Annotated in this window: 89 protein-coding genes (2 of these 89 running past the window's edge); 38 read left to right on the plus strand and 51 right to left on the minus strand. The window is 51.0% G+C overall.

Features of this window, described 5'->3' with window-relative positions; all coding sequences use genetic code 11:
* Window positions 1-3 carry the 5' end (the start) of a lactonase family protein gene (locus JTN23_RS13125; RefSeq protein WP_247235293.1) on the minus strand. 1,047 nt of this gene lie to the left of the window's left edge, so only the first 3 of its 1,050 coding nucleotides appear in the window; it begins with the start codon at window positions 1-3; its stop codon lies beyond the left edge, outside the window.
* A gap of 191 nt (window positions 4-194) precedes the next feature.
* Entirely contained in the window at window positions 195-1,421 is a 1,227-nt protein-coding gene (locus tag JTN23_RS13130) for an ABC transporter permease (protein WP_247235294.1), read from the minus strand.
* A gap of 68 nt (window positions 1,422-1,489) precedes the next feature.
* Between JTN23_RS13130 and JTN23_RS13135 the strand changes: the two genes are divergently transcribed.
* From JTN23_RS13135 to JTN23_RS13215, 17 genes are all read left to right on the plus strand, one after another.
* Entirely contained in the window at window positions 1,490-1,843 is a 354-nt protein-coding gene (locus JTN23_RS13135) for a tRNA-binding protein (protein WP_247235295.1), read from the plus strand.
* Window positions 1,844-2,265: 422 nt separating this feature from the next.
* The gene (locus JTN23_RS13140; protein WP_247235296.1) at window positions 2,266-4,500 is read left to right on the plus strand and encodes a heavy metal translocating P-type ATPase; all 2,235 of its coding nucleotides are present in this window, start codon (window positions 2,266-2,268) and stop codon (window positions 4,498-4,500) included.
* A 35-nt stretch (window positions 4,501-4,535) separates the two neighbouring features.
* Window positions 4,536-4,841, plus strand: coding sequence for a nucleotidyltransferase family protein (locus JTN23_RS13145; RefSeq protein ID WP_247235297.1), 306 nt, complete (start codon window positions 4,536-4,538; stop codon window positions 4,839-4,841).
* Window positions 4,838-5,170, plus strand: coding sequence for a HepT-like ribonuclease domain-containing protein (locus tag JTN23_RS13150; RefSeq protein ID WP_247235298.1), 333 nt, complete (start codon window positions 4,838-4,840; stop codon window positions 5,168-5,170). Before JTN23_RS13145 ends, JTN23_RS13150 begins: the two co-directional genes overlap by 4 nt.
* 141 nt (window positions 5,171-5,311) lie before the next feature.
* A complete protein-coding gene (locus JTN23_RS13155; protein WP_247235299.1) occupies window positions 5,312-5,521 on the plus strand; it encodes a heavy-metal-associated domain-containing protein in 210 nt (69 codons plus the stop codon).
* A 177-nt stretch (window positions 5,522-5,698) separates the two neighbouring features.
* Window positions 5,699-6,148 carry an HYC_CC_PP family protein gene (locus tag JTN23_RS13160; protein ID WP_247235300.1) on the plus strand — a complete coding sequence of 150 codons (450 nt, stop codon included), beginning with the start codon at window positions 5,699-5,701 and terminating at the stop codon, window positions 6,146-6,148.
* Between the two features lie 118 nt (window positions 6,149-6,266).
* The gene (locus JTN23_RS13165; protein WP_247235301.1) at window positions 6,267-8,492 is read left to right on the plus strand and encodes a TonB-dependent receptor; all 2,226 of its coding nucleotides are present in this window, start codon (window positions 6,267-6,269) and stop codon (window positions 8,490-8,492) included.
* Window positions 8,493-8,609: 117 nt separating this feature from the next.
* Window positions 8,610-9,176, plus strand: a complete 567-nt coding sequence (locus JTN23_RS13170; protein ID WP_247235302.1) for a helix-turn-helix domain-containing protein — start codon at window positions 8,610-8,612, stop codon at window positions 9,174-9,176.
* Between the two features lie 39 nt (window positions 9,177-9,215).
* Window positions 9,216-9,470 carry a heavy metal-binding domain-containing protein gene (locus JTN23_RS13175; protein ID WP_247235303.1) on the plus strand — a complete coding sequence of 85 codons (255 nt, stop codon included), beginning with the start codon at window positions 9,216-9,218 and terminating at the stop codon, window positions 9,468-9,470.
* 51 nt (window positions 9,471-9,521) lie between these two features.
* Window positions 9,522-9,881 (plus strand): heavy-metal-associated domain-containing protein, encoded by a 360-nt coding sequence (locus JTN23_RS13180; RefSeq protein ID WP_247235304.1) that lies wholly within the window; start codon window positions 9,522-9,524, stop codon window positions 9,879-9,881.
* Window positions 9,882-10,221: 340 nt separating this feature from the next.
* On the plus strand, window positions 10,222-11,628 hold the full coding sequence (locus JTN23_RS13185; protein ID WP_247235305.1) for a TonB-dependent receptor: 1,407 nt from the start codon (window positions 10,222-10,224) through the stop codon (window positions 11,626-11,628).
* A 102-nt stretch (window positions 11,629-11,730) separates the two neighbouring features.
* On the plus strand, window positions 11,731-13,023 hold the full coding sequence (kynU, locus tag JTN23_RS13190; RefSeq protein ID WP_247235306.1) for a kynureninase: 1,293 nt from the start codon (window positions 11,731-11,733) through the stop codon (window positions 13,021-13,023).
* A 1,046-nt stretch (window positions 13,024-14,069) separates the two neighbouring features.
* Entirely contained in the window at window positions 14,070-14,483 is a 414-nt protein-coding gene (locus JTN23_RS13195) for a DUF2511 domain-containing protein (protein WP_247235307.1), read from the plus strand.
* 246 nt (window positions 14,484-14,729) lie between these two features.
* On the plus strand, window positions 14,730-15,812 hold the full coding sequence (locus JTN23_RS13200) for a sensor histidine kinase (RefSeq protein ID WP_247235308.1): 1,083 nt from the start codon (window positions 14,730-14,732) through the stop codon (window positions 15,810-15,812).
* A 12-nt stretch (window positions 15,813-15,824) separates the two neighbouring features.
* Window positions 15,825-16,616: a LytR/AlgR family response regulator transcription factor gene (locus JTN23_RS13205; protein ID WP_247235309.1), complete on the plus strand. Its 792-nt coding sequence runs from the start codon at window positions 15,825-15,827 to the stop codon at window positions 16,614-16,616.
* A gap of 243 nt (window positions 16,617-16,859) precedes the next feature.
* The gene (locus tag JTN23_RS13210) at window positions 16,860-17,477 is read left to right on the plus strand and encodes a hypothetical protein (protein WP_247235310.1); all 618 of its coding nucleotides are present in this window, start codon (window positions 16,860-16,862) and stop codon (window positions 17,475-17,477) included.
* Window positions 17,478-17,546: 69 nt separating this feature from the next.
* A complete protein-coding gene (locus tag JTN23_RS13215) occupies window positions 17,547-18,800 on the plus strand; it encodes a hypothetical protein (RefSeq protein ID WP_247235311.1) in 1,254 nt (417 codons plus the stop codon).
* Window positions 18,801-18,878: 78 nt separating this feature from the next.
* On the opposite strand, the gene map is transcribed toward JTN23_RS13215, so the two are convergent.
* Both map and JTN23_RS13225 read right to left on the minus strand, forming a co-directional pair.
* Window positions 18,879-19,637 (minus strand): type I methionyl aminopeptidase, encoded by a 759-nt coding sequence (gene map / locus JTN23_RS13220; protein WP_247235312.1) that lies wholly within the window; start codon window positions 19,635-19,637, stop codon window positions 18,879-18,881.
* Between the two features lie 161 nt (window positions 19,638-19,798).
* A complete protein-coding gene (locus JTN23_RS13225; RefSeq protein WP_247235313.1) occupies window positions 19,799-20,530 on the minus strand; it encodes a hypothetical protein in 732 nt (243 codons plus the stop codon).
* A gap of 213 nt (window positions 20,531-20,743) precedes the next feature.
* Here JTN23_RS13225 and JTN23_RS13230 point away from each other — a divergent pair, with 213 nt between their 5' ends.
* The gene (locus tag JTN23_RS13230) at window positions 20,744-22,180 is read left to right on the plus strand and encodes a S8 family peptidase (RefSeq protein WP_247235314.1); all 1,437 of its coding nucleotides are present in this window, start codon (window positions 20,744-20,746) and stop codon (window positions 22,178-22,180) included.
* 84 nt (window positions 22,181-22,264) lie between these two features.
* On the opposite strand, the gene JTN23_RS13235 is transcribed toward JTN23_RS13230, so the two are convergent.
* Window positions 22,265-23,713 (minus strand): Gfo/Idh/MocA family protein, encoded by a 1,449-nt coding sequence (locus JTN23_RS13235; RefSeq protein WP_247235315.1) that lies wholly within the window; start codon window positions 23,711-23,713, stop codon window positions 22,265-22,267.
* A 270-nt stretch (window positions 23,714-23,983) separates the two neighbouring features.
* Between JTN23_RS13235 and JTN23_RS13240 the strand changes: the two genes are divergently transcribed.
* Window positions 23,984-24,415: a universal stress protein gene (locus JTN23_RS13240; RefSeq protein WP_247235316.1), complete on the plus strand. Its 432-nt coding sequence runs from the start codon at window positions 23,984-23,986 to the stop codon at window positions 24,413-24,415.
* Between the two features lie 207 nt (window positions 24,416-24,622).
* On the opposite strand, the gene JTN23_RS13245 is transcribed toward JTN23_RS13240, so the two are convergent.
* A complete protein-coding gene (locus JTN23_RS13245; protein ID WP_247235317.1) occupies window positions 24,623-25,525 on the minus strand; it encodes a sugar phosphate isomerase/epimerase family protein in 903 nt (300 codons plus the stop codon).
* A 292-nt stretch (window positions 25,526-25,817) separates the two neighbouring features.
* Between JTN23_RS13245 and JTN23_RS13250 the strand changes: the two genes are divergently transcribed.
* Window positions 25,818-26,798, plus strand: coding sequence for an SMP-30/gluconolactonase/LRE family protein (locus tag JTN23_RS13250; RefSeq protein ID WP_247235318.1), 981 nt, complete (start codon window positions 25,818-25,820; stop codon window positions 26,796-26,798).
* A 166-nt stretch (window positions 26,799-26,964) separates the two neighbouring features.
* Here the strand turns inward: JTN23_RS13250 and JTN23_RS13255 are convergent, their stop codons facing one another.
* The 14 genes from JTN23_RS13255 to JTN23_RS13320 form a co-directional block, all read right to left on the minus strand.
* Window positions 26,965-28,374: a Gfo/Idh/MocA family oxidoreductase gene (locus tag JTN23_RS13255; protein ID WP_247235319.1), complete on the minus strand. Its 1,410-nt coding sequence runs from the start codon at window positions 28,372-28,374 to the stop codon at window positions 26,965-26,967.
* 142 nt (window positions 28,375-28,516) lie between these two features.
* Window positions 28,517-29,068 (minus strand): 2'-5' RNA ligase family protein, encoded by a 552-nt coding sequence (locus tag JTN23_RS13260; protein WP_247235320.1) that lies wholly within the window; start codon window positions 29,066-29,068, stop codon window positions 28,517-28,519.
* Between the two features lie 121 nt (window positions 29,069-29,189).
* Window positions 29,190-29,462, minus strand: a complete 273-nt coding sequence (locus JTN23_RS13265) for a hypothetical protein (protein WP_247235321.1) — start codon at window positions 29,460-29,462, stop codon at window positions 29,190-29,192.
* A gap of 356 nt (window positions 29,463-29,818) precedes the next feature.
* A complete protein-coding gene (locus JTN23_RS13270; RefSeq protein WP_247235322.1) occupies window positions 29,819-31,045 on the minus strand; it encodes an exo-beta-N-acetylmuramidase NamZ family protein in 1,227 nt (408 codons plus the stop codon).
* A 183-nt stretch (window positions 31,046-31,228) separates the two neighbouring features.
* Complete coding sequence (locus tag JTN23_RS13275; RefSeq protein ID WP_247235323.1) at window positions 31,229-31,714, minus strand: hypothetical protein; 486 nt, start codon at window positions 31,712-31,714, stop codon at window positions 31,229-31,231.
* A gap of 203 nt (window positions 31,715-31,917) precedes the next feature.
* On the minus strand, window positions 31,918-33,216 hold the full coding sequence (locus JTN23_RS13280) for a nucleoside hydrolase-like domain-containing protein (RefSeq protein WP_247235324.1): 1,299 nt from the start codon (window positions 33,214-33,216) through the stop codon (window positions 31,918-31,920).
* A 441-nt stretch (window positions 33,217-33,657) separates the two neighbouring features.
* On the minus strand, window positions 33,658-35,580 hold the full coding sequence (locus JTN23_RS13285) for an ORC-CDC6 family AAA ATPase (RefSeq protein WP_247235325.1): 1,923 nt from the start codon (window positions 35,578-35,580) through the stop codon (window positions 33,658-33,660).
* Between the two features lie 332 nt (window positions 35,581-35,912).
* A complete protein-coding gene (locus tag JTN23_RS13290; RefSeq protein ID WP_247235326.1) occupies window positions 35,913-37,571 on the minus strand; it encodes a glycoside hydrolase family 140 protein in 1,659 nt (552 codons plus the stop codon).
* 270 nt (window positions 37,572-37,841) lie between these two features.
* On the minus strand, window positions 37,842-38,879 hold the full coding sequence (locus JTN23_RS13295) for a glycoside hydrolase family 53 protein (protein WP_247235327.1): 1,038 nt from the start codon (window positions 38,877-38,879) through the stop codon (window positions 37,842-37,844).
* 236 nt (window positions 38,880-39,115) lie between these two features.
* Entirely contained in the window at window positions 39,116-40,798 is a 1,683-nt protein-coding gene (locus tag JTN23_RS13300) for an FAD-dependent oxidoreductase (protein ID WP_247235328.1), read from the minus strand.
* A gap of 189 nt (window positions 40,799-40,987) precedes the next feature.
* The gene (locus JTN23_RS13305; RefSeq protein ID WP_247235329.1) at window positions 40,988-42,421 is read right to left on the minus strand and encodes a RagB/SusD family nutrient uptake outer membrane protein; all 1,434 of its coding nucleotides are present in this window, start codon (window positions 42,419-42,421) and stop codon (window positions 40,988-40,990) included.
* 57 nt (window positions 42,422-42,478) lie between these two features.
* Complete coding sequence (locus JTN23_RS13310; protein ID WP_247235330.1) at window positions 42,479-45,835, minus strand: TonB-dependent receptor; 3,357 nt, start codon at window positions 45,833-45,835, stop codon at window positions 42,479-42,481.
* Between the two features lie 158 nt (window positions 45,836-45,993).
* The gene (locus tag JTN23_RS13315) at window positions 45,994-46,992 is read right to left on the minus strand and encodes a FecR family protein (RefSeq protein ID WP_247235331.1); all 999 of its coding nucleotides are present in this window, start codon (window positions 46,990-46,992) and stop codon (window positions 45,994-45,996) included.
* 23 nt (window positions 46,993-47,015) lie between these two features.
* The gene (locus JTN23_RS13320; RefSeq protein WP_247235332.1) at window positions 47,016-47,573 is read right to left on the minus strand and encodes an RNA polymerase sigma factor; all 558 of its coding nucleotides are present in this window, start codon (window positions 47,571-47,573) and stop codon (window positions 47,016-47,018) included.
* A gap of 308 nt (window positions 47,574-47,881) precedes the next feature.
* Here JTN23_RS13320 and JTN23_RS13325 point away from each other — a divergent pair, with 308 nt between their 5' ends.
* Complete coding sequence (locus tag JTN23_RS13325; RefSeq protein ID WP_247235333.1) at window positions 47,882-49,240, plus strand: alpha/beta hydrolase family protein; 1,359 nt, start codon at window positions 47,882-47,884, stop codon at window positions 49,238-49,240.
* An 86-nt stretch (window positions 49,241-49,326) separates the two neighbouring features.
* Here the strand turns inward: JTN23_RS13325 and JTN23_RS13330 are convergent, their stop codons facing one another.
* The 6 genes from JTN23_RS13330 to JTN23_RS13355 all read right to left on the minus strand — a co-directional run bounded on the left by JTN23_RS13330 (window position 49,327) and on the right by JTN23_RS13355 (window position 58,907).
* The gene (locus JTN23_RS13330) at window positions 49,327-50,598 is read right to left on the minus strand and encodes a polysaccharide pyruvyl transferase family protein (protein WP_247235334.1); all 1,272 of its coding nucleotides are present in this window, start codon (window positions 50,596-50,598) and stop codon (window positions 49,327-49,329) included.
* A 5-nt stretch (window positions 50,599-50,603) separates the two neighbouring features.
* Complete coding sequence (locus JTN23_RS13335) at window positions 50,604-51,965, minus strand: polysaccharide pyruvyl transferase family protein (RefSeq protein WP_247235335.1); 1,362 nt, start codon at window positions 51,963-51,965, stop codon at window positions 50,604-50,606.
* A gap of 95 nt (window positions 51,966-52,060) precedes the next feature.
* Window positions 52,061-53,740, minus strand: coding sequence for a RagB/SusD family nutrient uptake outer membrane protein (locus JTN23_RS13340; RefSeq protein WP_247235336.1), 1,680 nt, complete (start codon window positions 53,738-53,740; stop codon window positions 52,061-52,063).
* A gap of 31 nt (window positions 53,741-53,771) precedes the next feature.
* On the minus strand, window positions 53,772-57,143 hold the full coding sequence (locus JTN23_RS13345) for a SusC/RagA family TonB-linked outer membrane protein (RefSeq protein WP_247235337.1): 3,372 nt from the start codon (window positions 57,141-57,143) through the stop codon (window positions 53,772-53,774).
* Between the two features lie 2 nt (window positions 57,144-57,145).
* Window positions 57,146-58,165, minus strand: a complete 1,020-nt coding sequence (locus JTN23_RS13350) for a FecR family protein (protein ID WP_247235338.1) — start codon at window positions 58,163-58,165, stop codon at window positions 57,146-57,148.
* A 64-nt stretch (window positions 58,166-58,229) separates the two neighbouring features.
* Window positions 58,230-58,907, minus strand: coding sequence for an RNA polymerase sigma-70 factor (locus JTN23_RS13355; RefSeq protein WP_247235339.1), 678 nt, complete (start codon window positions 58,905-58,907; stop codon window positions 58,230-58,232).
* A 357-nt stretch (window positions 58,908-59,264) separates the two neighbouring features.
* On the opposite strand from JTN23_RS13355, the gene JTN23_RS13360 reads away from it, so the two are divergent.
* On the plus strand, window positions 59,265-59,435 hold the full coding sequence (locus JTN23_RS13360) for a DUF1059 domain-containing protein (RefSeq protein ID WP_247235340.1): 171 nt from the start codon (window positions 59,265-59,267) through the stop codon (window positions 59,433-59,435).
* A 22-nt stretch (window positions 59,436-59,457) separates the two neighbouring features.
* Window positions 59,458-59,973, plus strand: coding sequence for a DsrE family protein (locus JTN23_RS13365; RefSeq protein WP_247235341.1), 516 nt, complete (start codon window positions 59,458-59,460; stop codon window positions 59,971-59,973).
* Window positions 59,974-60,142: 169 nt separating this feature from the next.
* Here the strand turns inward: JTN23_RS13365 and JTN23_RS13370 are convergent, their stop codons facing one another.
* The 6 genes from JTN23_RS13370 to JTN23_RS13395 form a co-directional block, all read right to left on the minus strand.
* Window positions 60,143-61,858 carry a GMC oxidoreductase gene (locus JTN23_RS13370; protein ID WP_247235342.1) on the minus strand — a complete coding sequence of 572 codons (1,716 nt, stop codon included), beginning with the start codon at window positions 61,856-61,858 and terminating at the stop codon, window positions 60,143-60,145.
* Between the two features lie 105 nt (window positions 61,859-61,963).
* A complete protein-coding gene (locus tag JTN23_RS13375; RefSeq protein WP_247235343.1) occupies window positions 61,964-62,482 on the minus strand; it encodes a gluconate 2-dehydrogenase subunit 3 family protein in 519 nt (172 codons plus the stop codon).
* Window positions 62,483-62,663: 181 nt separating this feature from the next.
* The gene (locus JTN23_RS13380) at window positions 62,664-63,908 is read right to left on the minus strand and encodes an MFS transporter (protein ID WP_247235344.1); all 1,245 of its coding nucleotides are present in this window, start codon (window positions 63,906-63,908) and stop codon (window positions 62,664-62,666) included.
* 135 nt (window positions 63,909-64,043) lie between these two features.
* Window positions 64,044-64,778, minus strand: a complete 735-nt coding sequence (locus tag JTN23_RS13385; RefSeq protein WP_247235345.1) for a carbohydrate-binding family 9-like protein — start codon at window positions 64,776-64,778, stop codon at window positions 64,044-64,046.
* A gap of 71 nt (window positions 64,779-64,849) precedes the next feature.
* Window positions 64,850-65,626: a LytR/AlgR family response regulator transcription factor gene (locus JTN23_RS13390; RefSeq protein ID WP_247235346.1), complete on the minus strand. Its 777-nt coding sequence runs from the start codon at window positions 65,624-65,626 to the stop codon at window positions 64,850-64,852.
* Between the two features lie 84 nt (window positions 65,627-65,710).
* Entirely contained in the window at window positions 65,711-66,805 is a 1,095-nt protein-coding gene (locus tag JTN23_RS13395) for a sensor histidine kinase (protein WP_247235347.1), read from the minus strand.
* 541 nt (window positions 66,806-67,346) lie between these two features.
* On the opposite strand from JTN23_RS13395, the gene JTN23_RS13400 reads away from it, so the two are divergent.
* Complete coding sequence (locus JTN23_RS13400; protein ID WP_247235348.1) at window positions 67,347-67,961, plus strand: YceI family protein; 615 nt, start codon at window positions 67,347-67,349, stop codon at window positions 67,959-67,961.
* 63 nt (window positions 67,962-68,024) lie between these two features.
* The gene (locus tag JTN23_RS13405; protein ID WP_247235349.1) at window positions 68,025-68,648 is read left to right on the plus strand and encodes a YceI family protein; all 624 of its coding nucleotides are present in this window, start codon (window positions 68,025-68,027) and stop codon (window positions 68,646-68,648) included.
* A 217-nt stretch (window positions 68,649-68,865) separates the two neighbouring features.
* Here the strand turns inward: JTN23_RS13405 and JTN23_RS13410 are convergent, their stop codons facing one another.
* Window positions 68,866-69,942 (minus strand): LacI family DNA-binding transcriptional regulator, encoded by a 1,077-nt coding sequence (locus tag JTN23_RS13410; protein WP_247235350.1) that lies wholly within the window; start codon window positions 69,940-69,942, stop codon window positions 68,866-68,868.
* Between the two features lie 1,040 nt (window positions 69,943-70,982).
* Between JTN23_RS13410 and JTN23_RS13415 the strand changes: the two genes are divergently transcribed.
* The 7 genes from JTN23_RS13415 (at window position 70,983) to JTN23_RS13445 (ending at window position 83,361) form a co-directional block, all read left to right on the plus strand.
* Complete coding sequence (locus JTN23_RS13415; protein WP_247235351.1) at window positions 70,983-73,910, plus strand: SusC/RagA family TonB-linked outer membrane protein; 2,928 nt, start codon at window positions 70,983-70,985, stop codon at window positions 73,908-73,910.
* Between the two features lie 11 nt (window positions 73,911-73,921).
* Window positions 73,922-75,508, plus strand: coding sequence for a RagB/SusD family nutrient uptake outer membrane protein (locus JTN23_RS13420; protein ID WP_247235352.1), 1,587 nt, complete (start codon window positions 73,922-73,924; stop codon window positions 75,506-75,508).
* A gap of 132 nt (window positions 75,509-75,640) precedes the next feature.
* Window positions 75,641-78,394: a DUF1553 domain-containing protein gene (locus JTN23_RS13425; RefSeq protein WP_247235353.1), complete on the plus strand. Its 2,754-nt coding sequence runs from the start codon at window positions 75,641-75,643 to the stop codon at window positions 78,392-78,394.
* 62 nt (window positions 78,395-78,456) lie between these two features.
* Entirely contained in the window at window positions 78,457-79,932 is a 1,476-nt protein-coding gene (locus JTN23_RS13430) for a DUF1501 domain-containing protein (RefSeq protein WP_247235354.1), read from the plus strand.
* A gap of 126 nt (window positions 79,933-80,058) precedes the next feature.
* The gene (locus tag JTN23_RS13435) at window positions 80,059-81,000 is read left to right on the plus strand and encodes a sugar phosphate isomerase/epimerase family protein (RefSeq protein WP_247235355.1); all 942 of its coding nucleotides are present in this window, start codon (window positions 80,059-80,061) and stop codon (window positions 80,998-81,000) included.
* Between the two features lie 153 nt (window positions 81,001-81,153).
* Complete coding sequence (locus tag JTN23_RS13440; RefSeq protein ID WP_247235356.1) at window positions 81,154-82,437, plus strand: Gfo/Idh/MocA family protein; 1,284 nt, start codon at window positions 81,154-81,156, stop codon at window positions 82,435-82,437.
* 6 nt (window positions 82,438-82,443) lie between these two features.
* Window positions 82,444-83,361, plus strand: a complete 918-nt coding sequence (locus tag JTN23_RS13445) for a sugar phosphate isomerase/epimerase family protein (protein WP_247235357.1) — start codon at window positions 82,444-82,446, stop codon at window positions 83,359-83,361.
* 119 nt (window positions 83,362-83,480) lie between these two features.
* Here JTN23_RS13445 and JTN23_RS13450 read toward each other — a convergent pair whose 3' ends face one another.
* Complete coding sequence (locus JTN23_RS13450; RefSeq protein ID WP_247235358.1) at window positions 83,481-84,269, minus strand: OmpA family protein; 789 nt, start codon at window positions 84,267-84,269, stop codon at window positions 83,481-83,483.
* 136 nt (window positions 84,270-84,405) lie between these two features.
* Window positions 84,406-87,243, minus strand: a complete 2,838-nt coding sequence (gene polA / locus JTN23_RS13455) for a DNA polymerase I (protein ID WP_247235359.1) — start codon at window positions 87,241-87,243, stop codon at window positions 84,406-84,408.
* Window positions 87,244-87,425: 182 nt separating this feature from the next.
* On the opposite strand from polA, the gene JTN23_RS13460 reads away from it, so the two are divergent.
* Complete coding sequence (locus JTN23_RS13460) at window positions 87,426-87,983, plus strand: hypothetical protein (RefSeq protein ID WP_247235360.1); 558 nt, start codon at window positions 87,426-87,428, stop codon at window positions 87,981-87,983.
* 130 nt (window positions 87,984-88,113) lie between these two features.
* On the opposite strand, the gene JTN23_RS13465 is transcribed toward JTN23_RS13460, so the two are convergent.
* The 5 genes from JTN23_RS13465 to rbfA all read right to left on the minus strand — a co-directional run bounded on the left by JTN23_RS13465 (window position 88,114) and on the right by rbfA (window position 94,633).
* A complete protein-coding gene (locus JTN23_RS13465; RefSeq protein WP_247235361.1) occupies window positions 88,114-88,548 on the minus strand; it encodes a hypothetical protein in 435 nt (144 codons plus the stop codon).
* A 73-nt stretch (window positions 88,549-88,621) separates the two neighbouring features.
* Entirely contained in the window at window positions 88,622-90,025 is a 1,404-nt protein-coding gene (locus JTN23_RS13470) for a Gfo/Idh/MocA family protein (protein WP_247235362.1), read from the minus strand.
* Between the two features lie 172 nt (window positions 90,026-90,197).
* Window positions 90,198-92,813 carry a M1 family metallopeptidase gene (locus JTN23_RS13475; RefSeq protein ID WP_247235363.1) on the minus strand — a complete coding sequence of 872 codons (2,616 nt, stop codon included), beginning with the start codon at window positions 92,811-92,813 and terminating at the stop codon, window positions 90,198-90,200.
* 176 nt (window positions 92,814-92,989) lie between these two features.
* Window positions 92,990-94,219, minus strand: a complete 1,230-nt coding sequence (locus JTN23_RS13480) for an ABC transporter permease (RefSeq protein WP_247235364.1) — start codon at window positions 94,217-94,219, stop codon at window positions 92,990-92,992.
* Between the two features lie 18 nt (window positions 94,220-94,237).
* Window positions 94,238-94,633, minus strand: coding sequence for a 30S ribosome-binding factor RbfA (gene rbfA / locus JTN23_RS13485; RefSeq protein ID WP_247235365.1), 396 nt, complete (start codon window positions 94,631-94,633; stop codon window positions 94,238-94,240).
* A gap of 243 nt (window positions 94,634-94,876) precedes the next feature.
* Here rbfA and JTN23_RS13490 point away from each other — a divergent pair, with 243 nt between their 5' ends.
* Complete coding sequence (locus JTN23_RS13490; RefSeq protein ID WP_247235366.1) at window positions 94,877-96,286, plus strand: hypothetical protein; 1,410 nt, start codon at window positions 94,877-94,879, stop codon at window positions 96,284-96,286.
* A gap of 71 nt (window positions 96,287-96,357) precedes the next feature.
* Here JTN23_RS13490 and rpiB read toward each other — a convergent pair whose 3' ends face one another.
* Entirely contained in the window at window positions 96,358-96,792 is a 435-nt protein-coding gene (rpiB, locus tag JTN23_RS13495; protein WP_247235367.1) for a ribose 5-phosphate isomerase B, read from the minus strand.
* Between the two features lie 124 nt (window positions 96,793-96,916).
* Here rpiB and JTN23_RS13500 point away from each other — a divergent pair, with 124 nt between their 5' ends.
* The gene (locus JTN23_RS13500) at window positions 96,917-97,690 is read left to right on the plus strand and encodes an LOG family protein (RefSeq protein ID WP_247235368.1); all 774 of its coding nucleotides are present in this window, start codon (window positions 96,917-96,919) and stop codon (window positions 97,688-97,690) included.
* A gap of 56 nt (window positions 97,691-97,746) precedes the next feature.
* Here the strand turns inward: JTN23_RS13500 and JTN23_RS13505 are convergent, their stop codons facing one another.
* Complete coding sequence (locus JTN23_RS13505; RefSeq protein WP_247235369.1) at window positions 97,747-98,721, minus strand: ComEA family DNA-binding protein; 975 nt, start codon at window positions 98,719-98,721, stop codon at window positions 97,747-97,749.
* 226 nt (window positions 98,722-98,947) lie between these two features.
* On the opposite strand from JTN23_RS13505, the gene JTN23_RS13510 reads away from it, so the two are divergent.
* Window positions 98,948-100,414 carry a glycine--tRNA ligase gene (locus JTN23_RS13510; protein ID WP_247235370.1) on the plus strand — a complete coding sequence of 489 codons (1,467 nt, stop codon included), beginning with the start codon at window positions 98,948-98,950 and terminating at the stop codon, window positions 100,412-100,414.
* 87 nt (window positions 100,415-100,501) lie between these two features.
* On the opposite strand, the gene JTN23_RS13515 is transcribed toward JTN23_RS13510, so the two are convergent.
* The 5 genes from JTN23_RS13515 to queG all read right to left on the minus strand — a co-directional run bounded on the left by JTN23_RS13515 (window position 100,502) and on the right by queG (window position 107,117).
* Entirely contained in the window at window positions 100,502-100,996 is a 495-nt protein-coding gene (locus JTN23_RS13515) for a YciE/YciF ferroxidase family protein (RefSeq protein WP_247235371.1), read from the minus strand.
* 433 nt (window positions 100,997-101,429) lie between these two features.
* On the minus strand, window positions 101,430-103,904 hold the full coding sequence (locus JTN23_RS13520) for a bifunctional UDP-N-acetylmuramoyl-tripeptide:D-alanyl-D-alanine ligase/alanine racemase (RefSeq protein WP_247235372.1): 2,475 nt from the start codon (window positions 103,902-103,904) through the stop codon (window positions 101,430-101,432).
* A gap of 46 nt (window positions 103,905-103,950) precedes the next feature.
* Window positions 103,951-105,033 carry a magnesium/cobalt transporter CorA gene (gene corA, locus JTN23_RS13525; protein ID WP_247235373.1) on the minus strand — a complete coding sequence of 361 codons (1,083 nt, stop codon included), beginning with the start codon at window positions 105,031-105,033 and terminating at the stop codon, window positions 103,951-103,953.
* 101 nt (window positions 105,034-105,134) lie between these two features.
* Entirely contained in the window at window positions 105,135-105,977 is an 843-nt protein-coding gene (locus tag JTN23_RS13530; RefSeq protein ID WP_247235374.1) for a universal stress protein, read from the minus strand.
* 192 nt (window positions 105,978-106,169) lie between these two features.
* Window positions 106,170-107,117 carry a tRNA epoxyqueuosine(34) reductase QueG gene (gene queG, locus JTN23_RS13535; protein WP_247235375.1) on the minus strand — a complete coding sequence of 316 codons (948 nt, stop codon included), beginning with the start codon at window positions 107,115-107,117 and terminating at the stop codon, window positions 106,170-106,172.
* A gap of 116 nt (window positions 107,118-107,233) precedes the next feature.
* Between queG and JTN23_RS13540 the strand changes: the two genes are divergently transcribed.
* The gene (locus JTN23_RS13540; RefSeq protein ID WP_247235376.1) at window positions 107,234-107,794 is read left to right on the plus strand and encodes a nucleotide exchange factor GrpE; all 561 of its coding nucleotides are present in this window, start codon (window positions 107,234-107,236) and stop codon (window positions 107,792-107,794) included.
* A gap of 84 nt (window positions 107,795-107,878) precedes the next feature.
* Window positions 107,879-109,042, plus strand: a complete 1,164-nt coding sequence (gene dnaJ, locus JTN23_RS13545; RefSeq protein WP_247235377.1) for a molecular chaperone DnaJ — start codon at window positions 107,879-107,881, stop codon at window positions 109,040-109,042.
* A gap of 82 nt (window positions 109,043-109,124) precedes the next feature.
* Here the strand turns inward: dnaJ and JTN23_RS13550 are convergent, their stop codons facing one another.
* The 4 genes from JTN23_RS13550 to JTN23_RS13565 all read right to left on the minus strand — a co-directional run.
* On the minus strand, window positions 109,125-112,094 hold the full coding sequence (locus JTN23_RS13550; protein WP_247235378.1) for a glycosyltransferase family 117 protein: 2,970 nt from the start codon (window positions 112,092-112,094) through the stop codon (window positions 109,125-109,127).
* A gap of 216 nt (window positions 112,095-112,310) precedes the next feature.
* A complete protein-coding gene (locus JTN23_RS13555; protein ID WP_247235379.1) occupies window positions 112,311-113,642 on the minus strand; it encodes an ABC transporter permease in 1,332 nt (443 codons plus the stop codon).
* Between the two features lie 125 nt (window positions 113,643-113,767).
* Window positions 113,768-114,682, minus strand: a complete 915-nt coding sequence (locus tag JTN23_RS13560) for an ABC transporter ATP-binding protein (protein WP_247235380.1) — start codon at window positions 114,680-114,682, stop codon at window positions 113,768-113,770.
* Between the two features lie 249 nt (window positions 114,683-114,931).
* Window positions 114,932-115,343, minus strand: partial view of a DinB family protein gene (locus JTN23_RS13565; RefSeq protein ID WP_247235381.1) — the 3' portion only. The gene runs 44 nt beyond the window's last position; the window shows 412 of its 456 coding nt (coding positions 45-456); the start codon falls outside the window, past its right edge; it ends in the stop codon at window positions 114,932-114,934.

Genomic DNA, 115,343 nt, shown 5'->3' on the forward strand with positions numbered 1-115,343 from the left:
CATAGGCTTAAATGCAAGGCTTGAAAAAAGAACCACAGCAAGCATCAAAAGTTTTTTCATAATGATGTAGCTTTTAGGTAGTAGCTGGTTAGGGATTATATTTAGTTTATTTACTTCTTACTAAGCTCGCACCCGCTAGTGTTGGTTTTGCAAGTAGTCAGATATTTATTTAAAACTACATAGGTACCCCTAATCTACTCCCGCCGGATAGCCTCCACCGGGTCTAGGCGGGCGGCCCGCAGGGCCGGGTAGGTACCAAACACCACCCCCACTACTACGGCTATGATGGAGATAGTCAGGAAGGTGTTCCAGGTATAGGCCGCCTGAAAGGGTACCTTTGTGACCGCTTTGATGATGGGAATCACCGCCATGGTACCCAGTACTCCCAGCGCTAGCCCCAGCAGGCTACCAAAGGTAGAGATTGTCACGGACTCCGACAGAAACTGCAGCAGGATGTCCCGCTTCTTGGCTCCGACGGCCTTACGTACACCTATCTCGGAGGTACGCTCGGAGACGGAAATGAGCAGTACGTTCATGACGCCAATGCCCCCGACCACCACCGATATACCCACGATCAGCCCCATCACAATACGGAACAGCAGAAATCCCTGCGCCGCCTGCTGCACCCTGAACTCGTTGGTCATGACCCGGTAGTCTTCCTTGCCGTGGCGGATGTTCTTCTGCAGCCAGGTTTCGCTTTGTACTTTCAGGGCGGCGACATCTTCCACGCGGGTAGCCTCCAGGCCGTAGTCGACACGCTGGGTCCGCAGCTCCGCCTCAGGGAGGAGGGAGATGGGGTAATAGATCTGAGCGGGGCGGGTGGTGTCGGCTACCAGTACACCTACTATGGTTAATTCTCGGTCCTGCACCCGTAGCTTCTTACCGATCAGGGTGGCGGCCTTACCCTTTCCTGCTGCTTTCCAGACAAATTTAGTATTCACCACGGCTACCGGCCGCCGTCGGGTAAGATCTTCCTGCGTGAATCGGTTACCAACCAGGATGGTACCGTTAGGTTCCAGAGCCGGAAGCGCGGCGCTCACGACGGTTCCGATACGGTGGGTGTCGCCCGGCATACTTACCTCCATGCCCCTGTTGGTGATCATGTAGGGCTGGCTGGGCAGGGTGAGGGAGGCGTGGAGCTGGCTCATTTGGGTGTAGGTGAGCCGGGGTATGGTATCTTTGGGTACCCGCACGTCATTGACCAGCTTGTCGGGCTGGGCCACGATAAAGATGCCTTTCAGCGAGGTGGTGCGGCTGATCTGCTCGTTGGCAAACCGCTCCATACCATCGATCAGCGACAGGATGCCTACCAGGGAGGCTACGCCTATGACGATACCCAGTACCGAGAGTACGGTATGGAAAAAACGGGAGCGGATATTCTGGATAGCCGACAGAAAGGAATTAAGAGTGTTCTTCCACATAAGCGGGGCTGTAAGGAGAAGGCTATTTTGTCTAATCTTCTTACATTTCCAACTTAATTAGTACGAACATGACAATTTCATCCATGAATACCATCAGCTGGTCTGATTTTGAGAAAGTAGACCTCCGGGCAGGTACGATCATCCGGGTAGAGGATTTTCCCAAAGCCCGCAAACCCGCCTACCAACTCTGGATCGATCTGGGGCCAGAGCTAGGGGTAAAAGCCTCTTCTGCTCAGATCACCAGGCTGTATACTAAAGAAGAGCTGGTTGGTCGGCAGGTCCTGTGTGTAGTCAACTTCCCGCCCCGGCAGATCGCTAACTTCTTCTCCGAGGTACTTACGACGGGGTTTGTATTGCCCGATGGGGAGGTGGTGCTGTCGCAACCTGAGCGGCCGGTACCAAATGGGACCAGGCTGGCTTGATTTAGGAGATGTCATTGTAAAACACACAAAGCTTAATCTGCACCTGCTAATACAAGTAGGCTCAATTTTATACTTTAGGGTAATGCAGTCGTTTGCCCTCACGGCCGGGCGGGCCCCGCTCTCCCCACACCTCCGTGCTCTGCGGGCCTGCGCGGGGCTAGCGCACATGGGCCCACAGCGCAAGCCGGGGCGCCGGAGCGATCGGCTTAGGGGAGAGCTGTAATAAATAGTTGATAGACTTCACATTTATAGCCGTTCTTCTTTCTCTTTAAGAAAGAAGGTTACTATCCTGCGTCCCAAAATCATGTAATTCTGGTCCATAATTGTGTAATAGCTGGTGAACAGTGGGGTAGTACCTTTGTGTTGTCAGTATGAGTATTGACTTACTGACCAATGATTCACAGTTAGTCATGGAATAGATTATGGAAACAGCAACCAAACCAAATACATTGAAAGTCACCCTGCCCGTAACGGGTATGACCTGTGCGGGCTGTGCTGCCAGTGTGGAGTCTATGCTGAAGCATACCACCGGTGTAGCCGATGCCGGGGTGAACTTCGCCAACCAGTCGGCCTGGGTGGAGTACGAGCCTACGGAGGTGTCGCTCCCCGAGCTGGACAAGGTACTACAGGGCGTAGGCTATGGCTTTATACTGACCGCCGAGGAAGACGAGGCACTTGTTAAGCAGGAGGAGATACAGCACGAGCGGTATGCTACCCTCAAGCAGCGTACCATCTGGACGGGTATACTTACCCTTCCCATTGTGACCATAGGTATGTTTTTCATGGACATGCCCTACGGCAACTACATCATGCTGGCGTTTACTCTGCCGGTATTGGTGGTGCTGGGCCGCGACTTCTTCATCAACGCCTGGAAGCAGGCCAGCCACGGCAAGGCCAACATGGATACCCTGGTGGCGCTGAGTACGGGTATCGCCTTCCTGTTCAGTACCTTCAACACTTTCAATCCGGAGTTCTGGCACGCCCGCGGACTGCACGCCCACGTGTACTTTGAAGCGGCGGCTATGATTGTCTTCTTCATCATGCTGGGTAAGCTGCTGGAAGAACGAGCCAAAGCCAATACTTCGGATGCCCTGAAAAAACTGATGGGCCTGCAACCCAAGACGGTACGGGTCGTGCGTCAGGGCGTAGAGAGTGAGATATCGGTCAAAGAAGTACTGATGGGCGATGAGGTAGTGATTCGGTCGGGTGAGAAGATTCCTGTGGATGGCAAAGTCATCAGCGGACATTCATACGTAGACGAAAGCCTTATGACCGGGGAACCGGTACCGGCTGAAAAGAAGGCCGGAGAGCGGGTATTCGCCGGTACGATCAACCAGCAGGGTAGCTTTACCTTCATTGCCGAAAAGGTAGGCAAGGATACCGTGCTGTCGCAGATTATCCGTACCGTACAGGAAGCACAGGGCAGCAAGGCCCCCGTCCAACGCCTGGTGGATAAGATAGCCGGTATATTCGTACCCATTGTTATAGGAATAGCCCTACTGACCTTTGTGGCCTGGATGGTACTGGGAGGTGATAATGCGCTGACCCACGCGCTGCTGGCTTCGGTGTCGGTGCTGGTGATTGCCTGTCCGTGTGCCCTGGGGCTGGCTACGCCTACGGCCATTATGGTGGGAGTAGGCAAGGGTGCCGAAAATAACATCCTGATCCGCGATGCCGAAAGCCTTGAAAAAGCGCACGAAGTAAATGCCGTGATTCTGGACAAGACAGGTACCCTTACGCAGGGACATCCTCAGGTAACAGGGTGGCACTGGCTGGGAGGTCTGGCAGAGACGGAACGTCACGCCGCCGCTATCCGGGCCATTGAAGCCCGCTCGGAGCACCCCCTGGCGCAGGCGGTAGTAGACCATACTACGTCAGCACAGGATGTGAAGGTAGAAAGTTTTAAGGCCGTAGTGGGACGTGGAGTACAGGCCGAAGTAGCCGGTGAAAAGTACCTCATCGGTACGCTGTCCTTCCTCAAAGAAGAAGGCGTGACGCTAAATTCTGAGCTGGAAGCTCTGGCCGAGCAGCACCGCCAGCAGGCCCGGACGGTGATCGGAGTAGGGTGGAAGGGGCAGCAGGTCGCTCTCATCGCGATTGCAGATCAGCTGAAAGCTACCTCCGCCGAGGCGGTACGCAAATTGCAGGAGCAGGGTATTGAAGTGTACATGCTCACGGGAGATAACCCCCAGACGGCCGCCGCCGTGGCGAAACAGGTGGGCATCAGCCAATACCAGGCCGAGGTAAAGCCGGACGATAAAATGCAGTTTGTAAAGAAGCTGCAGGCCGAAGGCAAAACCGTAGCCATGGTGGGAGATGGTATCAACGACTCACAGGCGCTGGCTCAGGCCGATGTAAGCGTAGCGATGGGTAAGGGCTCTGACATAGCTATGGACGTAGCCAAAATGACCCTGATCACCTCGGATCTGCTGACGTTGCCTAAGGCCCTGAAGCTGTCCCGCCGGACTGTGCGCACCATCCGCCAGAACCTGTTCTGGGCTTTCATCTATAACCTGATCGGGATTCCCATTGCGGCCGGTATACTGTACCCCATCAACGGATTCCTGCTCAACCCGATGATCGCGGGAGCCGCCATGGCTCTGAGCTCGGTGTCAGTAGTAACCAACAGCCTGCGCCTGCGCAGCCAAAAGTTATAGTAAATAATTGTTATTATTACAGAAAAAGAAGAGGTATGAATCAGTTGCTAAGTCAGAATCTCCCGCAGATTGAACACATCCTTCGGAAGAACAAGGTAAGGCGAGCTTATGCTTTTGGATCTGTATGTACCGAGCGATTTAACGAAAGCAGTGATGTGGATATATTGGTTGCTTTCGAAGATGGCCTTGATCCTATTGAGTACGGAGACAGGTACTTTGAAATACTGGATAGTCTACAAACGCTCCTGGGACGCGATGTTGACCTGGTTACTGAAAAGTCACTCAAGAGCAGCTATTTTATAAAGCAGGTAGATAAAACCAAAGTAGCGATCTTGGGATGAGGGAAGAGGTGCATGAATACCTGGGGCATATTTTGGATGCTATTGCGGGTATTGAAATACATATTGGCGAGCAGCCAAGCTACCAGCAGTACCTGGCTAGTCCGACGATGCGAAGAGCCGTTGAACGAGAATTGGAAATCATTGGTGAAGCTATGAACCGGGTTAAAAAGCTGGAACCTACCATTTCGATAAGTAATGCCAGTCATATCGTTTATACCCGTAACCGGATCATCCATGGGTATGATTGTATTGACGATACCATTATTTGGCGCATTGTTATAAAAGATATTCCTGTGTTAAAAGAAGAAATAAAGAATTTACTGGAATAATAACCACAGAAGACAGGCACCAGCGTGGCGACTAATATGCTAGCCTCGTAGAGGCGACCGATCTTGTAGCCCAACGGGCACCATTTTGTCAAATAAATTTTCAACCATAAAGCCCCATAGGGGCGATTGATCTTGTCTTGTATGGAAACGTTAAAATTCAAAACCAATATCAAATGCGGAGGATGTGTAGCCGGAGTTACACCCCACCTGAATGCCGACGAAGCGATCACAAACTGGGAAGTAGACCTGCAGAGCCCGGATCGTATCCTGACCGTCGAAACCGACAAGTCAGCCGAAGAAGTAGCCCAGGTGGTGAAACAGGCCGGCTTTACCGCAGAACCTGTTCAATAAGCTAATAAGGTGAGGGAGGGGCAATTAGTAAGGTCCCTCCTCCACCTAAAAAGCACCCCGAATTCATTGGTATTACCTATATTTTGAGTAACTTCGTACAGAAGAATTGATAAGAGCAGGAGATCGTACGAATAGTCATTTCCCTGAATCAATAGCCTGACTGGCTTACAGCTAATCATGAAAAACGCGATTTACAGATCCTTTACCGTATTTATGGCCTGCCTGGTGCTGCTGTCCAGTACAGGATTCGGGCTGGTGGAGCATCATTGCATGATGCGCGGTAAGTCGCTGCAGCTGATGGCCGTTGAGGCCAAGGGCGGGTGTAAGAGCTGTATGAAAAAGAACGTGAGCCACGTCAAGCCTCACGAAACCATTGTCAAAAAAGCGGATTGCTGTAAAGAGGAGCAAAAGTACCAGAAGGTAGATTTTGTATCTTCATTTTCACAGCTCATAGCCAAGCTGCTTAAGTCCCTGGCCGAAGCGGTGGTCTTTGCGGTCAAAGCAGTCGTCATCTCCATCGCTGACTGGCTGTTACCGGCATCTACCCGTCATGCCGTAGTCCATTCCTTTTCTTCCTTATTCTTTGGGCGAAGCATGCTTTCGTTCGTCCAATCCTTTCTGATTTAAGCGTGCCGATACAGAGTGTCAAAGGTAAGTTGTAGGCGTACGGAGATGTACTCTTATGACTTGACCACGTGTGGTTTTTATCACACCTCATTTACTATCAACAGACTTAAATAGCATCATGTATAAATATTTTCTGGTAGGGCTACTGGCCCTGCTTGCAAGCGTGGCTGAGGCGCAGCGTGTCACCGGGACGGTGTACGAGCAACCATCAGCAGATACCGAAAAAACACCCCTGATCGGAGCCAGTGTATTCTGGGCTGGTACTACACTGGGTACCAGTACCGACGCTTCCGGCCACTTTTCCATTCCTCGTAGTGCGCAGTCCAATAAGCTGGTATTTAGCTTTGTGGGCTATGTCAATGACACCCTTAGCATTGGCGCCGAAAGCGAAGTGGAAGCTATATTACGGAGTGAGCAAACGCTCAATGAGGTAGTGGTACAGGGCAACGCCACCACCGTCGACCGCCTCAATCCTATTCAGACCGAGATCATCACCACCCGGGCCCTGGCCAAGGCCGCCTGCTGTAACCTATCCGAGAGCTTCGAGACCAACGCCTCCGTGTCAGTATCGTACGCGGATGCCGTGACAGGTTCCAAGCAGATCCAGATGCTGGGACTGAGCGGTACCTACATCCAGACCAACGTCGAGAACATCCCGACCATCCGCGGATTGGCTACTACCTTTGGCCTCAACTACGTACCGGGTACCTGGGTACAATCCATTGACATCGGTAAGGGAGCGGGTTCGGTAGTGAATGGCTACGAGTCCATGACGGGGCAGATCAACGTGGAGCTGCAGAAGCCCGATACCCACGAAAAGCTGTACTTTAATACCTACGTCAATAATTTCGGACGGGCGGAGCTGAACCTCAACCTGGCGCACCAGCTCAACGACAAGTGGAGCACCGGATTCCTGTCGCACGCCAGTACCCTGCGCAACCGCGTGGACAACAATGGGGATGGCTTTCTGGATCTGCCGCTGTATACGCAGTTCAACGGTATGAACCGCTGGAAGTACCAGGGCGAGCGGATGATGGCGCAGTTTGGTGTAAAAGCCTTACACGAGAATCGTCTGGGCGGGCAGACCAGTTTCCAGCCGGAGCTGCGCGGTACGTACCGCGCCTACGGGTACGGATCCAATGTGAATCGTTTTGAGGCGTTCTCTAAGGTAGCCAAGCTGTTCCCGGAGAAGCCTTACAAGGGGCTTGGACTGGTCATGAACGCCTCGCTGCACGACTCCCGCTCGTACTTTGGCTTTACCAACTACGATGGCGTGCAGAAAACCCTGTACGGTAACCTGATCTACCAGTCCATCATTGGCAATACCAACCATTCGTTCAAGACTGGTGCGAGCTATCTGCTGGACGACTACAACGAGAAGTACCGCGATACAACGCTGGCGCGTACGGAGTCGGTACCGGGAGCCTTCTTTGAGTACACCTACAACAACCTGGACAAGTTTGTACTGGTAGCGGGCTCACGGGTAGATTTTCATAATCTGTTCGGCACGCAGCTGACGCCCCGTCTGCACCTTAAGTACAGCCTCAACCCCAATACAACGCTGCGGGCTTCGGCCGGTAAAGGATTCCGGGTGGCCAATCCGCTGGCTGAGTACTACGGCAACCTGGTGAGCTCGCGGGCGGTGGTGTTTCGGGAGCAGATCCGCCCGGAGGTATCCTGGAACTACGGCGCCAGTCTGACGCAGGAGTTTGACCTGGGGGGCATGGATGGCAACATTATTGTGGACTACTACCGGACCGACTTCCAGAACCAGCTCGTAGCCGATTTTGAACACCCCGGCTTTGCCTACTTCTATAACCTGCAGGACAAGGCCTTTGCCAACAGCTTCCAGGCCGAAGTAAACCTGACGCCCATCAAGCGCTTCGAACTGAAGCTGGCCTACCGCCTGTTCGATGTGAAGCAAACCATGGGCGAGCCCTACGGAGAGCAGGTACTGCTGCCCCGCATGATGATCAGCCGCGACAGGGTACTCTTCAACGCGGGCTACGCGCTGCCTTATGACAAGTGGAAGTTTGACGTGACGGTACAGTGGAACGGCAAACGCCGCATCCCGAACATGGATCCCGGCTACGATCATACCTCCTATGAGAATATGCCTACGGATATAGCTCCGGCTTTCTACAACCTCAACGCGCAGGTGACACGTACCTTTCCGAAATGGGACATCTACCTCGGAGGCGAGAACCTGACGGGCTTCCGTCAGATGAATCCGATCATCGGGGCTAACGATCCTTTTGGTCAGCGCTTTGATGCCGGTATGGCCTGGGGACCCGTCGTGGGGCGTACTATCTACGCAGGTATTCGATATAAAATCATCAGGTAAGTAGCTGATAGGTATTAGCAGTTAGTTTTTAGCTGTTAGCTTTTATTAAAGTAAAGCACAGTAGTTGTTTGGTGCTTTATCTTCCTTCAAAAAATAGATATAACGAGTACTGAAATTATGAAGCTACTCATCAAAAATATGGTCTGTGACCGCTGTCGGCGGGTAGTGCGGGAGGAACTGGAAGGGCTGGGCCTGCAGGTGCAGGATGTAGCGCTGGGAGAGGTAGAAGTAGAGGGGGAGCCCTCTGCCGAGAAGCTCCTGGAAGTGGATGAAACCTTGAAGAAAAGTGGGTTTGAACTCCTGAACGATCGCCGGTTGGCCCTTGTTGAATATATAAAGACCTTGGTTATCGAAGAGGTACAGCATCTGAAAGGCCAGAAGCCCGGCACGATGAACTTCTCGGACTACCTGGCCGAAAAGACCGGCTACGAGTACTCGTACCTGAGCACCCTTTTTTCGACCGAGACGGGCACTACCATTGAGCAGTACCTGATCGCGCAGCGGGTAGAAAAAGTAAAAGAGTGGCTGTCGTACGATGAACTAAGCATCAGCGAAATGGCCTGGCGCCTGGGGTACAGCAGTTCGGCTCACCTGGCCAACCAGTTCAAAAAGCTGACGGGACAGACGCCCGGACAGTACAAGAAGGGAGCGCTGCTGGCGCGCAAAACACTGGATCAAGTATAGATTAAATAACCTCTTATAACACGTAATCTTTCTGAATTAATGAAAAAAGTATTGTTTCTGCTGTCGTTTGGTGCCCTGGTAGCCTGTTCCGGAAATGACGAAAGTACCACTCAAACTACCGATGCTCCCGCTGCTACGGAGCAGGTAGCCGATGGCAAGCAGTTTGCCTGTCCCATGAAATGCGAAGGAGACAAGACCTACGCCGAAGCAGTAAAATGTCCGGTGTGCGAAATGGACCTGAAAGAAGTAGCCGTAGCGCATACAGAAGGTGACGGCCATAATCACGATCATTAAACCAGTAGCTTTAAATACAATCTAATTCATAAACCCAATAATCTCATAACCATGAAAGCAACCCTTTTTTCAATACTATTCGCCCTGGGCGTGACTTTTGGCTTTGCGCAGGCTGATGACAAAGAGAAGGTAGTAAAGGTAAAAACTTCGGCTATCTGCGAAATGTGTAAAGAGCGGCTGGAGCGTAATCTGGGCCTGTCGAAGGGAGTAAAGGAAGCTGATCTGAACCTGGACAACAAGGTGATGACGGTGAAGTACAACCCTAAGAAAACCGACGAAGCCTCAATCAAGTCGATCATTGTCAATACCGGCTATGATGCAGACGGAATGGTAGCCGATCAGAAGGCGCACGACAAACTACCCAAGTGCTGCCGCAAAACAGCAGCTCCTCATAGCGATATGAAGCACTAATATTTGAAAAGCCGGATGGAACACTTGTTCCTCCGGCTTTTATATTTTCTGTCCTCTTCCTGCCCAATATACCTCCTTTCTGCTACTCTGATTGAGTACTCAAGTTGGGCATACCCAGCTTATTAGCAGCTACCATATATTCCATCGGCCCACTATCTGGATCTGATTCCCCTCTTACCATCCTCCTTTTTCTGTCCACGGCCTTTTTGGCTACTGGGGTAGGGGAAGTACTGGGCTTTTTTCGCCGCGCTTGGGGTAGGCATAGTTATTTGTGGGGTAGCTGGACAGGATGCTGATTGAGGAGAAGAGAAGCTCTTAAACACATAATCACTATCAACCCATGAAAAAGCACTATTTAGATCTTATAGCCATTGTGGCTGCTGTACTAGTAGCCGTACCGGCTGCGGCCCAGCATGATCACCACCAGCATCAGGCACCGAAGGCCGATACTACCAAGCCTGACCACTCTATGCATCAGGGACATACCATGGAAGGAGCCGCCGGTAGCCAAATGGGAGGTATGCACCACATGACGCACGCATTTTCGCTCAGCCTGCCCATGACCCGAAACGGCTCCGGTACCAGCTGGCAGCCCGATGCCACGCCCATGTACGCCTACATGCACCACGGCCGCAACTGGAACTACATGGTACACGGTAGCGTGTTCCTGCAGTACAACGGGCAAAATATCAACAACAAGGGCAGCAAAGGCTCTGAGCGGGCCTTTAATGTACCTAACTGGGTCATGGGGATGGCCCAGCGGCAGGTGGGGCAGAATGGCCTGGTCACTATCCGGAGCATGGTATCGCTGGACCGTATATTTGACGGTGGAGCAGGCTATCCGCTCCTGTACCAGTCGGGTGAAACCTGGCAGAACCAGCCCCTCATTGACCGACAGCACCCCCACGACCTCATTTCGGAGCTGGCCGTTGGCTATACCCAGCGCTTTAGTCCCAAACTGGACGCCAGCATCTACGTAGGCTATCCGGGTGAGCCGGCCCTGGGCCCCACCGCCTTTATGCACCGGATGTCGGCCTTCAATAACCCCAACGCTACCTTGGGTCACCACTGGCAGGATGCTACCCACATAACGTTCGGGGTAGTTACGGCCGGAGTACGCTACGGCGACTTCAAGGTAGAGGCCTCCCGCTTTACCGGTCGTGAGCCCGACGAAAACCGCTTTGACTTTGACCGCCCCCGCTTTGACTCGTACAGCTACCGCCTGATGTATAACCCTACGGATAACTGGGCCTTCCAAGTATCCCGTGGCTTTATCAAAAGTCCGGAGGTGTCGCATGCCGATGGGGATGTGCATCGTACCACGGCTTCGGCGCAGCACTCCGTACCGCTGCTGGGCAGCCCTACGCGCTGGCTCTCATCCACGCTGGTGTGGGGGGTTAATGACAAAGGGCATGGGCACCGCGAGCACTCCGCCCTGCTGGAGTCAAACCTGCAGCTGAACAGGTGGGGAGTATATGGTCGCTATGAGTGGGTACAGAAATCACCCGAGGAGCTTTTTGTGAATGTACCCGAAGCATTTCCTCACGATAGGGTATTCCCGGTGTCGGGGCTGACCCTGGGTGTTAACCGGCAGATAGCCAGCTTTGCCAATACCCTACTCCAGCTGGGCGGACAGGCAACATTTTACACGCAAGATACCGAACTGGAACCTTACTACGGCACCAATCCGCTATCGGCCCAGGTGTACCTGCGCCTGACTCCCGGCCTGATGCGCATGGGTATGTAGGAGTTACAATACGTGTTCTAATCGGGAGCTACCTCAAACAACTGGGGTAGCTCCCGGTTTTTATATAGATTTGCCAGCACGCATCAGCCGATAGAACCTGCCATGTCCGACTACCAGAATACCCTCCAGTACGCCCAACAGCAAGACCAGGCTGATCCGCTCAGGCCCTTTCGTGACCGGTTTCTGATTCCTCATAAAGCCGGCCAGCCCCAGGAAGGCCTGCCCCTGACGTATCTGTGTGGAAACTCCCTGGGATTACAGCCCGTAGCGGCGCGGGAGGCACTGAGCCGGGAACTAGACATCTGGCAGAACCACGGCGTAGAGGGGTGGTTTGAAGGGGAGGAGCCCTGGCTATACTACCACCGCTACTGCAAAGAGCCACTGGCCAGGGTAGTAGGCGCACTACCCTCGGAGGTATGCCCCATGAATAATCTGACGGTCAATCTGCACCTGATGCTGACGTCGTTCTACCGGCCTACGGCGGAGCGGTTCAAAGTACTTACCATCGCAAGCGATTTCCCCTCGGATCAGTACGCGCTGGAGACTCATGTGCGGGCGCGTGGCTACGATCCTGACGAAGTACTAGTGGAAGTACGTCCCCGAGCCGGCGAATACACCCTCCGGATGGAGGACATCCTACAGGCCATAGATGCGCATGCCGATTCGCTGGCGCTGGTCGTCATGAGCGGGCTGCACTACTATACGGGTCAGGTACTGGATATGCCGGCCATTACCCAGCATGCGCACCAATACGATATACCTGTTGGCTTCGATCTGGCGCATGCGGTAGGAAACTACCCCGTGCAGCTACACGACTGGCAGGTAGACTTTGCTGTGTGGTGCTCTTATAAGTACTTAAACTCCGGTCCTGGCGGCGCATCGGGTATCTTTGTGCACGAGAAGCACCACCAAGCCCATCTACCCCGACTGGCGGGCTGGTGGGGGTATCAGGAGGAGCGCCGCTTCGAAATGACAAAGGGCTTTGTACCCATGGCTGGGGCCGATGGCTGGCAGGTAAGTACGCCTACCATACTGTCACTGGCGGTACACCGGGCTTCGCTGGCTATCTTTGAAGAGGCCGGTATGAAGGAGCTACGGGCAAAGAGCGAGCGGGTGACGGGGTACCTGGTGTACATCCTACGGGAGATCAACCATACGTACGGTAACCCGGTTACAATCATGACTCCGGCCAATGCCAACGAGCGGGGGTGTCAGCTGTCGCTGCTGGTGGAGGAGCGGGGGAAGGCACTATTTGATGAACTGGTTCGGAATGGTATCATTGGTGACTGGCGGGAGCCCAACTGCATCCGGCTGGCCCCGACGCCTCTGTACAATACATTTGAGGAAGTCTGGCGGGTAGGGCAGGTACTAGACCATTTCTATTCCCAAATCTAAACTACGATTACCAACGCTATGAAGAAGAAAGAGTGTCCTGGCTGTGCTATGAATGTTGATGCGACCGAAAGAGTCTGTCCTATATGCAGCTACGAGTTCCCCCGGCCGACACCCTGGCTCCAGTGGGTAGCAGTCCTGCTGGTGGTAGTGATGTTTCTGATTCTCGTTCTTATATAACTCGTGTATTGCCGGGAGGTACTGTGCCCGTTCCATCCCTTACTTCGCTTTACATTCGAGGTCTTCTTCCTGCACATAGTACTTGCTCAAGACCGGGTACGCGGTTGCCTGCGGAGCGGCTCGTAGAGATACCTGTAGGAGGTGTCATATTCCGAAATGCGGATTCAGGTTCGCATGCCTCTCCTGACCATTTACCTGATTGCCTTGAGGTACAGAAAGGGTAATTTAGGTGCCCATCGGATACAAAATTCAGTTTTGCCGGGGTTTCGCCATATAAAAAATTTCATACTTCTCTACCTGAGTCCACTTACCGAAAGTTTTATACGCATAAAAACAACTTCTGTGCTACTGCTGCTATATATACACACCCTACGTTGACTGTATACGCCTATGAAAAGAAGGCTACTCCTCAGCCAGGATGTACTATGTGGAGAAAAAGCAAGTGGGGAATTTAATGCTCTTATAATCAGGGAAATGGGGCTGGAATAGTAAATAAATGTAGTAGTGGTTACTACTTGCTCGTCCAGATAGTGGTTTAGTCTTATCGAAACATTGAATCACAACAACGGTTAGTAACCTTTGGCCCCTCTATAATTGTGTGTGCCTGTAGTTGGGATAATTGGGGAGTACAATCCCCATGCCACAGTTGTTCATTTTTTCAATTCCCCAACTAGATCTTGCCGTTACTATGATCTTTGGTCAACTCTACAAGAAATAGTACAATTTGATCTTGGATCAACAGCAGCTTTTAAGAAGATTTATATAACAATAATTTAATACTCTAATACCGGTTCCTGTGGCACATGATTTATATACTCTGATGTGGCTTTAAGAATTTTAGAGTAACCAATAATTAACCAAAGTGCTCCATGAAGAAGATATCGTATCCCCTATTAATTGTACTTGTCGTGTGCTTAGGAGTAGGTGCCAACGATCTTATCAATCAACGAGCTCAGCCTTTAAAAATAGAAGGGAAGTGGTTATACAAAAAAGACTTTAACCAGATCTGGCCCCTGGCCGTTGACAGTGTGCAGCTTTGCTGCAAGGAGGGTAAGTATCTGTTCCTCCAGACCCGTGACCGGATCTTTGCCGTCAATAAAGCCGCCGAAGCCTACGGGCGGGACAAAGGCTGGGAGGTAATTGACAAAATCTGGATGTTTGATCCCAATCATCCCAGCAAGAAAATGGACCTGTCGGTCATTGTTGACGAAGGGCTGAAAGCCTGTGAAAACAAACCAGGAGATAATCATCAACATACAATAGCCACATATACCAGCTACTAGCTGTTTTTACAGATGGTGCAGTAGTCGTTTAATGGGTAGCATGTCAAGCCGGATCTCGCAGAGGTCCGGCTTACTTGTTTGGTGCCGGCTCCAGCATATCCGGATGTGCCAATAATTTCGGATATTTGTCACCATTTTTCTCAACATTTCACCAACAGATTATCTCATTTCAATCACCGCATCCGGCAGCTCAGACACGAACAGGTAGTGGCTTAACGTAATACTGGGGACCTTTATACTATTAAAATGGCAAAGATCACGCATCACATTCGTATGCACTGGTTACGATTTCTTTCCCGGACCAAGTGGCAGTTTCTGCTTCTGGTACCCATGTACGTTATATTATGCAGCTACTTTCTGGTAGGTGACCGGTACCTCTATGACCCGGTAGCGTTCCTGCTGTCGACCACCCTGAACTTCGTACTGGTGAGCGGCGTATTTGTATCCCTGGACTACCTGATCGAAGATATTACCCACAGGTACCCCGACCTGAGGCAGACCTTTACCCGCATCGTGATGACGCTCTGGGTCGTGTGTACCATTACGCCTATGGCGGTGCTGGGGTCGGTATTTATGTATGACTACTTTCATCTGTTTGGCTACAGCTACAGTACCGAGTCGCTCGTCAAGCTGCTGCTCATGAACCTGGCGGCTAACCTGATCTCCATTGGGATCTACGAGAGCTTCTACTCGACCGACAAGTGGAAAAAGAGTATGCTGGAAAAAGAACAGCTTGAGAAGAGTAACCTGCAGAGCCAGCTGGATGGATTGAAGAGCCAGGTCAATCCGCACTTCCTGTTCAACTCCCTCAACTCGCTGTCGTCACTCATTGCGGATGAACCCGAAAAAGCCGAGCGCTTCGTAGATGAGATGTCGAAGGTGTACCGCTACCTGCTGCAGACCAACGAAGCCGAGCTGACGCCCCTGGCGACAGAGCTGCAGTTTATCCAGTCGTACATTCACCTGCTCACTACCCGTTATGGCAAGGGTATATCGGTACATATTACTATTGAGGAAGGGCTGAAGCAGTACTACCTGCCGCCACTCACGCTGCAACTCCTGGTGGAGAATGCCGTAAAGCACAACATCACGCTCACCAGCAAGCCGCTGCACATCGAAATAAAGACAACCGAAGACGGCAAGCTAATGGTCCGGAACAACCTGCAGAAGCGCATCGTGCGGGTACAGTCCAACCAAGTGGGGCTGAGCAATATTTCGTCCAAGTACAAGCTGCTGGCGCAGCGGCAGACCGACCAGTCGGACATACGTATCGAGGAAACTACTGATTTTTTTACTGTAACGTTACCCCTTTTTAACCAGCACAACTAAGCATAGATCGTAATGAAGGCACTTATTGTGGAAGACGAGGAACTGGCCGTCCGGAAGCTCAGGAAGTTGATTCGGGAGGTGGATGAATCCATTGAGGTACTGGCTGCAACGGCTGGAATTGATGAAACCGTGGACTGGCTGACTACCTACCAGTCGGAAGGAAACCCTCCGCCCGATCTGATCTTTATGGACATTGAGCTGGCCGATGGGCAGAGCTTTGAGATCTTTGACCGGACCCACATTGCCAGCACGGTCATCTTTACGACCTCCTACGATGAGTACGCCCTGCAGGCCTTCAAGGTCAATAGTATCGACTACCTGCTGAAGCCCATACAGCGCGAGGACCTGGCCCGCAGCCTGAAGAAGTTCGTGGACCTGCGCGGAAAGGCGGCCTCGGGTGCTACTCCGCCCGCTATTAACCTGGAGAAGCTACTGCAGGAGTTACAGGGAAAATCATCCAAAGAGTACCGGAAGCGCTTTCTGGTCAGTCAGGGGCAGCGCATGGTATCCATCGAGGTCAAAGACATCGCTTATTTCTATACCGAAGACCGCTTCGCGTTTTTCAGAACCTATACCAACCAAAAGTACCTGATCGACTATACGCTGGATGAGTTGGAAAAAGCCCTGGAGCCGGACCTGTACTACCGGATCAACCGGGGGATCATGGTATCACACCAGTCGGTGCACCAGATCCACCCGTACTTTGGCAATCGCCTGTCGCTGGTACTGAATCCATCCATTGACAAGGAAGCGCTGGTAAGTCGCGAAAAGGTATCGGATTTTAAAGTATGGATGGGTAAGTAGTACCCTGGTCATATCCGTTTCTCCGCTACGTAGCCTCACATCTGATGTGGGGCTTTTTTTGTGCCGGTAGCTCGTCACGTTGGTATACAGTTCAACCCATTTTTATGACAGATGATGGACTATTTTGCCTAATTGGTAATCTAGTACTGGCTTTCGCCGCTCCGCATGTACAATTTAGGGCCCAAAATCAGGTATGAAACCCGATCCTGATCCATACTACTACTTAATAATCTTCAGACAGCCATGAAAAAAAGTAATGTAACAGGCCCTGGCCTAACGCGTACCATCAGTCGACTCCTATTTGTTGCCGCTCTTTCCTTATCAGCCACCCTCTATTCCTGCGAAGGACCGCAGGGCGAAATTGGCCCGCAAGGACCGACAGGCCAGTCAGGTGCCCAGGGGCAGCAGGGGCCCAAAGGAGACAAAGGAGATAAGGGAGACAAAGGCGAAGCCGGTGAATCGGGCGGTGCCCTTCAATTTTCGATGGGACCTTCTTCCTCTACCGATAACGGATCTTTTATAGATACCACCGTTATCACGTACAAAAATCTGGCGGCGGTTGAGAAGGGACTGGTGCAGGGTTATGTCAAGCTCCGGAATGTGTGGTTTCCGATACCTAATAAACTTAGGGTTCCGACGGAGAAGGACGCTAATGGGTTGATAAAGGATGTACTGTTTGCTTACAGGATACAGGATGGTCGCATGATCAGTACAGTGCATGTATTTGAGGGAGGAGGGGAGAAGTATCTACTGCAGGATATCCGGGTGGTGATCGTACCGGCTCAGAACGCCCGCCTGCACGCAGGGCTGGACCTGAGCAACTACGAAGAGGTACGCAAAGCGTATAACCTGCCCGAGTAGTAGCTTACCCAGGCGATATATACCCCATCATCACTCATCCTTCATTAGAGTTAAGTACATCATATAGCCATGAAATTAATGCATAGTATATCGGCCCTAACGTTGGGGCTCCTCCTGAGCCTGTCGGGGTGTAATCCTGATAACGCTGGTCAGGGGCCGGATCCGGTTGATCAGGTCGCTGAGCCTACCGAAGTAGGTACTCCTCAGGGAGCGGTAGTCAGCAAACATATTGGCCCGCAGGGTGGTACCCTCGCCACCGCCGACGGCCAGGTAGAGCTGACCATACCGGCCGGAGCCCTGACTCAGGAGACGACCATCTCCATCCAGCCCATCAGCAACCATACCCCCAACGGCGTAGGTACCTCGTACCGCTTCCTGCCCGACGGGCAGCAGTTCAGCAAGCCTGCTACGTTGAAGTTCAGGTACTCCGACGCCGAAGTAGTCAACAGCGCTCCTGAAGCGCTGGGCATTGCCTACCAGCGTACCGACAAGGTATGGTACAACGTGCCGGGCAAGAGCCTGGACAAGCAGAAGCGGGAGGTGACCGTACCCATGCCGCACTTCAGCGACTGGAGCCTCTTTGAGAATTTTATGTTAGTGACGGACCCGGCGAAGGACGTACTTAAATATGGTGAGTCGGTAACCCTGCAGATCATGGAGCTGGCACCGCTGACGGAGACGAAGGAAGAGCCTCTGATTCAGAGAACGGGCGGAGCCAACAACGGACTCAAATGGTCATTGGTGGGCGGTGGTACTCTGAAGCCTTCCGGCTCGTCGGCTACCTATACAGCGCCCCGTGGGCCTTCCAATCCCAATCCGGTGACTATATCGGTAGAGCTTAACTTCAAGAACAACCCTACCAAACTGATACTGGTAAAGGAGCTTTACATTGGCTCTGGCTTTGTGAAGGTCAACTTCCTCGGGAAGGACTACGTATTTAGTTCAATGGCTATCTTGGATGATGAAGACCCTACTAATGCCAGCATTATAGGCGCTACTCCTAAGGAAGTACTGCAGATCGAGTTTAGTAACGGCCGAAAAGGGAGCTTTCCCTTCTGGTATACCGCCGAAGGAAACAAGTGCCGCGTTAGCTTCACGCTGTCGCCCAGTCAGCAATACGATAGCGGACACGACTGGTGTGATGGAGAAGACATGGTAGCCAGCGGGCAGGTGGTATTCGAAGAGTACGTACCTGGTAAATACGTCAAAGGTACCTTCTCGGGCAACCTCATCAAGTACGATCATCAATGTACCAAGGCTGGTCCGGCTATTAGTGGGTCTTTCTTTGTGATGTCAGCTACGGCCCTGATACCAGGTATATAAATAATAATCCCGCTGGGGCATATACCTCAGCGGGAGTTGTCTATCCTTGGAGTTATAGATTCCTGAGACCTGGTGGCTTCAGATCTCATTGGCCTCCGTTAAAATAACCGGTACATCGTCGGTGATCAATATGGTATGCTCATGCTGGGCTACGAAGCTGCCGTCTTTGGTCACGAGGGTCCAGCCATCGCCCTTATCGTGCGCGTAGGCAGCTTTGGTTGATATGAATGTTTCGATGGCTACGGTTGAGTTCTTTTTGAAACGCAGGGTATTGGCCTTATCGTAGAAGCAGGGAATCTCGCTGGGGGCTTCGTGCAGGCTTCTACCTACGCCGTGTCCCACCAGGTTTCGGATTACCTTGTAGCCGGCGTTTTTGGCTTCGGTTTCAATAAACTTTCCTACGTCTGCTATGCGTACTCCCCCTTTTATCTGTTGTATGGCTTTGTAGAGAATCTGCCGGGAGGCGTCTACCAGCGCATTGTGCTGATGGATATCATTCCCCAGTACAAAGGAGCCGCCGTTGTCGGCCCAGAAGCCGTCCAGCTCCGCCGATACATCTATATTGATCAGGTCACCTTCCTTAAGCTTTACTTTCTCAGAAGGTATCCCGTGGGCAATCTCATTGTTAAGGCTGATGCAGGTCCAGCCTGGAAATCCGTACGTTAGTTTGGGAGCCGACCGGGCTCCGTATTGCCGGAGTACCGTGGCTCCGTATTCATCCAGCTCTTTGGTAGTCATACCCGGACGGGCGTATTCGCGCATTTGTTTTAGTGTGGCAGCTACTGCTTCACTAATCTTCTTCATCCCTTCCAGCTCAGTATAAGTAGTAATGGACATAGTGTACTTGTCAACTAGTTGTATAATATAACTTTTGGAACGCTACGTGTACGTTACTCAAAAATATAACTACCTCCGTAGCGGCTAAATGTTCCGTTACAAAGGTAGTTATTTTTAAAGGGGTACTTCACTGGGGGATTACCCTCCGGCCGTAGGGTGCCTTATGCGGCTACTTCTGATTCAACCCGCACGCGCTTAGGAATGGGAATACCCATCTTCTGGTAGGCTAGCTGCAGGGTAGGGTGCGCACCGTCGGCCATGTACGAGAGCAACTGCATCAGTTCGGCCCGGTACCGGATGGTAGTAATAGGGGTCTGGTTGCCGTATACGGTATAAGTGTCCTGCGCGTGGGCGATCAGGAGGTCCATGTCCGAGTATTCTTCCACGGCTTCTTCGGGACTACTCGCAGGGAGCAGCCGTGAGCCCACGTGCAGCTCTATAGTACAGCTGGTACCCGGCATCTGGTAGTACAGAGTAAAGCGGTTGCTGCCTGTATCAAACCGTCTGCCGACGGTGAAGCCGCTGTCCAGCAGAAAGGGGTGGTCAATCTGCTTATAGCCGGGAATATTGCTGAGGTAGATACCCTGCAGCGAGTGCCACAGGCGCTTCTTGCGGGTGTTGTCGCTGACCAGCTTATCAAGCGGGTCTACCAGCAGAAAGGTACTGTTGCCAACTTTGGTCTCTTCGTAGGGGGAGCTTTGCAGATCGTACATAAACTTGCTGAGCGGTACGCCCAGCGACACAAAAACTTCGGCCTGGTTAAAGCTCATCAGCCAGCGGTAGGGCACCAGCGTGATATCCTCTGCCGGGTGGCCTACACTTTCAAACACGCTGTTCAGAAATGACAGCTCCTCCGGCGTTGCCGGATTATCATACAACACAATAGTTCTCATACTTTTTCAGAGGGTTTACTTACCTCTAATATAGAGAAAATTTCATACCAAAAAAGAAAATGACTGAAAGTCACTAGTAGTGGGGTAGTAGGTTATAAAGAGCGGGGGCTTTCTGTACAAAAAAGTAGACTTCTACTTAGTGAACGGTGAATTAGATTCAATACCACTTATTTAAATTACAATTCAACGCACCTAAAACCTATTCGTATGAAAATGAATTTTAGAAAGTTCAGTACCACTTCCGCCTATGTGGCGGTGGCGGTAGCCTTTGTGGTAACGGGATGTATGACCGAGCCTGATCTGGTTCGTACCCCCCAGGATGGTCCCGCCTCTTCGGCCCGTGCAGCCGTAGATGAGTACGTGCCCAACGAGCTGCTTGTTAAGTTTAAAGCCGGAATTGCAGAATCAAAAAGAGCCGAAGCGCTGGCACGAGTCAATGGTGCGGTTGCTGAGCGCATCCTGACCAAAATGATGGAAAGAGTGGGAGACCGGGAGGGGATATTCCTGATCCGGACTCCTCTGGATGTAGCAGAAGCCAGGGGGCGGCTGAAGGGACTGGGCGAGATCGAATACGCCGAGCCCAACTACATCTACACCTACGATGCCACCTCCAACGATACCTACTTCACCAATGGGTCTTTGTGGGGGATGTATGGTGATGCCTCTACACCGGCCAACCAGTACGGTAGTCAGGCAGCCGAAGCCTGGGCAGCTGGTAAGACTGGTTCTGCATCAGTAGTAGTTGGTATCATTGATGAAGGTATCCAGGTAGACCATCCGGACCTGAAAGCAAATATCTGGACAAATCCCTTTGATCCTGTAGATGGCAGAGACAACGATGGAAACGGATACGTAGATGATGTCAATGGCTGGGATTTTGATGGGAATAATAATACTGTTTATGATGGTGGTAAAAGCGGAGGTACTGATAAACACGGTACGCACGTGGCCGGTACTATTGGCGCCAAAAGTAACGGTACAGGTGTTGTAGGTGTTAACTGGAATGTTAAAATGATTTCCTGTAAGTTTCTAGGCCGTCGGGGAGGTACTACTGCTAACGCAATCAAAGCTGTTGATTACCTGACTGACCTCAAGATCAGACATAACATTAACCTGGTGGCCAGCAACAACTCCTGGGGGGGCGGTGGTTTTTCACAAGCGCTACTGGAGGCTATAACTCGTGGAGCAAACGCAAACATATTGTTTATTGCGGCAGCGGGTAATGGTGGTAGTGATGGTGTAGGTGACAACAATGATTCGCAGGCTAATTATCCATCTAATTATAATACAAATGGTGTCAGGGACCCTAAAAGTGGTATAACATGTAATTACGATGCAGTAATAGCGGTAGCTTCAATCACTTCGACAGGTGCACGATCCAGCTTCTCTAACTACGGAGCCGCTACAGTCGATCTGGGAGCTCCTGGTTCAGGTATCTACTCTACCTTGCCTCCCAACGCCTATGGCTCTTACAGTGGTACTTCTATGGCTACTCCACATGTAACAGGTGGCGCGGCTCTGTATGCTGCAGGTAATCCAGGTTCAACAGCCGCAGACATTAAAAGTGCTATTTTAAGTAGTGCGGTGCCAACCGCTTCGTTGGATGGTAAATGCGTTACCGGCGGCCGCCTGAATGTGAGTGGTTTCTAGGCTGGAAAAACTCTTTTAATAAAACAGCGGCGGACTCCCCTTGGGGAGCCCGCCGCTGTTTTATACTTAACCTGATATCACCACCTATACTACCAGGCTCCAGCCGGGGCGGTACTCGCGCTTCACGTACTGGTTGGCAGGTTCGAAGTTCGTGATCTTCATGTTAGGTGCGTCGTAGTACAGCTTCTTACGCCCGGTATAGCGATCATCAGGGCGCTTGGCCGTCGGGTTATCCCGCAACATCCAGCTACGCAGGGCCAGATTACCGATCAGGATACTTTCGGTAAACGGAGCCGCGTACTCAAAGGGCGAACTGGTAACGCCTTTGCCGTGGCCGGCTATGCAGGCATTAACCCACTGCAGGTAGTGATTCTCCTCGGGTACCCTGGCTATAGTTTCGGGTATATTAAGTCCTTCGTTGTTTTTGAGTGGCAGCAGGCGCGGGTTAGCCCCGTAGCAGTCGGCCATCAGCTTCCCTTTGGAACCAATAAAAAGTACTCCTCCGTCGGCGTTCCCAAAAGCTTCGCCGGGGTTCAGCTCCTCGGGGCGTTCGGGCAGGATACCTCCGTCGTACCAGCTCACCTTGATATTTCCTTTGTTGTCCTGGCGGGGGTAGTCGAGGTGGATGGACGTAGTGAAAGGCGTCCAGTCTGGGTTGTGGTCCTGCTCGCGTAGGGTAAAGGTCCAGGTACCTCCCACGCTACACTCCACGGACTTAGGGTAGTCGATGGGCAGGATCCGGAACACCGGGTCCATGATGTGGCAGGCCATGTCACCCAGGGCACCGGTACCGTAGGGCCACCAGCCCCGCCAGTTCCAGGGCAGGTAGGCTTCATTGTAAGGTACCTTCGGGGCGGGACCGAGCCAGAGGTCAAAGTCAAGCTCTTTGGGTACTTCGTAGACCTTATCGGTCGGAATCGCCTGCGGCCATACGGGGCGGTTGGTCCAGCAAAGTACCTTGTTGACGTCGCCGATGATGCCGCTGTCGTAGATCTCCTTCATGCGTCGTACACCGTTGCCGGAGCCGCCCTGATTACCCATCTGGGTTACTACCTTGTACTTTTTGGCCGCCTGGCCCAGCATACGCGCCTCGTAGATGTCGTGGGTCAGGGGCTTCTGGGTATACACGTGCTTGCCCAGCTGCATGGCAGCCAGCGTAGCTACGGCGTGGGTATTGTCGGGGGTAGAGATGGAGCAGGCATCTATGTTGTTCTTTTCCTTGGCCAGCATCTCCCTGAAATCGCGGTAGTAAGTAGCCTTGGGAAAGGCCGTGCGTGAGTCGGCTGCTCTGCGGTCGTCCACGTCACAGAGCGATACTATATTCACATTGGGACTTTTGGCAAAAGAGGCCAGGTCACTCTTGCCTTTTCCGCCTACCCCTATGCCTGCGATATTGAGTTTATCGCTGGGAGCTACGTAGCCTTTGCCGAGTACGTGGCGGGGTACTATAAAGAAGCTGGTGGCGGCCAGCGACGTGCTTTTCATGAAGTCGCGGCGGGTAGTACTGATGCCGGTGATGGTTTTCTTGTCCATAAGATGGGGAAAGGGGGTAGGTTATAGTTAGGAGTTGAATAACTAGTGGAAAGCAATAGCGTACTGGGGCACTTTACGGAAAAGAGAGTTACTCTCAGGTAAATGATTTTAGAAGTATATTCTAGAGATAAACTACTGAGACTAAAGGAGGAAGTACTATTGGCCGGATGAAATTATTTCTCCGAAAGCGGAGTCGCAGGAAACATTTTGAAGAGATGCAGGTAGGTACTAGTGTACGTATGGATAGAGTCAAAACAGCATCTTATACTTATGAAGAACTTACTGGTTGCCGTCGACATTGATGATGAATCCCGGGAGCTGATCCGGATGGCCTCTGAGCTGGCCGAAAAGCTCGGAGCCAAAGTATGGATTGTACACGTCACCGCCGCCGAGCCTGACTTTGTCGGCTACGGCGTAGGACCGCAATACATACGCAATATGCGGGCCGAAGATATACGGGACGAGCACCGCTACCTGCAGGAGTACTGCCGGAGCCTGGTAGACAGAGGGATAGAGGCGGATGCGCTGCTTATCCAGGGACCCACCGTAGATATGATCCTGCTGGAAGCCCAGAAGCTGGCGGTGGACATGATCATCATAGGGGCCCACGACCACGGCTTCCTCTACAACGCCTTCAACGAGAACACCGCCCTCGCCCTGGTCAAAAAAGCCCGTATCCCGATATTGACGGTACCGCTTTAAGTAATTCTGAATTTAGAATTCTGAGTGCTGAATTGCCGTGAAAACAAAAACGGGCTGTTCAGTTGACTATGGACAGCCCGTTTTAACTTTATCAAAATATTAAAGTAAGAAGACTCTTTAACTGCTAATTAATAATTCAGAATTCAACATTCAGAATTTATTACCCTTCCACCCTTCCTGCTTTCCTCCCTTCCTCCTTCTAAAAAATTACATTCTCAAACTACGCAGGTAGGCGATGCTGATGGGTACCTGCGTTGAGATGTTGGAGCTTTCATCCTCGATGTAGTAGTACTTGATGCTGGTTTTATTAGCTGCTTTCAGGATAGTGGGCAGATCCAGTTGACCGGTACCGAGGGCTACGTCGTTATCGGGAGGTGTACCGCCCGACAGGTTACCCTGAACGCCTTTCTTCAGGTCTTTGACGTGCATGAGCTTAAAGCGGGTAGGGTACTTAGCCAGGATCGCCGCCGGATCATGACCGGGGAAGAAGGTCCAGAGAATATCCATCTCATAACTCACGTACTTCGGATCGGTTTTCTGTACGATGTAGTCAAACAATGTAGCATCCTTGCCTTTTACCTCTGAGGCTACCTGGGCCGGTACGGGCTGAAACTCAAAGCCGTGGTTGTGGTAGCAGAAGGTGAGGCCGTGCTCGTCTTTCAGGGTCTTGCCGAAGCGGTTAAAATCCGCCACCGTTTTCTTCGCCAGGTCCAGCGTAAAATCTCCCTTGTGAGGGATCCAGGCTACCCGTACAAACTCCGCACCCAGTGTCTTGGCGTTGGCGGCCACTTCACCAATCTTATTTTCCAGATCCGGATAACCTACGCCAAAGGAAGTACAGCGCATACCGCGCTCGTCGAGCAGGGCCCGGATATCCTGGGCCGTCCGGCCAAACAGGTTCGAGAACTCTATATTGGTAATACCCAGGGCTTTGATAGTATCCAGGGTGGCGGCTACATCTTTCTGGAAACTCTTCCGGTAAGTGTAGGACACCATCCCCAACTTAGGGTCGTTGGCCTTGTCGGTGAAGAGGGGCTTTCCTTTCTGGGCGAAAGCCGGGGGGACGGTCATCAGGCCCAGGGTAATGGCTACTAGGAGTATTTTTTTCATGAATGGTTAGTAGTTGGAATAAACAGTTTGTCCGATCGTCTCCAGTAAAAAGACACCAGTGGGTGACTTCTCCTTTATACAACTCTATTGACGCATTTTCAGGACCTGACCCTTACGCAACCCATTGCACCTGTCCGAAGCGCCAGGGTACTTCTTTACCATGAGCTGTAATCCCTCCTGCTGTATGTTAAATTATTAAGAAACAGGACCAGCCACCCCCGTGAGTCTCAAACAATTCTACAGGACATCCCCTTATAGATCAAAGGTTTTATTTTTTCCAATAATCCACACAATGAAAAAAAACTTTATTCACGGTACGCTGCTCGTAGCGGCAGCTTGTGGGCTAACGGCCTGCGAAGATCATCGGGACAGTCCCAATGCGGCCTTTCCGGAGCGGATTGAATTTGTGGCGGAGCGGCAGTATCCCGAGGGCATTGCCTACTCGTCGCAGCTGGACCGCTTTATTATCACTTCTCTTACGCAGGGCAAACTGGGTACCGTAAGTACCAGTGGCCAGTACCAGGATCTGCTGTCGGTGCCCGAGTTGATCAGTGGGGTGGGGGTGAAGGTGGCCAACGGCCGGATATTCGTCGCCAACAGCGACAACGGTGTCTCCATCAAAAGCAGCCCGCAGACGGTCCGGAAAACGGCCGAGTTGCTGGTGTTTGACCTCAGTACCCGCACCCTGGAACGGCGGGTGGACCTGGACGACCTGCTGCCGGGTGTAAACCACTTTGCCAACGACCTGGCCCTCGATCCTACTGGGAAAGTGTACGTGACGGATTCGTTTGCGCCGGTGATCTACCAGGTAACCGCCGACGGACAGGCCAGCGTACTGGTACGTGATGATGCGCGGTTTTCGAGTCCCACCTTTGGCCTGAATGGCATCGTGTATCACCCCAGCGGGTACCTGATCGTAGCCAATACGGGAGCCGGAAAGCTGTACAAAGTAGACCTCAACAATGGCAATGCGGTGACGGAAGTAGGAGGTATCAGCAGCTTGCCGGGCGACGGCCTGACGCTCGTAGGTACTACCGATCTGTACGTGGTGACGGGCAGCGGCAGCCGCGTGGCGCTGGTCCGGAGCAACGATAACTTTGCTACGGCCTCAGTAGTCAAAACCGATCAGGCCGGCTACTCCATGGCTACCACCAGTACCTATGTAAACGGCGATATCTATACGCTCAACGCCCGCATCGGAGAGATTGGCGCGGCCATGGGCGACCCTTCCAAACTACAATCCAGTACATATAGTATCCAGCAGTTTAAGTAAAAGATTGTAGGGAAGGAGGAAAGAATGAAAGGGGGAAAGGAGGAAAGGTAATCTGTAAGACTACGCTTCTGGCAGCACCTGTTACTTGGCTTTATGATCGGTTTAAAAAGCATGAGCCACCCCATTTTTTATTAGGGTGGCTCCTGATGCTTTTCACGAACTCTTATTACAGCCGGTAATACTCTTCCCAGCCTTTGCGTGGCGCGGCTCCTTCGAGCAGGAAGTTGGCCAGCGGATTGTTGGTGATCTGTTTGGTTTCCCGGTCAAAGATCAGCTTCGTATTCAGCCTTTGTGCCAGTACCCCCAGCGCAAATACCTGGCTCAGAGGCCCGGCTATTTCGAAAGAAGACCGGCACTTTTCCTCGCCTTTGCAGGCTTTAAGAAAATTGGCGTAGTGGTTGGACGGACTTGCCGGTACCACCGGTAGTCGGGAGGCCAGATCCTTGGCTTTGTCTTCCGGAATGATGGATAGTGTACTGCCGTGCGAACCTCCCTTGAAGGTCAGGTCTTTGCTATAGATGATCTTGCCAGGATTCAGCTTGGCTGGCTGCATTTGTCCGTTGCTGGGCGGGGGAATGTTGGGGTCCAGTTCGGAGACGCCGTAGCCCTTCGGCACTGATGGTATGTTGTTCAGGCCGTCCTTCCAGGTGATCTCCACCGGAGGCATGCTACCCCGCGCCGGAAATTTAAACGAGAGCGTCGTAGACATCGGGAAGAAAAAAGAGTTGTGGCCGTCCAGCATCACCGCGTCCACCTCGTAGGGCAGCCCTAAGTCCAGAAACTCGTGGGCGGTATCAATGATGTGCGCGCCCCAGTCGCCGAGGGCCCCCATACCCAAATCGTACCAGCAGCGCCACTGCCCGTTCACGAAGTCTTTCTGGTAGTGTAGGGGGTGGGAGGTGGTGAGCCAGGTATCCCAATCCAGCGTTTTCGGAATGGGCTCCGCTTTGGGGTAGCTGGTCATTTTGGGGTCCCAGTCGTGCCAGCGCCGGCGGCTGTTCATGTGGGCCGTGATGGCCGTTACATCCTTAATGATTCCCGCATCCTTCCAGGCCTTAAACTGAAAATAGTTGGCCTCCGAGTGCCCCTGGTTGCCCATCTGGGTGGCTACCTTGTATTTTTTGGCGCCTGCCATCATCAGCTCCACCTCCTTAAAGGTACGGGCCATGGGTTTTTCCACGTACACGTGCTTGCCCAGCGACATGGCCAGCATCGTGATGGGGAAGTGGGCAAAGTCAGGTACTCCCACGCTTACGGCCTCAATCTTGTTACCCATCTTGTCGAACATCTCCCGGAAGTCCTGGAAACGGGGTACATCCGGCAGTAGCTTCAATACGTCCAGGGTTTGGGGCGCCCCCATGTCCACATCGCACAAAGCCACGATGTTTGCCAGGCCCGTCGCGTGCAGGGCTTTGGTGATTTCGCCCCCCCGGTTGCCGATGCCGATGCAGGCCAGATTTACTTTATCGCTGGGCGCTACGTGACCCAGAGGTTTTCCCAGTACCCGGGACGGAATAACTGAGACACCCGCAAAGGCTCCCAAAGCACCCGCTTTAACAAAATTTCTTCTATTCATTTGGTAGTTGTTTTCCACATTTGACCTATTGACGACATAAAGTATCTTCTTCCCCTAAATATACCTATGTCCAGCCATCACCACCTGCTACCACGCTTACCTTTTGCCCCGGTATAACGAAGGCGGAAGGGGGTGCTTAGCGCTAGAGGCTAAAGGCCTGGTCTTGCTCTACCTCCCACCGTTGCCCGTTGTGCTTCAACAGCGTAAGGGTCTGTACATGGAAAGTACGCTCGTAGGATTGCTGGGAGAAGTAGGCCCAGGCATCACCGAATACCTTTCGGTGCAGGTCTTTGAAGGCGACGGTCATATGGGCATGAAATGGGCGGTCGTCGGGCTTGATACCCAGTTGCTGGTGGAACGCCTCCGCCGTTACCTGATAGCAGGTACGCAGCGCCTCATCCATAATAACATCCACAAAAATGACCCGCTGCCCAAACCGGTCAAAGCCTCTGAGCTGTACCGGGAAGGGAGCCAGCCGGGCGGCGGCTGCCGCCATCGTTTCGACCAGGGTAGTAGCCTCCTCCGCCGGTAGCTTAAAAGGCGGGATGATCGTGATGTGCGGGGGCGACTTCAGGGCGTGTCGGCTGTTGAACTGCTCTGCCGCCACCTGCTTAAAAGCAGTCACATCCTGCTGAATTTGTTCATCGGGCAGAAGGGCGACAAAGTAAAGGGCTTGGGCGGCGGGTACAGACATGGCTTGATGGATTAGTCCTGCCCTGATAACTTACCTACAGACAAACAGTTTGCTCAAACGCAACGTCTACCCTCATCTGCTACTATTGCTAATCCGGCTATATCCCCTGCATTTTAGTAGTTTATTCAAGAAAGTTCTTTAACCATATCCCGAAATGGTAACCCGCATTGGCAATATCCAATAGTGCTAAAATAGCAAATACTGCAAAAATCAGATGTACTGGTTTGAAGTCTCTATTAAGTGCTTTCATAGCAATGAGATTTGATAATTTTTGAGTGGAGCTACTTTGTATATTTAGATATGAAATAACAGCTATGTAAACATACACAGTTTCGTTTATATTCGCTATGGTGCAGGCTCCGGATACTTCTAACGCAGTAGGTATATTTTCCATACTTAAGCATTGCCCATTTGCCCTGTGACTACTTACATGGAAACCGCTACTATAAAGCTTTGGTAGTAAGATACTTGCCTGTAAGGTAGTAAATGCAATAGGTTGTTGCAAGCGCCTGTTAAGATCTACTACAATAGATACGAATAGCCTTAGTAGCTGCTCCGGTATATAATTCTTAAAATAAGTCTAAGAAGCTGTCGCGCTCCTGCCGGATGAACAAATCCAGCAGGAGCGCGACGAAGTATAGGGCCTGGGCGGCGGGGGTAGACATGGCTTTGCAGGTTAGTTCTGCTGTTCTAACCTTGCAGGAGGTGAAAGAGTTGGAGCTGGCGGTGAACCGGGTTACGTACTTTCCATCAGGGGTAAAGGAGGTACTGTTTGCGCATGGCCTTGTACTGACTCAGGCCCGGCTCCCAACTTGCCCGGATTTCTTTTTCGGATTTGCCATCTATAATTTGCTGTCGGAATAAACCAGAGCCTACCAGCCTTTCGATAACCCCCATCTCTTTACTCAGACTGGAGTCAAAGAACTTTTCTTTGTGGGGCGAAGCCTTGTACAGCTCCATGACCCATTGCAGGTTGATCTGTTTCTTTTGTCGCAGTTGTTCGATATCATAGTTGCGCAGGTCAAGCCCATAGCATACCTGGTTCATAAAGAGCGGCGTTTCGGCCATGCCCTTGATACCGGTCGGGGTGAAGGAGAACTCAAACTTGCCTTTCAGTTCCGGGCTGCCTAGTACGGTAAAAGGAAAATACGTACCGCGACCATGATTGAGGTAAGTACCTTCAAATAAGCAGGTAGATGGATACAGCATCACCGCTTGCTGCGTATTTAGATTGGGCGACGGACTTACCGGCAGATCATACGGCATGTCGTGGTGGTAGTTGGCTACTTTGATGATCCGTAGGTTGCACTTTACCTTGTTGGTCAGCCATCCCTCGCCATTGGCCATCTGAGCAAATTCACCCACGGTTAACCCATGGGACATAGGTAGCGGAAACATGCCAATCCCTGATCTGAATCGCATATCGAGTATGGGGCCGTCGATCAGGTACCCATTCGGATTGGGCCGGTCAAGAATCAGCAGTTCCTTACCATTTTCGTGACAAGCCTCCATCAGACGTGCCAGGGCATTGATGTTGGTATAAAAGCGGCAGCCTACGTCCTGCAGGTCGTAGATCAGGATGTCTACATCAGCCAGATCCTCTTTGGTGGGTTTATTTTTCCGGCCGTATAGTGATACGATCGGAATGCCCGTAGCCTGATCGGCTTCATCAGCCACGGCTGTTCCGGCACTGGCATTGCCTCTGAAGCCATGTTCCGGACCAAATACTTTTACGATGTTAATGCCCAGTCTATGGAGGCTATCCACCAGGTGAGTCTTGCCAATAATGGAAGTTTGATTAGCCAGAATTGCCACCCGTTTGCCTCTGAGGTAGGGCAGGTACTTATCCGTTTGTTCCGCACCGGTTTGGATCTGATCTTTTTCGGTGACCGCTTCGGGGACCGCAACGTGAGTGGATGGGCTTTTGTCAACCAGGTAAAAGCTCAGTACAGCAATAAGAGAAAGGAGAAGTTTCATGGCTAGAATTTTTTATAGTCTGTAAATAGGTTGATGAGCCCATAGTGCCGCAGTAGCGTGTGAGCGCTGGCAGTAAAAGTAGGCCCTTAGAGTACCTGTGCAAAGTACCCCCAGGCCTCTCAGCGTTTCCTGGGACGATGCTGAGGTACTTAGCGGTTGAGCCGGACCTCTTATATACATTCGTCATTGATTATAAAAGACTTCTTCGCTCCATTTTAACGAATCTGGAAAAGGGAGACTGTATTGGGAAAAGTCGGACCAAAACATCAATATACTGTTTTTGGATGGCTCTTCTGAAGAAAGAATAACAGGAAACTGCCTGCCTTCTACGTACTTCCATTTGTCCTCGGTAAAATGGACAAAATAGCGCTGGTACTTATAATCGCGATAGTCGCTAAAAATCTTGCCCTGGTAAGAATACTGGTAGTAGAACCTTATGTAAAGTATCGAGGCCCTGGACTTGAATACTTTTTTGACATGGACTATAGTTGCCGTTTGGTAGGTCTGGTTTTGAATTATCTGTTTTTTATCCTGAGTACTCTTAATGGTCATATATAGCGCTGGTAAGGCTATCAGTACAAATCCCCAAATCCCAAAAAACATCGTCCACTCAAAATCAGACCTGTTTTCTTTAGGAACGCCTTCCATCATATCGTTTATAGCTTTCATAGAGTCAGGATTTGGGATCTACTTTATGAATGGCGCTTCGCATCTACATCTATATACAAGTAACTCAACTGCGCCTATATCTCCAAATACAGGGGCAAGTACCTATCCTCTTACAGATCATCTGATAACACCTGATCCCTGTTCGTGCCTTTATCGGCGGACAAAACCAGTACCCGAAGCTTGTCAACCCGGGGTGTAGGTTTTTATTTACTCTTCCTTAGCCAATCCCAGCGTTTGGCCCAATCCTGTAAAGCATTATTCTTCCATTTCAAAATGGTTTTCCCTCCTTGTATTTTACCATCGTACAGGTCGGGGGCGGATTTGTCGGTATACCAGTTATCTCCTAATTTGTAGTCGGTTGTATGCTTCTTGCCGGGCCAGGAGTTGTCAACAACAATGCTGCCCTCATGTCCGTCAAGTTCAGGGATCTGAGAGGTGAATCTGTATTGTAATGTTTCGGCTTTTTTAGGGATATATCTGATGACATAGTCGCCGTTGCCAAGGTAGTAACCCGGCCACTTTTGTACTGTTTTGTCATAAGGAACCTCCATCCAAAAGCAGGCTGAGTCTGCCGGAATGTCCTTTTCAGGACCTTTTAAATGAAATTCAAGAATGGAACAAAAGGCTACTGTATCCTTGAGGCTTGTTGTTCCATTAACAACAATACGGGGGCTGTGATTGAACTTTTCAAAACTACCACCCCAACTCTCTCGTGTGGGATCATCCGGGTTTCCGTCCATCATATAAAGAAGAGAAGGCGTGTCTCCCATTTTAATATCGCCCCCGTAGTATTTTTTAAAATCCTTTCCCAGATGCCCTGCTCCGTTTATATGTCGATCATAATAATCCGAACTTTCGATATGATCCAGCTCCCGGTTATTAGAAAAGAATCCGTAGTAGCTTGAGTTGACTTCAATGAACCATAGTTCAGGGAAGTTCTCGACGATGTAAGCGTAACTATTCGCACTCCATTTTTTGTTGGGGCCTCCGATCCAGTACACTTTTATTTTGCCCTGGATCCCGGGTTCATCATGTAGTGCCTGCGCCAAATCATCCAGACCACCCCACACCAAGACCCAAAGTGGCTGTGTGTTTTCCTTTTTTGCGCATTTGATAATCCACTCCGAGCCTTCGGTGGCAGCCATGTACCCTTTGTAGGGTGCTCCTCCTAATCGGCCTTGTTTGGTAATTGAGCGCAAATAGTCGGGGGGCGCCAGATCTTTGTTATGCTTCCGGAGTTGTGGCAGATCTTTTTCGTACAGACTGATCATCCGTAAAATCTCCCCTTTACTCCCTGTACCGTAGGAAGGGGACGAAACCAGCCCCTCAATCGTAAACCGATCACTGTACATCAGCAAATGCACCATGGATTGATTATCATCAGGGTCGGTACCGCCTATATCTGTACTGATCAGAATTCTCGGTTTAACAGGTACAGGATTTTGTGCAACAGCGATGATTGCCAGAAAGCACAGAATGATAATCAAGATTGATTTATTCATTTAAGTATTTCATCAAATCGGAATAAAAAAGTGATCAGTACATCTCACAACGGAGGATTGTAATGTGTGAGGGCGACTTCAGTGTATATAGGCTGTTAAAATGCTCCGACGCACTTGTTTAAGATAGAGCATCTCTTGCTAGATATGGTCATCGAACAGGATGATTATGTAGTACAGTAAAGGGACAACTGATGCAAGAATGGCTTAGCAGGTTGGTTCTACTATACTAACTTATAAGGTGCAAAACGTATTTTGTAAATCTCTACTAATCTATAGGAAGTAAATCAGTAGAGATATGCCTTCATAGTTCTAGTTACCTAATATACGATTTATCCATGAAATAATAAAAACATTGAGTATTAGGCTGTAATTGATGGTTGCGTTGGGGTGTCTTGTTAAATATGTATACCTATGCTATTAGCATATTTTTTTAGTAGATATTTAATCATTTGAATAGTAGTAGTTTTTGCCACTTTTGTTGTCAATACTGATATGCCCATTCTTTGCAAGAACTCTTGTTCCCCAAATAGATACTTTTTGAACTGTACAACCAACTGCATCTGCAATTTCTCTTGCTGTCATAGCCTCAATTTTATTCAATTGAGATATCAATCCTAATATTTTAATTTCTACTTCTGCATAATTACCTTCTGTTTTAGGAGATTCGAGATGTATAATTTCTATTAATTTTTCATCGTCATCGAAGCATCGCTTTATTTTGAATTTTACTAACTCTTGCTCTTCATAAATCTTTTGACAGTTAGGACACTTATAGCTTTTAGACTTACTTTTAGTAAAGTATGGATCAAATTGGGATAGAACATTGTCATATACAAACCTTATAGGTGAGTAGTCATCTTTCTTGTCAGCATATTTTATATTGTACTCGCCACAGATGTCAAAGTCTATTGAATAGAGGTTGTAATTGCCACCATGTTTTGATGCAACGTTTTCAGAAAGGAAATGAATCATAAAGTTTTCGCAAAGCACGTTCAGGTAATCCTTCCTAATAGGGTCGATCATAAAATGGCTCGATGCTCTGTCAGAAAATTTGTTCTTTTCTGACAGAGCCTTTTCGAGAATTGAGTTCCATATGTCCATGTAGTATCCAGGAATTAATTTCCTTTTGATTCCTCCCTGAAATTGCTTTTGATAAGTTTTTCTAGCAGAGCTTATGCCATAGTTAATTTCTGATAATCCTATCTTCAAGTCTGTTTGAGATGACTGCGCTTGAACAAATGCATTTTGTAATATAATTCCTATTGTTCTAGAAACACCGATTGTTTCTCGAGATAGTCTGTAGAATAGCTGATCTTTTGGGGCTTTGAATATGTCTGAATACCCCAGCTCAGGACAAAATATCTCAATACGCTTCAATACTATCTTTTCTACGAACTCCTGCATTTTAGCCATAGCTGCAATAGCTCCTCCATATCTTTCTACATAATCGTTGAAGTCCAAAGGAATATGGAAGATATCTCTTCCTACGATTACTTTGTCTCCAAAGTCATATCTATCTGTAATAACTCCTATTTTAAAAAACATTCCGATTCTAGATCCTAAAAACGTTTTTAAAAGAGAGGAAAATTTGACTTGTGAGCTTTGGTTCAAATCGGAATATTCGTCAATAAATACATAGATACTATCAATTCTTGCCTTCTTTTTGATTGAGTTTACCTTATTTAGAAAGTCTTGTACATTTATACCTCTTATTTGTGTATAATTTGTTGTTTTTTCGGATTCGTCAACATTGACGTCTTTAAAACCAAAACCTAAGTCTTTTGAGGTAGCTGAGATAGAATCTTCTGAACTCTCGGAATTTTTAGTTTTATCTATTACTGTTAGCTGCCGTTGGTTGTACAGCGTGATGCCCTCTACTAATACTTTTTCAATATATTCTAAATCATTCAATGCTGGATTCTCTTTTCTAAAAATCAGTAGAAAGCTTTCATCGAACATTAGTTCAAGTTGCTTCTTTAGCGATTCAATAATTTGCCTTATGAAATGCACTTCAATTAAATTGAAGTCATTTTCTGTATCGAATAGGTCGTTGCACGTGCTAAGGTCAATATAGATAGGTAGGATTTTTCTGTCATTAAAAATAGAGCTCTGGTTCTTTAGCTTTGGTGATATTGTTTTAAGACATTCGTAGTATCCCCTTAATAGATTTGTCGTTTTTCCAGTCCCTCTTCGTCCTGATATAAAGTTATCTTGCTTTTGAAGTAGTCCGTGTAGTATTCCAAAATAATCAATGAAGTAGTGTTCTAGCTTTTCTAATTCGTTGACTTGGTCTAAAGTAATATAATCGGCTCTGAGTATAGAGTCGAATGCCTCTCTAACCTTTTGTATTTGTTTACTATTCATTGTATTTGCTTGTGTGTATAATTAAAGGTTCTTGTAGTATAAGTATAGAGTACTCATATCAAAAGTAGTGAAAAGTTTGTATAATATACGATATGTTGGTTAATTGTTACCAAATACATAATAAACAAATTGTTGTTGTGTATGTATTGAGAATGCTTTACTTGATTAAGATTTTTTGTTTGTTATATTAACTTTGATCCTTACTTTATGCATCTACTGGATTTGAACGGGGGGTGCGTTCAAATCAAATTAGCAAATGTTGTAAATTGTATAATTTTAATTTAATGATACAAAAGATGCTTCAGCAGTCACTTCAAATCCTGATAAAACCCCTACTTCCCCCTCCTGAGCACCAGTACCCAGTCATCACCGCCTGCGGGAGGCGTAGCGGAAAGTACTCCTTTACTGGTCTGTACCTTGCCGGAAGTAGTCTGGTTGCTGACGGGGTTGAACCACTGGGCGGTGTAGGTGGTGTTGGCTAAGTTGTATAGTTGAATGGGAGTGGACGTGGGCAGGTAGGCCACGAGGGTATTACCGTCGTCGGTGCGGGATACGGATACGAAGTGGTTATACTGCTTATCGCCGGGCTGGACTACCAGCAGGTTAGGGGCGGGCTTGAGGTTCCACCAGTCGAGTTGCCGCATAAATTGGGCCAGGTACCCTACCTGTGTACCACCCGGTAGCTTGATGCTCTCGTTCCAGCGGCTGGACCCTTCCCCCTTGCTGCCGTGGTTGAGGATGTGCTCACCGGTGCGTAGCCAGGGCCAGATACCGTTGGCGCCGTAGGTAATGCCCGAGGTAGGAGCCGCCAGGATGCTCCAGTAGCTGGCGCTGCGTACATCCTTCGCGGTGATCTTAGGACCGATCTCTTCGTACACCGGCTCCATATTGATGAGAGGGCGGGCGGGCAACTTGTCCCACTTAGTAGCGACGTGGCCTTTGGTGATGAAGTTGACAGCACCGGCTCCGCTGTTATGGCCCGACTGGTAGCCTACAATGTCCAGCCAGGGCTCGTTGGCGTAGACTTCGCCAATCCAGGAGCCGCCCTGTGGATGCTGGGCTACTACCCCCGGCGGTCGGGCGTTCCCGTGCTCATCACCGAATACGCCCCGGCCGATATTCTTCCAGCGCTGCTCCAGGTTATCAGTATACTTACCATCACCACCCAGAATCCATACTACCTGATGGCCGCCGTAGCGGGCTACCATGTAGCGGGCCAGCAGGATGGCTTCCTCTTCGGGCAGGTAGTAGCCGGGGCTCAGCTCGCGCCCCTGCACGGCAGGCAAAGCCCACAACAGCACCGGCGCGGCCACCAGACCATACTCATTGATCTTATCCACCTTGCCGTCGAGGTGCTGAAAGAAGGATGGATTGATGCTGATCTTGCCACTCCCCTCGATAGCCACTTCACCACGGCTGTTCTTGTCGCCGCCGCGCCACTGGGTCGTCACAAACTGGATGACGCTGTAGCCGTTCTGGGAGCGGTTGGCCAGGTAGGTATCCCACTCCTGCTCGGTGGATTTGAGGGTACCGTTCCAGGCAGTACAGGCGGCCCAGAAGAAGGGAGTACCGTCGGCGTGGGTGAGGTGGTAGCTGCCCTTGGGGCGCACGATGCTGCCGTGCCGGTAGATATCGTGCTTGCTGGAGTTGGCACTCACCTGAAAGGTACCCCGCTGACGGTGGAGGCCGGTATTGGTGGTATCGGAGCAGAGGGTTTCCCAGGTCCAGGTACCGGTTTCGTCCGGGGCCATGCGTACCTTCCAGTTACGGGCGCCGTCCCAGAAACCGTGTATGTTTTTAGTCCGGCCGCTGGGAGAGGTAAAGCGTATACTGAAATTACGGACGTTGTAGATCGGATTTTCATAGTCTTTGCTGCTGGTAAAGCTATGCTCATACCGGGACCAGAGGGGTGTCTGGGCGAAGGTGGAGGATACACAGCCGATAAAAGCCACTACAAACAGGAATACCAATCGGAGAAAAAACGTGCTCATCAGGAAGAAAGGGTCAAAGAGGTTGGTTAGGAATAAGGCTTGTAAATCAAAGACGAATTCGGCTTTATTTTCCCTATGGCACTGGTGATATTCTTGCGGATAAATTCGTCTGGATCACCCGGAGAGCATGAGGAAAACTACCTCGCTCGTCAAGGTTGAGCGAGTACTGAGTCCCGGAAATACTCCTAAAAAAAGATCTCCGCAACTACTTGCGGAGATCTTTGGAAGCTGTAAGGCTATGAAGTACCAATGTGTACTTTACTTCTGACACTACTCCACCAGGAAAGCATCCAGGGCTTTGGTTGGGCGACCGTCTTCGCCCCAGGCGCTGAGTCCGTACTTCGACCAGCTCCGGGCACCCTGGGGCTCCCAGTACAGCACGCCCAGGCCCTTTCCGTTGGGGACAGCCTTTACTTTTTGCTGTACGGCTACCAGCATGTCGTAGGTATTCTGAGGTTTGTTGTCTTCGCCACCTACTTCTACTACCATCACTTCCTTATCGTAGCGGGCGGCCATGTCGTTGAGATTAGCTCCCAAGTCGTCAATGGACTCGGTGTAGTCGGGATTGCCTTTGAGCCAGTAGGGGTAATAGGACAGGCCAATGACATCGTAGCGGGCACCGTGGGTGCGGGCATTATCAAACCACGTCCGGAACCGCTGGCTGTTGTTGCCCTGATCGAGGTGCAGGATTACTTTCGACATTGGGCTCACTGCCTTAATGGCATCATAGCCCTTGTTGATCAGCTGCGCCAGCTGGGGCCAGTTGGCCGTACTTCCTTCGGGGTAGATCATGCCGCCCGGGGTTTCGTTACCCACCTGCACCCACTCGGGATAGATGCCTTCGGCTTTGAGGGCGGTCATTACGTCAAAGGTGTAGTTGTATACGTCGTCCAGGAGCTGCGGGAAGTCGTGACCTTCCCAGGCCGCGGGCTTTTTCTGCTTACCCGGATCGGCCCAGGAGTCGCTGTAGTGGAAGTTGAGCATGATGCGCATACCCCACTTCTGGGCTCGTTTGGCCAGGGCTACGGTTTCTTCCTTGGAGCAGTGCCCGCTCCGGGGATCATCCGACGGATCCACCCAGGTACGCAGGCGTACGGTGTTAAATCCGTGGTCTTTCAGGATCTGGAAGCAGTCCTGGGCTACGCCCTGGTCGTTATAAAAGGTATAGCCGGTGGCTTCCATCTGGGGCAGCCAGCTGATATCACCTCCCTTCGCAAATTCGGTAGCTTGTTTTTGGGTATTGGGCGTGCGGGTCGCGCAGCCTGCCAGTAGGAAAAGACTAAAAAAGGATGTTATCAGGTATTTCATAAAAAGGTAAGACGTTCATCAAGGAGCTGTAAAGTTAAATGATGAACGTTTTAGTCCGACCTTCATTATCCGGTGCTACTTATTAATTGAGCCTACAATTGAGCTCTTTTTGGGTGAAGGAGATTAGGTAGGCTGATAGTTAGCAGTTTACGCGCTGATGGCAAAGGTCCGGTTCTATGGAGACACAAGCCCAAATGAAACAGCTAATACCTGATCCCTTACCACCTACCATCTACCTACAATTCCAGCCGTTGTCCGTCTTTCAGCAGTACCGCCCGTAGCTTTTCGTAGGGGAGCTTCTGGGGCGATACCTTGTTGTCAAGGGCCAGTACCGCCGCGGTAGCCGCCGACTGTCCCAGGATCATAAACACGGGTTCCATCCGGATGGAGCCGTAGGCAATGTGTGAACTCGACATGGCGACGGGTACCAACAAGTTGCTGCACTCTTTTTCCTTCGGCAGGATAGAACCGTAGGCGATGGAGTAGGGCTTGTCGGGATGTACCCCAATGTCGCCTTCGTTCTGTACGTAGCCATCTGCCTTGACATAACGCTGCGCGTTGTGGGCATCCAGCGCATAGGAGCCCATACCTATGGGCTGAGGTACTTCTTTCTTGCCTAGTGTGTGCGGCTCAGTCATTACAAATTCACCGGTCATGCGGCGGGCTTCCCGCACATAGATCTGGTGGGGCCAGTTGCCGTTGTCGGTAAACTCATCCTTCGCCAGTCCCCACTGCTGCATCTGCTCACGTACGTTGGCGGGCATGCGCGGATCGTTCTGCATGAAGTACAGGAGGCCCTTCTGGTAGCGCTCGTGGTCTTTGATGATCTCGCGGCGACGCTCGTAGCTGGCCTCGGGATAGTCGTAGTTTTTGCCAATGTAGTCGGTACTGAACGGACCGTGGTTGTTGGTGTCGGTCTTGCGGTTGGGGATGGGGTCGTACTTCTGGAAAGTCTCGTCCCAGCCGGTATCGTACACCCGCAGCAGCAGCTCGTAGCGCGCCGGATCGTAGCCTTCGGGCTTGGGGAAAGGCACGCGGTTGTCGGGGTGATTGCTCATGCACAGCCGGAAACAGTATGCCTGAATTTTATTGTCGCCGGAGCCTTTTTCGCCCGGTGGCTCAGCCGATACTTCGGGCAGCAGTCCGCTCTTCGGATCGCCGGGTACTTTGTAGGGGCTCACGGGCTTTTTAAAGTGGTGGCCGTGCTGGAATACTTCGGTCTGTACCCCGTTCCACTGCTCGCCGTAGACGCTGTTGGCTTCGCGGCCCACGTGGTAGCTTACGCCCGCCGCGGCCATCAGGTCACCCTCGTAGGTAGCGTCGATGAACATCTTACCTTCGTAGGTATTACCACTCAGCGTCCGGAACGACTGGATCTTGTCTCCCTTCTTGGTCACACCCTTCGACGAACGGTCCAGCCACTCGTCGCGGTAGACGGTAAGGCCATTCTCTTTTACAAAATCTTCAAATACCTGTTCGGCCGCGTGCGGTTCGAAGATCCACATGGTGCGGTTGCTGCCGTCCATAGCCGGTGTACCCTGGCCTTTGTTGCCGTACTCCGACTGCTTTTGCCACTTCCAGTTTTCGGGCTTCTGGTAGTGCTGGTACAAGCGGTGGTAAAACTCTCGCGATAATCCACCAATTACGGACTTATTACCTGTATCCGTAAAGCCCAGTCCACCTGACGACAATCCGCCCAGGTGCTTGTCGGGTGATACCACTATGACTGATTTACCCATTTTTTTAGCCTGCATGGCCGCGGTAATGGCGCCGGAGGTACCACCGTAGATGATTACATCGGCCCGTCGTACGGCGGCCCGGTGGTTGGATGTGGAGTTCTGGCTGCCATCCACAGGAGGAGTCGCCGCTGTAAGTGCAAAGAGCAGGGCTAAAAGAGAAAGTGAATGTTTTAATCTCATAAATCAAGGATCTGGATTTAATACTTGGCGACAGCAGATCAGGTTAGCTCTGGGGCAGGCCTAATCTGGCTGTCTACTTATATAAGCTTTGAAATTACTATCACTACTATCTGCTAGGTCAGGAAAGTCAAAGGATAAGGACAGTCCTTTGTACCACCAATGATAATAGCGGGTAAAGTACTCTATGGATCAATAGCCGGTATTCTGCACGAGTGCCGGGTTCACATCTATTTCAGTCTGTGGGATGGGGAACAGGTAGTGCCGCTCCTCCACCTTGATGGTGGGGTTCTGGGCATTCATGGCGCTGATCAGCCTTTTGGTGCGGGCCAGGTCGTACCAGCGGTGTCCTTCAAAGGCCAGTTCCAACCTCCTTTCCAATAGTACGCTATCCCTGAACTCGGCCTGACTCAGCGTAGGGGCGAGGTCGGGAAGCCCGGCCCGGCTACGGATCCGGTTGATGGTGGCGTAGGCTTCGGGGTTTCCGGCGGATATTTCATTGAGGGCTTCGGCGTACATCAGCAGTACATCCGCGTAGCGGATAATGGGGTAGTTGTTGGAGCCGTCGCCATTCGCGGTGGCGGATGGGTCAAGGTACTTATATACATAGCCCGGAAAGGCAACGCTGGCAGGGGCGGCGGGAGTGGTAGTGGCAGAATACAGCCGGATGGTCACATTGCGGCGCTTGTCATCTTCACTGTAGGTCTTGTAAAGATTCTCTGTAACCGGATCGTCTCCAAAGCCGGCGATGCCGTTGACCCGGTCAAAGTTAGGGCGCATGTAGCCCTGCATCCAGCTACCTTCGCCAAAGCCTCCCCCCAGAGCCTGCATCTCGAACACGGCCTCTTTCCCGTTTTTGTTCGAGATCAGGAAAGCATCAGCGTAGTTGGTCCAGAGGTCATAGGTACCCGAGTCAATGACTTCCTTGGCTTTGGCGGCGGCTTTAGCCCACTCCTGACGGGTCAGGTACACCTTGGCCAGAAAGGCTTTGGCGGCACCTCTCGTAGCGCGGCCACGGTCAGCTCCGGTGTACGTAGCGGGTAGTACGCCTTCGGCATCCGTAAAATCCTGGATGATCTGGTTGTAGACCTCATCTACGGAAGCCCGGGGGATAGCCAGGTTATTCAGCGAGGTAGTTTCTGCCGTGACCAGAGGTACACCACCAAACAGACGTACCAGCGTAAAGTAGTAGAAGGCCCGCATAAACTTAGCTTCGGCTATGTAACGGTTTTTCAGCTCGTTGTCCATAGGGATAGCGGGTACGCGGTCAATGACGGTGTTGGCCCGGTTGATGCCCCGATAGACAGCCGACCAGAGTGACTGGAAAGTGGTAGTAGCCGGAGTAAAGGTATACTTGTCGAGGTCGTTTTTAGCCTGGTTGGCGGTGGATCTTCCGCCGCCCCATTCGGCATCGTCCGTGGCCTGGTCCTGGATGATCCACATGATCTGTCCGTACAAGTCGGAGGAGTTGAGAGGATCGTATACGGTACTTACCGCGGCCTTGGCATCCTCAGCATTTTTATAAAAGTTAGCTGGTGTAAAGCTGGATTCGGGCTTTTGCTCCAGTACATCGCAGGAGGTCAGTACCCATAGCGAAAAGAGAAAAAGGGTAGTCGACTTTTTCATATTTCAGATGTTCAAGTAGTTGTCAAAAAGAAAGATGTTGTAGATAGATAGCTTGGCTTAAAAACCTACATTCAGACCAAAGATCAGGGTCTTGGCGGCCGGGTAGCTGCTATAGTCAAATCCCTGGCTGCGGCTGTCCTGCCCAAAGCGGTTGACCTCCGGATCGTAGCCCGAGTAGTTGGTCCAGGTAGCGAAGTTCTGCGCCGTGACATACAGCCTCAGCGACTGGATGTTGACCTTTTTCAGTACTGAAGGAGCCAGGTTGTACGCCAGCTGTACATTCTTCAGCCTCAGGTACGAGCCATCCTCAATCTGACGGGTGGAGATGCGGTTGGCCGGACGGGTGGTAGAGGCACGGGGAATATCCGTATCGGTGTTGGTGGGTGTCCAGCGGTCGAGCATATCGCGGCTCTGGTTGGTGGTTCCGTTGAGGTACTCCAGTTCAAAGCGGTTGGCATTCAGGATATTGTTTCCATAAACGCCTTGTAGGAATACCGTCAGCTCAAAGCCACCGTAAGAGAAGGTATTATTAAGCCCACCGATAAATTTAGGCTGAGCACGCCCGATAATGGTGCGGTCGTTGTCGTCGATCTTCTTGTCGCCGTTCAGGTCCAGGTACTTGCGGTCGCCGGGTTTGCGTGCCTGCGGATCGGCCAGGGCCGCCAGTTCGTCAGTAGACTGGTAGAGGCCATTGGTCACGTATCCGTAGAAAGAACCCAGTGGTTCGCCCACTCTGATAATACCGGAGCTGGTGTTCTGAGCGATGTTGGCTACCTGGCCGGCAAATATCTGGCGGGTCCCGCCAATATCCAATACGGTGTTGCGGTTAGAGGCAAAGTTCAGGTCGGTATTCCAGCGGAAATCACCCACGAGGTTGCGTGAAGAGATACTCAGCTCAATACCCTTGTTTTCGACGCGGCCGAGATTCTTGATGGCACTTGAGTAGCCCGATGTACTGGGGATGGTAACGTTGAGCAGAAGATCCCGCGTACGCTTGAGGTACACGTCCGCCGTAAGGGTAATCCGGTCATTCAGCAGGCCTACGTCAAGACCCATATCAGCCTGGCTGGTTGTTTCCCATGACAAATCGGGGTTAGCAATCTGAGAAGGGCCGATACCCGTCGAGACGGCGTTGCCCAGTACGTAGTTCTGGGTACCTAGCAGCGAGTAGGCAGGATAGTTACCAATACCGTCCTGATTACCGGTCAGTCCATAGGTAGCCCGCAGCTTCAGGTCGCTCAGGAATTTGACCTCCTGCATAAATGGCTCTCCTGAGATACGCCAGGCCGCTGCGGCCGAGGGGAAATAGCCGTAGCGTTTGTTTTCGCCGAAGCGGGAAGATCCGTCGGCCCGGAACGACGCGGTAAACAGGTACTTGTCATAGAGGCTGTAGTTGACCCGCGCCAGGTAGGATTGCAATCCCCAGGTACCTATTCCTGATGAGGGGGTCAGTGGTACCGATCCGGCACCGAGGTTGCCGGAGCCCAGGTTATCATTGACAAAGTTGCGGGAAGCCGCCCGGCTGCTCTCGAAACGGTTGGCCTGTTGTGTAAAGCCCACTACGGCACTGACGCTATGAGCTTCACCGAAGGTTCTGGAGTAGTTGAGGAGGTTTTCGTTCAGCCAGGTTACTGATTCGCCGTTATAAATAGCTGCGGAGCCACCCTGAGCCAGACCACTGGATACGCTGCGGGGTAGGTAGGAGTCCTGCTTCTGCAGTACGGCATCTATTCCCAGCAGTACTCTCAGACTGAGTCCCTCCAGGATCTGATATTCACCAAATACATTACCAAAGGTACGGAAGGCGGTATTTCTGTTTTTGGATTCACGAGCTAGGGCCACCGGGTTATCGGCGGTAAACGTAAGGGCAGGGTCAGTGATCAGATAAGAGCCATCGGTAGTATAGACGGGAAGTATCGGTGGAAACTGTAAGGCCGCGATGGTAACCAGCCCCGCACTACCCAGGTCACCATCCGTACGGGACTGGTTGGTGAGAGTGCGGTTAACGGTCAGGCTGTTTCCTACCTTGAGCCGGTCAGTCAGCTTCCGGTCCAGGTTGAGCCGGAGTGAGTACCGGTCAAAGTCGGAGTTGGTGACAATACCTACCTGCTTGAAGTAACCACCCGCCAGCGCGTACTGGGTCTTGTCATCTCCCCCACTGATCGAGAGCTGATAGTTGGAAATAGGGGCGGAGCGGAAGATCTCTTCCTGCCAGTTGGTACCCTCGCCAAAGGCATCTACCTGCGCCTGAGTATACACGGGCTGACGACCTTCGTTGGTGTTGGCATCATTGACAAACTGAGCGTACTCACGGGCGTTCAGGACCGGGTAGAGGCGCCGTGGCTCCTGCATACCGTAGTAGGTTTCAAAGTTAATGGCCGAACGTCCGGCTTTGCCCCGCTTGGTGGTGATGATCACTACTCCGTTGGCTCCTCTTGAACCGTAGATAGCAGTGGAGGAAGCATCTTTCAGCACCGTCATGGACTCAATATCACTCGGGTTGAGGGTGCTCAGTACGTTAAAGCTGGAACCAGTAGCCGCACCGTCGTTCTTGAAAGGAATGCCATCAATAACATATAGGGGTTCGTTATCCCCCTGGATTGAGTTTCCGCCACGGATACGGATGGTGGTACTTCCGCCGGGTGAGCCCGAGTTCTGGGTGATCTGTACCCCCGCTGCCCGACCCTGCAGAGCCTGATCCAGCGAAGTGACGGCTACCTTTCTGATTTCATCCACCGGTACTGTAGCTACCGAGCCGGTCAGGTCGCTTTTGCGGACCTGGCCATAGCCTACTACCACTACTTCGTTGAGTGCTTTGTTCTCCGGCTCCAGCGAAACCGACAGGGTAGACTGGTTACCTACGGCTACCTCCTGGCTCGAGTAGCCCACAAAGCTGAAAACCAGTACCGCGTTTTGTTCGGGTACCAGTAGCTCAAACCGGCCCTCGGTATTGGTGGTGGTACCGCGCTGGGTACCTTTCAGTACCACACTTACCCCCGGCAGGCCGGCCCCGGTTTCGTCAGTAACCCGGCCCCGGATGGTTTTATCGATATTTGCGTTAGATTGCTGTCGATCCGGTGATAGCTCTGGTTCAGCTCTTTTCTTTCTTAGCAAGATCCGGCTTTCGATTACTTCATACTCAACATCAATGGGCTTCAGAACCTCATCTAATACTGCCGACAGCTTGCGGTTGTTCAGGTTGAGAGAGAGGCGCTGATTTGAGTTGATCTTGGTGCTGTATACAAACTTTACGCGCGCCTCTTTTTCGATTTTGCTTAGTACATCCTTTAGCTCAAGCTTCTCCCCAATGATGGTAATGGGGCGATTGAGTACCTCCTGAGCATGGATGCTGTGCGCCATAGCCAGACTACCGCAGATCACGAGTAAGAACAATTGTGAAAATGTGACTTTCATAACCCTCCACAGGTTTTTGGGGACCGGTAATGTTTTTTTCATAAGTTTACTTGTTTTTTAATTGGTAAAGATTGAGAAACAGTACCCTCCCACAGATTGGCGTTTGTAGAGGGTATTCCAGTAAGCCGAAAATGTGTCCAGCATTTTCGGCTTTTTCGTTAGCAGCCGTCGCCGTTGATAAATACCACCGTACCCCTTTTCTCGTAGGTAGCATCAATGGATTTACAGACTAGTTCCAGCTGGGTAAACAGGGATAATCCGTTGAGGTCGGCGGTGATGTGGCAGGCTTTGGCTTTGGGGTTGGAGATGACAAACTCAATGCCGTAGAGTTGAGTCAGCTGCGACAGGACTTCCTCCAGCGGTACTTCCTGAAAGACCAGGGCCGCTCTGACCTGCTCAACCGGTACCTTGGGTAGGGGGTCCTCTACCAGGGTGGGTACGATGTTACGGGTGACGGCATCGTAGAGTACGCGCTGGTTCTGGGTAAGTATTACTCCGTTGCGCTCGCGCAGTGGATTGTCCTCCCGGGCGTATACCGATACTTTTCCCGACCGGACAGATACCTCCGTTTTTTTTCCTTCTTCGTTCTGCCTGATTCGGAAACTCGTTCCGAGTACTTCCGTAACCAAATCCCCGGCGTGCACCACAAAGGGCTTTGTAACATCTCTTTTTACGTTAAAAAAGGCCTCGCCCCGCAGATACACCTCCCGCCTGGCCTGGTTGAAGGACTTGTCGTACATCAGGCTGCTATTCTGGGAAAGTACCACCACGCTGCCGTCGGGTAATACTACCTCCTGTTCGGATTGCTGGGTGTTTTTTACTTCTATCCCGGTTTGTACTTTTTGGGTGGTGGCTATTACCGGCTCAGGTTGGTAGGTGGAGAGCGTATACATCCATAGGCTACCCAGCACGAGGCAGGCGGCTATTCCGGAAATCCAAGCCAGGCGAACCAGGCGTGTGCCCACTGCGGGGCGTATTTGCTGGCGGATGCTCCGCCACATCCGCTTCTCAATGTCATTTTTCTGATTATTAGGTAGGTCCACTTCCACCTGGTTGGCCGGTGAGTTGTACCATTCCGATAGCAGTTGGTCTTCCTGCTCGGTGGTTTTTCCTTCCAGGTAGCGTTTTAGTAGTTGATTAAATTCGTCTTGACTCATAGGTGGTGGGAGCTATAAACTGCCTAATTATCCGAGTGATATTCTTTGAGATTATCCTTCAGGAAGCGTAGCGATTTGGTAATGTGATATTCGACTGCTTTTTCACTCAGATTAAGCCCCTGGGCAATTTCACGGACGGACTGATTCTCAAAACGGCTGCGTTTGAAGACCTCCGCGCTCTTTTCGGGCAACTGATTCAGTACCTTCTCCACGGCTTCGGTCAGGTCAGTGAAGTTGATGATCTCGTCGGTATGGTGGTTCTGGTGGATTTCCTGTAAGATGAGGTACTCCTGGTACTTCCGGTAGCTGATTTGTGACTTGATGTAGTCGTACACCTGGTTCTTTACGGCAATGGTCAGGTACATGCCCAGGTGCCGGATCAGTACCTCCGAGCGACGGCTCCACAGTTTCAGAAATACCTCCTGTACCAGTTCCTCGGCATCTTCCCGAACGCCGGTTTGGTGGTAGGCAATACTGTACAGCTTATACCAGTACCGGCGATATATTTCTTCGAAGGCGGCCATCTGGCCTTCTCTAAGAAATCCCACCAACCGTTCGTCGTCTAGCTGTTTAAAAATCATGGAGGTAACTGAATAAGGGCTTAGGTACCCGTATAGTAGAGGAACTCATGGCTATCCCTAAATAATTTTAAAAAATAATTGAATTATTTCATTTGGAGGGGTGGGAGACAGGCGGTGAATCCGCTATCGGTAGTTTGTAGGGCCTTTTTCTAAAAGATTATGAGTTGGTCTGGACTAGGTGTGGCAGATTTTATATGATTGTAATACCCTACATTTTTCAATAGCTGCTTAGTAAAGTATTTCCTTTTCACTTCCTCCTTTTGGTAGCTACGAAAAAAACATGTAGTCCATACTAAGCACTACCTTCCATGAACGCCCTTAACCAGATCCTGCTGGGATGCCTCCTGTTGTCCTCTTCTTCTTTGCTGGCGCAGATGCCGGCGCGGACGCCCGAGCAGGACAGCCTCATTGCCCGCACCCAGCGCAAAACCCGCGCCGACCACCAGCATATGCTGGACCAGCTCGGGATCAAAGAGCTGCGTCCGGGTGTAAACGGAAGCAATCCGCAGGCACCCAATGCCGCCAACTACGACGAGGCCAAAGCCAATCCTTTTCCGAAGCTGCCCGAGTCGCTGACACTGAAAAATGGTCAGAAGGTAAAAACGGCCAGAGACTGGTGGAACCGCCGCCGCCCCGAGATCGTGGAGGACTTTGACCGGGAAATCTACGGCCGCATGCCAGCCAATACACCCAAGGTACAGTGGGAGGTGGTGAGCGTGAGTGATACGGTCATAGGCGCGGTACCTACCAAAATGAAGAAGCTCGTAGGGCACGTGGACAACTCAGCGTACCCCGACATCAAGGTGGATATCCAGCTCTCCCTGCTGACTCCCGCCCAGGCTAGCAAACCCGTACCCGTGATGATGGAGTTTGGATTTGTATTTCCGCCGGGCTTCCGGATGCCCGCGCAGGCCCCTACCGGACCAGGCTGGCAGCAGCAACTTCTTGAAAAGGGATGGGGAGCGGCGGTACTGCTGCCTACCAGCTACCAGGCCGACAACGGTGCCGGCCTGACCGAAGGCATTATTGGCCTCATGAACAAGGGCCAGCGCCGTAAGCCCGACGACTGGGGTACCCTGCGCGCCTGGGCCTGGGGAGCCAGCCGCGCGCTGGACTACTTCGAAACAGATAAAGACGTAAATGCTAAGAAAGTAGGTATCGAGGGGCATTCGCGCTTTGGTAAGGCTGCCCTGGTAGCTATGGCTTACGAGCCGCGCTTCGCCGTTGCTTACATCAGCTCGTCGGGCGAAGGCGGGGCCAAACTGCACCGCCGCAACTGGGGCGAGGTAGTGGAGAACGTAGCCGCCGCCAGTGAGTACCACTGGATGGCTGGTAACTTCATCAAGTACGCCGGTCCGCTGGGCTGGAATGACCTGCCGGTCGACTCTCATCAGCTCATAGCCCTCTGTGCGCCGCGTCCGGTGTTCATCGGCAATGGCGACAAGGGCGACGCCTGGGCCGATGCCAAAGGAATGTTCATGGCTGCCGCCGCCGCCGGTGATGTATACCAACTGCTCGGCAAGAAGGGCTTGGGTACCCAGGAGTTCCCGCCGGTGGAAACCGAGCTGATCAGCGGTGATCTGGCCTTTCGCCAGCACGCGGGCGGCCACTTTCCCGGTCCCAACTGGCCCACCTTTATCCGGTTTGCGGAGAGGTACTTTAGGTAGGAATTAGGTGTTAGCTTTTAGCTATATAAGCCCGTGAGACACGGACTATTTTTGTGGTGGAACCCTATAAGAAAACTGGAGTACTATCAGACCATTGTACTCTTCATGATCTTAAACGCTTCATCATACTGCCTATCAACTCTGGCTAGTGATTGTTTGACGTTTTTCGTAGCGCCTTTGTAGTCGGCATGTACCTGCATCAGGCGATCAGCAATTTGCTGCCCCGTGGTTTCCATGATTTCAAATGTCCAGTCGGCCAGGCCCAGGTCGTAGTACATCTGCCCTTTGATGGTGTCTTCGGGTTGCCGCAGGTAAAAGGCTGGGGTACCATTGGCCGCCGCGATAATGGGCGAATGGCACTCAAAGCTAAGTACGGTATGAGCCTGCGCGTAGAGGGAGGCAGCTTCGTCGGGTAGCCAGTAGCCGTGTTTAACTACCTTTGCCTTTACATCTTCAGGAAGCGGGTCAATGAGCAGCTCGTCCATGATGTCGACCTGGTAGGTCATCTCGGGGCATACCACTACCTTATTGCCTGTCTTGCGCACCCACGCTACCATCGCCTCCCTGGCCTTGGCGTGGTCCTGCTCCTTGTAGGTATCATTCAGGGTATCGACTTCCTTAATGCGCTTCTCCGTCCAGCCTGCCTGACCGGGTTTGATCTTGTAGTAGGGAGTGACTCTCAGACGAGGTATGACACAGATAAACTTCTTAGGTTCGAGTCCATTAGCCTGCATGTACTGCCTGGCATTCTCCGGATCGCGGATTTCCAGATCAAACGTTGCGTCAGGGGCGAAGGCAATATGGGTACCTGATAACCCAGCTTCTTTTAGTTTCTGGATAGAGGCTGTTTCGCGGGTAAAGATAAACGAGGCGTGCTGCAGCAGGTCTTTCAGGCCGGGCGTGACGTTTTGAGTAGTTACGCCAAAAATACCAAAGGGTTTCTGGGTTTTGTGATGCCATGAACCTAGGAAATCGGCTGCAATAACTGAGGGGCCGGAGCCATGCAGGAAGAAGTCGGCCTCCCGAAAAGCTTGTAGTACCTCCTCACTTTGGGGCTCGTGATCCTTACTGACGCCCCCATGGATGATGCGTACCTTCGGGTAGTACTTTGCCAGCATATCCTCCACGATCTGACTTTTGCTCTTTTTCCAAAGGATGATTTTTGAAGCAGGCATCCGCTTCTGCAGCAGGCCCAGCAGACCGGGTGTGTGGGCGATATCACCTATGTTAACATCCTGCCAGCCCGACACTACCAGCAGCGTCGGATTGGCTTTCTGTGTGGCCTGTGCCAGGTAAGGCGCCAGCAGCGTACCTGCCGATAACCAACTGCTTCTCTGAATAAAATCTCTGCGGTTCATAATGGTCAGGAGCTACGGGTTGAAGAAGTTGCCAGTTTTTTTACCACGGCCATCGTCTCCTGCTGGCGCTTGGCCACTACTGCCATGGCGTCTTTTACCTTCTTTTTAGCCAGTGGGTAGTCCTGGTGTATTTTGGTTAGTTCGGCAATGATGGCTGAGGCGGGAGCCTGGTCTATATCAAACAGCCACTCAGGCAGGCCGATGTCCCGGAACATCCACCCCTTGCGACCGTGCGCCACCGGACGGGCGTGCAGGATAGGTACCCCCAGTGCCAGCCCCATGATCAGCGAGTGGGGCTCCATACCAAAAATCGTATGCGCCCGCGCGTAGACCGACATGGCCTCATCGGCACTCCAGAAGGCTTCCCGGAAGACTACCTTCTTTTTTACATCCTCTTCCAACTGATCATACAGCATGGTGCGGCCGTACTTTGTTTCCTTAAGGGCCTCGGGAGCTATCAATACCTGCTGACCGGTAGTGCGAACCCAGTGGTTGATCAGGGCTTTTACCTTGTCCAGTCGCCGGTGGTCTTCTGCCTGTTTCTCCGGAGTAGCCTCCGGGTTCATCAGGTTTCCTTTGCCGGTATCGTCCAGGTGGGGGGTATTGGTGCGTAGTACTACCGTCAGGAATTTCCCTTCTTCCAGGTCGGCCTGTTTGAGGTAAGCCAGGCCTTTGGCTTCGTCACGTACATCAATACCAAAGCAGCCGTCAGGGCCGAACTCCATCACCGGAGCTTTAAAGCCTATTTCTTTAATAAATTTCAGAGATTCAACGTCCCGGGTAAAAATAAAAGAGGCCCGGCTCAGTACATCCCGGTATATATATTCGGAAGGGGGAGCAAACTTGTCGAATGAATGGCCGTACAGCCCGAAAGGGATCTTGTTCTCGATGCAGTAGTACATGGGAGCCAGGTTAGACATGGTGCCTCCCCACTCGTAGTTGAAGAGGCCGTAGTTCATAGACATCCCGGAGTTATGAATGTACACATCGGCCGCTTTGAAGGCCTCCATAATCTCACCGCCCGTATCGGCATTACCCGAAAAGCTCCCTTGAATGATTTTTACTTTCGGGAAGTTTTTCCGGATCAGGGCCTCGGTGACAGGTCGGGGCGCTGCGTGCCATAGGATTACCCGGGCTTCGGGAATGTACCGTTCCAGCAGGCGCAGGGTACCGGGAGTGTGACCAATGTCCCCTATGTTCTTATCATTCCACGACGAGCGTATGAGTATGGTGGGATTCTTTTTATCGGAAAGGGCTGGGCTGAGATCTCCCGGCTTTGGAAGATCGTTCTGCCAGAACAAGGGAAGGGCCGACAAAGCTGATTTTTTCAAAAAATCCCGGCGGGCTGATTGAGCAGTAGTTTTCATAAGAAGTAGTGGTAAGAAGCATCCGGCTGGTTTACCCTGACCGGATGCTTTATAAAGAGATTACAGTACCTGAATTACCGGTCCTGAGCCTATTATCAGGCGCCGGGGTAGCCGGGGTTTTGGGCCAGCTTAGACTCCCGGTTGGCATCGATGGCCTTCTGCGGGATAGGCCACAGCTCATGATATGGCTCCATGGTGGCTTTGGCTTTGAAATTATGCTTCGTAGCCCGCTCGTAAAGTTTGCCCAGTCGTACCAGAGTCCGTCTCCGGGGCTCCTCAATAATCAGTTCGCGGGCGCGCTCATCCAGTATGTAATCAATAGATACCTGAGCAGGTTCGACGGGTTTGGCCTTGGCACGGGACCTGACTACATTGATGTCGGCAGCCGCTTCGGCGAGCATACCTTTGTGTACGTAGGCTTCGGCGCGGAGCAGGTAGGTCTCGGCCAGGCGCATCCTGATCTGGTCATTGATGGTGCGTCCGGCCTGGGCTCCGTAGGGCATTTCACCTTCTATCTTCCGGATCATGGGGTAAAACCAGCGGAGCGTATCTACGGCGTAGGTAGTGGGGGAGCCGTCTTCGTTGGCGATAAAAGCCTTACCATTAACTACGGTATAGCTGGCTTTTTTGCCGTAGAACTTAGAGGTAGGATCGTTGTAGTACCAGGTCCGGCGGATGTTGTGGGCCGAGTTACGCATATCTTTTACATCATCCTTCCATATATCATAAAAGAAGTAGTTGAGCGGTCGGTTGCCTCCCTGGCTCCGGCCGAGGCTGTCGATAACTAGTATACGCTTACCGTCCGGGGAGCGGATATCTTCGAACTTGGGCCCCCACCAGCGCAGATCATGGTTTTGCTGGATTCCTCCACCCACAGTAAAGTCCTCGTGCTGTACTACCCATATACTTTCCATGTTACCGGAAGCCCGGTTTTGCTGGCCAGTCCAGAACAGGTCCGAGAATACGTCGCCGGGGCGGTTGGTGTTGCCAAAGCGCTGGGTCATGAGCCGGTACTCTCCGGCCGATCCGTCGATGACTTTGGTAGCTGCCGCAATAGACTTATCGAAGTAGGAGGCGTCTTTAGTCTCAAGCCCCAGGCTGATGTGTACCTCCGCCAGCAGATGGTAGGCTGCCGCCTGGAAAATACGTCCATCCTTGGCGGGGTTATTCTCTACCTTAGGCAGCCACTGGGCCGCGAACTCCAGGTCTTCTTTTACGAAGTGGAGTACCTCGGCGCGGGTAGCCCGAGTAAAGTCAAAGCGAGGTTCGGTAAGTTCACGGTCTATGATGGGTACCCCACCGAACAGATTAACGAGTACATTGTAAGTAAAAGCCCGAAAGAACCTGGCCTCTGCCACAATCTGATTCTTTTCCTCCTCGGTCCATTTTACCTCCGGGTTTTCGGCCCGGCTAATAATCAGGTTGCTGTTTTTTAGCATGTCGGTATAGGCCCAGTCCCAGTAGTAGTTTACGATCTGGTCGTTGGGAAGTATCTCCTTGTAATTGTTAAAGAAGCGGCCATCGGCTACGCCACTGGTGGCGACGTCGGTACCGGCACCCATCTGGTCGGGTCGGTCGAGGGTACGTTCTTCGCGGGCGGCTTTGTGTAGGGCTACCAGTACCGTTTCAAAGCCGGCCCGGTTGGTCAGCAGGTTCTCGGGGCTGAACCGGTCAAGAGGTTTTTCGTCCAGAAAATCTTCGTTGCAGGACGTAGCCACCAGCGTCAGCAGGGCCGTGAGGCAGATAAGGGTTGATTTAAAGAATATCTTTTTCATACTAGTTGTCATTTTTAGCAGCTCTTACTACTTATAATCCCAGATTGATACCTACTACCCACGACTTGAGCAGCGGTCCGTTGGCCGGTCCCCGTCCGCCCGAGCCGTGCTCGGGATCCCAGCCATCCCACTGGGTCCAGGTGACGAGGTTCTTGCCGCTGACGTACACCTTAGCGCGGTCAATCCGGACCGGGGCAAGCAGATTCTTTGGGAAGTCATACCCCAGACTTACATCCTGGAACCGGATAAACGAGCGGCTCTGATAAAAGCCGTACCCCAGTGGATTAGGGTACCCGATGCTGGGTCGGTTGTTGAGCGGGTTCTCGGGCGTCCAGTAGGGGAGATCCATCAGGTTGGTCCGGTCGTAGAAGTTGGTACCGTGGTTGAGGAAGCTATTGGGGCTGTACCCGCCGATGTGGGCATTGAACAGGAACGATAGTGAGAATCCCTTATAAGCCAAACGGTTGGTGAGCCCTGACGTAAACCTGGGTTGCGACGAATGCAGTACCTGTCGGTCCTCGGGACCTATCTTACCATCGCCACTCACATCCCTGAACTTCAGGTACCCGGGCTTGGCGCTGGGGTCGATGGTATTCTCTTCGCCAACCTGCCATACCCCGTCCACTACGTAGTCAAAGTTGGTGCCCTGCGGATAACCGATAAAGCGTCGGCTGGCTATGTCGTCGTCTTCGCGGCCGTCACCGTCCAGGTCTATACCCGAGAGTCTGGTGATCTTGTTGCGGTTCAGGCTGAACACAAAGTTGCTGGACCAGGTAAAGTCGCGGGAGGTAACATTCTGGGTGTTCAGGGTCAGTTCGAAACCCCGGTTGCTGGTGCCCCCGATGTTGGCAAAGAAGGTCTCATAACCGGTCATGTTGGGGATACGCAGGCTCAGCAGCAGGTCGGTAGTTTTCATGGAATAGACCTCCACCGCTCCCGATATACGCTCTTTCAGGATACTGAAGTCCACTCCGAAGTTAGAGGCCACGGTGGTTTCCCAGCCCAGCTGCAGGTTGGCCATGGAAGTAGGGGAGATGCCCACGCTGGTAGTACCGTTGTCGCCAAATACGTACTGATTGGACGTGTGATTCATGTTACTGAGGGAAGCGTAGGGGTCAATGCCACGGTTTCCGTTTTTACCGTAGGAGTAGCGGAGCTTAAGGTAGCTAAGCCAGGCAGAGGTACCCTGCATAAAGCCCTCGTCTGACACGAGCCAGCCTACGCCTACTGAAGGAAAGTTGCCGTACTTCTTCCCGGCCCCGAAGGCCGAGTAGCCGTCGCGGCGCAGGGTGAAGTTGAGCATGTACCGATCCAGCAGACGGTACCCGACTCGACCCATGATGGAGTTGGCACGGGCTTCATTGGCGGTGGTATTGATGGTTTGGTTCTCGCCGATATTGAGCGCATTATACGAGAGTGCATCACTAAATATATTGTTGCTGGACAGGGACGAGCTGCTGTTGCGGGTAGTTTCAAAGCTGTACAATGCCGTTACGTCCAGGTTGTGGATTTGCCCGATGGCCTTGTTGTACTTCAGGATATTCTCCATCGTGAAGTAGTGGTGCTTGCTGTGCCCTTTGCTGCCCTGGCCCTGGATATTGATGCCGTCGCGGTTGTAGGCGGGGCTGTAGCTGCCCGTTTCGTTGTAACGCAGGTTGTTTCCCATGTTCATCCGGTACGATAAGCCGGGGACCGGTAGGGCAATGTCCGCGTAAAGGTTATTAAACAGCGTATTGGAAAGATCGAGGTTATCGTTGCGGATAGAGCTGAAAAGTGGATTGGGGGCCAGACCGTCGTCCATGGGCAGGTACTTTGGTACTCCATCCTCGTAGAACAGGGTTGAGTAGGGGCTTAGGTAGCTGGCGTTATTGATGTTGGCAGGTACACCCGAGTAGTTTTTGAGGGTAAAGCCCGTGTTGGTACCGATGTTGAGCCAGTCGGTGATGGCGATATCAAGGTTAATGCGGGAGGAGAAGCGGCTGAAGTTATCGCCAAAGATCCGGCCTTTCATGTCGGTATAGGAGCCCGATACGTAGTAATTTATCTTTTCGGTTACCCCCGACAGGCTCAGTTCATGGCTGGTCATGGGAGCGCGCTGGGCAATGGCTTCCCAGGGATCGATGGTGCGGCCGGCGTTGAAGTTAGTCTCCTCAGTAGGCGTCAGGATAACGGGTCGACCCAGAAAAGCGGCGGCATCCTCCTTCATCTGCAGGTACCGCTCAGGGCCCATAAGTCTGGGGGTACGGGCGTAGTCCGACATGCCGTAGTAGGCATTGTACGACAGCCGGGGTTTGGGACTGTTGCCTTTCTTGGTCGTGATAAGGATTACGCCATTGGTCGCCCGCGAACCGTAAATGGCCGCCGAACTGGCGTCTTTCAGGATATCAATGGACTCTATATCATTAGCGTTGATATCGGACAGGCCGCCTGTATAGATAATGCCGTCCAGTACGATCAGGGGGGAGTTATTGGCCGAAATGGACGAGGCACCCCGGATGCGGATGGTGCCATCGGCACCGGGCCTGCCCGTATCCGTAACAGTAACACCGGCTACTGATCCGCGTAATGCCTGCGAAGCATTAACGTTAGGATTGGTAGCGTTCAACTTGGGATCTACGCGCATCACCGCGCCGGTCAGGTCTTTTTTGCGCTGGGTACCGTAGCCTACCACTACTACTTCCTCCAGTTGCTTGTTATCAGGAGTTAGCGTTATAGATACATTCGACTGGCTACCGGCTACTATCTCCTGACTGGTATACCCTACAAAGCTGAATACCAATACGGAACTTTCGTCAGGTACGTCCAGCTGAAATTCTCCTTCGGCGTTGGTGGTGGTACCCCGCTGGGTACCTTTTAGCACCACACTTACCCCCGGCAGACCAGCGCCCGATTCATCGCGGACGGTACCCGATACCATTCGTTTAGAGGCTTCGGCTCTTTCAACGATCCGGCTGGTTTCTCCACCGACTATGGGATGAGTAGGGAAGGTGCTGCCTTTTTCGGCTTGCGTGCGGCTGTCGGCCCGGCCTTTTACCTCTTCGACCGGAACCTCACGGCCCGGTTTACTTTCGATTATGACATAGGTACCTTTCCGTATTTTTTTGTAGCGTAAGGCCGTGGGGCGCAGAATAGTCTCCAGATTGGCCTCAACTGACAACGAATAGTCCACCGACTGCGTAGAGACGGTGCGGCTGCTTACGAGCCGATCTTCAAATACAATTTCGATGCCGTAATGTTCCTGCAGGGCCAGCAGTACCGATTTCAGCTGAACAATTCTGGCTGCGGAGGGGGCGGGTTGCTGCTGCACAAAAGCGAGCGTCTGAGAAAAGGCAGCCCCCGATAGCAGGCTGGCCAGCAGCAGGGCCAGGCTCAGAGGGCGGGTAAGGCGTAGAAGTATGGTCATAATTACAGTGAGTTGTAGCTTGAATCGGAATTATATAGGAAGAGCGCGTTCTTTTCTTTTCTGATTTTCAGATCAAGTACCACCTGCAGGACATCCAGCAGGTCATCGGCGGTCTGAGCTTTGAAATTTCCGGTTATGGTTCGGTTGGCTATTTCGGCATCGTCCACGCGTACCTGCAGTCCAAAGTTTTCTTCCAGCAGGGCGCAGATTTCCTGTATTGAGGTATTGTTGAACACAAAGCGTTGCTCCTTCCAGGCCGCCTGTAGTTCGGGTTTATCGGTTTTCTGGATAGAAAGAGTACCTTGCTGGTTCATGGTAGCCAGCTCTCCGGGCTTCATCAGGAGCTGTTTTTGCTGAGTACCCTGCTGGTAGTCCAGACGAATCCTGCCCTTGGTGAGCGCGACACGGGTACCTCGGGGGCGGGCATAAACGGTAAATTCAGTACCTAGTACTTCTACCTGGAATTGCTTAGGAGTTCGGACTACAAAACGCCGGTGGTCCCGTGTGTGCCGCACCGAAAACTCCGCCTCCCCTTCCAGCAGTACCTCCCGGACAGCTCCCCTGAATCCGAAGCGCGGTACCCATAAAGTTGAGTTGGCATTGAGCGTTACGTGGCTGCCGTCTTCCAGTACAAAGGCGCTGGTCTGGCCGTAGTCGGTATTAAATGCTTTATAAAGCAGGGGCTTGCGCAGTAGCCAGCCCGCCAGGCACAGCAGTATGGTTACGGAAGCCGCTATACGCCAGTTCAGGTGGGGAAGACGTCGGGCCATCGGAAGCCCGCCGGGGACGGAGCTTCCAACTACTTCGTCCTGCTCATCGATGCGTTGTAGTAGCGCTGCAAAGGCTGCTTCGGAGTCAGGTACATACTGTGGCTGTTGCAGTTCCCACTCAAAAACCCACCGATGAAACTGTTCCGTATTTTCTTCCTGTTTCAGCCATTCTTCCACGGCCTGCTTTTCCAGCGGTGTCGCACGACCCGCCAGGTACTCAAAAAGTATATGTTTCTGGATTGATGATTCCATGGTTGTAGCGTTGATTATCGGGCTAATGACTCACCGGAGTGGATTTACCCTTAGTGGAGCAGAGTTACTGTATCAAAATCAGGAGAAGCAGGAGCCACTCGCCCCGTAGTACTTCGCGCAGATGGCGCAAGGCCTTAGCCATATGTGCTTCCACGGTTTTGGGTGAAATACGCAGCTCCTCGGCTATTTCGTGGTACTTCCGGTTCTCGAAGCGGCTCATCAGGAATACCCGCTGGCATTGGGCCGGAAGCTGAGCAATGGCCTCATTGACCTTCATAAACAGGTGATTGTACTGTATCTCCGCATCGGGAGCCTGCTGCTTTACATCGGGCTGGTTTTCGCTACTTAAGTCCAGGGGAGCCGTCCGGCCAAACTCCCGTCGCAGGTACGTAAACGCCTCGTTGCGTACCGACCGGAACAGGTAGCTGAGGTAGGAAGTGTTGATGTTTTGGTAAGCCTGAGTTCGGTAGAACTGATAGAATACTTCACTCACCAGATCTTCTGCAATCTGCCGGGAGTAAACGAAGCGTACGGCATGGCTGCACAGGGGAGCGTGGTACTTCCGGAACAGTAGTTCTAGCCCCTTGCGTGGATCTTGCGCGAAGGTTTCCCGCAGGAGTAGTTCAGCATCGAGCTGGCGGGGTTCGCCATCCCGTAAATTTCTATCCTGGGGCTTGTCATCCATAGCGGGCGTAAGGGCTGGCTGCTTCGGGCTGGCAATTTTAAGTAAAGGATGTACCATAGGTCAATTCTTCAAGTATATGCCTATGACTCACAACTGTTAGTTTTCCCTTAGTCTTTTGTAAGAAAAAAAGAATAAATTTTGAAAAAGAGGGATAAGTAGCGTTAGGTGCTAGTTGTAGGAGTAGTCTCAGGAAGTTTTTTAGAAACGCCATTTGATAATTTTATTTGACAATAGTAACCGAAATTCATAAAATTGTTGCTTTGTATAATTAGGTAAAGAAAGTGCTAAAGTCGGCTTAATTTAGGTTGGCACTCAACTAGCACAGCAAGCAATAAGTACCTCCCGGATTTGCTACGCGGCTGTCACAACAGCACTGAGTTTATAGCTTACTTCTAACCTTTAACCACTACTCCGATGAAAGTACTACACTGCCAGGATGTGGGCTTTGACTGCCCCGGTGTCATCAAAGCTGAAAGTGAAGATCAGGTACTACAGATGGCGGCCCAGCACGCCAGTCAGGTGCATCAGGTACAGGTTACTCCTGAGATGGCCGAACAGATCAAGACCCTGATCAAAGAGGAGTAGTCTTTCCCTGAAACATTCCTATATGAAAGCCATTAGCCTTGCTTTATGGCTGTTCCTGTCGGCCATAGGTGGTCAGGAACAGACTCTTATTGCCTCCCACGAAAAGTCAGGGGAGAGCCAACCTACTACCAACTCAAAGAATAGTTCGCCAGTCAGTACACCTAACAAGACCGCAGCAATGAAGATACTTGTACATATCACACACGGTCCGGAGGAGCCCACCCGGGCCGCCCTGGGTTTTCTGGTGGCCAAAGCTGCTCTGGAAGAAGGTCACTCAGTGTCTCTGTTTCTGGCAGGCAATGCCGTACTGCTGCTTCGTGATAAGGAAATGGGGGAGGTAATGGGTGTGGGAACTGGCAATCTCAGAGAACACTACGAAGCCATCGTCAAGGGAGGAGGTCGGTTCTACTTATCCGGAATGTCGGCCAAAGCCAGGGGCATGACCGAGGAGGATATCAAAGGAAAGCCGGCTGAATTTGCGATGCCCAAAGTGCTCGTGCAACTTTCGGTGGAGCATGATCGGATGTTTAACTACTAGTAGCAGGCAATGGTTGCTAACTAATGATTCACGAAGGATAGGGAAAGTAATTACTATTCAAAATATATTAGTAAGGTAAATCTATGTCACCTGATAGCGGCAGGTGCAGCCATAAAAAAGCCGCCGGATGCTTAGCATCTGGCGGCTTCTATTTTTAGTAGGCAATACCTTACAGACTCTTGGCTTTCATCTGCTTCACGGCGTAGTCAACCGCGCGGGCGGTGAAGGCCATGTAAGTCAGTGATGGGTTTTGCGTAGAGGTAGAGGTCATGCTGGCACCGTCGGTGACGAATACGTTCGAAACAGCGTGCATCTGATTCCACTTGTTCAGTACGGATGTCTTCGGGTCTTTACCCATACGTACCCCACCCATCTCGTGAATATCCAGACCCGGAGCCTGCTTGCTGTCGGAGGTACGGATATTCTTGAATCCGGCTTCGGTGAACATCTCGGTCATCTGCTCCAGATAGTCCTTCACCATCTTATCATCATTATCGTCGTAGTCGATGGAGATTTTGAGCTGCGGGATACCAAACGGATCTTTCAGGTTTTTATCCAGCGCTACGTAGTTGCTTTTTTTCGGGATTGTTTCGCCCATCATGTGCGAACCAACGCCCCAGCCTCCCATCTCTCTCTTAAAGAGATTAGCTTTCAGATCCTCACCCAGACCTTCGCGGCTGTTGTAGGAAATACGGTGAGCACCAAAGCCAGCCGCGTACCCACGCAGGAAGTCTGTCTCCTGCTTGTATACGTTGCGGAAGCGTGGGATATAGCCACCACCGTTAGGGCGTCCACCCACTGTAGTCGTATCTAGGTGACCATCGTACTCCGCCGATATACGGGCGCGATAGTTATGGAAGGCCACGTACTTACCCAGTACTCCGCTATCGTTGCCCAGCCCGTTGGGGAAGCGCGACGAAGTAGAGTTCAGTAGTACCAGATTGGTATTCAGAGCTGCGGCGTTTACGAAGATGATCTTCGCGTAGAACTCCATCATCTCCTTGGTATTGGCGTCAATCACACGTACACCGGTAGCTTTGCCCTTCTTCTCATCGTAGATGATCGAGTGCACCACCGATTGAGGGCGCAGGGTCATGTTACCCGTCTTGGCCGCCCAGGGTATAGTAGAGGAGTTGCTGCTGAAGTAGCCACCAAACGGACAGCCCCGCTCACACATCTGACGGCTCATACACTGCGCACGACCCTGGTCCAGGTGGATCTGCTGGGGCTGGCTGATGTGAGCAGCCCGTGATATAATAATGTGACGGTCTTTATGCTTCTTGGCTACGCTCTCCTTGAAGTACTTCTCAACGCAATTTAGATCGTACGGGGGCAGGAACTCACCATCGGGCAGGCTGTCCAGTCCATCCTTATTTCCTGTAATACCCGCAAATTTCTCTACGTGGCTGTACCAGGGGGCAATGTCATTGTAGCTGATGGGCCATTCTACCGCAAAGCCATCACGAGCTGGACCCTCAAAGTCAAACTGGCTCCAGCGCTGGGTCTGACGGGCCCACAGCAAGGATTTACCACCTACCTGATAGCCACGTATCCAGTCGAAGGGTTTTTCCTGTACGTAAGGCTGATCTTTGTCTTTTATAAAAAAGTGCGCGGCTGACTCTTTATAATTGTAGCACTTGCTCTGAATAGGGTTTTCTTTCACTACTTCCAGGGGCATACGCTCGCGGTGCTCAAATTCCCACGGCATTTTCATGGTAGTAGGGTAGTCCACGTTGTGTTTTACATCGCGGCCCCGCTCCAGTACCAGCGTTTTCAGCCCTTTTTCACATAATTCTTTGGCGGCCCATCCTCCACTAATTCCTGAACCAATCACTATAGCGTCGTAGGTGCGGGCCTTCTGACTATCAATATTGAAATAAGACATCTTCTTGTAATTCTGACCGGGTCGCCGGTGCGATGATGAAATCTGAATTATTTATTGAGCGAATGAGTAGTTGTATCTATCGGTCATTCACACATTGCTCACTGGTTATTGATTCACAGGTACACAGCCGTTCCAGCGGGCCGGAATCATCTCGTACTTGGTAATGTTGGTCATGACGTACTCCGAACTCATGTAGCCCTGGATCGTCAGGCCTTTCACCATCGTAAAGAAGCCCTTGCTGGTAGCATCGTCGCTGAGGCCCATTCCTTCCAGAATATGAATACGCTGGGCGGCATTGCAGGCCGTGAATGACTTACCGAAGGTTTCCTTGCTGTCTTCTTCTACGGTAGCTAAGCCTTTTTTCAGGGTTTCCTGCGCCTTGCTGTCGTAGCAGTCCTTAATCATGAGCTGAATAAAGCGATCCACGCCAAGTTCTTTGGCACCCGGAGTATCCGTTTTGGGAATGATGGTGTCTACTACACTGGCTAGTAGGGGAGTTTCTTCTGCGGAAAGCAGATCAGTGGGTTGAAGAGTGGTATGATTCCAGTTAGAAGCCCAGGATGGTAACACGACTAATCCGCCGATTGCTGTTGCCAAACCTTTAAGCGCCGCACGTCTTTCCATGTAATGTTATTTTTGTAAGGGTAATTCTATGATACAAAAGAAATAATATAAACGCTATTACGGAACTTTACGCAATTTTATACTTAAAGAAGGATAAAATAGTATCATATCCACCTATATCGGAGCCAGTTGCCTTAGTAACGCAGCTTTGCTGATGGATAGTTTCCTGATAATCAAAATATTATTCTTCCAGGAAGTCCAGATCGCGGCCGTGGGTTTCGGGGATGGTCAGAATGCAGTAAAAGCCAATGGCGAAGCATATTAGTCCTACTAGAGCCCCAGAGTTGATAACGGAGAAAGTACCTTTGAAAGTACCATATAAGGTAGTCATCATCACCACTGTACCGCGTACCATGTTGGGTACGGTAGTGGCCGCCGTGGCACGAAGATTGGTACCAAACTGCTCGGCTCCAATGGTCACGAACATAGCCCAGTAGCCAATGCCAAAGCCCAGCATAGTTGCCACGGCATAAAGCTGAGCGGCAGTATTGATACCCGCGTACAGGAAGCCTATACTACAGAGAGCCGTAAACAGCATCAGGAGGAACACAGCCTTCTTGCGTGACTGCAGCCAGTGGCTCAGAAAGCCACTCAGGAAGTCACCTGCCGACAAACCTACGTAGCACCACATAATAGACAGACCGGGCTTAATGCCCTCAGCAATACCCAAGGCCTTACCAAACTCATTGCTGAAGGTAGCCAGGATACCAATTACAAACCAGGTAGGCAGGCCCATGCCGATGCACTTGAGGTAGCGCACGAGACGTTCGCGGTTGGTGAAAAGAGAGAAGAAGTTGCCCTTTTCGACGTGCTTCTGCCCTTTGACCTGCTCAAATATACCGGATTCAAATACTCCAATCCGTAGCAGCAGCAGCGCTATACCCAGGCCACCACCGATAAAGTAGGCATTGCGCCAGTCAAAAATCTCGACGGTAAAGTAAGCTACTACGGCGCCCAGCAGCCCAATACCCGCCACCAGCGAGGTACCGATGGCGCGGAGGTTCTTGGGAAGGATCTCAGATACCAGCGTAATGCCCGCTCCCAGCTCACCGGCCAGTCCTATACCGGCTATGAAACGAAGAGCTTTATACGTAGTTGGATCCTGTACAAAACCGCAGGCCAGATTGGCCAGGGAGTACGTAATAATAGATCCAAAGAGTACCGATAACCGTCCTTTCTTATCGCCCAGAACGCCCCACAGGATCCCCCCCAGCAGCAGACCGGTCATCTGCCAGTTGAGGATACTGGCACCTACCTGCGAGATAGCCTCTTCAGAAAGGCCTAACGATACCAGACTGGGAATGCGTACAATACCAAACAGGAGTAAGTCGTAGATGTCAACAAAATAGCCCAGCGCGGCTACAATTACAGGGGCACTGAATAAATGAGAAACGGCAGAACGATCTGATTGAATTGTAGTATTCATTAAAATTTTTGGTAGGGTTTATTTAGGAATCAGCAAAGATATTTATACCCAGACTATGATTTACCCTTTTACCCTTAGTTTTTTACCAATGAATTTCTACAAAAGCATCGCGCTGATTATATACGAATAGCCTGGCTACTCAAACACCAACGTACCGAAGCTCTGGTAGTCGTGGAAGTTGGTTCGGGTGCGCTGCCACGTCCAGGTAGATGTGCCCCCATCGTAGTCAATGCGGTACAGGTTGCCGCGCCAGCGGATACCCGAGGTCGGTGGGGCCTGTACGATGGGCCGCATCACACCAAAGGGGATAAAAAACTCAGCGGTCCAGCTCGATATGGAGGCCCCGGATTTTTTGTCGCCACCCTTCACGCTGGTAGCATGCCTTACTCTATATTCACCTTCGTAGTGCCAGGGACGCCAGCCAAAGAACTTGCCGTTGAGGTTAGGTACCATGATGAGCAGCTCGTAGTTGAGGGGCGATAGTTCGTACTCCAGGTACACCGGCACCGACTGGTCCGTCCACAGGAATACCTCTACCACGTCCTCCTTGTACAGGTCGGCGAAGTCTTCGGTGAGGGTAGCTGTTAGTTTGCGGTCCTCGCATTCCATCAGGAAGTACATGCCCTTGCCGGAGTAGAGTACCTTGGCGCGGGTACCTAGCTTCGGCCCGGCCACCCGCTGAGCCGTCAGGTTCACCCACTCGGTGCGGGCCCAGTTGGCGTGGGTACCCTGGCCGTTCACCTCAAAGTCCGGCGTCTTGCGTACAGTGAGCAGCGAGTCAGGCCCTGATGAAGCCCACGCAGAAGGGATAAGGCCGGCTACCGACAGTAGGGTAGCCCCCAGGCCAGCTACCAGATTTCTTAATTTCATAGATGAAAAGTAGGAATGAGACTACTCCAGTAAAAGCAAAACAGGCATCGCTTTACTTGTGCGCCTGGCTACTACTTCCCCAGCCATTTCTTGAAGGCACCTACTTTCTCCCGACTCACAATAGTTTCCTTGCTGATGGAGGGCTTGAGCTGTAGGGCCAGACGATTGCCAAAGTAGTCGCCGATCTGATCCACCGACCTGACCGATACAATAAATGACCGGCTGATGCGGAAGAAGTCGTCCGGGTCGAGCAGGTCCTCCAGCTCGTCCATGTTGTAGTCGACGATGAACTGCTTGTCGTCGTGGGTCCTGAAGAAACTGAAACGATCTTCACTGTAAAAGTAGGCTATGGTGTCAACCTCTACCGATACCAGTTTCTGAACGTGCTTGACCAGGAACCGCTTGCGGTATTCCTTCGGCTGGAGGTTCTGCAGCTCCCGGATCAGCTTTTCGATGTTGGTAGTCTGGTGCTCCGGGGCCTGGGTAAAGCTTTCTTTAAACTCCCTGAACTTCACCAGCGCGGCCTCCAGGTCATCCGTCTGGACGGGCTTCAGCAGGTAGTCGATGCTATTGACCTTAAAAGCACGCAGGGCATACTCATCGTAGGAAGTGGTGAATATCACCGGACTCTTCACCCGGATGCGTTCAAATATCTCGAAGCTCTGGCCATCGGCCAGTTCAATATCCATCAGGATCAGGTCCGGATTGGGGTTGTTGTTGAGCCAGTCAATGGAGGAGGAGATACTGCCGGTTACGCCAATGACCTGGGCGCTATCGTCCACCTTTTCCAGCGTCTTTTTGAGTTTTTCAACCGCCAGATCTTCGTCCTCTACAATTAATATATTCATGGGTAGGTAGTTTTTTTAAGGTAAAGTATTAGCTGTTAGCTTTTATATGCACGTTTTGAATGAGGTACATAGATTATTGCATTCCTATACCGGAAGCTCTTTCTCCCGGATGCTTTTAATGAGCGGGATTGTTACTATGAACTCCTTCTCGGTTTCGTCCACTACGATGTCCGGCTGGTTCAGCAGGCGGTACTTAGTCGAGATATTAGCTAACCCCACTTTATTGGAATGTACCATCAATCGCTTCTTAAACAGGGTATTGCTCACGATCAGGTTGCCGTTGGCATCGGTCCGGATGGAGATCACCAGCGGATCTTCTTTCAGTATGACATTATGCTTCACCGCGTTTTCCAGCAGCAATTGTAGGGTAAGCGGAGGTAGCAGGTAATCATCATGTTCTTTGCCTATTGCTACTTCCATAGCAATACCCTCACCGTAGCGGGTTTTTAGCATATGGAAGTACGAGCCCGCGAACTTAATCTCAGCCGACAGGGTAGTTAGCTCCTGCTCGTTGGTACGGAGCAGGTACCGGTACACTTTACTCATCTCATCCAGAAACTCCTCCGCTTTCTCCGGATTCTTGCTGATCAGGGCCGAAAGCGAGTTGAGGCTATTAAACAGAAAGTGCGGGTTGACCTGGCTCTTCAATCCGTCGAGCTGGCTCTGCAGGTTGGCTTTCTTCAGCTTCTCGGCTTCCAGTTTGAAGTTTTCGGCCTCCAGTAGCGCATCCCGCCAGTTCTGGAAGATATAAAATCCCTCGAATACACTGGCGGCTACCACATTGATCACCAGGCCCGTAAGCAGGGCCAGTACAAAACTGTCAAGGCTGAATTGGTACCCCAGGTACCCTGTCACGTGCAGGAGGTAAGTCAGGAGGCAGGTGATGGAGCCCGTCAGGATCACGTATATCCCACACGAAATTAGAAGACGGAGGAAGGTTTGCTGGACATCCTGCATGACTACCCGCACGTAATGCCCTACTGTAATGTGTATCCTCCACGAGAAGAACCAGGTAATGACGGCAATAATGGTGGCATAGATAAATACAGTCTGGTCTTTATAGTACCGGGGGCCATACAGCAGGTAGATCACGTTGATGTAGAACGGAAGGCACAGAAAGCCTACCCATCTATCTTGTGGAGTTATTTTTCGGGTCAGTGTTTCCTTTAATCTCGACATATCCTGCGTGGCTTAGGTAGGAAGGCGCTGCTGTCGTGCAACGTGTTGTAAAATTTCATTTCTTCTGACAGAAAGGCAATGGGTACGCTACTGTACTGTTACTTTTTGGCACTGAATTGACGATAGGCTCCATTTTTCCTAAATCATCCTCCATTTAGCCTAAACAGCAACTACCGCCCCCGCCGCATCTTTGCAGAAATATTCATCACCTGATTAGCCAATACGGTCAATGGAAACACTACTAAGTACCTCCCGGACCCGGGCAGCCCCTGACCCTGGTACATGCAAAATGCCTGATAGTCCTTCGGAGCATGGAGGTAGATCCGGCCCTCTATAGGACTGCGCGTGAGGCCACTATCGCACACGTAAGGCCATCCATAAAGCCTTTTCAGATAGCGAAATGAGGCTATTGCCGGATGAAGTCCAATTCTTTACAATTCAGTAGAAGCTATCACCAATTCAGTTCCAATGCCCTTTTCCCGGAGGAGTTTTCAGGAGAGATTTGTCAAAAAGTTTAACAAACCAACAAAAACAACAAGCCATGAAAAAGCAATTTTTATCAGCCCTGGCGGCCAGCCTGTTACTAGTAGCCTGTAACCCCGATGAAGTTACCAAAGTAGAGCAGTACTCGCTCAACAAAGAAGTATCCGTGGCCGAATGGAAGGGCTCCACAGCCGGTACCTTCAACAACGGATCGTTTGCGGTGGAGAGTGAGGATCTGGAAGTAGCGGATGGAAAGGTGACCAAAGGTACTTTTGTCATTCCGATCGCTTCGATCAAGAACTTCAACCTACCCGACGCGGTGAAGCCCCAGCTACTGGACCACCTCAAGAGCCCTGACTTCTTCAACATGGCGCTGCACCCCAACGCTACCTTTACCATCAAGAATGTAGTACCTCTGACCAGCCCGGGGGAAGGAGCTATAACGGGAGCCAACTACTTGGTGACCGGCGACTTCAGCATGATCGGCAAGACCAACACCATCAGCTTCCCCGCCCGGATCGACATCCAGAACAAGAAGCTGAAAACCGAGGCTACCTTCAAGATTGACCGCACCAAGTGGGGCATGAACTACGCTACCGACCCGTCCGTTCCGGAGCACTACATTTATCCTGAAGTAGATATTCACCTCAAACTGGAAGGAAACATGGAGTAATCCATAAATCTGAATACCATTCTTTAAAATCAAAACTATATCATCTAAAACCATCAAACAGCCATGAAAACAGTATTTATTTCCGCCATCGTCGCTTCATTTCTATGGAGTAGTTTTAATCAGGAAGTACTCAACAAAAAGCAGCAGTACGTGCTAAACGAGGAGACTTCGGTCGTGGAGTGGGAGGGCTTTATGCCGGGTACTTCTAATGTGGGATCGTTCGCGGTGAAGAGTGAAGGGTTAGAAGCCGAAGGAGGCAGGATCAAAAGCGGTACCTTCATCATACCCATTGCTTCGATCAAAAACTTCAACCTGCCTGACCAGCTGAAGCCCCAGCTACTGGACCACCTCAAGAGCCCTGATTTCTTTAACATGGCACTGCACCCGGAGGCTACTTTTACCATCACCAAGATAATTCCGTACAACAAAAAAGATACTGCTGCGGTAGCGGGAGCCAACTACCTGGTAACCGGCGACTTCACCATGCTCGGTAAGACGAACCCGATTACCTTCCCGGCCAAAATCCAGCTGGATGGGCAGAAACTGGTGACCGAAGCGAAGTTTAAGCTGGACCGCACCCAATGGGGGATGAATTACGCTACCGATCCCAAAGCCGAAGGCCACTACATCCTGCCGGAGGTGGCGATTCACCTGAAGGTAGCCGGAGCCATGCAGGCAGAAAAGTAAAGGTACTTGGTCTTGTTCTTGGTGTTGACTGAATGCTAGCAACAAATACAAGGTAGAGCAGAGGGAGTAGTTCCGCAGCATGACGCGGAGTTACTCCCTTTTTCTATTAGAAATATTTCTGAATAGTACCATACTATATGCCACTACCTGATCCTGTTGATGATATAACGCTTCACTCTGATTTTATTTAGGTACCTGCTATATTTATTACGCAAGTTTACCGCTCTATGGCAGCAGTGTTCAAATAATAACTCAGATTCTCCTGGGTAACAATATCAAGTGGGAGATATTTGATGGCTGAAATGTTTTTCTTGAAAACTATGGAGTCTGACAGTTGATAGATACCGCAATATCCCTGCCCGAGCGGATTCTGATTGATGAGGAACTTAATAATTCCACTTTTTAAAAAAGATAAATTTTGGGGCAATAAATCATAGCCAATAAGTTTTATATGGCCCCAATTGAATTTTTCTAAATGGTAAGCTAACTCATAAGCTTTGGAGTTGGTAACAAAAATGCCTTTAAGGTCAGAAAAGCGTTCTTTTATATCTGTTAGTTGATCAGCGAGAGTGGAACTATCAGAATTATCAAAGTTCTGATGAATGACATTGTATTGACTTGCTAATCCATTGTCTGAGAAGAAGTTGCGAAAGCCTTTTTCTTTTTCAAGAAGGTGGGCCGAATTAGAAATATCTTCACTAATATGTGCTACTAAAAGTGTAGCGGGCTCAGAGATTCCGTACTGTAATAGTTTGGCTGCGAGTAATCCACTTTGGTAGGAGTCCTGGCCTATGTAGCTAAGTGGTGAGGAGTTAGGGATTTGGGTATTAAATAGCACATAGGGGATGTTTCTGGCTTGCCAATCAGCAAAGAAAGGTAAAACTTCTTTATGGAAAATAGGAGCAAGTAGTATACCATCCGGATTAGAGTGGGCTACCTCATTAGCTTTTTTCAGGAAAGAATCAATACTATACGGATCAAAAATAAATTGTTCGACCGTGACGCCGTAGTGGTTCAATTCTGATTCAGCCTTTTCTATTCCTGATTTAGGAGAGTTCCAGTAAATATCTTTGTCAGGGTCTGGTATTAAAGCGGCAAACTTATATGTACGGTTTGATTTTAAAGTACGGGCAATCAAGTTAGGCTTGTAATTCATTTCCCTAACTATCTGTACTACCTTCTTTCTGACCTCTTCTGATACAAGCCCCCGGTTATGTAAAACTCGATCAACAGTTCCCGCTGAAACCTGCGCCTTTTCTGCAATATCTTTAATTCTTACTACTTTCTTTCTCATAGATAACAAGTACAAACTCCCGTTGCATTAGTATAGCAAACAACCAATCATAGGGAAGTCCGATACTCAGCTGGCCTTAAACTCTAGGGAGGTCGTGGTAAACGAAGGTAATAAAAACATTCCAAAGTCCTTTTAAAGTACTACGTGAAGTTGTTAAACTTATAGAAGTGGCTTGTTGCTACTAGGTCCTAATTCAGTCGCGTATTAATACCTTAGATAGATACTACTCACTACGGTTTTAGGCTTGCAGTTGCTTTTAAAGAGGCAGCTCATCCTGCACTAGCTCTAGTGCAGGATGAGCTGCCAGGCTTCTAGTACCCTTTGTTAAGTACCTGATCTTCTATTAGTACACTACTTTATAAATCTTATTAGCGTATCTCTACTGATTCTCAATTTAAGGTTGCTAGCCGTCAGGTAGTATACCTAAAAGTATAAGTGTTCAAGGTAGGAAGGAGGGGGGATACCAGCCAGGTGATGCTTCTACTTTACCCTAACATATAGGAAGAACCGTTACCAGGCCTTACCGTTTCGGATCAAGAGCATAAGATTTGTCATTTCAAGCTGGATGGTTCAGACCTCTGATTGCCTTTGGGTTGCTTTACCCGGTAGCTAAGTCTTTGATCTTATGATCTATGCACAAATCTAAAAATGGTCAGAAAGTATAGGGGGTAGAGTAACCTCTGAACATTTATTTTCAATAATTTTCTATAAACTTAAAAATTTAAATAATTATAATTTTTCTTATAATAGTATAGGCCAGTTGTGGCATAACCTTGTAGATATACAAGAGGGTGTGTTCGAACACACCTCCTTAAAAAGCCAATGTGTACGTACACATTGGCTTTTTGATTTGCTTTTGATAAAATATACATCCATATTGCTTCTGCGAAGATTCCTAGAAGATTATTCCTTAATCTACTCCTAAACCCCAATTTACTTTCATGAAAGCCACTTTTACCCTTGTTCGGTTTCGAACCACATCCATTATTTGGATGATAATGCTGGCTTGGTTCACGGCACAATCTTACACGACGTTGGCAATGCCAACTTCAGTCCTCACCATCCCGGTCAAGGGAAAGGTTCTGGATGGTAAAGGTGCTCCTTTGCCCGGAGTGAATATAGTGATTCAGGGAAGTACTGTTGGAACCCAAACCGATGCGGAAGGTAACTTTACCATCAACTCCACTAATCCTAATGATATCCTGGTAGTTAGTTTCATTGGATTTAAAAGCCAGAATGTTCCTGTACAGAACAAATCTGATCTCGTCATTACCCTTCAGGAGGATGTATCTAATCTGAATGAAGTGGTCGTAGTAGGATACGGTACTCAGATGAAAGTGAATCTGACGGGGGCTGTCGCCACACTTGATGCCAAGCAACTCGCAGACAGACCTGTTACAAACATGTCATCGGCCCTACAGGGTACATTGCCCGGGGTTACTGTGGTTCAGCGAAGCGGTCAGCCCGGTCGTGATAACGGGATCATACGGGTACGTGGGGTAGGTACCATGAATAATGCTTCTCCAATGGTAGTTGTGGACGGACTTATATCTTCCATGGAAAACCTGAATCCCAATGATATAGAGAGTATCAGCGTCTTGAAAGATGCTTCGGCCGGAGCCATATACGGCTCCCGTGCCGCTAATGGTGTGATACTGGTTACTACCAAAAGAGGAAAGACCGGTAAGCCGGTGGTAAGCTATAATGCCTATGTGGGGGTCCAAAAGCCAACTAACCTTCCTGACTATCTCGGGTCGTATGAGTATGGAAAGTTATTGAACGAGGGGTTGGTAAATGAAGGACAGCAACCTAGATTCACAGAGGCTGAACTTGAAAAGTTCAGAAATGGATCTGATCCGATCAACTACCCCAATACAGACTGGTTAGGTCTGTTATACAGAGGTTCAGGTCTCCAGCAATCGCATAACCTGAGTGTTTCCGGTGGGTCTGAAGCCTCCAGGTATCTGCTTTCGTTTGGCTATCTGAATCAGAAAGGGCTAATTCAGAATACGGATAACCAGCGGTATAATGTCCGCTTGAATCTGGATACTAAAATCACGGACCGCCTGACGGTTGGAGTTACTTCGTCATTTATCAGACAAGGTATTAGTGAGCCTTCGGCGATTTCATCGGGACAGGGGCTGAATTTTAGTATTGTGTATGCTAACCGGATACCACCAACAGTCGCCAATAAATACGCGGATGGTACCTGGACGCGGTACCTGGATGGAAACCCCAATGCCTGGATCGAGAATGGAGGTTCTATAACCGATCAGATTTCAAATGCAATGGGTAATGCTTTTGCCGAGCTGACTATCGCAAAAGGCCTGAAATTAAGAGGATCCGCGGGTATTGATTATAACTTCATTGATAATAAGGTTCACTTGAAAGACCTGACGTATGGAGATGGTAGTTACCAGGGACCTAATTCCATCAGGGTTAACAATCGTCGCAATTCCAGAACTACTCTGCAGGCATTCCTGACGTATGAGAAAAGTATTGGCAGCCATAATCTGAACATACTGGCCGGTACATCCCGCGAAGCCTTCATGTACAATGAGACCGGTGCTTTTCGCAGAAATCTGCCGAGCAATGATCTAACGGATATCAATGCCGGAGCTACCGAGGGAATGACGTCAGCAGGATTTAGTTATGAGAGTAAACTGGGATCTTATTTTGGAAGGGTTAATTACGATTACCTGGGCAAGTATCTGCTGGAAGCCAGTGTTCGGTATGATGGATCATCCAAATTCGCAGCGGATAAAAGATGGGGGGTATTTCCTTCCTTTTCAGCTGGCTGGCGTATATCCGAGGAAGCCTTCCTGAAGAACATCCGGGCCATCTCTGATCTTAAACTAAGAGGCTCTTACGGCTCCGTTGGTAATAATGATATAAGCGATTACTTGTACATACCCACCGTCGCTCTGGGTGTCAATTATCCATTTGGCGGAGCTATCAATGCCGGTGCGGCTCAGCAAATAGCGGCTAACTCAAATCTGCAGTGGGAAAAGAGTACAACTTTCGACATCGGAGCTGATTTGGCACTTTTCAATAACCGGTTAACCCTTACTGCCGACTACTATAATCGGTACACCGATAATATCCTCGTTGCCGTACCTGTATCATCCATCTATGGTCTGCCCGCTCCAACGGTAAATGCCGGAGCTATGAGAAACAAGGGGATTGAACTCGTATTGGGACATGCCAACCGCATAGGAGACTTCTCATACAATATTTCGTTTAACATGGGAATGAACAGAAATAATGTGGAAAGGTATGCTAATCCGGCTAAAACCAGACGGATACAGGCCGAAGGTTATCCCTGGAACTCCTTCTTCGGTTATGAAGCCATAGGTTTCTATCAGACGGACGAACAGGTTCAGACCTTACCAAAAGTACTTGGCGCACCGGTTCAGAAAGGTGATCTGATCTTTAAGGACCAGAACAATGACGGGAAAATAAACGGTGACGACCGGATTGATCTGGGGAGTGACATTCCTAAAACAACCTACGGCATGAACCTGAATGCCCGTTACAAAAACTTTGATATCGCTGTGTTGGGACAAGGGGCTGCCGATGTAAAGCAGTACCTGCAGGATCAGGTGCAGTTTGCTTTTGTAAATGGGTATAAGGCACAAACCAAGCACCTGGACCGTTGGACCCCCGAAACCCCCAATGCCCGTTTCCCCAGAACCCACGTCAGCCAGTGGCATAACTATGCCATATCCAGCTTCAGTGTAGTTAATGCCAATTACCTCCGACTGAAAAGCCTGCAGTTCGGATATAGTATACCTCAGAAAGCACTAACGCCTCTCAAGATCAGCTCATTACGGGTATACGTAAGTGGTCAGAACTTGCTGACATTTACAAAGCTGGACAGTGGATTTGATCCGGAAAGCGCGGAAAACGCACAGTTTGGCTACCCTAATGTTAAAATCTATACTGCAGGCCTGAATATCAACTTTTAAACCCGAAGACGATGAAGCGTATATATAAAATAGTTTGTACAACCTTATCGGTCTGGATGCTGGCCTCGTGCGGACAGAAGTTCCTTGAGGTTTCGCCAACCGATCGCCTATCCGATATGACCTTCTGGAAGACGGAGAAGGATGCGGATATGGCCCTTGCCGGAATCTATAACAGGTGGGAGGAACACTGGAATATATTATGGTGGGACCTGATGACGGACAATGGCTTTTCGCAATATGCCTGGGACAATGTACAGGCACTTGGCAATGGGCAAGCTAATGCCTCCAACTTCGGCCGTGATTATTTTAACTATAACCTGATCAGAAAGTATAACCAGTTCCTGGAGAAAGTGCCTCAGATAGAAATGGATGCCAAGAAGAAAGAGCGGATTCTTGCTGAGGCCCGTTTTCTTCGCGCTTACGATTATTTCCGTAAAGTACAGTTTTATGGTGACGTCCCACTGGTAACAGAGGTGATTCAGAATCCGGAAGATGCTAAAATGGAAAGAAGCCCAAGGGCGGAAGTCGTCAATTTTATCCTGACTGAGCTGGAAGAGGTAGCCAAAGTATTGCCTGTTCAGAATATGAGACAGTCCAACGGCCATGTTACCAGTGGTGCTGCTTTGGCCCTGAAAGCCCGGCTTGAACTGTATGAAGGAAAATATCCTGATGCCATGGCCGATGCAAAAAAAGTAATTGACATGGCAAAAAGTGGCGTGTACCAGTTGTATCCTGATTATGCCGGATTATTTCAGGTTGAAAATGAAAGCAGTAATACAGAATCTATTCTTGAGGTACAGTATATCAAAGATACCTATGCAAATAATCTTTGGCAGCATATACTTCCTTCAAAAGAGGGAGGCTGGTCTTCGATTTCCGCTGTCCAGAGCATTGTAGATGCCTATGAGATGAAAGATGGAAAGACAATCACTGAGTCGACACTATATAATGCTGATAAACCTTTTGAGAATCGGGATCCTCGTCTGGATATGACCATTTTGTATTCAGGAGCCAGATACAATGGAAGAGTCTATAATACACTCGAATTATCCAGCCCTGATTTCTATCAAAGTGCTTCGGCCCCTAAAAGCGGCTATAATGTACTGAAATATAGCAAGGTCGTGCCTGAGGCGGCCTTACAAAATGGCGATGCCAATATCATGGTTATCCGACTGGCCGAAGTACTGCTGACTTTCGCAGAAGCAGCCATTGAAGCGGGTCAGAGTACTCCCGAAGTATATGATGCGATTGATATGGTACGGTTACGTGCAAAAATGCCGGCCGTAGATCGCACCGTATATAGTACCCAGGCTAAGCTCAGGGAACTGGTAAGACGGGAAAGAAGAGTAGAACTTGCCTTCGAAGGTCTCCGGTACTGGGATATTAAAAGGTGGGACATTGGTAATCAGGCACTAAACGGTCCGGTATATGGTTCTAGGTTAGGTACAATGGATAGCCAGACTGGTGTAGTTACCTGGTCCAATGCTCGTATCAAAGTGGAAGATCGTGTTTTTCAGGCGGGCCGTAACTATCTTTTACCTATTCCTCAGGCAGAGTTAGATGCCAATCCCAATATCAAGCAGAATGTCGGTTATTAAATTCATGTACTTGCCTTTACCTCTATAAATTCAGTAAATAAATAGAGTCTAAGAAAGTTTACTGATAAAGTTGATGTTTCGTCTATTGGTCTCAGTAGTTGCCTTGCTCAACTACTGAGACCAAAAAATCATATGAAGAATAAGACTCTTATACTTATAGCATCACTGGCTGTCGTTATAGCCTCCTTTACCTGGCACTCCGGCAGGTTTGGGCAGTCTGTGGATTATAACAGCCAGGTCAAACCTATACTTAATAAACACTGCATGGGATGCCATGGAGGAGTGAAGAAGGCGGGTGAAGTGAGTTTTCTCTTTGAACATGAAATGCTGGAGCCTGGTAAATCAGGAAAAGTACCCGTAGTAAGGGGTGATGCGGATGCCAGTGAGATGATCCGCCGTATAGAAAGTACCGATCCTGATGAGCGAATGCCAAAGGGAGGTACACCTCTGAAAGAAGAAGAGGTAGAAGTACTTAAGCAATGGATCAACGAAGGGGCTGTATGGGAAAAGCACTGGTCCTACAAGCGGATCGAAAAACCCGAAGTACCTTCTTTAAATTCTGTCTGGAATTTATTTGGCTTGCTGAACAAGGAAGAGAAAGAGTGGGCGCAGAATGAGATTGATTATTTTGTACTTGAAAAGTTAAAAGAGAAAAATCTCACTACTTCACCCAAAGCAGACAAAGCTACTTTGATCAGACGCGTTAGTCTGGATTTGACAGGCCTGCCACCAACTGAAAAGGAGGTTGCTGATTTCCTGAGTGACACTTCACCGGATGCTTACGAAAAGGTAGTCGACCGGCTACTCAATAAAGCAAGTTTTGGTGAAAGGTGGGCTTCTATGTGGATGGATCTGGCTCGCTATGCCGACACCAAAGGGTATGAAAGTGATGGTGGCAGGACCATGTGGCGCTACAGGGATTATGTTATCCAGTCCTTCAATGAAGACAAACCTTTTGATCAGTTCACCACAGAACAGTTAGCCGGGGATTTACTGAACCAAGACAAGGATGGGTTCCCAACCGAAGTCAATATGATCGCCACCGGCTTTCACCGGAACACCATGACCAACAATGAGGGCGGGACAGACGACGAAGAGTTCAGAACCGCCGCATTGATTGATCGCGTAAATACCACCTGGGAGGTATGGCAGGGTACTACATTTGCCTGTATACAGTGCCACAGCCATCCGTATGATCCTATTCCTCACGAAGACTATTACAAATACATGGCCTTCTTCAACAATGCCAGAGACGAGGATGTCTGGGATGAATGGCCGAAGCTACGATTTTATAAAGGAGAGGATTCAGCCCGCGTGGAGCGGATCAAGCAATGGGTGTTAAAATATGAGCCGGAGCAGGTTGATGAACTGACCCAGTTTATGAAGGTGATGGAGCCTAAAATTAATGCCCATAACTTTGAGAAAGGAGACGAGTCCACTGCCTTATTGATATCGTACTATGGGGTAAAAGATAAAGGGAATGCACGTATTCCGCAGGTTAATCTGACGGATGCGGGTAGTGTAGTCATGAGTGTTGCGACCAAAGCTGAGAATGCAGTACTATCCTTGCACCTTGACCGGTTGGACGGACAGGTACTCTCGCAGATAAAAATACCAGCAAAGGATACTGTAATAGTGGCTCCTATTCAGAAAATAACGGGCAAACATAATATTTACCTCAGTCTGCACAGCCCTAAGACCCCAAAAGAATGGGTACGGATAGCCTGGGTATCTTTTCAAAAAGAACTACCCGGAGCCAATCAGCCGGAGTACCCGGACATAGTTGCTGAATATGCCACTGTATTGTCCAGAAATACAGAGAGTATGCCCATAATATGGGAGGGTAAAGGTGATTTCGCCCGGAAAACAAATGTATTTGTCCGGGGAAACTGGCTGGTAAAGGGGGCCGAAGTAAAGCCCGATGTACCCAGGCTACTGGCACCAATGCCCAAAGAGTACTCTCGTGATCGTTTGGGGCTGGCCCAATGGATCGTTAGCCGTGAAAATCCACTCACGGCGCGTGTGATAGTCAACCGGTTCTGGGAACAACTCTTCGGAAAAGGTATTGTGGAGACGGTTGAAGATTTTGGCTCCCAGGGAAGTGAGCCTTCCCATCCTGAGCTGTTGGACTGGCTGGCAGTCCATTTTATGGAGGAAGATCAGTGGAGCGTCAAGAAGCTTTTGAAAAAGATTGTCCTGTCGGCGACCTATCAGCAAAGCTCCAAATCAGATAAGGTAAGGCAGGAAAAAGACCCTTATAATATCTGGTTATCCCGTGGCCCCCGGGTAAGACTAAGCGCGGAACAGGTACGTGATCAGGCTCTGGCTATAAGTGGTCTGCTATCCCCCAAAATGTATGGTCCGAGTGTGATGCCCCCCCAGCCCGACGGGATCTGGCAATCCCCTTATAATGGGGAGAACTGGGTGGTAAGTGAGGGCGAAAACAGGTACAGGAGGGCCGTCTATACGTACTGGAAACGAACGTCACCTTATCCTTCCATGATAACATTTGATGTACCCAGCCGGGAGTTTTGCCAGTCGCGTAGAGTACTGACCAATACTCCTTTACAGGCTCTGGTTACCTTGAATGATCCTGTATATCTGGAAGCAGCCGAAAATTTGGCAGCACTCATGCGCAAAAAAGGCAAGACCCCGGAGCAGCAGCTAAAAGAAGGGTACCGTATGCTTATATATCAGCCTATTGAGAAGAAGAATCTGGATGTGCTAGTCACTATTTATAATGACGCTCTCCATACCTATCGGCAAGCGCCCTCGGAAATAGATAGTATTCTGGTATTCGGACAGGATAAATCACCTGAACTAGCCGCTTTGACTGTTTCAGCCAATGTATTACTGAATATGGCTAATGTATTGACTAAAGAATAGGAAATGGCTGCTCTATCTCATGTATAGTTTGAGATGAAAAGTAGTTCTAGACAAATCAAGCAATGGAAAAGCTACTTATGGAACTTCAGCATGCAGAACTTCAGCACCAGACAAGGAGGCACTTTCTGCAATCCTGTGGTTTTGGAATAGGGGCCCTGGGATTAGGTTCCTTAATGGGATCCTGCAGTACTTCCGGCTCCGAAAGGGGAGATGCTCTGGAAAATAAGCCGGCAGCTGTACCTCATTTTGCTCCGAAAGCAAAGCGGGTTATCTATATTCATATGGCAGGTGCTCCTTCCCAGCTAGAGCTTTTTGACTATAAGCCAGAGCTTGTAAAGTACCATGGACAGGATTGTCCGGCGGAGTTTCTGGAAGGAAAGAAGTTTGCGTTCATTCAGGGAGTACCCAAAATGCTCGGCCCCCAGAGCAAGTTCAACCAGTACGGCCAGTCCGGTGCCTGGATGTCCGATTACGTTCCCTATTTACAGACCGTAGCCGATGAGATTACCTTCATCAAAGCCATGCACACGGACCAGTTCAATCATGCTCCCGCCCAACTATTAATGCATACAGGCGGGGCCAGGCTGGGGCGCCCTAGTTTAGGCTCCTGGGCGGTGTACGGGCTAGGCTCTGAAAATCAGAATCTACCGGGTTTTATAGTACTTACTTCCGGGGGTAAACAGCCCGATGCAGGGAAAAGTATATGGGGAAGCGGCTTTTTGCCCTCTGTTTATCAGGGAGTACAATGCCGTACCGGTGGTGATCCGGTACTGTATGTTTCAAACCCTAAGGGAATGAACCGGGACTTGCGTAAAAAAACCATTGACGCCATCAATGATATCAATCGTCATATATATGAGGATGTTCAGGATCCGGAAGTATTGACTCGCATCGATCAGTATGAGATGGCTTTCCGGATGCAGATGTCGGTTCCTGAAGTAATGGATATTTCGAAGGAGCCCCAGTTTGTCCTGGATATGTATGGGGTGAAGCCAGGGGAGGGATCTTTCGCCATGAACTGTCTGCTGGCCCGTAAGCTGGTGGAGAATAACGTTCGGTTTGTCCAGCTCTTTGACTGGGGGTGGGATGGACACGGTACGAGTTCGCGTGATAATGTAGAAGAGGGATTAGTGAATAAATGCCAACAAACCGACAAGCCGGTTGCTGCCCTGTTACAAGACTTAAAAATGCGTGGATTGCTGGAGGAAACACTGGTAGTATGGGGGGGAGAGTTTGGACGCACCCCTATGCAGGAAAATCGTAATGGCCTGGTGATGCCATTTATGGGCCGGGACCACCACCTGGAAGCCTTTACCATGTGGATGGCCGGTGGGGGAGTCAAGAGGGGATTTAGTTATGGCGAAACCGATGAACTTGGTTACTATGGTGTAAAAGACAGAGTACATGTACATGATCTGCAGGCTACCATACTTCATCTGATGGGTTTTGATCATGAGAAGTTTACGTATCCGTTCCAGGGGCGAAATTTTAGATTAACAGATACGGAAGGCAAGGTAGTTAAGTCAGTATTAGCTTAGAGTTAAAAGATAAATAAATAATCTCTTTTGGACTTTACCTGACGAGTAAATGTAATCAGGATGCTAGTTTGAAAGATAAAGGGGCAACAACAAAGTGTAAAGGCTTTACAAAGTTTTCAACTAATTATGAATCGTCGTAACTTCCTAAATACTACAATAGCAAGCGCGGGTGTACTATCAAGCGCGGGTGTACTATCTGGACTTGAAGCTATGAGCCAGAATATGGTGGCTCCGGCTAAGTTCAAAAATAAACTTTCCCTTAAAGTACTAGGCACCAATTGGGGTTTTAAGGGAACGACAGATGCATTCTGTGCGGCTATCAAAAAAGAAGGATATGATGGTATAGAAATGTGGTGGCCAGCTACCAGGGATAAGCAAGCAGAACTGCTTTCAGCCTTGAAAAAATATAATCTGGAGGTGGGTTTTCTTTGTGGTTCGGGAGAGAGAAACTATTCGCTTCACCTTGATCAATTCAAAAAAGCCGTCAGTGCTGCTTCGACTGAGTTTTCGCAGAAACCTCTTTATATCAATTGTCATAGCGGGAAGGACTACTTTACTTACGAACAGAATAAAGCCTTCATAGATTTTACAGCTGAAGCTTCTCAAAAAAGCGGTATTCCTGTCTACCATGAAACCCACCGTGGACGAATGCTTTTTGCCGCTCATATTACCCGAAACTTTATTGAAAAGAACCCTTCACTGAAGCTGACTCTTGATATCTCCCACTGGTGCAATGTCCATGAGAGTTTACTGCAGGATCAGGAAGAAACAGTAGACCTGGCACTTTCAAGAGTAGGCCATATCCATTCACGCATTGGCCATGAGGAGGGACCACAGGTCAATGATCCAAGAGCCCCAGAATGGGAAGCTACCGTCAAAGCGCACCTGAAGTGGTGGGATGCCGTCGTAGAACAAAAAGTGAAAAGCGGGGAGTCACTAACTATTTTAACGGAGTTCGGACCTCCCAATTATTTGCCAGCTATGCCGTATACTACCCAGCCACTATCAGATCAGTGGGCTATCAATGTATATATGATGCATATGCTACGAAAAAGGTACATTGTGTAAACACTATTAGCAAGTCTTGAAGTACTATAACTGCCTTATGAATAGTTAATTACTTAATAAAATATATATAATCTTAAACCTAGTTCTTATTAATCCTATCTACCCTTAATCTTTTATATTTCAGTTAATTAAACTCTTACTAAACCTTTAATCATGAATACGAAGAGAAGAGAAATCTTAAAAATGGCAGGACTGGCCATAGCTGGCAGTACCCTGCCTGTTTCCTTTGTCCGGGCCGACGGGAGCTTCGTTCCTAATGTCGACACCCTCAAAGTAGGGCTGGTAGGTTGCGGTGGACGAGGTACCGGTGCTGCCAATCAGGCGCTCAAGGCCGATCCCAATGTGGTCCTGCACGCCGTAGCGGATATTTTTACGGATAAGATGGAAACCTCCCTGGAGGGCCTCCGCAAGGTACACGGCGACCGGGTAAAGGTGGATCCGGAGCGTAAATTTGTGGGTTTTGATGCTTACCAGAAGCTGCTAAACTCCGGGGTAGATGTGGTTATACTGGCCACTACGCCGCACTTCCGGCCCGAGCACCTGATGGCGGCCGTTCAGGCCGGCAAGCATACCTTCTGCGAAAAGCCCGTAGCCGTAGATGCACCGGGCGTACGCAAGGTACTGGAAGCGGCCAAACTGGCCAAGCAGAAAAATCTGTCGCTGATGTCGGGCTTCTGCTGGCGTTACCACGAGCCCAAGCGGGCCAGTTTCGCGCGTATCCTTGACGGAGCCATCGGAGATATCTCTACGGTCTATAATACCTACAACACCAGCGGCGTATGGTCGAAGCCACGCCTGCCTGAGTGGACCGACGCCGAAAACCAGTACCGCAACTGGTACTACTACCACTGGCTGTCGGGTGACCATATCGTAGAGCAGGCGGTACACAGTATAGATATGATGTCGTGGGCCATGGGCGGTAAGCTACCCGTCAGTGCCATGGGTACGGGTGGACGCCAGGTGCGCACCGATGCCAACTCCGGCAATATCTACGACCACTTCGCCATTACCTACGAATACGACAACGGCGCCAAGGGCTTCCACTTCTCGCGGCAGCAGGACAACACCGAACGCAGCTACGCGGTAGAGGCATTAGGTACCAAGGGCCGGGCTATAGTTAACTGCTCGCGTAACCATCACGAGATCATCGGGGCTAACAACTGGAAGTACCAGGGACCCAACAACGATATGTACCAGACCGAGCACGACGAGCTGTTCGCTTCCATCCGGAAGGGTAAGCCGCTCAACGACGGTGAATACATGGCGCACAGTACGCTGCTAGCTATCATGGGGCGCATGGCGGCCTATACCGGTAAGCAGATAACCTGGGACCAGGCTATGAACTCAACTGAGAAACTAGGTCCCGATAAGTATGGATTCAATATGCCGGTTCCGGTATATGAAGTGGCTCGTCCGGGTATCACTCCATTCATATAAGCGCTCATGGATAGAAGAACATTCATAAAAAATACAGCCCTCGGCGCTACCGTTGTAGCGGGTACAGGATTAGTGTCGGGTACGGAAGCGATGGCTTCTGCTACCAAAGCCCGCCCCATGATCAAGAAGAGTCTGAAGTGGGGGATGGTCAACGAAAACCTGTCCATCATGGACAAGTTTAAGATGCTGAAAGACTTGGGGTTTGATGGCGTAGAGCTGGATTCCCCCAACGACCTGAATCCAAAAGAGGTACTGGCGGCCCGAGATAAAACCGGACTGGAGATTCCGGGCGTCGTGAACTCACTGCACTGGAAATCACCTCTGTCGGACCCGGACCCCAAGAAGCGGGAGGCTTGCGTAAAATCGATGGAAACCGCCCTGCGCGACTGCAAACTGTACGGAGGTACTACCGTGCTGCTGGTACCAGGCGTGGTCAACGATGGCATCACCTATAAGGAAGCCTACGAGCGCTCCCAGGCCGAAATCCGGAAGCTACTGCCGGTAGCCGAGCAGACGGGTATCAAGATCGCCCTGGAAAACGTCTGGAACAACTTCCTGATCAGTCCGATTGAGGCGGCCCGCTTCGTAGATGAGATCAACCATCCGCTGCTGGGCTGGTACTTTGACGTAGGTAATATCCTGCGTTACGGATTTCCTGCTCACTGGATCGAGGTACTGGACAAACGAATCATGAAGCTCGACATCAAGGAGTATAGCCTGAAAAAGCAGCAGGAAGAGGGGCTCTGGAAGGGCTTTGAGGTAGAATTGATGGATGGCGACTGTAACTGGCCCGCCGTAAATAAAGCGCTCGAAAAGATTGGCTACTCGGGCTGGGCCTCAGCCGAAGTAAAAGGCGGAGACCGCAAGCGCCTCCAGACCATCAGTCAGAAAATGGACGAGGTATTCAAGGCGGGGGTAGTTTAATAATGAGTGATTGAGTGATTGAGTGAATAGGGTCGATATTCGATTGCTGACGGTACGCCGCAGAGATTTTCAAATTAAAAATCCACTAGATAATCCCCAATCACTCACTCATTCACAATTCACTCATTCACAACTGTGAATTCCACCCGTCGGTTGCGGGCGCGGTTGGCTTCGGTATCATTGTCAGCCAGGGGGCGGGAGGAGCCGTAGCCTCTGGCCACGAGTCGGGCAGAGGAGATGCCCTTATTGCGCAGGTAGCTGGCAATGACGCGAGCACGGTTTTCGGAGAGGTACTGATTGAGCCGGTCATCCCCGACATTGTCGGTGTGGCCGGCTATTTCAATTTTAAGAGCGGGGTACTTTCTAAGACTGGCCGCCAGTTGGTCCAGTTGGGGGTACGACTCCGCCCGGAGTACGTAGCTGCTCTGGTCAAAGTACACCCGGTCAAGCTGAATCGTCTCGCCGGGCCTGAGGTTTTCAAACCGTGTGTCAGGTACTTCCTCGGTTACGGGCTTTTTGGGGGGCGGTGCCCCCGCCTGAGCAGCAGGCCTCAGAAATATCCAGAAGTTGTACTGGTTGTTTACCGCCGTGAGTGTATCCACCCAGTGCGACTCCCGCTGGGTCTGGAAACCGGAAGCCGTAGCCACGATCAGCAGCGAGTCAGCAATAGAATAGGAGAGCTTCAGTTCAGGATTTTCGCGGCTGCTCTGGTAGGTGGCCTGACGGCCGGTTTTCTTCTCACGGATCAGAAAGCGGGCTGGTAAGGGCTTAAGTGTAGCCCGGTCAAAGGCCTGTATCGTAACGATTGCCTTCCCGGAGCTACTGGCGCTTCCACCCTGAGCCACCGATGTTCCCCGGGCCCCAATTACAACAGCTATGATAAAAAGTAGTCTACCAAGTACTTTCACAATCAGATGCTTTCGTACAAAATCTACCTGATATAAATAGGGCAGGAGAAGAGATTCTAAACCATCTTCTCCCACTTCACTTTTTTTACCATCCTGCACCATTCTCTCATTCACCCATTCTCTCAATCACTATATTCTAGTGCGCTTCCAGCCAGTTGTTACCCACACCTATGCCCGTTTCCATCTTGACGGCCATGGGTATGGCATTGCGCATGAGTTCGTCTACATTTTGTTTCAGGATATCTATTTCATCACGGTGCGCGTCGAATATTAATTCGTCATGCACCTGCAGGATCATGCGTGAGCGGAGCTTTTCTTTTCGGATAAAGTCATGGATGTTGATCATCGCCAGCTTGATCATATCCGCCGCGGAACCCTGAATGGGAGCGTTGATGGCGTTGCGTTCGGCAAAGCTGCGGTTGGTCTGGTTGCGGGAGTTGATGTCTGCCAGGTACCGACGGCGACCCAGTATGGTCTCAGCGTACTCGCACTCCCGGGCTTTCTGGATCATGCGGTCCATGTACTCCTTCACAGCGGGGAATTCTTCAAAATAGGCCATGATGATCGTGGAGGCTTCGCTTCGGGGTATACCCAGCCGCTGAGCCAGCCCAAAGGCCGAGATACCGTAGATAATCCCGAAATTGACCATCTTAGCCTTGCGTCGCATGTCTGAGGTTACCTCGTCCAGCCCTACCTTAAACACTTTACTGGCGGTAGTAGCGTGGATGTCGCGGCCCTGGTTAAAGGCCTCGATCATACTCTCGTCACCACTGAAAGCCGCCATGATCCGGAGCTCGATCTGTGAGTAGTCAGCCGACAGGATCTGGAAATCTTCGTTGTGGGGGATGAAGGCCTTCCGGATCTCGCGGCCCCGTACCGTACGGATGGGGATGTTCTGAAGGTTAGGGTTGGTAGAGCTAAGGCGACCCGTAGCGGTTACGGCCTGGTTATAAGACGTATGTATACGGCCGGTACGCGGGTTGATCAGGGCGGGAAGCGCATCCACGTAGGTAGACTTCAGCTTCTGAATCTCCCGGTGGTCCAGGATCTTACGGGCTATTTCATGCTCGCCTTCCAGTTCCGATAGTATCTCTTCGCCCGTAGCGTACTGACCGGTTTTGGTCTTCTTGGGATTCTTGACCAGTTGCATCTTGTCAAAAAGTACCTCCCCCAGCTGCTTGGGCGAGCTCAGATTAAACTCCTGTCCCGCTATGGTGAATATCTCCTGCTCCAATCCTCTCAAGTCCGTCTCAAGCAATCCCGACATATCTTTTAGTGCCTGCGTATCGATCTTTACGCCCTCGCTTTCCATAGATACCAGTACGTTGAGCAGGGGCATTTCTACTCCTTCAAACAGCTTTACGGCCTGCTTCTTTTCCAGCTCGGGCAGCAGTACCTGGTGTAGCTGTAGAGTCACGTCGGCGTCTTCACCAGCGTATTCGGCTATCTCGGCTACGGGTACATCGCGCATGTTTTTCTGCTTGATCCCCTTCTTGCCGATCAGCGTTTCGATGGTAACAGGGTCGTAGTGGAGGTAGGTATTGGCCATCATGTCCATGCCGTGGCGCTTCTCGGGCTCCAGCAGATAGTGGGCCAGCATAGTATCCTGGAGTTTGCCCTTGACCTCGATGCCGTAGTTACGCAGTACCAGCAGATCGTACTTTAGGTTCTGACCTATTTTGCTAATGTTTTCATTCTCCAGTACTTCCCGAAAATCAGCCAGTACAGTCTCCGCTTCGCTTCGATCGGCGGGGAAAGGTACATAGAAAGCTTCGCTCGGCAGGTATGATATTGCCAGCCCCACCAGTTCGGCCTCCAGGGCATCCAGCGAGGTAGTTTCGGTATCGAAGCAGAATTGCTCCTGCTGGCTGAGGTAGTAAGCCAGGTTTTGGCGCAGCTCGGGAGTATCTACTACATGGTAGCGATGAGCAGTGGTAGCCAGCGTACGCTTGGGGGTGAGTACCGACTCTGGCTCTTCATCCCCGGGCAAGGAAGGTAGAGCCGCTGTATCGCTGTCCTGTCCGCCGCCGAACAGGTCCAGCTGAGCCTTGCCCGAGGGAGTGGCGATCTTGGTAGCCACCGGACGAATGGGAGAGTCGCCCAGTACACGATCGCGGAGGGTACGAAACTCCAGCTCTTCAAATAGGTCTATGATCTGCTCACGGGCAGGCGGGCAGCACGACAAGTCTCCGGGATCGAACGTAAGGGGTACGTTGGTGTCAATCGTAGCCAGTTGCTTACAGAGCAGCGCCTGCTCAGCGTGTTCCTTAATCTTCTCTCCAATCTTGCCTTTGACCTTATCCGCATTAGCAACCAGGTTTTCGACGGTGCCAAACTCCTGGATAAGCTTTTTGGCGGTTTTTTCGCCCACGCCGGGTATACCCGGTATGTTATCCACCGCATCCCCCATCAGGCCCAGTATGTCCGTCACCTGCTCGATACGCTCTATTTCCCAGCGTTCCAGTACCTCTTTTACACCGAGTTTTTCGGCGCCCTTGCCCATAAAGGCAGGCTTGTATATGTATACATGCTCTTCCACGAGCTGCCCAAAGTCCTTGTCGGGTGTCATCATGAACACCTCAAAGTCCTGGCGGGCGGCCTGCTTGGCGATGGTACCGATCACGTCGTCGGCTTCGTAGCCATCCAGCAGCAGCAGCGGAATGTTCATGGCCTGCACCAGTTTCTTGACGTACGGTATGGCAATGGATATATCCTCGGGCTGGGCCTCGCGCTGCGCCTTGTAAGCCTCAAACTGCACGTGGCGGAAGGTAGGCTTGGGCGTATCAAAGGCTACACCCAGGTGGGTAGGTTTTTCTTTCTGAAGTACTTCGAGCAACGTATTGGTAAAACCAAACACGGCACTGGTATTCATGCCCTTGGAGGTGATACGCGGGTTTTTTATGAAAGCGAAGTGGGCCCGGTAGATGAGCGCCATCGCGTCGAGGAGAAAGAGCTTTTGGGTTGGTTGCGGCATTACTGCTTGGTTTGTTGGATCTACTCTCAAAGATAATGTTCTCTCTAAGAAAAACAGTGCGCCGCCTTAATAAGGTTCGGGCATAGGCTGAATCAGAATGGATTAAAAAAGGCACATGTTTTGCTTATGTGTAGCCAAATCAGGATATTCGAGGCATGTAAGCCGTTACTTTATCTACTACTATGAGAAAACTGAGACTACTGGCCGGATGCGTATTCATGGCTACTATGATAACCTGGCTGGGAGCCTGTGAAGGCCCGCAGGGCCCCGCCGGACCCGCCGGACCCGCCGGCCAGCAGGGACCAACCGGTACGACCGGACCCGCCGGACCCGCCGGTACTGCCAATGTGATCTATTCTAACTGGGCTGCCGCCGGTAACTGGAACCGGATCAATGTATTTGGCGTAGACAAGTTCTACGTTGATATAGCGGCCGCGCGTCTGTCACAGGATATTCTGGACCGGGGTGTCGTGCTGGTGTATGCCAAGCTAAGTGTTGAGAATAATCAGGTGCGGCAGTTGCCGGTGTCGGTAGTTGCGCAGTTTACCGAAGAGCTGATCGACTACACCCTGCGGGTTGGATTTGTACGCGTATGGTCTACTCCGGTAAGGCCCCCCGTTGTTCCCGAGACCAGCACTCAGTTCCGCTACGTATTGATTCCGGGGGGGCAGGCCAGCCGTATGAACTTCGAGAAACTGACTTACGATGAGGCGAAGCAGCTATTTAACCTTCCGGACTGAGAACTCATATAGGAGTACTAACAGCAGAGCAGCTTCCGACCGGAGGCTGCTCTTTTACTTTTGAAAGTACCTTATTGAAATTGAAGGCTTAATTGGCCACTGTATCACTGGTCACTGCTAACTGAAATCTCTACTTCTTCACTCCCGCAAAGTACAGGAACGACTGGGTCTGTGGATCGCTGTAGGAAATGCGCAGGACGGGCGATTTGACTTCTTTTTTGCCGTTGAACCATTCGGTGGTGGTGTAGTGGCCGATAGGCTGTCCCTGGTAGAAGAGCTTCACGCTATCCGAGGCGGCCTGTACCCGGACGCCGGTGAGGGTCTGGACGTCTTTCTGGGGGATGAAGGTGGTGCGGGTAACCTGGTACTCGCCACCGGACTGCTTCCTGATCTCCAGGGTAGGGAGCTGGCGCTCGTCCGTGATGGCAATGCAAAGCGGGTCGAGGAAGCCGTTGGTCTTGTACTGGCCTTCGAGCGACGCAATCGTGACCGGACGGGTGGCATCAGGGTCACAGGCCCAGAGGGCTCCAATAAGAAAGAGCAGGAGTACGTATCGCTTTTTCATAGAGGTATGAGTTGAGGTTCAGGGGAAAGACCTCCCTGAACCTCAAAAAGTTGGAACGTACTGCTGCTGTCTGTTACAGGCTGCTCAGCATACCGAGCTGGCGGGGCTCTTTCCAGCGGCCGCGGGTAAAGTCCGGAAACTTTACTGATGCACTATTACCTTTGATCGAAAGCGCCGACAGGGGCGTAACGGCCGACCAGGAGGCTGCATCATATACGTCCATATCCAGCGGCAGACCGCGGTTGAGGCAGTCGATCATGCGGTACATCATTACAAAGTCCATACCGCCGTGGCCGCCATTTTTGGCGATCTCTTCCTTCATCTTGTTCCAGATCGGGTGCGTGTACTTCTCCTTTACCTCCTTGTATTCTTTATCATTGAGGAAGTTGTGGCTGTCCTTGCCTTTCATCGAGATCCGGCTCGGGTACCCTACGTGGAAGGCCTTGGTACCGGCCAGCATGTTGATGCGGTTATAGGGGCGCGCCGTCACTACATCGTGCTGGATCAGGATCGTGCGTCCCAGGTGCGTCTTGATGAGGGTATTGTTCATATCCCCGTGCTTGAAACCCTTCTTGCCGTAGTACTCGGTACCGGGCTTGGCCAGGGTGGTGGAGTCTTCGCTGAGACTGGCTTCGAGTGAGCTCATGGATACCAGGTGGCTGAAGCGGTCGCCGCGGTCTATGTCCAGGTACTGTGATACCGGACCCAGACCGTGCATGGGGTACAGGTTGCCGTCGCGGGTTTCGTTATGCTTCATGCGCCACATGTTGTAGTAGTAGTCGGGACTGAAGAGCTGGTCGCGCAAGTCGTGGATGTAGCCGCACTCGGCGTAGGTAAGCGTACCAAATACACCCTGATGGGCCATGTTGAGCAGCATGAGCTCTTCGTCGCCGTAGCATACGTTTTCCATCATCATGCAGTTGCGCTGGGTCTGCTCGGCGGTATTAACGAGCTTCCAGCAGTCTTCCAGCGTGTAGGCGGCTGGTACCTCTATGGCGGTGTGCTTGCCTTGCTGCATGGCGTACACGGCCATGGGTACGTGGTCTTCCCAGGGGGTAGCTATGATCACCAGATCCAGGTCGTCGCGCTTGACCATCTCCTTCCAGGCATCAGCCTTGCCGGAGTAGTAAGTTACACCTTTTACGCCTTTGCTGTCAAGCCACTCCTGCGCACGTTTGGTGTACCTCTCCTGTACGTCAGCAATGGCTACAATCCGGGCTTTGTCGCCGCAGCCGTGTATCAGTTTCATGTGGCCATTGCCGCGGTTACCAACTCCAATAATACCAATACGTACCTGCTGGATGGGGGCCACCCGCAGCCCAATGACTGACTTGCCCACGGCTTTGGGCGTGTAGGTAGTGCTTTCGATCTGAGCCTCGATGGAGTCCTTGGCTTTGGAGGTCAGGGGCAGACCCAGCGCGGAACCCAGTAAGGCTGTCGCCTTCAGAAACGAGCGACGCTGCAAAAAATCTTTCATGTGATAAAAGGGATTAGGATAAAGATAGATAAGAGATAGCCAACACTATTTTACTTAGAAAAGTACTAGTTAATTAAATATTTTAAGAATCAAAAGGAGAAGGAGAACCCACAAAAAAAGAAGGAAGCTCAAAGGCTTCCTTCTTCATAAACTATTTGATAGTTGCTAAACTTTAGAACTCACCAAACTGAGCGTACATTTCCTTGAGCTTGACATCGCGCTCACTGGATCGAATATCCTTGCGGATAGAGGCTACTCCCTGAATATCCGTCAGCAGACCTAATACCTGATACGCCCCGAAGCGGACGAAGTAGGCGGGGTTGTTGCGGGCCAGACTTTCCAGGATTGGGATGCTGCGGCGTTGTATATCCGGAGTTGACTTGATGAGGTACTTACCAAATACCTGCAGGAAGTTGTACTTGTCCGAAGGCTTCATGTCTTTCATTTTTTCCAGAAACCAGTCATACTGCTCGGGCTTGGCCAGACTGGCGTAGTAATTGGCTACTGCCGTTACGATGGCGTCGTTAGCGGAATTTTCGAAGCGGGCGGCAATGTCGTTTGCATCGTCGGGCTTACCGATCAGGTAGGCATCCAGCGCTACTGATACTACCAGGTACGAGGTATCGTTGAGGGCCTCGCGGAAGAGCGGGTCGTTGGCATTGTCACCAAAGGAAGCCAGGGTCAGTATGGCTTCGGCCCGTACCTGCGAGTGGGGGTCGATGCGGGCCCGGCTCTGAATCATTCGCTCGGCATCCACAAACTCAGCTCCGTCGTATTCGGCAAAGTTGGCTATGGCTACCTGACGGATCTTCCAGAACGGATCACTCATGGCCCGCATCATCAGGTGCCGGGCGGTGGAGTCGATGAGCTTCCCCTCCATGCGCGTCAGGGCTTCGTACTTAGGCCCAAACTTATCGGAATTATAAAACTGGAACACCCACTCCGGACGGCTCTTTTCGTGCTCGATGGTACCTAATAGCTGCGCTTCTGAGTCAAACACAACCAGGTCGGGGCGCTTGTTCACCGGGAACTCCAGCGTCTGCCGTGACTTGTTGATCACTACATCGTACTGGTTTTTCTGACCATTTACCCATACATCTACTTTGAGGGGCAGACGGTAAACCGTAGTAGCCAGGGTATCCTGTAGCTGGCTTACTTTCAGGCGCAGCTTACCGGCCGCACCGGCGTATTCCTGCTCTACCTTGATCACGGGGTGACCCGGACGCATAAACCACTGGTCAAAGAACCAGTTGAGGTCTTCGCCGGTCACGGCTTCGAATTCCCGGCGCAGATCATTGATCTCGGCCGATCCGAAGCGGTTGTTCTTGAGGTAACGCTGAATAGCCAGGAAGAACGCATCATCTCCTACGTAGCGGCGAAGCATATGCAGTACCCGTCCGCCCTTAGCGTAGGAGTGGCTGTCAAACATATCTTCGCGGTGCTTGTAGAAGTACCGGATCAGGGGCACCTGCTTCTGATCTGACTCAGCCAGGTATTGCTTCGTTTCCTGCAGGTTGAGCCAATCGGCTTCGTCGTCGCCTTTGTAGTACTCGTTCCAGAGGTACTCTGAGTAGTTGGCAAACGACTCGTTGAGCGGGAGCTGCCCCCACTCTTCGCTGGTGACCAGGTCACCAAACCAGTGGTGGGCCAGCTCATGGGCAATTACATTATCCGAATTGCCATCCACGAGTGAGCGGGTATCAGCCTGTACGCCCTCTTCGTGTACCGTAGCGGTGGTGTTTTCCATGGCACCGGCCGTGAAGTCACGAACGGCGATCTGGGCGTACTTCTCCCACGGAAACTCAATGCCGAAGGTGTTGGAGAAGAAAGCGATCATCTCGGGGGTACGGCCAAATATAGCCTTGGCATCCCTGGCGTACTGAGGCTCCACGTAGTAGCTCAGCTCCAGTCCGGTAGGCATGGTCTCTTTCACGACGGCATAATCACCTACTGCTATCATAGCCAGGTAGGGAGCGTGGGGGAGCGACTGCCGCCAGTGGTCGGTGCGGGAACCATCGTCGTTGAGAGTACTGTTGACAAGCAGACCGTTGGAAAGCGTCTTATAGGTACTATCGACCCGGATGAAGAAGTCCTGGGTCATTTTTTCGTTGGGCGTATCTACCGTAGGAAACCAGGCGGAGTTAGCCTCCGTCTCGCCCTGAGTCCAGATCTGACGGGGCTTGCCTTCTTCCAGGCCATCGGCGTTGATGAAGTACAGGCCCTTGTCAGTAGGGTGGTCGTCGGCTTCACCACGGGGCTGCTCATTGGGCTTGGCCGTGTAGTTGATCTGTACGTACAGGGTATCCTTGCGGGTGTACTTGCGCTTGAGATGGATGGTCAGCTTACGACGGTCATAGGTATACTCCAGCTGGTCCTGTATAGGTTCCACCACAGCCTGGCGCGATACAGAGTCAATGCGGCGCAGGGTATCGATCTGGACTATGCTATGGATATCAAAGCCTTTGGCATCAAGCTCCAGGGTAGACTGCGGAAAAAAGTATGGCTTAAAAGTAATCAGGGCGCTGCCGAGTACGTGCTGACGCAGCCAGTCAAAGCTTACGTTCAGCCGGGTGTGCAGGATATCGTTCTTTAAGGTGCGGCTGGGGCGGTAGGGGCCTGCTTTGGAAACGGCTCCCGGAACCCGGCGGGCCATGGTATCCCGCTGCGCTACGGCCAGACCAGACGCCTGCAGGGCAGGTGCCGCCAGGCTGAGCATAAGGATAAGACAGAATGGTTTGAACCAGGTACACATCGTTTCGCTCATTCGGTTGGTTCTTTCAACAATCATATACAAGGGGTGTTACTTTCTTTTGTGGGTTAGGCAGACCTTTTGGGCTAAGGTCGCGTACTTGCCGCTTTACGTAAAAGAGTAAATTTAGATAAATGTTTATCGTCGTATCAAATATATATTTATAACCTTCCAAACAGGCTGTTTAAGTCATATATATGTTGATTCATAGCTAGTTAGCCGGCATTGACGAGCCGGCCCGTTTTGGCCGCGCGCCGGGCCGGTACATACGAAACCGTAATGGTAATCAGGATGATAATAACCCCCGTAAGCAGCACATCGCTCCACACCAGTTTGATGGGATAGGCATCCACCAGCGAGCTTACCATACCCATGGATACCAGCCCGTACTGCTGCTGTAGCCAGCATAGTCCAATGCCGCCCAGCAGACCCAGGATAGCTCCCGTGAGTGCCACGATGGCTCCTTCGGCCAGGAAGATCCGTCTAACCAGCCCCTGAGTAGCACCCATAGCGTAGAGCATGGCTACATCGCCTTTTTTCTCGATGGCCAGCATACTCAGTGAAAAGAAAATATTGATAGCTGCCACCAGGATAATCATGGACAGCGTCACGGTCACGAACAACTTTTCGACCCGGATGGCCCGCAGCAGATCAGCATTGAGGGAGTCGCGGTCCTGTACTTTAAAGGTAGCGCCCAGAGCCTTTTGCAATCGCTGCTGCACCGTGCCCGGGGTGGCTTTGGGGGCTAGCTGCACCTCGAGGGACGTACGCTGATTGCCATACTGCAGCAGCGTAGCTACCTGCGACAGCGGCGCTATGACGTAGTCGTCATAGCGGCTCTCGATAAAGAAGGTACCACCCGGCCGTACCGTCACCTGGTTGAAGGCATCGGGGGCGGTCAGGTTGAGCGTCCGGCGGTCGCTGCGGGGGTACCACAGCTCCAGCGGGGTCAGGTAGTCTTCCAGCGATATCAGGAGCGCGTTGCGTACGCCTTCAGATATGACGGCGTAGGGGGTGCCATTGGGCCCCTGCAGCCGCAGGGAACCCTCAATAAGGGCCGTGTCCAGCTGTCCCCGATGCTCAAAGGTACTGTCTACCCCCTTGAGGCGTACGATGGTCTGCTGGTCGTGGTAGCGGGCCAGGGCGTTGTCTTCGATCACCTGCGTGACCGAGGCAACCCCCTGCACCGACTGTGCCGTCTTCAGCAGCGATTCGCTTACCTCAAAGCGACGTCCCTCAGCGGGCGATATTTTGATGTCCGCGTCAAATGTTTTAAAGATCTGACGATTCAGATCCTCCATACCGTTAAATACCGACAGTACCACCACCATAGCCATGGTACCTACGCCCACGCCGATCATGGCGATGAGGGCGATGATACTGATAAAGCTACGTTTGTTACGCGACAGAAAGTACCGGCGGGCTATCCGAAAGGGCAGGTTCATATTCCTACAACGGCTGGATCAGGCTTTTTCGTCTTCGTCGTTCTCTTCATCTTCCTCGGTAGCGGGAGGAATATCGAGTCCGGCAAAAAGAGCGTCCATCTTGGCCGCGTATTCGGCGGTATCATCTATAAAAAACTGCACCTCGGGCACGATACGTAGCTGGTGCCGGACTCTTTCGCCCAGCTTCTGGCGGATAAAACGGGCATTCTCCTGAATACTTTCCAGTAGTATGCGCTTATTCTTCTCGGGCAGGAAGCTCAGGTAGGCCCGGGCTATACCCAGATCAGGCGTCATCCGCACCGCCGTCACGGTCACAAAAGAGCCGTTGATCAGATGTCGTGCTTCTTTCTGAAAAATATCACCAAGGTCTTTCTGTATCTGACGACCTACTTTTTGTTGTCTTTTTGATTCCATTCGTTTTTAATAATAGTACATTTACAAAGTGGCGGGTGAGAAGCAATCGATCGCTTCCGGCTTCTACTCCTTCGGAAAGGCCTGGCCGGAGGTCACTTCTTTAGATACATTCTAAGCCCGCTCCACTTCTGTAACCCAATTTTCTTCAATTAATACAAATATCCGTACTTATTTTGTTTTTGTGGGAGCCTGAGCCGTAAATTCGTAAAACAATTCGTATATCCTCATTAACCGGAAACTGCCTTGCTGAGTTTTTTTAGAGTTAATGCCGTCTACCAAAACATCAGCCTGGTGCTGTTCTTTTTGCTGTTGCGGCTACCTTTTGTGTTGACTGATGTCCCCCTGCTGGTTCCGGAGCTGAACTGGATGCTGGTGGGCGAGCAGATGAGCCGGGGCTTTATGCTGTACCGTGACATCTGGGACAACGTGAGCCCTTTTTCGGGGTTGGTGTACTGGTCCATTGATACGCTGTTCGGGCGATCACAGTGGACCTATCAGATTATTGCGGCGGTACTTTCCATCTTCCAGATCCTGTACTTCAACTACGTCATTCACTCCCGTGAACTGTTTACGGAGCGGAGTTACGTACCGGGGGCTATTTATGCCCTCATGCTAAATATATCGTTTGATATGGCCACGCTGTCTCCCATGCTGATGGCGACTACCTTCCTGGTACTGGCCTTTGGTACCATGGTCAAAACAATAACCCGCCGTCAGGTTACCAATGAGGTGTTTGAGCTGGGGATGTACATCGGAGTAGCTACGCTCTTTTATCTGCCGGCCTCGGTGTTTGTGATCTGGGCTTCGGTGTCGCTGCTGTTTTATACGGGAGCTACGTTCCGGCATTACCTGCTGGGCTTTTTCGGATCGGCTTTCCCGCTGCTGATGGTGGTGCTTTTTTTCTACCTCAACGACGGCATCAATAGCCTTAACCGCAACCTGCTTACTTCGGTGTTTCAGGTAAGGCAGTACAATCTGAATGATTTCTCGTCCCTGCTGATCTCGCTGCTTATTCCGCTGGTAGTAGGGGTGATGGGCTTTATGAGGTTGTTTAGTTCGGCCCGGTTTGTCAACTACCAGGCGCGGATCCAGCAGATCATGGCGATCTGGTTTTTTACCTCCATCCTGACCATCCCGCTTATGTCCTACCTGGCGCCGATGCAGTTTGTGATCTTCATTCCTCCGGCGGCTTTCTTTGCGACACACTACTTCCAGAGCTTCAAGAAGCAGTGGGCGGCTGAACTGGTATTCCTGGGTGTAATGGGAGGCATCCTGTTGATCCAGTACCAGGGCGTACTCGATCTGGTGCCCCAGCTATCGGTGGGGCGTCTGGAAAACCTCCGGACTAAACAAGCCCTGCTCCCGGAGGAGATCAAAGGAAAGCACATACTGGTGCTGGGCGAAGACGAAGGCGAGTACATGAATAACTTCTCGGCCACCCCTTACCTCAACTGGGATCTGGCCAGCTATGACCTCGAGAATCTGGACAACTTTGACAGCGTCATCCACGTCTACGACAACTTCCGGCAGGACCCTCCGGAGTACGTCATCGACAAGCAGAATATCATGCCCAAGCTGTTTGAAAGGGTGCCGGCCCTCAAGAGCCGCTACAAGCCCAGCAAGTGGAAGGGTATCTATCAGAAAGTAGGGTAGGCACACCGCCGCCTACTAAAAAGCCCACCGAACTACCAGCTCGGTGGGCTTTTTACTTTATTACTCTTCAACTAGCAGGCAATCTTACTGACGCGTGTCTGGTGACGTCCTCCTTCAAACTCTGTGTTCAGGAATTTCTCAACACACTCCAGGGCCTTGTCCAACTCTATGAAGCGGACCGGCAGGCAGATGATGTTGGCGTTGTTGTGCTGGCGCGTCAGCTCCGCCAGGGTAGGTTCCCACACCAGAGCCGCCCGTATGCCCTGGTGCTTGTTAGCTGTAATACATACTCCCTGGCCGCTGCCACAGAGAAGTACTCCCGTTTCGAATTCACCGTTTTCTACGGCACTGGCTACCGGATGCGCAAAGTCCGGATAATCAGCTGAGTCAGCACTGTGTGTACCGTAGTCTGTTACCTCGTAGCCGTTTTGCTCAAGCCACTCCGTGATAGGTTGCTTGTAAGGAAAGCCGGCATGATCGGCGCCTATGGCAATCTTTTTGCTCATTTTATTGTTAATTAATATTGCCGAATAACTAAAATAGCTACATTGACGTTGTAACTATCCTGCTCAATAGAGAGCGGTGTAAAGTTAAGGAGTTGAAATTTTATAATTAAACACATCATTGAATATGAATGAAGAATTAAAAGACGCGGGACCGGCTAACGTAGATATTTCTCTACTGAACCCGACGATCCCGGAAGATGAAGAACGGATAAAAGAAGCCTTTGAAGATAGAAACTGGAATGAGATTAAGAGTGCCGACTCCTGGGTAATCTTCAAAGTCATGGCCGAATTTGTGGAAGGCTTTGACAAGCTAGCCAAGATTGGTCCGTGCGTATCTATATTTGGTTCGGCCCGTACCAAGGCTGATAACCCGTACTATACCATCACTGAAGAGATAGCCGCTAAGCTGGTTCGTCATGGCTATGGGGTTATTACGGGTGGTGGTCCGGGTATCATGGAAGCCGGTAACAAAGGAGCTTACGAGCAGGGTGGTAAATCAGTGGGTTTGAACATAAAATTACCTTTTGAGCAGCATAGCAACATCTACATTGATCCTGATAAGAATATCAACTTTGATTTCTTCTTCGTCAGAAAAGTAATGTTTGTCAAATATTCACAAGGCTTTATTGTACTGCCCGGTGGATTTGGTACGCTCGATGAGCTCTTCGAAGCGCTCACGCTGATCCAGACCAAGAAGATAGGCCGGTTCCCCATTGTGTTGGTAGGCCGTAGCTACTGGGCCGGACTGATCGACTGGATCAAAGGAACGATGTTGGAAGGCGAACGAAATATCAGCCCCGAAGATCTGAAGCTGTTCAGCCTGGTGGATACGCCCGACGAGGCCGTACGGGTGATCGACGAGTTCTATTCCAAGTACTTACTGAAACCAAACTTCTGATAGTACCTCTGCCCATTCATCGGATGACCGGCGTGTCATCTGATGAATAACCTGGCTTAGAAAGCCAGGTAGGGGGTAATCTTACTAATTGTCTTCTCATCCAGCACCTTTACTTTCTTAAGGTCATCGGCCGACTGGTAGGGGCCGTGCTGCTCACGGTACCTGATGATGACCTCAGCCTGACGCTTGTTTCTCAGATACGGATGGCGCGTCAGGTCTTCGGCCGTGGCGGTGTTGATATTCAGCTTTTGTACACCCGTCTGGATACGGGCGTAGCGGTGAAGTTCGGTCAGGGCCAGTGAGTCCAGACCATACACTTCGCTGAACTGCGTCGCCGAGTGAAAGCCGCCCAGCGCATCCCTGAACTTTACGATTCGTAACGACAGCGTACTGCCGATCCCCCTGAGCTTAATAAGTTGGGAGGTGTCGGTTGTATTGATGTCAAAGGGTACCAGGGTGGGACGTGAGCTGGCTCTGATCTCTGCTGGTAAGGCGGCAGCTGTACTACGTTCAGTGGGAGCGGGGGCATTGGCACTGGCAGTAGCCGGGGTGGATTCATCCAGTACTATGTATGGCTCCAGCCGCTGGTACAGGTCGTCGGGGAAGTCATAAATACGTCGCAGATCCTGTTTCCGTCGGAACTTACCCCCTTTGCGGCGGTAGTTATCGATACGACGAGCCAGAAACGCCGGTACACCCAGCTCCTGTAGCTGCTCGGGAGTAGCCTCATTGGGATTGAACGCAAAGAGACGTGCTGGTTTGGCGGAGGGAGTAGCACCTGAAGGGGGTGTATAGGCTTCGTGCTCGGAGGCAGGAGCAGGCGTGGCCGCCAGGGTAGCTGCTATGCTATCCAATGACATTCGCTGTTCGGCCTTTGGTGGCTCGGCCAGGTGAGGTAGTACCCAATGCCGGAAGATCGTAGGTGCCCAGAGCAGTACCAGACTTAGTACAATGAGGAAGAGTGCTCCCCGGGCTTCCTTGGGTGAAATGCCAAAAAAGTCCTGTATATGGTAAAGAATGCGGCGAAGCATGCTGGAAAATGGTGTGTGCCTGTTAGAAAATAGGCCGGTAAGCCCTGGTCTATCAGAATAGTAACGGCAGCTTTTAAAGCATTATTTCTTCCTAAACCTACAAAATCTCTGCTTATCAATATGGTTTGCGCCCGAATTGCCTAATTTTGCGGCTATTCAATCCGGAATGTTGATTGGGACCTACGATAGCGTCTCTTAATTTATCTATACTACTTGATTACATAATATGAGCCAGGCACCTGCTACCTCACTTCAAGACATTATCAGTCATGCCAAAGAGTATGGCTTTGTTTTTCCTTCCTCTGAAATTTACGATGGGTTACAGGCCGTATATGACTACGGTCAGACTGGCGTAGAACTGAAAAATAACCTGAAAACCGTGTGGTGGAAGGCCATGACCCAACTGCACGACAACATAGTGGGTATTGACGCGGCCATCTTTATGCATCCGCTCACCTGGAAGGCTTCGGGCCACGTAGATGGGTTTAACGACCCCATGATCGACAACAAAGACTCGAAGAAGCGCTACCGTGCCGATCAGTTGCTGGAAGGTAAGGCCGAGGAGTACCGCGAGGCAGGTCAGCCCGATAAGGCTCAGGAGCTGCTCAATGAGATGGGCCGCCTGCTGGGCGCCGAAGACCTGGCCGGAGTACGTGACCTGATCATAGCCGAAGGCATCAAATGTCCCGTGTCGGGTACTGCCAACTGGACGGACGTACGTCAGTTCAACCTGATGTTCAGTACTCAGGTAGGTTCGGTGGCCGAAGACGCCAGCCAGATTTACCTGCGTCCCGAAACAGCTCAGGGTATATTTGTCAACTTCCTGAACGTACAGAAGAGCGGCCGCATGAAGGTACCCTTTGGTATAGCTCAGATCGGTAAGGCTTTCCGTAACGAAATCGTAGCTCGTCAGTTTACGTTCCGGATGCGGGAGTTTGAGCAGATGGAGATGCAGTTCTTTGTACGCCCTGGATCCGAGATGGAGTGGTACAATACCTGGAAAGAAGCCCGTATGAAGTTTCATAAGGCCATCGGACTACCCGCCGAAAGCCTTCAGTACCACGACCACGAAAAGCTGGCTCACTATGCCAATGCCGCGGTGGATATCGAGTACAAATTCCCGTTCGGATTCCGCGAGATTGAAGGTATTCACTCACGTACCGACTTTGATCTGCGCAACCACCAGGAGCTCTCCAAGAAGAAGCAGCAGTACTTCGACTCCGAAATCAACCAGAACTACATTCCTTACGTAGTAGAAACATCCGTAGGAGCCGACCGTCTGTTCCTGGCTACGTTCTGCAACGCCTATACCCGCGAAACAGTAGGAGAGGGCGAAGGACAGAAGGAGCGCGTGTACCTGAAGTTCCACCCCGCGCTGGCACCGGTAAAGGCTGCGGTACTACCTCTGGTGAAGAAAGACGGACTGGCTGAGAAAGCTCAATCCATTGCTCAGTTGCTGAAGTCGTCGTTCCGGACGGTATATGACGATAACGCCGCCATCGGTAAGCGTTACACCCGTCAGGACCTGATCGGTACGCCGTACTGCATCGCCGTTGATTACCAGACTATGGAAGACGACACCGTTACCATCCGCCACCGCGACTCCATGGAGCAGGAGCGGGTCCATATCAATGAGCTGAAAGATAAGATCGGCTACGAAGTAGCGATGGAGCGTATTCTGGAAGCTATCTAGTACTCACTACATCACCCAATAAAAGGAGCGGCTACCCGTAGGTAGCCGCTCTTCTGCATTTATCTATATATATAAATCAACTGTAAACTACTCTGCCTTCACGTTTACGCGTTCGATCGCGAGCTTGTTCAGCTTTTCGTCAGTACTTTTCTCTTCTTCAAGAGTCTGTCCCAGTAACTGGGCTGCTTCTTTATGACCAAGTTCCTCGGCATAATGACGGGCTGTACCATAGCCAGCAATCTCGTAGTGCTCTACACGCTGTGCTTCGGCAATCAGACCGGCATCCATAACCTCAGGTGAGGCATCTTCTTTCAGGAAAGACTGTGCTTCTTTGATGATACCTTCCATGGCTTTGCACTTCTCGCCTTTAATCTTGATGTCCAGCAGTTCGGCAACTTTCTCCAGACGCTCTTTCTGCTGTCTGGTTTGCTCCAGATGCATCTCAAAAGCTTTCTTTAGCTGTGGATTGGAAGCTTTCTCCTGCATGAGTGGCAGAGCTTCGATAATCTGGTTTTCTGCGCTGTAAAGATCCTGAAGCTGGTGTTCCAGCAGGTCATCCAATTTCATCATTTTGCCTGACATAACTTAGTTGGTTTTAGGTTTTTCAATGTTTTTTAAATCAGGGAGCCATAAGAACAGACTCCCTGATTTGTGAACGCGATCACTACTAAACTAATCTTTCACTCCGGCGTCCACTTCGTAACTAGTAGTAAAAAAGAGTATGCCATCAGGAGAAGGCCAAGGCCAGAAAAACTATAGAAAAAGCCAAAAATGGGGCGTAGGTAGTCTCATAACAGCTTTATTGAAAAAGATTATGTAACCACTCAGCAACAGCCAATGGCAGCAGGAGCAGAAAGACGGGGGCAATCATCCACAACTGGGTGAAAATTGACAACAGCCACACCGTATAAAAAAAGCACCAACTGGATAGAAGGCGCTCAAAAGTTAATTTAACAAATAAATAACGTATAGTACCGGAAGAACAGGCTCCTGCTCTTCCGGTACATCATGAGAGTTATTCTTTATAGAATACCCGCTTGACCCGCTCACTTACCCCGGTCAGAAGCTCGTACGGAATGGTGCCGATGCGGGAGGCCAGGTCGATCAGGGGAAGTTCCTTTCCGAACACGATCACCTCGTCGCCCTCGGCGGCGGTAGCGTGGGTAAGGTCTACCATGGTCATGTCCATGCATATGTTACCAAGGGTGGGGCAGAGGGTACCATTGACCCACACATGACCCACGCCATTGCCCAGGCGCCGGTCGTAGCCATCGGCGTAGCCCATAGCCAGGGTACCCAGTACAGTGTCCTGGGTAAGTCGGCCGCGTCGGCTGTAGCCTACGGTTTCGGTGGCTTTGATTCTTTTGATCTGAGAAATAACGGTCTTCATGGTACCTACCGACTGTAGGAAGCGCTGCTCCTGTCCGGTGGCTTCTACGCCGTACAGCCCGATCCCGACCCGTACCATATCCAGCCGGAACTCGGGGAAGCGCACAATACCGGCCGAATTGAGTATATGTTTGATCACCTTGCGGCCCAGTACCTCCTCGATACGGGTGACTCCTTCTATAAAGCGCTGGTACTGCAGGCGTGAGAAGGAGTTGTGCTCCCCTTCGTCGGCTCCTACCAGGTGGCTGAATACACTGGCAATCCGCAGCGATGGGTTGGCTCGCAGCTGATCAAGCAGCCAGTCCACTTCTTCTTCCATGAATCCCAGCCGGTGCATACCCGTGTCGAGCTTGATATGTACGGCCGGAGCCTGGCTGCTATCGGAGCGCTGGCGAAGGTAGTCGAGCCAGTCGGTCAGGATACGCTGGCTGTAGAGCTCCGGCTCTAGGTTATACTCCCACAGCGTATCGAAGGTAGGGCGGGAAGGATTCATCACCATGATCGGCAGGGTGACCCCACTCTGCCGCAGACTTACCCCTTCGTCCGCGTAGGCCACGGCCAGGTAGTCCACCCGGTGGAACTGCAGCAGGTTGGCGACTTCGGCGCTGCCGCTACCGTAGGCAAAGGCCTTAACCATCACCATTACCTTGGTCTGAGGGCCTGCCTTGGCGCGGTAGTAGTTGAGGTTGTGGGTAAGAGCATCCAGATTGATCTCCAGTACCGTGGCGTGTACTTTCTGCTGGAGACGGTTGACGATCTGCTCAAACGAGAAAGGACGAGCCCCTTTGACGAGTACTACGCTTTCGGTTAGGGAGGGGAAAGAAAACTCCTTCAGAAAGTTGGCTGTATCCGGATAAAACTCGCTTTCGGATAGCGACTGAAACAGACGCTGGTTCTGCTGCATTTTAGGACCTATACCAACCAGCCGTTGCACGCCTTTCTCCTGCAGGAGCAGGGCAATCTGTCCGTACAGTTCATCTTCGGGCTGACCGGTCTGCAGTACATCCGAAAGGATGACTACCTTTTGGCTCCGGTGCTCCTGCTGAGCCAGGAAGTGAAGCGCCATCGTCAGGCCCTGCAGATCATTATTATAGGTATCGTCGATGACGTAGCATCGATTGATGCCTTCTTTAATTTCCAAACGCATCGATACCGACCGTAGCCGCTGGATGCGCTCCCGTAGGTCATCCGCCGCCATGCCGAAGTCCAGCAGGAATACCAGACAGTGCAGGAGGTTTTCGAGCGAAGCGTCATCACGGAAGTGCGTCGTGAAGCTATGCTCGCCCAGGGTGCCGGTTAGTTGGATCTGTACCCCCTGCGTGCCGGGCGTTAACTGTACCTGCACATCGGCCTCCGCGTGGGTGGCCCAGGTCAGTGTCTGCAGTTGCCGGTTGACGGGAGAGAGGATCAGCCGTACTTCTTCCTCAATAGCGGTATAGTCCTTTCGGTAGATCAGCTTTTCGGCCCGGGTGAACAGACGCAGCTTTTCGGTAATTTTTTGTTTCTGACTACGGAATCCCTCATCGTGAGCGGAGCCAATATTGGTAAATATACCGATGGTCGGCTGGATGATGGGTTGTATGTACTCCATCTCGTGCGGACGCGAAATACCCGCTTCAAATACAGCAACGGTATGTTTTTGGTTGAGGCCCCACACCGACAGGGGCACCCCTACCTGCGAATTATAGCTCTTGGGGCTGGCTGCTACGTAATGGTCGGGTGTCAGTAGCTGAGCCAGCCACTCCTTCACGATGGTCTTGCCGTTGCTGCCCGTTACGCCTACTACCGGTAGGGTAAACTGTGCCCGATGCCGGGCAGCCAGGTACTGCAGCGCCCGCAGGGTATTAGGTACTGCCCATACCGTCGCGTCGGTCCAGCCTGCCAGCTCTGCCTGCAGGTCGGTAGAGAGGGCGTCTTTTTCTACCACAAACTCCCGTACACCGCGCTGGTACAGGTCGGTCAGGAAACGGTGTCCGTCGTGGCGTTCGCCCCGGATGGCAAAGAAAAGGGTTTGTTCGGGAAAGCTCAGTTGCCGGCTGTCGGTAAGCAGGTGCGACGCCGAGGTAGTGATCTGGGCGGGAGTAGTTTCAACAAGACTCATAAATACGTAATACTTTCCCGGCAAAGGTAGAGATTTCCTTTACCCGCTACATCCATTTTCGCCACTTAAAATAGATAATCAGCCCGATGGTCACTACGATCATAATGCCCCATACCGCAAAGTACCCGTACCGGGTGGTGAGCTCGGGCATATATTCAAAGTTCATACCATAAACCCCCACTATAAAGGTCAGGGGCATGAAGATGGCTGAGAAGATGGTCAGCGTTTTCATGACGGAGTTCATGCGGTTGCTGAGGGTCGACAGGTGTACGTCCACCAAACTGGCCAGGAGTTCGCGGTAGGAGTCAATGGTATCGATGACCTGCATGGCGTGGTCGTGGAGGTCGCGCAGGTAAGGGGTGACTTCACGGGTAATGAGTGGGTTATCATCCCGCATGAGCTGGACGATGATTTCGCGCAGGGGCCATACTACACGTCTGAATAAGGTTAGCTCCCGTTTCAGCGAATACAGATCCGGCAGTGAAAAATTCTGCCTGCCACCAATGGCTTCATCCTCCATTCTGTCCAGCTCTTCGCCTACCCTTTCCAGGATCAGAAAGTAGTTGTCCACGATAATATCCATGAGGGCGTACAGCAGGTAGTCGGCTCCATAGCGGCGGGTTTTGCCGACGGAGGCTTTCAGACGCTCAATGACGGGTACGAATATATCCCCCGTGCGCTCTTCCTGAAACGAAACCAGGACTCTGTCGCCCAGCACAAAACTCACATGTTCGGCATTAAGACAGAAAGGCTTTTCCTGTTCAATGTGCAGCATTTTGAGCGTCAGGAATAGCCGGCCCCCATCGTAGTAGTCCAGCTTGGGCTTTTGCTCGGTATTCATAACGTCTTCAAGCAGGAGCGGATGCAGGCGGAAAAGCTGCCCCAACTGCCCGATCACCTGGCTCTCGTGAATACCGTCGACGTCGATCCAGGTTACATGGGGGTCTTTATTGTGGTGATTGGGCGTACAGGCCGCCACACTTTTTACGACCTCTTCCCGATGAAAACGCTCGTTGTACTCCACCCGCTTGATCTGGGTTTTCAGCTCAATTTCCGGCCCCACGTACGTAAGGGTACCTGGTGAAGTCAGCAGATTATTCCGGGTGGATTGGCGACGACGTTTTGACATTAAAGCAAGGTTATTTTGGGACTTAATTTAATTACGGACGGGCGGAGCAAAAAGCAAAAGCAGTCTCAGGTACTGAAACTGCTTTTGTGAATATATAATGACTAAAGTCGATCGTCATCTTTCATATGATATACCAGCACCGGTATATGTGTATCAAGGATGAGCTTTTTGGTGACGCTGGGATTGGTAATATATGCCTCAATAAAGGTACGCTGGCGCGCCGACACAATCAGTAGATCGGCTCCGACCTCATCACAGTAGGCTTCGATACCTCCCCGCACCGAATCAGCCTCCCGGATGACAAAACTTTCAGCGGGTACTCCAAATACAGTCTGTATCTCCTCGATATACTGGTGGTCGGGCTGTATGTTAGGCTGTACCGCCCCCCGGATTTTCAGAAAGGTCAGTTGGGCGCCCCAGTGTTCCACATTACGCATCACCTTTCGCAGGATGTTGATCTCGTCGTGCTCGAGCTGGGTAGCGTATACAACTTTACGTATGGCTTTGGGCTCGGACTGGGGTGGTACGATCAGCACCGGACAGGGTGCATCCAGGGCTATTTTGGTAGTACTGCTACCAATCAGCTTATCCAGAAATCCACCGGAGCCGGTGCGTCCCATGACCACCATGTCGGGGCGGTGCTCCTCAATGGCTTCAAATACCGCCGGATGGATTCCCCCGACAGCCCAGATTCCTTCGGCCTGGTAGCCTTCGCTCCGGGCCCGGGCCACGTACTCTTCCAGCCGGTTACGAAATGCCTCCTCCGTTCCGTTTTCTATCGGAAGTGCACCTACCCCCGCCGGAACGGTAGCGTCCGGAACATAAGGCTGGTAAGAGTGCAGGATGATAAGCTGGATGTCGGCTGGGCTGCCCATGAGTTTGGCAGCGGCCAGAGCCCGGTCGGCATTTTCGGAGAAATCAATGGGGACAAGAATCTTTTTCATGAGTAGGATGAGTGTATGTTCTGAGCATCAAGTTAGGGGAATAAAATAGGGAATTGCTATTCGTCCTGCCAAAGCACCTAAAAATTATTATGCCAGTAACATACGCTCATGCTATCAAATAGCAGAAAAGTCTTTCTATGAAAGTACCTTTGCGCCGCTTCGATAGCTTACCTGTCAGGTATTGGTTTGTACTTAATCCGTTAATTTTACAAACGTAATATTGCGCTTCAGACCTTCTAGCTTGGTGCGCTTTAGGGGCGAGCGCCTGAATACTTCCCGGAATACCTCTTCGGTTATTTCCTCCCAATCCTTAGAAGTTAATTCGGCAAGCTGAGCCGGGGGAGTGAACTCGCTGGTCTGGTGCGGTCGCGCGAAGCGGTTCCAGGGACATACATCCTGACAAATGTCACAGCCAAATACCCAGTTGCCAAACTTACCGCGTACCTCATCAGGAATGGCCTCTTTGAGCTCGATCGTAAAATAGCTGATGCATTTGCTGCCATCTACCACGTAGGGCTCTACGATGGCATCAGTGGGGCAGGCATCCACACAGCGGGTACAGGTGCCACAGTAGTCTTTAATAGGGCCATCCGGAGCCAGATCCACATCCAGAATTAGTTCGCCGATAAAGAAAAAGCTTCCCAGGTCGCGGTTGAGCAGATTGGTGTGCTTGCCGATCCAGCCCAGGCCGCTGCGAGCCGCCCAGGCCTTGTCCATAACAGGGGCCGAGTCCACAAAAGCCCGGCCACCTACTTCACCTACTTCCTCCCTGAGGGCGTCCAGGAGTGCCTTGAGCTTGTCTTTCAGTACGTAGTGGTAGTCAGTGCCGTAGGCATACTTTGAAATTTTATAAGTATCGTCGGTGTCAGGGAGTGGCTGCTCGGGGTAGTAGTTGAGCAGTACGGTCACGACCGACCGGGCGCCATCCACCAGCTTACGCGGATCGAGGCGCTTGTCGAAGTGGTTGGCCATCCAGGCCATCTGGCCGTGGTAGTTGCGCGCGAGCCATTCTTCCAGCCGTGGTGCTTCCTCTTCCAGAAATCCGGCTTTGGAAATGCCACAAAAGTCAAAACCTAACTCAATAGCTTTGGCTTTAAGGAACTTACTTCGCTGCTGACTGATTATATCTTCGGTAGTCATACTACAAAAATACAATCGTTCAGGCCTTTTAGTGCCAACTTGTCAGTTTTTGTGGGCTGGCAAAGTAATTTAGCACACTACTTGCTGAATAAAAGCTATAAAAGTACAAGTCAATTATGTCGGAAAATACACAGAACAACCAGGAAACTCACGCCGAAGAGCCCGAAATGGAAAAAGTGACTGACAATGGGGCGGAAGAGCAGGCTCCCACCGAAGTACAGGAGAAAGACCCGATGGAGGAGCTGAGAATTGAATTAGCTGAACTGAAAGATAAATATATACGGCTGTACGCCGATTTTGAAAATTTCCGTCGTCGTACGGCCAAGGAGAAGCTGGAGCTTATCGCTAATGCCAACGCCGAACTGTTGCGGTCTATACTGCCGGTGGTAGATGATTTTGAGCGGGCTAAGCAGTCGTTCGAAACTACAACTGAAGTAGAGCCACTCAAAGAAGGAGTTGACCTGATCTATAATAAGCTGTACAAAACGCTCGAAGGCAAAGGCCTGAAGCCCATGGATGCCAAAGGACAGCCTTTTGATGCCGAGCTGCACGAATCAGTAACGCAGTTTCCGGCTCCTACCGAAGACCTAAAGGGCAAGGTAGTAGACGAAATCGAAAAAGGCTACTATCTCAATGACAAGGTACTCAGGTACGCGAAAGTAGTAGTAGGCTCTTAACAAACCCTCACCCTCCCTCAGGAGGCTTCTCAAAACATCAAACCATAACTTTTGACTGGAGCAGTCATCTGTTGACTGAATAAAATGGCACAGAAAAGAGATTACTACGAAATACTTGGGGTGGATCGTGGAGCTTCGGCCGACGAGATCAAGAAGTCGTACCGCAAGCTGGCGATCAAGTACCACCCTGACAAAAATCCGGATGACCCAACTGCCGAAGATAAATTCAAGGAGGCAGCCGAGGCATATAGCGTCCTGAGCGACGAAGATAAGCGTCGTCGTTACGATCAGTTCGGCCATGCCGGAGTAGGTGGTAACGGAGGCGGCGGAGGTGCCTACGGAGCCGGCGGATTCACCATGGACGATATATTCTCCCAGTTTGGTGATATCTTCGGTGGTGATGGTAGTCCTTTCGGAGATATATTCGGTGGTCGCGCTACGGGCGGACGCCGGGTGCGCCGGGGCTCTGATCTGCGGATCAAGCTGAAGCTGGACCTGCAGGAAGTAGCCAACGGAGTAGAGAAGAAAATAAAAGTAAAGCGCCACGTAGCGTGTAATACCTGCGGAGGCAATGGTGCCAAACACGGTACCTCTCTTACTACCTGTACCACCTGTAATGGAGCCGGTCAGGTACGTAAGGTAGTTAATACCATGCTGGGCCAGATGGTATCCTCCAATACCTGCCCGACCTGTAACGGGGATGGCAAGATCATCAGCGAGCGCTGCGAGGCATGTGCGGGTGAAGGACGTCAGCTACAGGACGACCTGATCACGCTCAACATTCCGGGTGGTGTTGCCGATGGCATGCAACTATCCATGTCGGGCAAGGGTAATGTACCGGCACGCGGGGGAGTAGCCGGAGACCTGCTCATCGTGATCGAGGAGGAGGAAGACGAACACCTCAAGCGCGACGGCAACAACGTAGTGTTTGATATGCACCTGAGCTTCATCGATGCGGCGTTGGGTACTTCTACGGAGATTCCTACCATTGATGGCAAGGCACGTATCACCATAGAACCGGGTACCCAGGCGGGTAAGATCCTGCGTCTAAAGGGCAAAGGAATCAAAGACCTCAACGGTTACGGTAAGGGTGATCAGCTGGTACACGTTAATGTATGGACGCCTCAGCAGCTTTCGGCCGACGAGCGGGCTACCCTCGAGAAGCTACGCAACTCGCCCAACTTCCAGCCCAAGCCCGGTAAGAATGAGAAAGGCTTTTTTGATAAAATGAAAGATTTCTTCCATTGAATTACTGATTAGTTTCCCTATAAATAAGAAGCGCCCCGACCGGATTTCCGGTCGGGGCGCTTTGTTTAGGGCAGGAGCTATACTACTGGCCCATTACGTTGAAGCCAGTGATATGCTTCTGGAATATGGCATCGTACTTGGCAGTTGCCTGAGCCTGATTGGATTCGCGGCAGGCGTTAACAATGGTCTGCAGGATGTACAGGTCAATGTTAGCGTCACGCTGGTTCAGCGAGCCGTGTCTCTTCACAAAATTCAGGTTTTCGTCAGAACGACGCGCCATTGTATCAGCTATCTCAAGGGCCTTCTTGTTGTTACCCATCTGGAAGAGCGGGCGGATATAGTTAGCCGATATCTGGTCGTACGGGATACTCTCATCCGGCATTACCGTCAGGGCTCTGTCCATGGCTTTGCGGGCTTCTTCTACCTTATTTTCAGAAAGCAGCTGACCCACCAGGCGCAGGAACGAGATACGGGCTGTGAATATAGGCGACCCCAGGTAGGTATTGTCATAGTACACATCCGGGTTGTTGAGCTCACGCCAGAACATCTTGTCCATCATGGTCTTGTACATGATATCGGAGTTGACATAGCCGTCCGTAGCACCGGGTACCCGTACAGGCAGCAGGCGGAAGGCGTAGCCTTCTAGCTGCATGTACTCTTTCAGGTTGAGGTAGTTGGATCCGGCCAGCGTAGACGAGAAGTAAATAGGACGCTTCCAGTCGTTGGTGGAAATAATATCCAGCATGATCAGGTCCGACTTGTACAGGTCACGGTTGCCGATGGTCCAGCTGATCGAGTCGCTCAGGAAGGGCGCAAAGTCGCTCTTGATGATATTCATCTTCCGTACCTCTTCTACATTAACGGGCAGGAACAGCACAGACGAAGGCAGGATAGAGGTCATATCCCCGCTGGTAAGAGGTACCTGGATCGCCTTGTTTTCCTGCTTTACCAGGCTCATGTACTCTTTCAGGTTGATACCGCCTTTAACGCCGGGTATTTCGTAGAAAGGTACAATGTCATTCTTACCAAACGCGTAGTTGTTGGCTTCGAGCGAAATCGGTAGCGCCTCCGACTCGTAGGTCTTGCGCTTCATCTGGTTGATGTACCAGTCAGTACCCAACAGACTCAGGTTACACACCCGGACGTCGGTCCGGAAGCCTTCTACCTCCTGCACGTACCAGAGCGGGAAGGTATCGTTATCCCCACCCGTAAACAGAATAGCATTAGGCGCACATGAGTTGAGCAGGTTACGGGCAAAGTCTACCGAGTGGTAGCGGTTGCTGCGGTCGTGGTTGTCCCAGCCTTTGAAACCCATCATAAGAGGCACGGCCAGTCCGAGCGCGGCCGCTACGGCCGAGCGGGTGGTGGCGTTCTTGAGGAAGGCCGCCATACCTTCGGCAATGGCTATGACACCAAAGCCTATCCACATACAGAAGATATAGAACGAACCTACGTAAATGTAGTCACGCTCGCGGGGCTCTACCGGTGGAGAGTTGAGGTATACAACCAGGGCTACTCCCGTGAGCAGGAACAGCAGTCCGAGTACCAGCAGGTCACGGCGATTGCGGAAGTACTGGATCACCAACCCAAGCAGACCCAGGATAAAGGGCAGCATGAAGAAGTTATCGTGCGCTTTGTTTTTAGAGATGATCGAAGGATATTCCTTGGAGACATCCCAGGGTAGCAGGTTACCGGACCCTTCCTCGTCGCTTTCACGACCTACGAAGTTCCAGAGGAAGTAGCGCCAGTACATATGCCCGATCTGGTACGATAGCATAAAGCCAATGTTGTCAGCCAGGGTGGGTTTCTGGCCTTCGGCCAGGCCGGTCATCTCGCGGTAAAGCTGCGGGTGGCTGCCCTGGGTGCTGTACATACGAGGTAGCAATACGTTGGCTCCGGGCTCATACTCATACTCCGGGCGGTAGTCATAGACCACGTACTTGCCATTCTGACGACGGTACATAGGCTCGCCGCGTTTCTGGCTGATTGGCCGCGACACAAACGTAGGACCGTACAGCAGCGGACGGCTACCGTACTGCTCACGCTTAAGGTACGATACAAAGCTCAGTACATCCTGAGGGTTGTTCTCGTTGATAGGCGGGTTGTAGTTGGCTCGTACCAGTACCATCAGGTAGCTGGCGTATCCGATCAGCACGAAGGTCAGGGAGAGCAGGGCTACGTTCAGGATCACTTTGTTGTTTTTCTCCGAGTAGCGAATACCCCAGACCAGGGCTCCCAGGAACAGGATCACAAAGAATATCACGCCCGAGGTATAGGGGAGGCCGAGGGTGTTAACAAAGAAGATCTCAAACTTGCCCGCCATACTAGGTAAGCCGGGTATAATACCCGAGTTGATAATACCCAGTACTACCAGTCCGGCACCAAAGGCCAGAATACCACCAAACAGGCTGATGTTTTTATTCTTCTTGAAGTAGTACACCAGGGCAAGGGCCGGCAGCGTCACGAGGTTGAGCAAGTGAACGCCAATCGAAAGTCCTACCAGATAAGCGATGAAGATCAGCCAGCGGTTTTCGGCAGCTTCGTCTTCGATACGCTCCCACTTAAATACAGCCCAGATCACGATAGCCGTAAAGAATGACGACATACCGTATACTTCGGCTTCAACAGCCGAGAACCAGAAGGAGTCAGACCAGGTATAGGCCAGGGCACCTACTGCCCCCGCTCCCAGCAGCAGAATCGAATCAGCAGTGGTGAGGGCTTCGTCGGTTTTGGCCAGGAGCTTACGACCCAGCAGCGTGATGGTCCAGAACAGGAAAAGTATGGTAAAAGCACTAGTCAGAACCGATACCATATTGACCCAGAAGGCCACACTATCCAGATCACCAAAAGCAAACATGGAGAAAAGCCGACCGATCATCAGGAAGAAAGGAGCCCCCGGCGGGTGGGGTACCTGCAGCTTGAAGGCACAGGCGATAAACTCACCACAGTCCCAGAAGCTGGCCGTAGGCTCTACGGTAATAGAGTAAGTAAGTAAAGCAATCGCGAATACAATCCAACCGGTAAGGTTGTTGTAACGTTGAAAAGGGGTCATGTAAAATTAGTTTACAGTTTACAATGGCTTGTCAAAATGAGGTGGATAAGACCGCATACACATAGGGCTACAATGACAGCCGGTTCAAAATTAGCAAAATAACCTCAACCATCCCCTTTGGGCTTTCTTAAAAAGTGTTAAACAGAGGGGAGATGCGGCAAAAAAAAGACCCGCCGGTAGAGCGGGCCTTCGTGGTAAAGAGACGATGTGTATAGCTTAGCCGCGGTAGAATACCCACTTGGCCAGCTCCTTGTAGGATACCTTCTTGCCGTACATCAGGATACCTATCCGGTAGATGCGGGCGGCCAGCCAGGTAGTACCCATAAAGCCCAGTACCAGCAGTACCATCGAGAGGGCTATCTGCCAGGCCGGTACACCAAAGGGTATACGTACCATCATGATGATAGGTGACGTAAAGGGAATGATGGAGGTCCAGAAGGCCAGGCTGCCGTCGGGGTCGCGGAGGACAAACTGCGCAAATACAAACGAGAATATGATAGGCAACGTAATAGGCAGCATAAACTGCTGCGTATCGGCGTCGTTATCTACGGCTGCTCCCACCGCGCCAAAGAGCGCGCTGTACAGCAGGTAGCCTCCCAGGAAGTAAAACAGGAAGCAGGAGATAATCAGGGGCAGGTTCAGGCTGTTGACAGCCGATAGTACCTCTGATACCGGATTTTGAGGACCTGAGTTGGCCTTTAAGGCTGAGGCAGGCATATTCTTGTTAAGATCATTAAACTGCTGCTCGATCTGCTTGGGGTCTTTCGGGAACTGATCGCCCAGCATGGCACCGGCCGCTGAGGTAAGGGCTACGGTAAGCAGTATCCACAGGACAAACTGTGTCAGACCTACCAGCGCGACCCCAATAATCTTACCCATCATGAGCTGAAAAGGCTTCACCGACGAGATGATCACCTCCACGATGCGGCTGGTTTTTTCTTCGGTAACACCCCGCATCACCTGCGTACCATACACAAATACGGAGATGTAGATCAGAAACGCACAAATCCCCCCGATGGCGGTGGCAGCGCCCGAGCTACTGCTTTTTTCGCCTTCCTCACTGAGGCTGATGGTTTGGGAGTCTACGTTGATCCGGGAGTCTTCCAGTACCCGCCGGGTAATACCCGCTTCGGTTAGCTTGATGTTCTCGATCTGCTTTTCGATGGTCTTCTCTATATCCGACTGCAGCTCCAGACTCACGTTCTTGGGCGCGTATATCTTCACATTTTTCGGATTATCCATCACATTCTCCGGTATGTACACCAGTGCCGTAGACTTGGTGGCCTTCAGGCTGGCTTTGGCGGAGTCCAGCGACATATTGAGATACTGAAAGTTGATGGTCTTGGAGTTCTGGAACTGACCGGTAAACAAGCCGCTCTGGTCCAGTACCTGAACGTTTTTGGATTCGACGGAGCCCACCGCTACCCAGATCACCGTGGCATAAAAGCCGACGAACAGGAGCGGGGCCAGGAAGGTCATGATCAGGAAGGATTTCTTCTTGACCCTAACCATGTATTCACGTTTGAGGACGAGTAGGATGTTTCTCATTTTTAAGGCGGTATGCTTTAGGCTATATGCTGTAAGCTATTTCTGTATTTAGACACACACTATTTGAATGCTACGTTTAAGAGAACCCATATATCTTGATCTCATAAACTCTTTCAAACTCTCCACTAAGCTTCGGGTACTTCGTTGACGGCCCGTACAAACACATCGTTCATAGTCGGGATGTTTTCTCCGAAGGCACGGACCTCTACTTGGCTGATCAGGTCCCGTAACAGCTGATTGGAGTTGATACCTTCCGGAAGCTGAATATCAGCGCGGTGGTAGCCGGGTTCTATCTCGCGGCTTGACCTTACGGCATACTGCTCTACCAGGCCGTTGAGCATACCGGTATATTCTACAAAGTACGTGTTCGTCTTGAACTGCTCCTTGATCTGCTTCTTGGGGCCGTCCAGTACCTTCTTGGACCTATTAATGAGGGCTATGTAGTCGCAGAGCTCTTCTACGGTTTCCATGCGGTGCGTCGAGAAGATCACCGTACTGCCTTTCTGACGCAGCTCCAGTATTTCGTCGCGGATCAGATTGGCATTGATGGGGTCAAAGCCCGAGAAAGGCTCATCCAGGATGATCAGGTCAGGCTCGTGCAGTACCGTCGACACAAACTGCACCTTCTGCTGCATCCCCTTGGAGAGGTCCGAGACGTTCTTGTCCCACCAGGTCTTGATGTCAAACTTGATAAACCAGCTTTTGAGCTTCTCCATGGCCTGCTTCTCCGATAGCCCTTTGAGCTGGGCCAGGTACAGGAGCTGGTCGCCTACCTTCATCTTTTTGTAAAGGCCGCGCTCTTCCGGCAGGTACCCTATGTGCCTGATGTGATTTTCGCTCAGGGGTTTGCCGTCAAATAGTACATGGCCACTATCGGGACCGGTAATCTGGTTAATAATCCGGATAAGGGAGGTTTTGCCGGCACCATTCGGTCCCAAAAGTCCGAAGATGGAGCCTTTCGGAATAGAAATACTCACGTCGTCGAGGGCACGGTGGTTGGCGTACTCCTTTACGATGTGGTGCGTTTCAAGAATATTCATAGGATACTAGTAGGGGGTGTATAAGTACTGTACGCCGGTACCCCTGTTTTATGTATAGCGGAGGCGGGGTACTTTTCAAAATTGCAAAGAAGCACACCCTTACACAACTTTTACCGGATAAATAATCCCCCGGAAGGATGAATGGCTTAAAACCAGACTGAGTGGCCCCTCCTGAGGAACAGTAGTCAGTACGGGTACCTGCGGAGGTGAATATATGAAGCTTACTGGTGCAAAAACACCAGCAAGGGCCTAAACAAACTTTCGAAGGCTCATCATGTACCCCAGATGGATCCCTTCGTGGTAATTGTTGAATTCGAAGGCGTCTTTGAGCGAAGCCAGATGGAATCCGGTTGCTGTCATTCTTTCGTTATATGTGATAAATTTCTCACTACTTAAGTCTTCCTCCGTTTTCTCTATAAGTGAAGTCAAAAGCGATTGCAGCTCCTTAATTTCGCCTTCTGAAAGGGGGACTGTCGGTCTGGTACCGGGCTGGTAAAGCTCAACCATACCATCCGATATATACATGGGCAGGCCGGATCCCTTGTATATCAGGGATTGTTGGGCTACTATGATATGCCCGATGTTCCAGATGAGGTTGTTATTAAAGCCGCTGGGTACTTTATTCAGTTGCTCGGGAGTGTAGTTGTCAATAAAGTCAGAG

It is taken from the genome of Telluribacter roseus (assembly GCF_017355915.2).
In the GTDB taxonomy this organism is placed as follows: Bacteria; Bacteroidota; Bacteroidia; order Cytophagales; family Spirosomataceae; genus Telluribacter.

What these genes read in the sequence shown, in the direction of transcription:
- JTN23_RS13130 (WP_247235294.1), bottom strand. Translation starts at nt 1,421, where the DNA reads ATGTGGAAGAACACTCTTAATTCCTTTCTGTCGGCTATCCAGAATATC.
- JTN23_RS13135 (WP_247235295.1), top strand. Translation starts at nt 1,490, where the DNA reads ATGACAATTTCATCCATGAATACCATCAGCTGGTCTGATTTTGAGAAA.
- JTN23_RS13140 (WP_247235296.1), top strand. Translation starts at nt 2,266, where the DNA reads ATGGAAACAGCAACCAAACCAAATACATTGAAAGTCACCCTGCCCGTA.
- JTN23_RS13145 (WP_247235297.1), top strand. Translation starts at nt 4,536, where the DNA reads ATGAATCAGTTGCTAAGTCAGAATCTCCCGCAGATTGAACACATCCTT.
- JTN23_RS13150 (WP_247235298.1), top strand. Translation starts at nt 4,838, where the DNA reads ATGAGGGAAGAGGTGCATGAATACCTGGGGCATATTTTGGATGCTATT.
- JTN23_RS13155 (WP_247235299.1), top strand. Translation starts at nt 5,312, where the DNA reads ATGGAAACGTTAAAATTCAAAACCAATATCAAATGCGGAGGATGTGTA.
- JTN23_RS13160 (WP_247235300.1), top strand. Translation starts at nt 5,699, where the DNA reads ATGAAAAACGCGATTTACAGATCCTTTACCGTATTTATGGCCTGCCTG.
- JTN23_RS13165 (WP_247235301.1), top strand. Translation starts at nt 6,267, where the DNA reads ATGTATAAATATTTTCTGGTAGGGCTACTGGCCCTGCTTGCAAGCGTG.
- JTN23_RS13170 (WP_247235302.1), top strand. Translation starts at nt 8,610, where the DNA reads ATGAAGCTACTCATCAAAAATATGGTCTGTGACCGCTGTCGGCGGGTA.
- JTN23_RS13175 (WP_247235303.1), top strand. Translation starts at nt 9,216, where the DNA reads ATGAAAAAAGTATTGTTTCTGCTGTCGTTTGGTGCCCTGGTAGCCTGT.
- JTN23_RS13180 (WP_247235304.1), top strand. Translation starts at nt 9,522, where the DNA reads ATGAAAGCAACCCTTTTTTCAATACTATTCGCCCTGGGCGTGACTTTT.
- JTN23_RS13185 (WP_247235305.1), top strand. Translation starts at nt 10,222, where the DNA reads ATGAAAAAGCACTATTTAGATCTTATAGCCATTGTGGCTGCTGTACTA.
- kynU (WP_247235306.1), top strand. Translation starts at nt 11,731, where the DNA reads ATGTCCGACTACCAGAATACCCTCCAGTACGCCCAACAGCAAGACCAG.
- JTN23_RS13195 (WP_247235307.1), top strand. Translation starts at nt 14,070, where the DNA reads ATGAAGAAGATATCGTATCCCCTATTAATTGTACTTGTCGTGTGCTTA.
- JTN23_RS13200 (WP_247235308.1), top strand. Translation starts at nt 14,730, where the DNA reads ATGGCAAAGATCACGCATCACATTCGTATGCACTGGTTACGATTTCTT.
- JTN23_RS13205 (WP_247235309.1), top strand. Translation starts at nt 15,825, where the DNA reads ATGAAGGCACTTATTGTGGAAGACGAGGAACTGGCCGTCCGGAAGCTC.
- JTN23_RS13210 (WP_247235310.1), top strand. Translation starts at nt 16,860, where the DNA reads ATGAAAAAAAGTAATGTAACAGGCCCTGGCCTAACGCGTACCATCAGT.
- JTN23_RS13215 (WP_247235311.1), top strand. Translation starts at nt 17,547, where the DNA reads ATGAAATTAATGCATAGTATATCGGCCCTAACGTTGGGGCTCCTCCTG.
- map (WP_247235312.1), bottom strand. Translation starts at nt 19,637, where the DNA reads ATGTCCATTACTACTTATACTGAGCTGGAAGGGATGAAGAAGATTAGT.
- JTN23_RS13225 (WP_247235313.1), bottom strand. Translation starts at nt 20,530, where the DNA reads ATGAGAACTATTGTGTTGTATGATAATCCGGCAACGCCGGAGGAGCTG.
- JTN23_RS13230 (WP_247235314.1), top strand. Translation starts at nt 20,744, where the DNA reads ATGAATTTTAGAAAGTTCAGTACCACTTCCGCCTATGTGGCGGTGGCG.
- JTN23_RS13235 (WP_247235315.1), bottom strand. Translation starts at nt 23,713, where the DNA reads ATGGACAAGAAAACCATCACCGGCATCAGTACTACCCGCCGCGACTTC.
- JTN23_RS13240 (WP_247235316.1), top strand. Translation starts at nt 23,984, where the DNA reads ATGAAGAACTTACTGGTTGCCGTCGACATTGATGATGAATCCCGGGAG.
- JTN23_RS13245 (WP_247235317.1), bottom strand. Translation starts at nt 25,525, where the DNA reads ATGAAAAAAATACTCCTAGTAGCCATTACCCTGGGCCTGATGACCGTC.
- JTN23_RS13250 (WP_247235318.1), top strand. Translation starts at nt 25,818, where the DNA reads ATGAAAAAAAACTTTATTCACGGTACGCTGCTCGTAGCGGCAGCTTGT.
- JTN23_RS13255 (WP_247235319.1), bottom strand. Translation starts at nt 28,374, where the DNA reads ATGAATAGAAGAAATTTTGTTAAAGCGGGTGCTTTGGGAGCCTTTGCG.
- JTN23_RS13260 (WP_247235320.1), bottom strand. Translation starts at nt 29,068, where the DNA reads ATGTCTGTACCCGCCGCCCAAGCCCTTTACTTTGTCGCCCTTCTGCCC.
- JTN23_RS13265 (WP_247235321.1), bottom strand. Translation starts at nt 29,462, where the DNA reads ATGGAAAATATACCTACTGCGTTAGAAGTATCCGGAGCCTGCACCATA.
- JTN23_RS13270 (WP_247235322.1), bottom strand. Translation starts at nt 31,045, where the DNA reads ATGAAACTTCTCCTTTCTCTTATTGCTGTACTGAGCTTTTACCTGGTT.
- JTN23_RS13275 (WP_247235323.1), bottom strand. Translation starts at nt 31,714, where the DNA reads ATGAAAGCTATAAACGATATGATGGAAGGCGTTCCTAAAGAAAACAGG.
- JTN23_RS13280 (WP_247235324.1), bottom strand. Translation starts at nt 33,216, where the DNA reads ATGAATAAATCAATCTTGATTATCATTCTGTGCTTTCTGGCAATCATC.
- JTN23_RS13285 (WP_247235325.1), bottom strand. Translation starts at nt 35,580, where the DNA reads ATGAATAGTAAACAAATACAAAAGGTTAGAGAGGCATTCGACTCTATA.
- JTN23_RS13290 (WP_247235326.1), bottom strand. Translation starts at nt 37,571, where the DNA reads ATGAGCACGTTTTTTCTCCGATTGGTATTCCTGTTTGTAGTGGCTTTT.
- JTN23_RS13295 (WP_247235327.1), bottom strand. Translation starts at nt 38,879, where the DNA reads ATGAAATACCTGATAACATCCTTTTTTAGTCTTTTCCTACTGGCAGGC.
- JTN23_RS13300 (WP_247235328.1), bottom strand. Translation starts at nt 40,798, where the DNA reads ATGAGATTAAAACATTCACTTTCTCTTTTAGCCCTGCTCTTTGCACTT.
- JTN23_RS13305 (WP_247235329.1), bottom strand. Translation starts at nt 42,421, where the DNA reads ATGAAAAAGTCGACTACCCTTTTTCTCTTTTCGCTATGGGTACTGACC.
- JTN23_RS13310 (WP_247235330.1), bottom strand. Translation starts at nt 45,835, where the DNA reads ATGAAAGTCACATTTTCACAATTGTTCTTACTCGTGATCTGCGGTAGT.
- JTN23_RS13315 (WP_247235331.1), bottom strand. Translation starts at nt 46,992, where the DNA reads ATGAGTCAAGACGAATTTAATCAACTACTAAAACGCTACCTGGAAGGA.
- JTN23_RS13320 (WP_247235332.1), bottom strand. Translation starts at nt 47,573, where the DNA reads ATGATTTTTAAACAGCTAGACGACGAACGGTTGGTGGGATTTCTTAGA.
- JTN23_RS13325 (WP_247235333.1), top strand. Translation starts at nt 47,882, where the DNA reads ATGAACGCCCTTAACCAGATCCTGCTGGGATGCCTCCTGTTGTCCTCT.
- JTN23_RS13330 (WP_247235334.1), bottom strand. Translation starts at nt 50,598, where the DNA reads ATGAACCGCAGAGATTTTATTCAGAGAAGCAGTTGGTTATCGGCAGGT.
- JTN23_RS13335 (WP_247235335.1), bottom strand. Translation starts at nt 51,965, where the DNA reads ATGAAAACTACTGCTCAATCAGCCCGCCGGGATTTTTTGAAAAAATCA.
- JTN23_RS13340 (WP_247235336.1), bottom strand. Translation starts at nt 53,740, where the DNA reads ATGAAAAAGATATTCTTTAAATCAACCCTTATCTGCCTCACGGCCCTG.
- JTN23_RS13345 (WP_247235337.1), bottom strand. Translation starts at nt 57,143, where the DNA reads ATGACCATACTTCTACGCCTTACCCGCCCTCTGAGCCTGGCCCTGCTG.
- JTN23_RS13350 (WP_247235338.1), bottom strand. Translation starts at nt 58,165, where the DNA reads ATGGAATCATCAATCCAGAAACATATACTTTTTGAGTACCTGGCGGGT.
- JTN23_RS13355 (WP_247235339.1), bottom strand. Translation starts at nt 58,907, where the DNA reads ATGGTACATCCTTTACTTAAAATTGCCAGCCCGAAGCAGCCAGCCCTT.
- JTN23_RS13360 (WP_247235340.1), top strand. Translation starts at nt 59,265, where the DNA reads ATGAAAGTACTACACTGCCAGGATGTGGGCTTTGACTGCCCCGGTGTC.
- JTN23_RS13365 (WP_247235341.1), top strand. Translation starts at nt 59,458, where the DNA reads ATGAAAGCCATTAGCCTTGCTTTATGGCTGTTCCTGTCGGCCATAGGT.
- JTN23_RS13370 (WP_247235342.1), bottom strand. Translation starts at nt 61,858, where the DNA reads ATGTCTTATTTCAATATTGATAGTCAGAAGGCCCGCACCTACGACGCT.
- JTN23_RS13375 (WP_247235343.1), bottom strand. Translation starts at nt 62,482, where the DNA reads ATGGAAAGACGTGCGGCGCTTAAAGGTTTGGCAACAGCAATCGGCGGA.
- JTN23_RS13380 (WP_247235344.1), bottom strand. Translation starts at nt 63,908, where the DNA reads ATGAATACTACAATTCAATCAGATCGTTCTGCCGTTTCTCATTTATTC.
- JTN23_RS13385 (WP_247235345.1), bottom strand. Translation starts at nt 64,778, where the DNA reads ATGAAATTAAGAAATCTGGTAGCTGGCCTGGGGGCTACCCTACTGTCG.
- JTN23_RS13390 (WP_247235346.1), bottom strand. Translation starts at nt 65,626, where the DNA reads ATGAATATATTAATTGTAGAGGACGAAGATCTGGCGGTTGAAAAACTC.
- JTN23_RS13395 (WP_247235347.1), bottom strand. Translation starts at nt 66,805, where the DNA reads ATGTCGAGATTAAAGGAAACACTGACCCGAAAAATAACTCCACAAGAT.
- JTN23_RS13400 (WP_247235348.1), top strand. Translation starts at nt 67,347, where the DNA reads ATGAAAAAGCAATTTTTATCAGCCCTGGCGGCCAGCCTGTTACTAGTA.
- JTN23_RS13405 (WP_247235349.1), top strand. Translation starts at nt 68,025, where the DNA reads ATGAAAACAGTATTTATTTCCGCCATCGTCGCTTCATTTCTATGGAGT.
- JTN23_RS13410 (WP_247235350.1), bottom strand. Translation starts at nt 69,942, where the DNA reads ATGAGAAAGAAAGTAGTAAGAATTAAAGATATTGCAGAAAAGGCGCAG.
- JTN23_RS13415 (WP_247235351.1), top strand. Translation starts at nt 70,983, where the DNA reads ATGCCAACTTCAGTCCTCACCATCCCGGTCAAGGGAAAGGTTCTGGAT.
- JTN23_RS13420 (WP_247235352.1), top strand. Translation starts at nt 73,922, where the DNA reads ATGAAGCGTATATATAAAATAGTTTGTACAACCTTATCGGTCTGGATG.
- JTN23_RS13425 (WP_247235353.1), top strand. Translation starts at nt 75,641, where the DNA reads ATGAAGAATAAGACTCTTATACTTATAGCATCACTGGCTGTCGTTATA.
- JTN23_RS13430 (WP_247235354.1), top strand. Translation starts at nt 78,457, where the DNA reads ATGGAAAAGCTACTTATGGAACTTCAGCATGCAGAACTTCAGCACCAG.
- JTN23_RS13435 (WP_247235355.1), top strand. Translation starts at nt 80,059, where the DNA reads ATGAATCGTCGTAACTTCCTAAATACTACAATAGCAAGCGCGGGTGTA.
- JTN23_RS13440 (WP_247235356.1), top strand. Translation starts at nt 81,154, where the DNA reads ATGAATACGAAGAGAAGAGAAATCTTAAAAATGGCAGGACTGGCCATA.
- JTN23_RS13445 (WP_247235357.1), top strand. Translation starts at nt 82,444, where the DNA reads ATGGATAGAAGAACATTCATAAAAAATACAGCCCTCGGCGCTACCGTT.
- polA (WP_247235359.1), bottom strand. Translation starts at nt 87,243, where the DNA reads ATGCCGCAACCAACCCAAAAGCTCTTTCTCCTCGACGCGATGGCGCTC.
- JTN23_RS13460 (WP_247235360.1), top strand. Translation starts at nt 87,426, where the DNA reads ATGAGAAAACTGAGACTACTGGCCGGATGCGTATTCATGGCTACTATG.
- JTN23_RS13465 (WP_247235361.1), bottom strand. Translation starts at nt 88,548, where the DNA reads ATGAAAAAGCGATACGTACTCCTGCTCTTTCTTATTGGAGCCCTCTGG.
- JTN23_RS13470 (WP_247235362.1), bottom strand. Translation starts at nt 90,025, where the DNA reads ATGAAAGATTTTTTGCAGCGTCGCTCGTTTCTGAAGGCGACAGCCTTA.
- JTN23_RS13475 (WP_247235363.1), bottom strand. Translation starts at nt 92,813, where the DNA reads ATGATTGTTGAAAGAACCAACCGAATGAGCGAAACGATGTGTACCTGG.
- JTN23_RS13480 (WP_247235364.1), bottom strand. Translation starts at nt 94,219, where the DNA reads ATGAACCTGCCCTTTCGGATAGCCCGCCGGTACTTTCTGTCGCGTAAC.
- rbfA (WP_247235365.1), bottom strand. Translation starts at nt 94,633, where the DNA reads ATGGAATCAAAAAGACAACAAAAAGTAGGTCGTCAGATACAGAAAGAC.
- rpiB (WP_247235367.1), bottom strand. Translation starts at nt 96,792, where the DNA reads ATGAGCAAAAAGATTGCCATAGGCGCCGATCATGCCGGCTTTCCTTAC.
- JTN23_RS13500 (WP_247235368.1), top strand. Translation starts at nt 96,917, where the DNA reads ATGAATGAAGAATTAAAAGACGCGGGACCGGCTAACGTAGATATTTCT.
- JTN23_RS13505 (WP_247235369.1), bottom strand. Translation starts at nt 98,721, where the DNA reads ATGCTTCGCCGCATTCTTTACCATATACAGGACTTTTTTGGCATTTCA.
- JTN23_RS13510 (WP_247235370.1), top strand. Translation starts at nt 98,948, where the DNA reads ATGAGCCAGGCACCTGCTACCTCACTTCAAGACATTATCAGTCATGCC.
- JTN23_RS13515 (WP_247235371.1), bottom strand. Translation starts at nt 100,996, where the DNA reads ATGTCAGGCAAAATGATGAAATTGGATGACCTGCTGGAACACCAGCTT.
- JTN23_RS13520 (WP_247235372.1), bottom strand. Translation starts at nt 103,904, where the DNA reads ATGAGTCTTGTTGAAACTACTCCCGCCCAGATCACTACCTCGGCGTCG.
- corA (WP_247235373.1), bottom strand. Translation starts at nt 105,033, where the DNA reads ATGTCAAAACGTCGTCGCCAATCCACCCGGAATAATCTGCTGACTTCA.
- JTN23_RS13530 (WP_247235374.1), bottom strand. Translation starts at nt 105,977, where the DNA reads ATGAAAAAGATTCTTGTCCCCATTGATTTCTCCGAAAATGCCGACCGG.
- queG (WP_247235375.1), bottom strand. Translation starts at nt 107,117, where the DNA reads ATGACTACCGAAGATATAATCAGTCAGCAGCGAAGTAAGTTCCTTAAA.
- JTN23_RS13540 (WP_247235376.1), top strand. Translation starts at nt 107,234, where the DNA reads ATGTCGGAAAATACACAGAACAACCAGGAAACTCACGCCGAAGAGCCC.
- dnaJ (WP_247235377.1), top strand. Translation starts at nt 107,879, where the DNA reads ATGGCACAGAAAAGAGATTACTACGAAATACTTGGGGTGGATCGTGGA.
- JTN23_RS13550 (WP_247235378.1), bottom strand. Translation starts at nt 112,094, where the DNA reads ATGACCCCTTTTCAACGTTACAACAACCTTACCGGTTGGATTGTATTC.
- JTN23_RS13555 (WP_247235379.1), bottom strand. Translation starts at nt 113,642, where the DNA reads ATGAGAAACATCCTACTCGTCCTCAAACGTGAATACATGGTTAGGGTC.
- JTN23_RS13560 (WP_247235380.1), bottom strand. Translation starts at nt 114,682, where the DNA reads ATGAATATTCTTGAAACGCACCACATCGTAAAGGAGTACGCCAACCAC.